The following is a 115088-nucleotide window of genomic DNA, read 5'->3' as shown; positions in this document are numbered from 1 at the left end:
GAAGGGCGCGGGGCGGGGCCTCACGCGGCAAGTGCTCGGCTGGGGTGGTGCCTCTATCGAGCGCGCCAATAACTTTGGGCGCAGCCCCCACGCTGATGGCTTTCTCGGCCCGTTCCCACACCGCCAAATCTGCCGCGCTGTCGCCCATATAGGTGAAGCCTTGTGGAAATCGACCCTGCAAAAAGACCGCTTTTTCAACGCCTTTCAGATTGCGCGCCCCGTCCGATCCGTGAACCTCATCAAAGATATCCAGATGCGCGGCGATCTTGTCCGCCAGTACCTGATCGCTGGCCGTGGCCAAGATCGTGCGCCCACCGTCCGCCCGCCAATCTCTTACGCGGGCTACAATTTGCTCGTCGTAGGGCAGGGTTCCGATATCCACATCGGACAGCTCCACCAAGGCGCGCTTGAACGCGGCCCGTCCTTCCTTGAGCTTGCCCAACGCCTGAATTGTTGCCCATCCGTCGTGCCCCATGGCCGACCACGCGCATTCGTACAACATGTCCGAGCGCAACAACGTCCCATCAAGGTCCACAACCAACACGGGGCGCACGCGTTCTTCGGTGTTCAGGGGCTGTGACAGTGACTTATTCCTTAACGTAAATTCGTTAAGAGAAGGTGCCTCAGGGCGATGGCCTTGACCAGTGTTTTTTAAGTGCTTTTTACGGGGCGAATGCGGGTTGGTATCGACTCACGCAAACACGCTGTCTATCGTTTCAAGAATTGATTTTACTGAAGGATTGCACCCGATGTTGTTGCCCAAAGCCGTCCTACGGATCAGCTTGATTTCTGCCCTAGCCCTGAACGCGACAGGCGTATTTGCCCAAAGCGACGATGCCGCCGCGGCCGCGGAAGAGGCGGTGGCTGCGCTGTTGGCTTTGCGGGCTCCGACCGAGGAGGATTTGGCCCAAGAACGCGCCGGAGCGGTTGAGGATGCCTTGGGGGCCTTTGAAACACTGGCCGCTGAAAGCGCCGCGCGGGCGGAAGCAGAAGCCGCAGAGGCGCGCGCTACAGCGGTTGAAAACGCCACATCGGCCTTTGAAACACTGGCCGCTGAAAGCGCCGCGCGGGCGGAAGCGGAGGCCGCAGAGGCGCGAGCTACAGCGGTTGAAGACGCCACATCGGCCTTTGCAGCATTGGCGGCAGAAAGCGCGGCACGGGCGGAAGCGGCGGCCTTGGAAGCGGCAGCCGCCGCTGAGCGGGCCGAGGCGGTAGAGCAGGCTTCCAGTGCGTTTGAGGTGTTAGCGGCCGAGAGCGCCGCCCGCGCTGCCGAGGCCGCTGCCGCTCAGGCCGCGTTGGCGCAATGTATTGAAATTGCAGGGGAACCTTCCGCCGAAAACTATACGACTGAGGAAGAACAAGCAGCCGCGCTCGATGCGTTACGCGCAGCATTCCCCGCGTGCCGCGCCGCAGCGGAAGCGCTACCAGAGGAGGGCGCGCCGCTCTACCATCTGGCCACGGCTGCGCAAGCGGCCGGGCGTCACCGCCGGGCCGTACCGCTTTATGAACGCGCCGCCGAGGCGGGCGTTGCGGCAGCCATGACGCGCTTGGGCGATTACCACAATTTCGGCCTGCGCCCCATCCGCGAAGATGCAGCGCAAGCCGTTGAATACTATAGACAAGCTGCTGATCTGGGTGATCCCGCTGGCATGGCGACACTGGCCTTCATGTACCGCCTTGGACGCGGCGTAGAGGCCGACAGCGGTGAAATGGTGCGCCTGATGCGCATGGCCGCCGAAGCGGGGTATCCCTTTGCGCAATACAACCTTGCACAGACCTTTTTGAACGGCGAAGGGGTGCCCGGCGGCGTTGATGAGGCCTTGGGTGTGCCCAATGCCCGCCGCGCGGTGCCGCTACTTGTGACCCTAGCCAGCGATGGAAATGTCGAGGCGGTTCAAGATCTTATCGCCCTTTATTCCGATGGGGCAGAGGGCGTTCCCGCCAATGATTTCCTTCGCGGCGGCTGGGTCGAGGCGCTGGCCGAGACGGGCGATCCCAGTGGGATCGCGGCGCGTGGCTTCCTGTTTGAACAGGGCATCGGACGGCCCGCGAACCCGGAATTAGCCGCCGCTGACTACATCACTGCGCTGGAAAGCGGAGAGGTCGATATGGACGATCTTCGCGGCACGATCGACGGCCAAACGCCCCGTTGGGACGGGGCCACGGCGCGGGCGTTTCAGACAATTTTGCAGGAACGCGGGCTATACACGATGGCGATCGACGGTGATATCGGGCCGGGAACCCGCGCGGCGGCGCGTGGGTTAACCGACTGATAAGTAGACGCTATTCCCGGTCCATCGCGTGATACTCCGGGTTCGGCATCATGTCGGACGCGATGGCGAAGCGGTTGGACATGTTGAAGAACGCGATCACGTCAGAAAGGTCGAAGATTTCGTCCTGGCTCAGGCCCACGGCCTCTAGCTTGGCGCGTTCTTCGCCGGCGACTTCCCAAGGGGCGGTGGTTAATTTCCACGCGAAATCGAGCATCGCTTTCTGACGCTCGGGCAGTTCTGCGACGCGGTAGTTCATCACCAGCATCTCGCCCAACTGCGGGTCACCGGACATCTTCCGTACCGCCTGGCCATGGGCCACAAGGCAATAAAAACAACGGTTTGCCGAGGAGACGACCACGGCGACCATCTCTCGTTCCAGCTTGGTTAACCGGCTCTCTCCGAGCATGAGCGTGTTATAATACTGCCCAAAGGCCCGCAGCTTTTCTTGGTTAACCGAGAAGGTCCGCAACACGTTAGGCACCATCCCCAGCTTCTCTTGGCAGACCTCAAAATACCGCTTCGTGTCATCGTCGAGGCTGTCGAAATCGGGCAGATCGTAGATAGAGACGTGGTCGGGTTGCGGCATGGATTCCTCCGAAAATCAGGCGTGGGGGTATATCAATGGTATATCAATTGCGAATTGGGCACGGCGTGTCACGCCACGGATAGCCCCTCGTCGGACAGGCCATCAAGGCGCGGCATCAGAGACAGAAGTTGCTGCGTGTAGGGATGCTGGGGAGAGGCGAACAGAGCCTCTGTTTCAGCCACTTCGACCAGCTCCCCATTCTTCATCACGCCGACCCGGTCACACATCTGGCGCACCACGGGCAGGTCGTGAGAGATGAACAGCATGGTTAACCCAAGATGCTCTTGCAGATCCTTAAGGATGTTAAGAATTTGCGCCTGGATCGAAACATCAAGCGCGCTCGTCGGTTCATCACAGATCAGGAAGCGCGGCTGGGTCGCCAAGGCCCGCGCGATGGAAATTCGCTGCCGTTGACCGCCGGAAAATTCGTGCGGGAACTTCAACCCCGCCTGCGCCCCCAGACCGACCCGGTCAAGCAATTCGTTCACCCGATCTTTCAACGCTTTGCCCGTTAAAAGCCCATGGTGACGGGCGGGCTCTGCGATGATCTCATCCACCCGCATCCGAGGGTTCAGGGACGAATAGGGGTCTTGGAAAATCATCTGGATCTGCTTGCGATACCAATCAGGCACGCCGCCGGGCTGGTTGGAAACGGGCTTGCCATCAAAAGAAACCTCGCCGCCATCGACCTTGTAAAGCCCGGCAATCATCCGGGCGATGGTGGATTTACCCGAGCCGGATTCCCCAACCAATCCAAACACTTCGCCTTCCTTGATGTCGAAGGTCGCGGCGTCCACGGCGGTGAACATCTTGCGGTTACGAGGCAGGATCGCACGGGTCTGCACGAAGCGTTTGGTGATCCCATCGGCCTGCACCAAGGATTTGGAGCGGTCGATCTGAACCTCGGGCCAGTTCCGCTTGAGGTCCTCGATCGCGAATTCCATCACCCGCCCGCCATAGGAAATCAGCGGGAAGCGGTGCAATTTGCGCGTCGGGCGCGGCACGGCGGCGATCAGCGATTTGGTGTATTCGTGTGCGGGCTGGCCAAGGATCTGCGCGGTGGGGCCAGATTCCACAACCTCTCCCATATACATGACCGTGACCTTGTCGGTCGTGTCGGCGATCACGCCCATATCATGGGTAATCAGGATCACGCCAACTTGGCGCTCAGTAGAAAGTTCCTTAATCAGATCAAGGATTTGCGCTTGGATCGACACATCAAGCGCGGTCGTGGGCTCATCGGCGATGATGACATCAGGCTCGGAACAAAGCGCTAAGGCGATGACCACGCGCTGTCGCATCCCGCCCGAGAATTGATGCGGGTATTGGTCAAGCCGCGCCTCAGGATCGGGAATGCCGACACGGTCGATCAGGGCACGGGCGCGGTCGTTGGCCTCATCCGCTGTGACGTCGAGATGTTCAGAGATCGTCTCAACCAACTGTTGGCGCACGGTGAACAGAGGGTTTAACGACGTTAACGGATCTTGGAAGATCATCGAAATCTTCTTGCCGCGCAGGGACCGCATGGCGTCGGCATCAAGGCCCGAGATTTCCTCACCCTTGTAGCGGATGATCCCGCCCGCGATGCGGCCGGGACGGTCCAGAAGGCCCATGACGGCGGCCCCGATGGTGGATTTGCCGGCGCCGGATTCGCCCACAAGCCCGTGGATTTCGCCCGGCTCCACCGAAAGGTTAGCGGCTTTAACGGCTGTGAAAAGCGCGCGGCGGGTGGGGAATTCAACGGTGAGGTTTTCGATTTCAAGCAGGGGCATTTACGTCACCTCAGCTGTGCGGGCAGAGGCCGGAATAGTACCGGTGCGCGCGATGTGTTCGAGTTGGGAGAGAAGACGCGGGTCCAATTCATCCACCAGCCCAATGTGTGGGTGGCTTGGCAAATCGGGCTCTGATTGAGCCACCGCGTCCAGGGCCGATTGCGCATAACGTCGGGCATTCGCCGGGTCACCCCGATGGGCAGCGATCAGCGCGTGGCTGAGGTTGAATTTCAACCGGTCCAAGGCAAAGGTTAGATATTCTTCGTGATCGGCCAAGGCGGCCAATGCTCGGTCGAAAGCCTCATGCTTGGCAGAGGTGGCGACCAGCACAGCGTATTCAAGGTTGATGTTGATGATGTGGTTAGGGTTGCTTTTCTGCCATTCCAAGGCGCGAAGGGCGAAATCCATCATCGCCTCGTCGTCCCCTATTATCTGATGAGCAGTCATCATGGCCATCCAGACCCGACCATCGTCCCAATCTTCTTTGCGGGTTTCGAAATAGAAATCCGCGAGGCGTAATGCGACCTCGGGCAAACGGTCGTGCAAGTAATGGATCTGGATCGACAGAAAGCTATCGCGGGCAGATCGGCAGCGCGAGAGTTTGGCCAAAAAGGCGGTCGCGATCTCGTCTGACCAAGTTTTGTTGCGATACCACTTGTGGTTGCCCTCACGCAGGGGAGGGTTCCCGTAGGTCATCAGCGCAACCTCGGGTTGATGGCGTCACGGAGCCAGTCGCCGAGAAGGTTAACGGCGAGCGCGAGGACAAGGAGCGTGGCGGCGGGGAAGACGAGAATCCACCATTTGCCGGAGAACAGGAACGTCTGACCGATGCGGATCAGGGTGCCGAGGGAAGGCTCGGTGGGCGGTGCACCGACGCCGAGGAAGGACAAGGTCGCCTCGGCGATGATCGCCAATGCCAGCGAGATCGTGGCGATGACCAGCACCGGAGACAGCACGTTCGGCAGGATGTGGCGCGCCATGATGACGAAGGACGAGCGGCCAATCAGGCGGGCGGCCTGAACGTATTCCTTGTTACGCTCCACCAAGGTTGCGCCGCGCACGACGCGGGCGAATTGCACCCAGTCCGACAGGCCAATGGCGAAGATCAGCACGATCAGGGCCATCTCGTCGCGGTACTCGATCGGGGTGACGCCCTTGGCGATCCCCGAGATCAGAAGCGCCACAAGGATGGAGGGGAAGGTCAGCTGGATATCGGCGATGCGCATGATGATCGTCTCGGTCCAGCCGCCCACATAGCCGGCTATCAGGCCCAGGGTAACGCCCAGGATCAGCGCGAAGGACACGGCCGCAAAGCCCACGAACAGCGAAATCCGCAGGCCGAACAGGATGGTCGAGAAGACATCGCGGCCTTGGTCATCGGTGCCCAGAATGAAGCTGTCCCCGGTGAAGGGAGAGGGCGTGCCGGGGGGCGTCAGCCCGTTCATCAGGTTGAGGGACGCCGGGTTGAACGGGTCATGGGGCGCAATCCAAGGGGCGAAGATGGCCGCAAGGACCAGCACCAAGGTCACAATCGCCGAGACCAGCGCCACGGGGGAATGGAGGAAGGCGTAGCCCACATCGCTATCGAGCGCTCGGGCAAGGCGGGATTTGGCCTTGGGCGCGGGGGTAGGAGGAGTATCGCTCATGTCGTTTTCCCATCCACGCGCAGGCGCGGGTCAATCGCCACATAAAGGAGGTCCACGATCAGGTTGATCCCCACAAACATGACAGAGATCAGCATCAGATAGGCCGCCATCACGGGGATATCGACGAACTGGATCGCGTTGATGAACAAAAGCCCGACACCGGGCCATTGAAAGACCGTCTCGGTAATGATCGCAAAGGCGATGATGGAGCCCAGTTGCAGGCCCGTCACGGTAATCACTGGGACCATGGTGTTTTTCAGGGCGTGGCGGAAGTTGATCGCCCGGTCTGAAAGCCCACGGGCACGGGCAAAACGGATGTAGTCGGCGCGCAGCACCTCCAGCATCTCGGCCCGCACGAGGCGCATGATAAGTGTCATTTGGTAGAGGCCCAGGGTAATCGCCGGAAGGACGATGCTTTGCAGGCCGTCCCAAGTGGCAAGGCCCGAGTTCCATCCGCCAACCCAGCCGAAGACAGGGCGCGTATCGCCGCGTCCAAAGATCGGCATCCCCCCGGTATTGAAGGTGATGTCCGTGAAGGGAATGCGTACCTCAAGGCCCACGCCAAAGGCATAGATCAGCAGCACGCCGATCAGGAATGTGGGCAGGGATACGCCAATCAAACTGGCGGACATGATGAAATTGGCCCAGAATCCATCGCGGCGAATGGCGGTGAAAATCCCCAGAACAATGCCCATCCCCAACGCGATCAGGCCCGACACAAGGGCCAGTTCCAGCGTGGCGGGAAGCCGTTCGATGATGATCTCGGCGACGGGGCGGCCTTGGCGGTAGGAAATCCCGAAATCGCCCTGCACGGCACGCACGAGGAAGTCCCAGTATTGCACGAAGAACGGCTTATTGAGCCCAAGGACTTCGCGCAGCCGTTCGATATCTTGGACCGTGCGTTCCTGACCCAACATCGTATCGACGGGGTCGCCCACGAACCGGAACATGGCAAAGGCCACAAGCCCCACGACCAGAAGGACGAGGATGGACTGGGCGATACGTTTGAGGATGAAACTAAGCATTCAACGGTTCTGCGCTGTGAAGAGGTGACGGGTCAAGCCGCGACCTGAGGGTTCTGGCGAACCTGTGAACCAAGCGCCGACGTGGGGAGAGTTTGAGAGGGGCCTTGAAGCCCCTCTCGATTGTGGGGTTTGGGGGATTATTCCCCCAAGGTTGCGCGGCCCAAAGCCGCCCGAAGGGGCGGCGCGGGGCGCAACGGGCCTATTCTACCGGAAGACCCATTGTTACCCAACGCAGGATGAAGAAGTTGTCAGGACGTTGCGTCAGTTCGATCCCGTCGGCGACACCCCACAGCAGAGGCTGCACGTACATGGTGTTATAAACCGCATCCTGCTGCACGATGGCCGCGGCCTCATCCAGCATTGCCTGACGGGCATCTGGGTCAATCTCGGACTGGATCAGGGGCAGCATCTCGTCGATGCGGGGGTTGGAATAGCCGCCAAAGTTCCAAGTGCCCAAACGCTCTCCGTTTGTGTGAACGAGGAACCGCAGGGGGTGCTCGGCATCAAACGTGCCGGGCGACCAACCCAGAAGGTACATGTCGTAGTTATCGGCCCGCAGTTCCGGCCAGTAGTTGGACACGGGCATGGTTTCGAGCTGAGCGTTCAGGCCCACTTGCGCCAACATGCCCACAACGGCTTGGCACACGGCCTCGTCATTGAGGTAGCGGTCGTTGGGGCAGGACAGGTTAAAGGTGGCCCCGTCGGCGCCCGCTTCGGCAATCAGCGACCGGGCGAGGTCTTGATCATAGGCGGGACGTGCTGCGTTGGCTTCGGAGAAGCCGCGCATGGCGGGGGAGACAAGCTGGCTGGCCTCTTCCGCATTGCCGCCCATGATCGCTTGCAAAATTGCAGGAACGTTGATCGCATGGGCCACGGCTTGGCGCACACGGACATCGGCGAAGATGTTGTCTTCCCCGCTCAGCAGTGTTTCGTGGTCATGGCCGTAACCCAGCATGATCACGCGGGCCTCGATGCCCGACAGCACATGCACCCCGTCAGAGGCGTTGACACGGTCTGCGTCTTGCACCGGTACAGGGTCGATCAGGTCAACGTCACCGGCCAGAAGGGCGGCCACGGCGGTGGCAGAGTTCTGGATCGGCGTGAAGATCGCCTCGGTCACGTTATGCTCGACCTCGCCCCACCAGCCGTCGAAGGGCACAAGCACGGTTTCCAGATCGGGCTGGCGGCTTTGTAGCATGAAGGCGGCGGTGCCGTTGACGTTGCGGGTGGCGAAGTTCTCGGTGTCGCGGGCAGGGCGCTCGGCCCCGTTTGCTGCGGCCCAATCGCTATCCATCATCATCCAGTTGGCGATGCTGTCAGGGAAGATCGGCTGCGGAGAAGTGGTAAGGATATCAACGGTATATTCATCCACCACATTGACGCCCGAAACGACAGCGAACCAGCTGGCCACGTCGCTATCTTCCGAGGACGCCCGCTCGTAGCTGAACAGCACGTCATCGGCGTTGAACGCCGCGCCATCATGGAAGCTCACGCCTTGGCGCAGGTTGAAGCGCCAGCCCGCGCCATCGGGCAGGGGTTCCCAGCTTTCGGCCAAGGCAGGTTCGATCGCCATGTCACGGCCACGACGCACGAGGCCTTCGTAAACGTTGTTAAGGAATCCCAACACAGGCGCAGAGGAAACCGCGTGGGGGTCCATGGTTTGCGGATCAGTGGTGGCGGACCAGCGGAAGGTTTCAGCCTGCGCAGGAAGTGCGGTGGCCAGCGCAAGGACGCTAGCGGTGAGAAGGCGGTTCATTTGATATCTCTCCCCAGAGGTAGGTGGCGCATGTTTTGCGCCCATCGCCGGGCAGCGTGGCCCATTGGTCGATTTAGCGCGAGGGGAGAGGTGGTCACGAAGCTGTGAGATTGCGCAGGGTTATTGTGCAAATGCGCACGAATGCAGCGACGTGCCTGTTATTTCACTTGGAGTGAAAGGCGCGGCCTTGAGCGATGGGCCGCGCCAATGCGGGTTAGTTATGGACGGTTAGGCAGGAGCAATCAGCACCCCGGCTGACCTTCTGGCTTACTGATCCCAGAAACAGGCTGGCGACAGAGCCCAAACCGCGCCGCCCCATGACGATCAGGTCAGCGTCATTAAGCTTGGCAGCGTCCAGAATGGCATCGGCGGGATCGGTATCGCCGATGGTGGTGCTGGCGGGCGCGGTGCCTAGCTCCGTCGCGCGGGCGGTGGATGCCTCCATAACCTCTTGACCCGCAAGCATAATCTGCTCGGGCGTGACGGGCACATCAACCACCGAGAACCCGACCGCCACGGCCGTGGTTTCCAGTTGCGGCGAGTGAACAAGATGCACCGCCGCGCCAAAGGTCTTGGCCAGCCCACAGGCGGTTTCCAAGGCTTTGTTAGAGGCTTCGGAGCCATCGAGGGCGACTACGATTGAAGTGAACATAGGGGCGGTCCTTTCGAATAGGTCACGCGGGATTGCGCCTATGACACTGCCAGACATGCGCCCCGGCTGCTTTGATCTTTGTCAAACGGGGGGCGGGCCGGCGTAAAAAAGCCTGCCCGAAAGATCGCGCTTCCGGGCAGGCCAATGGTTAAAGGCGTTAACGCCTTTTTTCGTGGGGCTTAGTTCAGCTCGAAATACTGGAACTTCACCTGATCGTCGGCATCTACCAGCGTGGACCACGCATCCGAGATGCCCCAGTTCAGAACCTGGTGGTGGATCGGCAGGTAGATCAACTCGGCCGAAGCCATGGTCCAGAGGTCGGCGATGGTTTGATCGCGTGCCTCAAGATCTGTCTCGGACGACAGGGAAACGATCATCTCGTCCATCGCAGGGTTCGAGAAGCCGGTACCGTTCCAGCTGCCACGACCGTCGGTGCGGGTGTGATAGAGGAAGTTGAAGACGTACTCAGAATCATACGTCGGCACGCCCCAACCCAACATATAAAGGTCTGTCTCGCCATTCGCGATCAGCGGGAAGTGCTGGGCGCGGGGCAGGGCAGAAAGGTTAACGGTGATGCCGATTTGGGCGAACATGCCCACAGCCGCCTGACAGATTGACTCGTCGTTCACGTAGCGATCATTGGGGCAATCAAGCTGGATCGAGAAACCGTCTCCGTAGCCCGCTTCTTCCATCAGCGCGCGCGCCGCATCCACGTCGTAGGCGGGATAGGCTTCCAGGTCTTCGGTCCAGCCGTTGACCGGAGGGGGCAACATCGCGCCGGTAGGATCAGACTGGCCCCGCATCACGACCTGCATGATCGCGTCACGGTTAATGGCGATGTTCATCGCTTCACGCACACGCGGATCGGCCAGCGGGTTTGCGCCCTCCACATCGTCGCGCTCCAGATCATCTGCACCGACGTTGAGGCCGAAGAAGATGTTGCGGTTCTGCGGGCCGGTGCCAAGGCCGATGCCGTCGGCGGCTTCCACACGCTCCAAGTCCTGCACAGGCACGTCTTGGACGAAGTCCACTTCACCGCCCAAGAAGGCGGCCAGACGGGTGGCGGGGTTCTGGATCGGGGTGAAAATGATCTCGGTCACGTCCATCGGGAACAGATCCATGCCCCAGTATTCGGGGTTCTGGGTCAGCACCGTCTGCACGTCCGCCTCGCGACTTTGCAAGATGTAGGGTCCGGTGCCGTTCACGTTGCGGGCCGCGAAAGTGTCTTCGCCCGCCGCGTAATCTTGGACGTTCTCGGCGCCGTTCTCGACCGACCAGCCCTCATCCATCATCATGATGTTGGTAAGGTTGTTAGGCAAAAGCGGGTTGGGACCCTCGGTTTCGATCTCGACAGTAAAGTCACCGGTCGCGCGAACGTCCACAACGCCCGAGAGCAGTTCCTTGAAGTTCGACGATTCCTGCATCGCCCGATTGAGGCTGAACACAACGTCGGAGGCGTCAAAGCTTTCGCCGCCGTGGAATGTCACGCCTTCGCGGATCTGAAACACCCAGATGCTGGGGTTATCCTCGCTGGGGGCCCATTCGGTGGCCAAGGCGGCCTCCATCTCGCCCGCCATGTTGCGGGCAACGAGCGGATTATAGATTTGGTGCATGAGGGTCGTTGTCGGCCCCTCGTTCTGGCTGTGAGGGTCCAGGGTCAGCGCCTCGGACGCGCGGGTCCAGCGCAGGGTTTCAGCGGAAAGCGAGGTGGCGGTGATGGCGGTTGTCGCCAGCAAAGCCGCGCCTAGCGCGATAAATCGGTTGGTCATTTTAGTCTCCCGGTTGTGGTTTTGAAGTCGGGTAACGGTCGTTGCCGTCCGGGAACACTATTGACGCCCCACGCGACTTGTCCAGTTCGCAGGGGGGGGTAATTGGGCAAAGGGTCGTAAGGTTAACGTGATTAACCTCTTGCGGCGGCGCTGTGCTATCAGGCGGCCAGCTCAATCCAGACGGGGACGTGGTCCGACGGCTTTTCACGGCCCCGCACGTCCTTTTCGATCCAGCAATCCAGTAACAGATCCGCAGCCTCGGAGCTTAGCAAGTGATGGTCGATGCGAATGCCGTCGTCCCGGTTCCACGCGCCCGCCTGATAATCCCAGAACGAGTACATCCCCGGCGCTTGGTTGCAGGCGCGAAAAGCCTCGGTAAATCCAAGGTTTAGAAGACGGCGGAAGGCGGCACGGCTTTCTGGGCGGGCAAGGGCATCTTCGTGCCAAACCTCGGGGCGGGCGGCATCTTCATCTTGGGGGATGATGTTGTAATCGCCCGCCATCACCACCGGCATTTCATTCGCAAGAAGGCGCTGCGCGTGGGCGTGCATCCGCGCCATCCAGGCCAGTTTGTAGTCGTACTTAGGGCCGGGCACCGGGTTGCCGTTGGGCAGATAGAGGCCGCAGACACGCACCGCCTCATTGTCGCCGATCACCGTCGCCTCGATCCAGCGGGCCTGTTCATCTTCATCGTCACCGGGAAGGCCACGACTGACATCTTCGAGCGGCAGTTTGGATAGGATAGCGACCCCGTTGAAGCCCTTTTGTCCATGAGTTTCAACGGCATAGCCGCGGTCCTCAAACAGATCCCTTGGAAAGCCCTCGTCCACGGATTTGATCTCTTGCAGCAGGGCCACGTCGGGCTTTGCTTCATCCAGCCAATCGCCCAGGGCGTTGATGCGAGCCTTAACGCCGTTAATGTTGAATGTCGCGATCCGCATGGGGGCAGTCCCTTTCGTGAGCCATGACCCAGACGGGCCACGTCCCCCGTTTTGCCCCTTTGCCACCCGCTTGCCAAGCGCTGCTTTGGACGCGTTTCGATGAATTCTCCCCCTATGCTGCGCTGCCGCATGGTCTAGATTAAGGCGCGTATTACAGGACAACGTAAGGGCGACCCGATGTTGAAATTCCTCTTTGGTGGCAAGAAAAACGGATCTCAGGTGGTGATCGAGAGCGACCGGGCGCGTTTTGAGCGTCTGATCGAAGAAATGAACGCCACGATTGATACGCTTGCCCACAAGCCACGCGTCACGATTGATCCGGCAACGGGCCACATCTTGCCCGAAATGCCCGAGCAATTCGCCGATGAGGCTTTGGCATTGCCCGCGCCGGAAACTGAAGCGGTTTCTGAAGAGCCGATCGCCGCGCCTTAGGCGGTGCGCTGGTCGGCCAACCAAGCGGTCGCGCTGACTTCATCGTCGAAGTTCTTGATCTCCAACCCCGGCAGCAGCGCGGATTCGACTGTCGCGGCGGCTCGGAAAAACTGGTTGTGGCTGACAAAGGCGGCGCGATCGATTTGATGAAGCACGTTAATCATTTGCGGCCAGTGGCGCAGTTCAACCCCAATCGCCCCGATCGACGGCCATTCCGCCCCTTGGTCAATCATTAACAAATCGCCATGGGCCATCCCCTCCATCTCAAGGGGGAGCGCCTGCAAAGCCGCCTCCATCGCCACGGAATCAAATGCGCCCGCCATAGTGATCTTCAGGGAATTCGGGCCTGTGCGATCAACGGTGAAATGGGATTGGGTCATCGGGGTCTCCTGTCTGCTGGGGTTGGGGAAAGGTGACACAAAAAAGGTGGGAACGCTTTGATCAAGGTCAAGCGAAACGCTGCGAAGGGGCACGCGCGGCGCAATGTGACGGTGCGTCCTTCTTGCCGATCCACAGGCGGCGCGATAGCGTCACGGGCAAGGGAGGGCGACATGCCAAATACAAGAGAATTACCAAGCGTTTTTAAAGGGTTGCGACTGCCTGTCGTGGGCAGCCCCCTGTTCATCGTATCCAGCCCCGAGCTGGTCATCGCCCAGTGTTGCGCGGGTATTGTGGGCTCTTTCCCGGCGCTGAACGCGCGGGAAAAAGACGGCGACCCGATTGCGCTGGAAGCGTGGTTGAAGCAGATCACCGAGGCGTTGGACGCGTGGAACCAAGCTAACCCCGACACCCCCGCCGCGCCCTATGCGGTCAACCAGATCGTGCACCGATCCAACGCGCGACTAGAGCGCGACCTAGAGATCTGCGCCCGCTGGAATGTGCCGATCTGGATCACCTCCCTCGGCGCGCGGGAAGAGGTTAACGATGCCGCTCATTCCTGCGGCGGCATCGCGTTGCATGACGTGATTAACAACACCTTCGCGAAAAAGGCGATCTCGAAGGGTGCGGACGGGTTGATTGCAGTCGCCGCAGGGGCCGGCGGACACGCGGGCCAACAGTCGCCGTTTGCGCTGATCCAGGAAATCCGCGAATGGTTTGAGGGGCCGCTACTGCTGAGCGGATCAATCGCAACGGGCGACGCGGTGCTGGCCGCGCAGGCGATGGGGGCGGATCTGGCCTACATCGGATCTCCGTTCATCGCGACGGATGAGGCCCACGCCGCCCCCGCCTACAAGCAGATGATCGCGGACTCAGGCGCCGAGGATATTGTGCTTTCCTCTTTGTTTACGGGCGTTTCTGGGAACTACTTAAAGCCGTCGATCACCGCCGCAGGCATGGACCCGGATGCTTTGGAAAAGGCCGATGTCAGCTCCATGAATTTCGCGGACGGCGCGTCGAAACCCAAGGCGTGGAGCCAAGTATGGGGCGCAGGCCAAGGGATCGGAGCGGTGAAGTCCGTCGGTCCGGCGCGCGAATTGGTGGCGCGGTTGGAGCGAGAGTACAAAGCGGCCCGCGAGCGCCTGCTTTAATTAACCGGGGCACCGTTTACAGAGGTGCCCCGCTGTTTCTTCCGGTTTCTGATGTTGGTTTCAGAGCAGGACTTTCATTTTTGCAATACTTATCCCCAGATGATTGCAAGGTTATCCCCGCAGGTCTGTTGCTTTTCGGATTTTCAGGTGTCGGGTAGTTCCGTTGGGCGAACTTCATTATTACCCAAGCCTTCGGTAAGAAAACCGGCGAAAATTACCAAAGGATTGCCGAAGACACGCGAATTCAACCGATGGTGCCCTTGCAGCCCTGAAACGCCAGACATAGACTCTTGCAGAACAGAACATCTGATGAGGCAGGCGCAATGCACGACCCCGTGGAATATTTCCAAAATAACCTGGTCCCGATGGTGGTTGAACAAACCAGCCGCGGCGAGCGGGCCTATGACATTTTCTCGCGCCTCCTGAAGGAGCGGATCGTGTTTGTGAACGGCCCGATCCACTCCGGCATGAGCCACCTGATCGTGGCCCAGTTGCTGCATCTTGAGGCGGAAAACCCCTCGAAAGAAATTTCGATGTATATCAACTCGCCCGGTGGTGAAGTGACGGCCGGCATGTCGATCTACGACACGATGCAGTATATCAAGCCCAAGGTGTCGACGCTGATCTGCGGCATGGCGGCCTCGATGGGGTCGGCGATTGCGATTGGCGGCGAGAAGGGGATGCGGTTCGCGCTGCCCAACGCTGAAATCATGGTGCACCAGCCCTCTGGCGGGTCGCGCGGCATGGCCTCGGACATCCTGATCTCCGCGCGCCATATTGAGCGGACTCGGGAGCGCCTGTATCAACTGTATGTTAACCATTCTGGTCAAGACTACGAGACGGTTCAAAAGGCATTGGACCGCGATTTGTGGATGACCCCAGAAGAGGCCAAAGAATGGGGCCATGTGGACGAAATCGTCGCCACACGCGGCGGCAGCGACGCAGATTAAGGCCGCTAGGCACTTGTGACTTTTGCGCAGGGCCTTCGGGCCCTGTTGCATGAAGGGGCCAGCACTTGGCCGCATCGGAATTTGCGATTGTGACCGGGGCGGGGCTGTTCTAGGCTGGCCAAAATCCGGTAAGATGACTGGTGTTTCGCGGCGATCCAGCCGTGTGAGGGCCCGGGTAAGGTGAACGATATGGCAAGTAATTCCGGCAACGATTCCAAGAACACGCTTTATTGCTCGTTCTGTGGCAAAAGCCAGCACGAGGTTCGCAAGTTGATTGCGGGCCCGACTGTATTCATCTGCGATGAATGCGTCGAACTGTGCATGGACATCATCCGAGAAGAGACCAAAAGCGCCGGGCTGAAAAGCGACGATGGCGTACCGTCCCCGAAAGAGATTTGCGGCGTTCTGGACGATTATGTGATCGGTCAGGCTCATGCCAAGCGGGTGCTCTCGGTGGCTGTGCATAACCACTACAAGCGTCTGAATCATACGGATAAATCCGATATCGAATTGGCGAAATCTAACATCATGCTGATCGGCCCCACGGGGTGCGGCAAGACGCTGTTGGCACAAACGCTGGCGCGGATTCTGGATGTGCCGTTCACCATGGCCGACGCCACTACCCTGACTGAGGCGGGCTACGTGGGCGAGGATGTGGAGAATATCATCCTCAAGCTCTTGCAGGCCTCAGAATATAACGTGGAGCGTGCGCAACGCGGCATCGTTTATATTGACGAAGTCGATAAAATTACGCGCAAGTCCGACAACCCCTCCATCACCCGCGACGTGTCGGGCGAAGGGGTGCAGCAGGCGCTTCTGAAGATCATGGAAGGCACCGTCGCATCCGTGCCGCCGCAAGGTGGTCGCAAGCATCCGCAGCAGGAATTCCTGCAAGTGGACACGACGAACATCCTGTTCATCTGTGGTGGCGCATTTGCCGGGCTCGACAAGATTATCGCGCAGCGCGGTAAGGGCTCTGCCATGGGCTTTGGAGCCGATGTGCGTGACCCTGAAGCAAAATCCGTGGGTGAATACTTCAAAGATCTGGAGCCTGAAGATCTGCTGAAATTCGGTTTGATCCCTGAATTTGTGGGTCGTCTGCCCGTCATTGCGACGCTGGAAGACCTGGACGAGGACGCCCTGGTTACGATCCTGACCGGTCCGAAAAACGCACTGGTAAAACAGTATCAGCGCCTGTTCGAGCTGGAAGATGTGAAGCTGACTTTCACCGATGACGCCATGAGCGCGATCGCCAAACGCGCAATCGCTCGCAAAACCGGCGCGCGGGGCCTGCGGTCGATCATGGAGGATATCCTGCTGGAAACCATGTTCGAGATGCCCGGTTCCGAAGGGGTTGAAGAGGTTGTGGTAAACGAAGAAGCGGTGACCTCGGACACGCAGCCTTTGATGATCTACGCGGAACGCTCCAAGGAAGAGCCCGCCTCGGCGAGCTGATCCCAAAGACATTTCTTAAGAATTGCCCCCGCCCAATTTGGGCGGGGGTTTCTTTTATGGCGTGTGAGGAGAGCTGAGCCCGGATTGAGGGCCCAGCGGTTAGGTTATCGCAGCCAAAGCTTTTCACGCTTGAGGGTGTTTCTGATCTGCTGTTCCCGCCGGGGAAGGTTGGCCCGATCAAACAATGCCCGCGCTTTCGCCCCTTTGCCTTGGAAAATCATCCGGCGCATCGGCTCGTAGGTCTTGAGCACCTTTTTGATTTTATTGGGGGCTGCCACTTCCTCTAACGTGTCCACCACTTTCTGGCTTTCGCGGGCATAAAGAAGGGGCAACACCCTGTAATGGCAGGAGGTTTTTCCGTCGAGCCAGCCGGGTTCCAAGGCGTCGCGGCCACCGCCGAAGGAGTGGATCACGAGGGGCAGAGCCACTTGGTCGAGCCATGGATCGAGGGTCTGACAGACCAGTTCGGCGGGAGCGTTATGGCGGATTTGGGTGGCGTATTCGGTGAAGCGGTCGCCAAATTCATGGGGGCACTTATAGTAGAAGAACCCCGCGTTGAAGTAGAGGTAGCGGCGCCAATACTCATCGGGGTGCGACGTGTCGAGGGAGGAGGCGAAATCCAGCCCGAACATGTCATAAAGCGATTTCCACGTTTGCGTATAGCCGGGGCCATAAAGCTCGATTTGGGGCCAAGTCCCCTCAACCCGGCGCGAGGCGGTGGGTTTGGAGAAATCGAAGGGCACGTCGGTCAGATCGCCCAAGATCAACGTATCGGTGTCAAAGAAAACGAAAGGCTCACCCTTGGGCAGAGCCTTAAGCGCCTCAATCTTGTTGCCATAGGGATAGGCTTCGCCGAAATGATTGTTCTCGAACGGAATAATCTCTGCGCCAAGCTCGGCTAAAGCATTGCGAACGGCGTTGTCGCCCATGCGCGGATCTTTGGACCACCGAGGGCCGGGTTGGGGTTCGGCGACGAGAAGCTTGCCGGGAAAATCGGGGTTCGCGGCCCGAAAGGACGCCGCAAAAAGCACGGCTTCATACTGTAGGCGGCCATTTTGGCCAACGATCATCACGTTGAAAGGGGTCGCGTTACGCGCCATGGAAGTGTCCCGCTGCTCGGCTGGTTATTTTCCGTCAGTATAGGGCGAAAAGGGGCGGCGCGTCACGGGGTTACTCGGGAGAGCGTTAACCTTTTAAGCGTCGCGCAGGCGCTGGCCCAAGGGATCGAAGGGCGGCTCCGCCAAGACACGGGCTTTGTGGGGCTGGCCGAGGATGGCAACATGCACCGTGTCCCCGGCCTCGACGCTTCCGGTTTTGAGGTAGGCCAGCGCCAAGGATTGCCCGACGCTATAGCCATACCCACCCGAAGAGACCTGTCCAATGGGGGTCCCATCGGGCAAAAACACGGGCTCGGCACCCGAGGCATCGGCGGTGGTCGCCTCGATCGAGAGCAGGTGCATAGTCTCACGCGGGGCATGGGCGGCGATCTTCAACCAGCTGTCTTTGTTCAGAAAATCTTTGTCACCTTTGATGAGGCCATCAAGACCGGATTCCTGCGGCCAGTATTCGGGGGAGTAGTCGCGGCCCCATGATCCATAGCCCTTTTCCAACCGCAGTGACATCAGGGCGCGGCTGCCCACGGGGCCTGCGCCCATATCGGCGGCGGCGTCCAGAAGGGCGGTGTAAAGGGTGATTTGGTCCGCCTCGGCGCAGTGCAATTCCCACCCGAGATCGCCAGTGAACGACACGCGGATCGCCACACATTCCACGCCGGCGACGGTGATCGTGGCAGAGCGGAAAAACGGGAATGCGTCGTTAGTTAGGTCTGCATTGGTGAGCCTTCCCAATAGCTTACGCGCGCTAGGTCCGGCGACGTTGAAGCCGCAGGTGGCTTCGGTCAGGCTTTCGAACGTGGTGTCTTGGGGTAGGGGAATTTGGTTAAAGTACCGCAAGTGATAGCGTTCCGCCGCACCCCCACCGAGCACCCAGAACGTGTCCTCCGCCAGTTTCGTCACGGTGAAATCCCCCGCCACGCCGCCGCGCTTACCGATTAGCGGCGTCAGGCAGGACCGACCGACAACGCGGGGCATTTTATTGGGGAAAAGCGCGTTCAGCCAATCCTCTGCACCCGGCCCCGATACGCGATATTTGGCGAAGTTGGAGATGTCGATGACGCCCACATATTCACGTAGCATCAGGGCCTCGCGCCCCTCGGCATCCCACCAGGGCTGGCGCGCGTAACCCGCGCTGTCTTCAACGGATTTATCAAAGAATGCGGGGTGTTCCCAGCCGTAATTCAAGCCAAACTTAGCGCCAAGTCTTTGCTGCATGTCGTGAACCGGACGCTTTCGGACGGGCCGTCCGGCAGCGCGTTCTTCGCCCGGAAAGTGGATTTTGAAGCGGTTGGCGTATTGGTCCTCCACCCGCGCCTTGGTGAAATCCTTGCCCGCCCAATGGCCGTAGCGCGCCAGATCCCAGCCGAATAGGTCTAGCGACGGCTCGCCCTCGACCATCCATTCGGCCGCCAATCGCCCCAATCCGCCGTTTTGCGAGAAGCCCGGAATGATACCGCAACAACAGAAATAGCCGGTGAGTTCGGGCACCGGCCCGAACAGAGCGCTGGCATCAGGCGACCAGATCATCGGGCCGTTAATCACCCGTTTGATCCCGGCCATGCCGACGGCGGGAACACGGTCGATGGCGCGCATCATGTTAGGTTCAATCCGGTCCAGATCGTCGGCGAACAGTTCGTGGCCAAAGCCTTGGGGCGTGCCATCTTCGGCCCAGAAACGCATGTCTTTCTCGTAAGCACCAACCAGCAGGCCTTGCCCCTCTTGGCGGAGGTAATATTCCCCGTCGCGGTCGGCGACGGAGGGAAGGCGACGGTCCAGTGCGGCGATATCGGCGATGGTTTCGGTCACGAAATACTGGTGTTCGGTCGGGATCAGGGGCAGATCTACGCCCGCCATCGCGGCTACCTCACGGGCCCAAAGTCCGGCTGCGTTAACCACCCAAGGGGTGCGAATATCTCCCTTTTTGGTGCGGACGATCCATGTGCCATCGGGTTGCGGTTCGGTGCCGGTGACGGGACAAAAACGGATGATTTCGGCGCCCCGTTGCCGTGCGCCAAGGGCGTAGGCATTGGTCACGCCCGAGGGGTCCACGTTGCCGCCGTCGGGTTCAAACATGATGCACCGGATGCCGTCATAATCGACAAGAGGGTGTAGGCGCTCGGCCTCATCGCGGCTGACCTCGTGAAAATTCATGCCGTAACGCCGCGCTTTGGCCTCTTGCAGGCGCAGTTGATGTTCCCGGTCTTGGGTCTGCGCAAGGTAGAGGGAGCCGGGTTGAAAGACACCGCAGGATTGGCCTGTCTCTTCCTCTAACTCCTTGTAAAGGTTCATGGTGTAGTGCTGGAGGCGAGAGATGTTGGTGCTGTCGTGCAGCCCATGAATGTTTGCGGCTGCGTGCCAGGTTGACCCCGACGTCAGCTCGTCGCGTTCCAGAAGGACGACATCGGTCCACCCCGCTTTGGCAAGGTGGTAGAGGATTGAACATCCGACGACGCCGCCGCCGATGACGACTGCTTGAGCATGGGTTTTCATGGCCGCTCTCCCGTTCTTTTCGCAACTCTGTCGAAGCGAAGGGGCCAATTCTGGTCCGTTGGCGACAGAAGCGTGCGCTCAAGCGTCGGTCACGCCGCTGATCAGGTTGGCTTGCATAAGCCGCTGTTGCAGCGACGCGCGCGGCGCGGCGAGTGTTTCCAACGCCGCCAGCCGGGCGCGGTGCGTTTCACGCGCCAGCAAGATGGCGTCTTCGGCGGTGACGGAAATGAAGTGAAGCGCATCGCCCGCGCGGTTTTGCGCAAGACGGTCTGTGTCGGCGGACAGCACGGTGGCAATTTTCGGGTAGCCACCCGTGGTCTGGTGGTCGGCCAGCAAGACAACGGGCACGCCATCGCCCGCCACCTGAATTGCGCCGCGCAGGATCGGCTCGGACGGGATGGAAAGAGCGTTGCCGAGGGGGAGGGCAGCCCCGTTCAGGCGCACGCCCATCCGGTCGAAAGCGTCGGTCATTTGGTAGCGGGTTGTAGTTAACGCACGCACGGCGCCGGGGGCGAAATGGTGATCCTGCGGGCCAATCACCACTCGCGGATCGGGTAGTGGCCGGGCGATTTCGGGGCAATGATAGGGCCCGTCCTTGCTGGGACGGAGGGCGGCGTCGCGGACTGTAAAGCTATCGCCCGTGTGCAAACTGCCACCGCCAAGGCCCGACATGGTATGGGTCGCACTAGACCCAAGCCATTCATCTGCAACGATGTTTCCGGCGAAGGCGAGATAGCACCAACTGCCCCATGCCCCGCCGCGAATGGTTAACGTGTCGCCTTCGTGAAGGGTCAGCGCCTGCCAGCCGGGGCCTGTTTGGGCGATGTCAAACGCCCCGCCCGCAACGGCGCAAGTGACCGCGCCGTCGGTGCATTCCAGCACAAGCCCGCCCAATGAAACCTCGATCGCGGTGCCCGTGGGTTGCCCCAACATGGCGTGGGCGGCGGCGAAGCTGAACCGATCCATTGGGCCGGAGGCGGGCACGCCAAAGCGCATCGCCCCCGCGCGACCAGCGTCTTGGAACGACACAAGCGGGCCAGCGAAGGTCACTTTGAACCGCGCGACACTCATGCTTGCAGCCGGGCGGGCAAATCCGCCCGCGGGATGCGCGTGAAGGTCACCGTGTCGCCCACATCAAACAGAAATGCGCCGTTTTCGATGATTTCTACCGGAGAGCGGCCAATGATGTTCCAGCCGGTTGGCATCGTTAACGGCGTTAAGATGCTCTGCGCCCCGGCGATCAGGACAGAGCCTTGGGGCACGTCGCGCAGCGCCGTCGATTTTCGTGGCACGTGGATGGCGGCAGGCAGGCCGGAAAGGTATGCGTAGCCTGGGGCGAAACCGTACATCGAAACCCGCAAACGGGCGGAGGCGTGGGCGTCAATCACCGTGTCGATGGAAAGGCCCTTGGCCTCGGCCACGGCCGTCAGATCTGGGCAAAGGTCCGGGTCGTAACAGACCGGGATCACGTGGGTTTGCGTCGGTGCATCAGAGGTCGGGGGCAAGGGGAACAGGTCGCGGATCGCAGCGGCAATTGCGGCATGGTCCGTCATGATCGGATCAAAGCGCACGGCAAGGTTAACGAGCGCCGGAATCACCTCTGCCACCCCGGCGATACCTGCTGCGGCAATGGCATGGTCTAGCGCGATCACTCGGTCGTTCGCGGCATCCGTTGCGTCTTCCGAAAGGGTCACAAGCAGGCCGCTATCGCCGATGGGGCTGAAGCTTGGTATTTCCTTCATGGGGTCAGGAAGCTTTTGATTTCAATGCCTTGCGACTCAAGCCGGGTGCGGATGGTCGAGGCCATCGTCACTGCGCCGGGACTGTCGCCATGGACGCAGATGGAGTGGGCATCCAGGGCAATGGGCGCGCCGTCGATCACCGGCATGTGGCCGGTCTCCAGCAGTTCCAACAACCGGTCCGCCGCAAATTCCGCGTCGTGGATCATCGCGCCTTTCTGGCCCCGGGGGACGAGCTCTCCGGTCGAGAGATAGCCGCGATCGGCGAACACTTCCGAGAATACGGGCTGTCCGGCGGCGCGGGCAGCTTGCTCGGTCTGGGTGCCGGAAATCGCGAGCACGGGAAGGGTGGGATCAATGGCAGCGACGGCGCTGACAATTGCGTCGGCCACCGTGCGGTCCCGAGCCGAGAGGTTGGCCAAAGCGCCGTGGGCCTTCACATAGCTCACTGGTGCACCGGCTAACGCGGCCACCCCCTGCAAGGCGCCGATTTGTGCGGCGACCAGTCGGCTGATTTCGGCTGGGGCCATGGGGATGACGCGACGGCCAAAGCCTTCGCGGTCATTATACCCGGGGTGTGCCCCAATCGAGACGCCGTTTTCCCGAGCTGAAACAAGGGTTTGGAACATGGTTTCCGGGTCGCTCGCATGGCCGCCGCAAGCGATATTGGCGCTAGTTACGATGCGCAACATGGTCGCATCGTCCCCCATGGACCATGGGCCAAAGCTCTCTCCGAGGTCGGAATTCAGGTCAATTCGGCGGGCCATAGGGCGTCCTTTGCACAGGTGTTAACCCTAACTTAGTAAACCTGTGGCAAAGGTGCGAGGGGGTTAGTCGAGCGCCGCGACATCCCGGTCAAGGGATTGGTACCACCGCACGATCTCGGTGCGTTCTTCAGCCGTGATCCCGGTAATGTTGCCGGGTGGCATCGCGTGGCTGCGCCCGGCGTGCAGGTAAATGAGCCGTGCGTTCAGGGCGATTTGCGCGTCGTCGTCCAATCGCAACCCGCGCGGTGCCCACCGGATGCCGTCCCATACGGGTTCGGCACTGTGACACATGGAACAGCGCCCCATAACAATGTTGCGAACCTCATCATAGTGAGCGTTTTCAACAACATATTGAACAGGCGCGGGCACGATTACATCGGCTTCGTAATCATAATCCTGATGCATCGGGATCGACGACAGCCACATGATGACCACGAAGATCACCGCCGAGACACCCCACGTCCAATGGGGGCGCCCTTTGCCTGCATGCATGGAGTTGAAGTAATGCCGGATCAACACCCCCAGCAGGAACACCAAGGACGCGATAACCCACGCATATTCCGTGCCGAACGCCAGCGGGTAATGGTTTGACAGCATCAGGAAAATAACTGGCAAAGTCAGGTAGTTATTATGGGTAGAGCGCAGCTTGGCGATCTTGCCGTACTTGGCGTCCGGCTTGCGTCCTTCTTGCAGGTCTTTCACCACAATGCGCTGGTTCGGCATGATGATCAGGAAGACGTTTGCGGTCATGATCGTGGCGGTGAATGCGCCCAGATGCAGCAGCGCGGCACGCCCGGTGAAGACCTGATCATAGCCCCAAGCCATCGCGATCAGGATCACGAAAAGCAAACCCATCAGGGCGGTTGGGTGATTGCCAAGGGGGCTTTTGCACAGGAAATCGTATAGTATCCAACCGATTGTGAGGGAGCCGGCGGAAATCAGAATGGCTTGGAACGACGACAGTTCCAACTTGTCATAGTCGATCAGGAACATCTCGGCGCCGCCCCAATAGACGATTGCCAGAAGCGCCGCGCCTGACAACCAAGTCCAATAGCTCTGCCATTTATGCCAAGTCAGATGCTCGGGCAGGCGGGCGGGGGCGACGTTGTATTTCACAGTGTTGTAGAAGCCGCCGCCGTGGACCTCCCATTCCTCGCCGGTGGCGCCTTCGGGCATGTCTGGGGTTTCGCGCAGCATCAGGTCCAGCGCGATAAAGTAGAACGACGCGCCGATCCACGCCATGGCGGTGATGACATGCAGCCAGCGGACGGCGAAAGCGGCCCAATCAACGAAAACAGCGAGATCATACATGGTTCTTCCCCTTTAAGGTCGGAGGGTACACGAAGGCCGCGTTACCTGATAATTCCTGATTATCCCGAGCAGCTTCAAGAAAAACCTGATAATCGCCCCCGCCCGTGATAATCTGCCCCCATGGCGAATATCAACAACATCCGCATGTTTACCCGCGTGTTCGAGTTGGAGAACATGTCCGCCGCCGCGCGCGACCTGCAAGTGTCCGCTGCCGTGGCGTCGTCCAGGATCGGAGAGCTGGAGAAATCCCTTGGAATCCGTCTGTTCACCCGCACCACAAGGTCCATTCAGCCGACAGAGCAGGGGCGGATTTTCTACCCTAAGGCATTGAAAGTACTGGAGGCTTTGGATGAAGCCGAGGCAGCCGTTCACGAAATTACGCTTAATCCGCGCGGGTCCATTTTCGTGTCGGCCCCTTTGGGGATTGGGCGCAGGTTAGTCGCCCCGAACGTGGCGCTGTTCCGCGATAGATACCCCGAAGTGCACACAAGGTTACGACTGTCCGACCGTGCTCTGGACCTGACCGGAGAGGGGCTGGACGTGGCGTTTGTGATCGGCAACCCGCCGGACTCGGGCCTGATGATGAAGCCGATCGCGACCTTGCAGCGGGTGCTGTGCGCGTCGCCCGATTATGTGGCGCGACGCGGGACGCCATCGGATGGAGCGGACCTGATTAACCAAAAGCACGATTGTTTGCTGCTACGGTTCCCCGGCTCGACCGAATTTCGCTGGTCGCTTTATACCACCGACGGGTTCCAACGGTTCGACGTGACCGGCCCATTCGCCTGTGACGATGGCGATGTGCTTACAAATTGGGCGTTGGAGGGGCGCGGGATCGTGAACAAGCCTCGGTTTGAGGTGCAGGAACATCTGGATAGCGGCGCGTTGGTACAGGTCTGCCCGCAATCGCCGCCGCCCAATGCGCAGCTAGTGCTGCTGTATCCTCATAAAAAGAACCAAGACCCCAAGTCCCGGTTCTTCATGGACTTCATGTCCGAGAAGATGAAGGCCGCGCTGGGGTAGGGGGCCGCCAAAGGTTAACGGCGTTAACTACCGCGGTAGGTGGAATAGCTGAACGGGCTGACCAGAAGCGGCACGTGGTAATGGGCGTCTGCGTCGGACATGCCAAAGCGGATCGGGATTTCATCAAGAAACAAGGGGTCTTCACCATCTTGGCCCGTGGCTCGCAGGTAGTCACCGGCGCAGAAAACCAGCTCATATGTGCCGGTCTTAAACGTGTCGGCGGGCAGGATCGGGCCATCGGTGCGGCCATCGCTGTTGGTGACGACCTCGCGAATTTTCCGGTGGGAATTGCCCGAGACTTTGTAAAGTATGATCTTCATGCCAGCCGCCGGGCAGCCGCGCGCCGTGTCGAGGACATGGGTGGTCAAATAGCCGGACATGGGATGCTCCTTCATTGGTGATTTCGTATGTTTGCGGCAAGGCATCGGGGTTGGAAACGCCCTAGGCACAGAAACACTTTCAAGAATTTCTTGAAAGACCAAATCTTAACCACGGTTTATGCGAAGATAGATGTAGGAGAGTGCGTTGGAACGATATTGTCGTGATATGGCGGGCTACGGCGCGACGCCGCCCAAGGCAAACTGGCCCGGTGGCGCAAAGATCGCTGTCCAATTTGTCGTGAATTATGAAGAGGGTGGAGAGAATAACATCCTCCACGGGGACGCGGCTTCTGAAGCATTTCTGTCCGAGATTGTCGGCGCGAGCGCCTGGCCCGGGCAGCGCCATTGGAACATGGAATCAATCTACGAATACGGCGCAAGGGCCGGGTTCTGGCGGCTCCACCGCATGTTCACCGCCGCCAAAATGCCTGTCACCGTCTATGGCGTGGCCACCGCGCTGGCCCGCGCGCCCGAGCAAGTGGCCGCCATGCAAGACGCCGGGTGGGAGATCGCCAGCCACGGGCTGAAATGGATCGAATACAAAGATATGTCGCCCGCGCAAGAGCGCGCGGATATGGAAGCGGCAAAGGCGCTCCACGCTGAAGTTACGGGCGAGGCACCGCGCGGCTGGTACACCGGGCGCTGTTCCGACAACACCATGCGGCTGATCGCGGAAGATGGAAGTTTCGACTATATATCAGATGATTACGCCGATGATCTGCCGTACTGGACGACCTGCGCCGAGCGTCCGCAACTGGTCATTCCCTACACGCTGGACGCCAATGATATGCGCTTCGCGACGCCGCAGGGGTTCAACACCGGCCAGCACTTTTTCGACTACCTAAAGGATGCCTTCGACACGCTTTATGCCGAAGGGCAGGCGGGGGCGCCAAAGATGATGAGCGTCGGCCTGCATTGCCGATTGATCGGCCGTCCGGGTCGCGCGGCGGCGTTGCAGCGGTTCCTTGATTATGTGGCGTCCCATGATGACGTCTGGGTGCCGCGCCGCATTGATATCGCCCGCCATTGGGCGGCGGAGCATCCCTACACAGCGCCCAAATTGACGCCGTCCCAGATGAACGCGGAGACCTTCGCGACAACCTTCGGCGGTATCTTTGAACATTCCCAATGGATCGCCGAACGCGCCCATGGGTTAGAGCTTGGACCCGCCCATGATTCAGCGATTGGCGTGCATTCGGCTCTGGCGCGGATCTTCCGCACAGCCTCCGACGCTGAAAGGTTAAGCGTGTTAACCGCTCACCCCGACCTCGCCGGAAAGCTGGCGCAGGCCAAGCGGCTCACGGCGGAGTCCACGTCCGAGCAGGCGGGGGCCGGGCTGGACCAACTGACCGATGCCGAGCGCGCCACCTTCACGGATCTGAACGCGCGCTACGTGGCGCAGTTCGGGTTTCCCTTCATCATCGCGGTGCGCGACCATGACAAGGCGTCAATCCTTAACGCCTTTAACCAACGCCTCACCAACACCCGCGAAGAAGAGTTCTCTCAGGCCTGTTATCAAGTCGAACGGATCGCCCTTCATCGTTTGAAAGACATGTTTTCATGAGTAATCGCAGCTACTTTGCCCCTAAAGGTGGCCACCCGCCCCAGTCTCAGGTGATGACCGATCGCGCGGTGTTCACCGATGCCTATGCGGTGATCCCCAAGGGCACGATGATGGATATCGTCACCTCGTCCTTCCCGTTTTGGACCGGCACGAGAGCGTGGATTTTGGCCCGGCCGATGACCGGCTTTGCCGAAACATTCTCGCAATACATCATGGAGGTGGCACCGGGCGGCGGCAGCGAAACACCCGAGCCCGATTACCGGGTGCAAAGCGTGATCTTCGTGACCGAAGGCACCGTCGAGATCGCCATTGGCGGCGCCAGCCACGCCCTGACCGAAGGCGGCTATGCCTATCTGCCCGCAGGCCAGCGGTGGACCTTGCACAACACGAGTGACGCCAACGCCAGCTTTCACTGGATCCGCAAACGCTACGAGGATGTCGACGGGCTCGACCGGCCCGAACCGTTGTTCCTGAACGAGGCGGACATCGCCCCCAACGTAATGCCCGACACTAACGGCGCATGGGCCACCACGCGCTTCGTGGACCCCGCCGACCTGCGCCACGACATGCATGTGACCATCGTGACGTTTGAACCCGGCGGCTGCATTCCTTTCGCCGAAACCCACGTGATGGAGCACGGGCTTTATGTGCTGGAAGGCAAGGCTGTCTACCGCCTGAACGCCGATTGGGTAGAGGTCGAGGCGGGCGATTTCATGTGGCTCCGCGCCTTTTGCCCCCAGGCCTGTTATGCGGGCGGGCCGGGGCGGTTCCGCTACTTGTTGTATAAAGACGTAAACCGCCACCCGAGGATGGACCTGTGACCCTGATCGCACAGCCCATCACGGCCGAGGCTTTCGCGCCTTTTGGGCAGGTCATCGCTTTGACCGGCGAGGCGGTAACCATCAACGAGGGCATGTGCCAGCGTTTCACCGACCTTGCCGACATCGATGTTCTCGACGGCAAACCGGGCCTGAGCTTGTTCCAAAGCAAGCTGCGCACCCTGCCTTACGCCTGCGACCTGCTAGAGCGTCACCCCTTAGGCTCACAGTGCTTTATCCCCATGTCCGACGCAGAGCTGCTGGTGATCGTGGCCCCTGACGCGGGCGGCAAGCCCGGAGTGCCGCAGGCCTTTGTGGCGCAAAATGACGTGGCGGTGAATATCGCCCGCAATACGTGGCACGGCGTCCTGTCTCCCCTTTCGGGGAGCGGAATGTTCGCTGTCATCGACCGGATTGGGACCGGGAAAAACCCGGCCCAAAACCTTGAAGAGCATCGGTTGGAAGTGCCGTTGAACGTGACAAGGGACCTATAAAAAACCATCAGGAAGGACAGACCAATGACGGATAATTCGATAGGGACACCGGAACAGCTCCGCGATCCCAACTACACCCCGGCGCTGCACCGCGCCATTCCCCTAGGCATTCAGCATGTGCTGGCGATGTTTGTGTCAAACGTCACGCCCGCGATCATCATTGCCGGGGCTGCGGGCTTTGGCTTCGGCTCGGATGCGGGGGCCAATGGCTTCCCTGACATGACCTATCTGATCCAGATGTCGATGCTGTTTGCCGGTATCGCCACGCTGTTTCAGACCATCGGGCTGGGTCCAGTGGGGGCGAAGCTGCCCATCGTGCAAGGCACGTCATTTGCGTTCATTCCGATCATGATCCCGCTGGTTGCGGGCCAAGGGGTGGAGGCGCTTCCAGCCCTGTTTGGCGGCGTTATCATCGGCGGCTTGTTCCACGCGCTTCTGGCGACGTTCATTGGCAAAATCCGCTTCGCGCTGCCGCCACTCGTCACCGGCCTTGTGGTCACAATGATTGGTCTGGCGCTGGTCAAAGTTGGCATTCAATACGCGGCCGGCGGTGTGCCCGCCATTGGCACGCCGGAATATGGCAGCCTGTTGAACTGGTCCGCCGCTTTGGTGGTGATCTTCGTGACCCTCGGTTTGAAGTTCTTCGCCAAGGGCATGTTGTCGGTTTCCGCAGTCGTGATCGGCATTCTCGTGGGCTACGTCTTTGCGCTGGCCATGGGTATGGTCACGTTTGACGGGATCGGCTCTAGCTGGAACCGCGCGGCGGTCTTCGCGCTGCCCGAACCGTTCAAATACGGCTTCTCGTTCAGCATCGCGGCAGTCGTGGGCTTCTGCCTGATGGCCTTTGTGTCGGCGGTGGAGACCGTGGGCGACGTGTCTGGCATCACCAAAGGTGGCGCGGGCCGAGAGGCGACCGATAAAGAGATCACTGGGGCAACCTATGCAGACGGTGTCGGCACCGCGATTGCGGGTATCTTCGGCGGCTTCCCCAACACCTCGTTCAGCCAGAACGTGGGCTTGATCGCCATGACCGGCGTGATGAGCCGCCATGTCGTCACCATCGGTGCTCTGTTCCTGATTCTGTGCGGCCTTGTGCCCAAGGTGGGCGCTCTGATTAACACCATCCCGATCGAAGTTCTGGGCGGCGGCGTTATCGTAATGTTCGGCATGGTTGTGGCAGCGGGCGTATCGATGCTGTCGGATGTGAACTGGAACCGCCGCAACATGGTGATCTTCGCGATCTCCCTGTCAGTGGGCCTTGGCTTGCAGCTAGAGCCGGGCGCTGTGCAGCATCTGCCGGACACGCTGCGTATTCTGATGACCTCGGGCTTGTTGCCTGCGGCGCTAATCGCGATCGTGCTGAACCTTGTGCTGCCCGAAGAGCTGGCGGCTGAGGCGACCGAAGAAGTCTCGGGCGGGATGTCTGGCCAGGGCGGCGGAAGCCTTTCCGGCAAGTAAGCCAACCCGATAGAGCGCTTTCTCAGCCCCGCCGTCACTGGCGGGGCTGTTTCATTTCCGCTAGGGCATTTACGATGATAGACCTTCTGATCCTTGTGGCGGCTGCTTTTGGGGCCGGCGTTTTAAACACCATTGCGGGCGGGGGCACGTTTCTGACGTTTCCGGCTCTTGTCATGGTCGGCGTGCCGCCCGTGGCTGCCAATGCCACAAGCGCCGTGGCGGTCTTTCCCGGCTATCTGGCAGGTGCTTTGGGCTTCCGAGAGGAATTGGCCAGCTACAACCGTGCCCGCTTGCTCCGGCTCAGCATGGTGGCCTTGGCGGGCGCTGCGGTGGGCTCTGGCTTGCTGCTGGTATCGTCGAACGAGGCGTTCTCGGCGGTGGTGCCGTTTCTGCTGCTCGCCTCCACCCTTGCGTTTTTGTACGGCGAGAAGATCCGGGCGTTTGCTGCTGCGCGGGCAAGGGGCGTCACTCCGGAGGGGGCTATCGGTCTGTTCGCGGTGGCCGTCTATGGGGGTTATTTCAACGGCGGCCTTGGGATTGTCTTGCTGGCCCTCTTCGCCCTGTGGGGGATGAGCGACATTCACCAGATGAACGGGCTGAAGAACGGCCTTAGCTTTGTGATCTCTCTGATTTCCGTGGGAATTTTTGCCGCTGCGGGCTTGGTCGCGTGGCCCTACGCGGTTGCGATGATGATCGCGGCGACGCTTGGCGGATACGCAGGCGCCCCCCTGGCGCGGCGCCTTCCCAAGCGCGCGGTACGTGCGTTGATCGGCCTGATCGGCTTCGGCATGAGCGGCGTATTCCTTTGGCGGTTTATCGCGGGCACCTAAGCATTTTCAGAAATGTCTTTCCGCGGACCCTTGTAACCCCGTTTTTCCGCCCCATCTCCCTATGCTGACGCTACGTTCTTTTTATTCAGTTTTAACTGAACGCACTTTTCAAGACCAGTTTTTGCTGCGATAGAACGCGCATATTGATGAAGGAGACCGCCGTGACCTCGGCCCCCAACCTCGACCCGATCCGATCAGAATTCATCGAGAAGGTGGGTCTGATGGCCCAAGGCGACGGCCTGCCGAAGACGGCGGGGCGCATGTTTGGGATGTTCATCTTCGACAATGACACCGTGTCTTTCGGGGATTTGGCCGAACGGCTTCAGGTCAGCCGCGCCAGCATCAGCTCTAGCGTGCGCATATTGGAGGACCGGGGCGTGCTAAAACGGGTCTCTAAGCCCGGAGAGCGGCAGGACTACTTTCAACTGACCGCGAACCCCCATGAAAATATGTTGAAGCGCACTCAGAATGGAGTGCGCCGCGCCCGAGATGAGGTGTTGGAAACGGCTGCCAGCCTCCCCGAATGTTGCCCCGAAATCAAAGCTCGCATTGGCGATTTTGCGGGGCTTTATGCTGCGATTGATCAAAGCCTTAGCTTTGCCCTCGATCACCTGAATGAACCAGCGCCCGGCGCGGCTGCCAAGGAATAGACCATGACGAAATCCACTGACAAAGATGCCGCTGAAGCGCTGCCAAAAACGACCGATACGGCGCCCGAAAAACCCGTAGTCTCGGAAGAAAGCGCGTCTTCTGATCCGCTTCCGATGACGGAAGACACCACCGTATCGCAAGCGCCCACGCCGGATGCAGGGTTGCAGTTTGACACCGATAAGGGCTCTTCCCGCTCCACATGGATCGCCGCTTTGTTGACGCTGGTGCTTGTGGGGTGGATGGGCAGCGGCTTTGTCGTGCCCTCTGAAGAACCCGAAGAGGAAGCCGCAGCCCCCAACGCTCCCCTTGCTGTAGCCGTGGCGGTGCAACAGTCTGTGGCGCAGCCTGTCACGCTGTATTTCAACGCCGAAGGCCAAGCGCTGCCCGATCGTGACACGTTGATCCGCGCCGAAGCCTCGGGCGAGATCGCGGAATTGCTAATCAGCATGGGCGACTATGTGGAAGAGGGCAGGTTGATTGCCCGGATCAGCAGCGAACGGGCCGAGGCGCAGTTGGCCCAAGCGCAGCAAGAGGTCATCCGCACACGGCGCGATCTGGAAAACGCGGAAACCTTGCTGGAACGCGGCGTGGCCACGGTGGACCGGGTGCAACAGGCACGCTCTGCCTTCACCCAAGCCGATGCGCAGCTGACCGCCGCGGAAGAAGCCTTGGCCGATATGGTCATCGTCGCGCCTTTCGCCGGGCGGATCGAGGCGCTGGACATTGATACCGGAGAGTTCGTGCAAGCGGGGGCCGAGATTGGGCGCATCGTCGATAACTCGCCCCTGACGGTGTCATTCCAAGTCCCGCAACAAGCGCTTGGCAGCCTTGAAAGCGGCTTGCCGGCCAATGTGACCTTCATCACCGGAGAGACCCGGGAAGCAACCGTGACCTTCGTGGGCACCGCTGCCGCGCAATCCACGCGGACCTTCCTGGCAGAGGTGTCCTTACCCAATGAGGACGGCGCGATCGCGGCGGGGATCTCGGCGGAAATCACCATTCCAACGGCAGAAGTGACGGCGCATTTCCTATCGCCCTCTATCGTGTCGCTGTCGCCCGAAGGGCAGTTAGGGATCAAAGCGGTGGACGCAGAGAACATCGTCCACTTCTACCCGATCGAGATTGTACGCGCAGAAATCGACGGCATCTGGGTGTCGGGCTTGCCGGATGAAATTAACCTTATCACCGTGGGGCAAGGCTATGTCAGCGATGGCGAAGAAGTGCGTCCTCAGTTTGAGGAGGCAAGCTGATGAACACGCTGATCGACGCCGCATTCTCGCGGTCGCGCGTTATTTTCATTGCGCTTTTGATGGTTCTGACCGTGGGCGCCATTGCCTATGTCTCGATCCCGAAAGAGGCCAATCCTGAAGTCCCGCTGCCGCTGTTCTATGTGCACACGGGCCTTGACGGAATCAGCCCCACGGATTCCGAGCGTCTGCTGATTGAGCCGATGGAGCAGGAATTCGCGGGCATCAGCGGCCTGCAATCGATGGAAGCTTTTGCCGCCGAAGGCTCGGCCTCGATCCAGCTGGAGTTCCAGCCTGGCGGCGATAACGATGAGGCGCTGGCCGACATCCGCGTCGCGGTTGACCGCGTGCAGGGAGAACTTCCCGACGACGCCTACGACATATCGGTGACCGAAATTAACACCGCGCTGTTCCCGATCATCACGGCCGTCCTTTCCGGCCCAGTGCCCGAGCGCACGTTGAACGCTTTGGCCGAGGAATTGCAGGAAGAAATCGAAGCTCTGACCGGCGTGTTAGAGGTCGATATCGGCGGCCAGCGCACGGAGTTTCTAGAGGTCCTGATCGACCCCACCGTGTTCCAGACCTACGACCTGTCGTTCGACGAATTGATCGGCCAGATCACCCGCAACAACCGCCTGATCGCGGCGGGGGCGATTGAAACCGGGGCAGGGCGGATCGTGCTGACCGTGCCGGGGCTGATCGAAGACCTGCAAGACGTCATGGGCATGCCGGTCTTGGTGCGCGACGGGACCGTTGTGACCTTTGGCGATGTCGCCACAGTGCGCCGCACATTCGATGACCCCACGGGCTACGCCCGCATTGACGGGCAGCCTGCCTTGGCGCTGGAGATCACGAAACGATCGGGCGCGAATATCATCGAGACGGTGGCGCAGGTGCGCGCCTTGGTGGAAGAGCTGCGCGTTGATTGGCCGGAAACGGTGGAGATCACTTACCTCAACGACCAAAGCGAACAGGTGCAAGACCTGCTGAGCGACCTGGAAGCCAACGTGATTGCGGCCGTGGCCTTGGTGATGATCGTGATCGTCTACGCCTTGGGCTTCCGCTCGGCCATCCTTGTGGGGCTGGCCATACCCGGCGCGTTTTTGGCCGGTGTCACGGCGCTTTGGGCGATGGGCTACACGATGAATATCGTGGTGCTGTTCGCCTTGATCCTAGTGGTCGGCATGTTGGTGGACGGCGCTATTGTGACGACAGAATTGGCGGAACGGCAGCTGCAAGAGGGTGCCAAGCCCAAGCAGGCCTATGCCTTCGCCGCCAAGCGCATGGCGTGGCCGATCATCGCCTCGACCGCCACAACGCTCAGCGTGTTCTTCCCGCTGCTGTTTTGGACCGGCATGGTGGGGGAGTTCATGAAATTCATGCCGATCACCGTGATCCTGACCCTTTCGGCGTCGCTGTTCATGGCGTTGATCTTCATTCCCGTCGTGGGTGGGATCATTGGCAAGAAACAACCGCAATCGGCGGCGGCGAAACAGGCGATGGAGGCGGCTGAAACTGGAGATCCCCGTGATATCCGGGGGCTCACCGGCGCTTACGTCCGCCTGCTGCAATGGGCGTTGTTGCGCCCCGGCGCGACGCTTTTGCTTACAATTGCTATGCTTCTGGGCAGCTTTGGCATCTATGGCCAATTCGGCAATGGCGTCAGCTTCTTCCCCTCGGTGGAACCTGACGTGATGCAGGTGCAGGTGCGGGCGCGCGATAATTTCTCGATCTATCAACGCGACGCATTGGTGCGGATGGTGGAAGACCGGATGCTTGATTTCGATGAAGTGGCCAGTGTCTACGCTCGGTCCACCATGAGCGCGGGGAGCGGCGACGAGGAGACAATCGGAACGATCCAATTGGAGCTGATTGATTGGGACATGCGCCGCACCGCCGAGACCCTTGGCGTGGATATCCGCGCCGCCGTGGCCGACATTCCTGGCATTGACGTGCAGGTGCAGACCGAAACCGGCGGGCCCTCGGCGGGCAAACCGATCAACCTGCAAATCCGCGCAAGATCGCCGGAAGCCCAGGAAGAGGCCGTGGCCATCGTGCGCGGCATTATGGATGAGGTCGGCGGGTTCACGGATGTCACCGATACGCGCCCGCTTCCGGGGGTAGAGGTCGCGGTCATCGTGAACCGGGCCGAGGCGGCGCGCTATGGCGCGGATGTCAGCCTTTTGGGCCAAGCCTTGCAACTACTGACCCGGGGGATTGCCGTGGCGGATTATCGCCCCGATGACGCGGACGGCTCGCTCGATATCCGGGTGCGCTTTCCTTACGAGGAACGGTCCTTGTCCGAGCTTGGCAATCTTCAGGTGCCGACAGCCTCGGGGCTTGTGCCGATCTCCAACTTTGTGACGTTCGCCCCGACTGAACGGGTCGGCACCATTCGCCGCCTCGACGAACGCCGCGTTGTCACGATCGAAGCAAACGTGGCCCCTGATGTCTTGGTGAACGATCAGGTCATCGCGCTGACGGCCGCACTGGAGGCCGCAGAGCTACCGGCTGGGGCTGAATACACCTTTGCGGGCGAGGCCGAGGATCAGGCCGACGCGATGATCTTCCTTGTCAGTGCCTTTATCGCTGCCATCGTGTTGATGTTCGTGATCCTCGTGACCCAGTTCAACAACTTCTACCAAAGCTTCATCGTGATGAGCGCAATCATCTTCTCGGTCGCGGGGGTTTTGCTGGGGTTGGTCATTACCGGACGCCCATTTGGCGTGGTGATGGGCGGAATCGGGGTGATCGCATTGGCAGGCATCGTGGTGAACAACAATATCGTTCTGATCGACACCTACAATGACCTCAAACGCGCCGGGCAGTCGCCGCTGGAGGCCGCATTGCGGACGGGCGCACAACGCTTGCGTCCGGTTGTGTTGACCTCGATCACGACAGCTCTGGGGCTGATGCCCATGGTGATTGGCTTGAACATCAATTTCTTTACCCGCGAAATCGTCTACGGCGCGCCTTCCACCCAATGGTGGACCGAGCTTTCCAGCGCCATCGCGGGCGGGTTGATTGTGGCCACGATCCTCACCCTCGTCGTGACCCCTGCGATGCTGATGCTGGGGGAGAAGCGGGCCAACCGGGCCGTCCCCACACCCAAGCCTATGGTCGATCCGGCACTGTCCTAAGGGGCCGATGAATCAACGACCGCCATTCCCTCGCTGGGTGTGGCCGTTTTCCAGATAGGGTGCCAAAAAACGCCGCCCCCGTGGGGTGGGCTGGTTCCATCAATCATGTCGAGAAGTGAAATGGTGGGCGACCCTGGAATCGAACCAGGCGTGAGTCGCCTCGAGGGAGTTACAGTCCCCTGCCACACCTTGCGGCCTGTCGCCCACCGGGGCCGGATTTCTCCGGCGTGAGCGCGGAATATCGACGTCCGGCGGGGGGGTCAAGCGGGAATGCGCCTTGCGCTTGGCTCAAGTGCTGCGCAGTAAGGAAGCCACACACAAAGGCTGAGGGTATCATGGCCAAAAAACCGACTTGGGTGATTGATAAAGAACGCGGCAAACGGGCGGCGGCGGCGGAAACCATCTGGTTATTCGGCCTTCATGCCGTGCGCGATGCCCTTGCCAACCCAGATCGGCAGGTCTTGCGCTTGGTCGTGTCCCTGAATGCGCAGGGCAAACTGGCCGATGCCATCGACGCACGCGGGATTGAGGCAGAGATCGCCGATCCCCGCAAATTCCCTGTGCCCCTTGATGCTGGATCAGTCCACCAGGGGGCTGCGGTCGAGGTCAAACCGCTCGATTGGGGTGATTGGCGGGCCTTGGCGCGCGGCGATGGGGCCAAACGTTCGGTTGTGGTGATGCTGGACCGGGTGAGTGATCCGCACAACGTGGGCGCGATTCTCCGCTCGGCCGAGGTGTTCGGCGCGACCGCCGTAATCGCCCCCGCCCGCCATTCTGCGCCGGAAACCGGGGCTTTGGCCAAAACCGCTTCGGGCGCGTTGGAACGGATGCCCTACGCACGCATCGGCAACCTTGGCGACGCGATGGAGGCCCTAAAGGCCGATGGCTTTTGGATGGTCGGCTTGGCGGAAGAGGGGGCAGAACCCATCGACGCCGTCGCTACCCGCCACGCGGAAAGTAACATCGCGCTGGTTCTGGGGGCTGAAGGGCCGGGGCTGCGTGAGCGTACACGCGAATTATGCGACGAACTGGCGAAAATCCCCTTTGCCCGCGACTTCGGGTCGCTCAACGTCTCCAACGCGGCGGCGGTGGCCCTATATGCCCTAACGAGGGGCTAATACGCCGATGCCACATGCCACGAAGATCGCGACCTGCTGTTACTGCGGACGCAGGCAAACCCTGCGCCTGACTGCGCGGGAGGGGCATGAGCTGGCCTGTGGCGCTTGCGGGGCACCGTTGCACGAGATGAAATGGCTGAAGCCGCCCGAGGCGCGGCGCGAGGGCGTGAAACGATCCCCGGAAACAATCGCCCCCCATGGCTATCGACCAAAGGACCGGGCGGCAGAGCGGCCCAAGAAGGGGCGCAAGAAGAAGAAACGCCGCTCGTCGATCTGGAAAAAAGCGCTGGAAGAGGCGTTTGACGTGATCGAGGACATTTTCGACTAGGCCATTTCCGGCGCGATCACGTTTTTGTTGCCGACCTTCAAGATCCGGTTACAGGCCCCATATAGGAATCAGGCAGCGCGGGACGGAACCCTGCGCGCCCATCTCTGTCCCTCGTTCCGAAACTGCGCCCGCCGGTGAAAACCCGCTGCGGGCGCCTTTTTTGTTTGATAGGGTGGGGCCATGACGACGACTCCCTCTGATGATCTGTTGCGCCATGTGTTGCGCTCTTCCCGTAGCTTTGCCTGCGTGGGCGTGTCGCCCAATCCGGTGCGGCCAAGCCATTACGTGGCGCGATACCTGAAGCTGAAAGGCTTTCGCGTGGTGCCGGTGAACCCGGTCCATGTGGGAAAGGAGCTGTTTGGCGAAACCGTCGTGGCGGATCTAGCGGCGGCGGGTCCGGTGGATGTGGTGGATATTTTCCGGCGGCCCGAGCATGTGCCGGATATCGTCGATGCCGCCCTTGCGCTGCCAACGCCGCCAAAGGTTATCTGGATGCAGATTGGCGTGATCCACGCAGAGGCCGCCGCAATGGCAGAAGCAGCGGGGCTGACGGTGATTCAGGATCGCTGCCCAAAGATCGAATATCAGCGCCTGTTTGGAGAGCTGCGGATGGGTGGGTTCAACACCGGGATCATCAGTTCGAAATTGTGAATTTGGGGGCTGTAGACCGGGCTTAAGCCCGGTTTGCGGGCGTCGGGTGGCCCCGGGCTTAAGCCCGGTTTACATTGGCAGGGCGCACCGGGCCGAGGCCCGGTCTACGGCTGTCGGGCGGCTTTTTCCGCGATGCCCGAGGTGCCATGACGGCGTGCCAGTTCATCCTCGATATCAGCAAGCGACACGTCGCGGGCGGCGCACATCACCAGCAGGTGATAGATCGCGTCGGCGGCCTCGGACGTCAGTTTTTCCCGGTCGCCTTTGACTGCTTCGATAATCGCTTCCACGGCCTCTTCACCGAACTTCTCGGCGCATTTCTCGGGGCCTTTGGACAGCAGTTTGGCGGTCCAAGAGGTATCGGGGTCCGCCCCTTTGCGGGCGGCAATCGTGTCGGAAAGCTGGTGCAGTGGGGTCATGTGAGCCTCACGGGGATGCCGGCGTCGGCCATGTGTTGTTTGGCCTCGGCGATGGTGTAAGTGCCGAAATGAAAGATGGAGGCGGCCAGTACGGCAGAAGCGCCGCCCTCGGTTACGCCTTCGACAAGGTGGTCTAGCGTGCCAACCCCGCCCGATGCGATGACAGGCACCGGTACAGCGTCAGACACGGCACGGGTCAGGGGCAGGTTGAAGCCCGCCTTGGTGCCGTCGCGGTCCATGGAGGTCAAAAGGATCTCCCCCGCGCCTTGGGCCACGACCGTTTTGGCAAACTCCACCGCGTCGATGCCGGTGGCTTTGCGGCCGCCGTGGGTAAAGATCTCCCACTTGCCGGGGGCCACTGTCTTGGCGTCAATCGCCACGACGATACACTGAGAGCCGAACTTGTCCGCCGCCCGGGCAACACAGCTTGGATCGGCCACAGCGGCAGAGTTGAAGCTGACCTTATCGGCCCCGGCCAACAGCAGATTGCGCACGTCATCTACCGTGCGCACGCCGCCCCCGATGGTGAGCGGCATGAAACACTGCTCGGCGGTGCGGGTGGCCAGATCATACATGGTGCCGCGGTTTTCGTGGGTAGCTTTGATGTCGAGGAAGCAAAGCTCATCCGCGCCTGCCAAGTCATAGGCGCGAGCCTGTTCCACCGGGTCGCCCGCGTCGATCAGGTCAACAAAGTTAACGCCCTTAACGGTTCGACCTTCGGCCACGTCGAGGCAGGGGATGATGCGTGTTTTTAACATGGGGATGTCTTAGGGGATTGCGGGGCAGGGGGGAAGCCGTGTCACGTGCTGGAGTGGTCCGGTTGTTACGGTTTGCCAGCGCGAATGACGATTTCGGTGATCGCGCCGCCGACCAGCAACAGCACCCCATAGAGCACACCGACCGCCAAGCTTATCCCCGCGAGCGTGATGATAAAATTCGCGCTTTCCACAGCTAGGGAATCGCAACGGCCGAAGCCATACAGCCAGTTACCGTCGCAATTGCCCATGGCATACAACATCAATGCGAAGCAAAGGGTCAGCCAGACGGCCCAAAATAGGGCACTGTAGCGCAAGATGCGCGCCAGTTTGAAACCGGCGCTGAACCAAGCCCACAAAAGAAACAGGCCGCAAATCAGGTACAACGGCCCAAGGAACAAGAACGATCCAAGGACCGCGTCATTCATGCCAGCGCCGCGAGGGCTTCACCCAAATCAAGCGCCCCATCGTACAAAGCTCGGCCCGATATCGCACCCGCGATCACGCCCGTATCCTTCAGCGCCGTGAGATCGGCCATGGACGAGACACCGCCACTGGCGATCACGGGGATTGAAGTGGCGCGGGCCAGATCAGCGGTGGCCGCCACATTGGGCCCGCCCATGGCACCATCCCGGTCAATATCGGTGTAGATGATGGCGGCGACGCCCGCGTCTTCGAACGCTTGGGCCAGATCGGTGACCATCACGTCGGTTTCTTCCGCCCATCCTTTGGTGGCTACGCGCCCCTTGCGGGCATCGATGCCCACGGCAACTTTGCCGGGGAAAGCTCGGGCGGCCTCGCGCACCAGATCGGGGTTTTCGACGGCCACCGTTCCCAAGATCACCCGCGCAATGCCTTTGTCTAACCACATCTCGATCGTGGCCATGTCACGGATGCCGCCACCCAATTGCGTGGGCACCGAGGTGGCAGCCAAGATCGCCTCGACCGCCGCGCCGTTCACCGGCTCCCCCGCAAACGCGCCGTTCAGGTCCACCAGATGCAACCATTGGCAGCCCGCATCCTGGAACGCCTTGGCCTGGGCGGCGGGATCGGTGTTGAAGACCGTCGCCTCCGACATTTCGCCACGCAAAAGCCGCACGGCCTTGCCGTCTTTAAGGTCGATGGCGGGGTAGAGGATCATCTGGGCGCATCCTTCGGTCTGCTAGGTTTTGCGGGTTTTCCCCCATGTGTCGCGTCAGCGCAAGGGTCAGCCGCCGCCACGTCACTCTTGCCAGAAGGGGGAAACTTTAGCCACGGTCTGAGCAGAGAGATTTGGGAGGATCATCACATGAAGAAGTATCTATTGGCCGCATGCATGGCCACATTCGGCATGACCGGCGCGGCGCTTGCGGATGCGGCCCATGGCGTTTGGCAAACCGAGGTGGACGACGGCTCTTACGCTTATGTCACGATTTCCGGTTGTGGCGCGGCGGTTTGCGGCACCATCAGCCGTACATTCAATTCCAGTGGCGAATACCAGTCCCCGAACCTTGGGCGTCAGATCGTGATCGATATGGTCCCCAACGGCGACGGCTCCTACGAGGGCTCTGTCTGGCGGCCATCTAACAACCGCATCTACATTGGCCGGATGAGCCTGAGCGGCAACGCCCTCACCCTGCGCGGCTGCGTGGCGGGCGGCTTGATTTGCGCTCGACAGAACTGGACCCGCGTACAATAAGCGCCTGAGGCTTCAAGAAAAAAGGGCGGTCCCGAGGGGCCACCCTTTGTGGTTCAATACTCGCGAAAGGTTGCGGCTTAGCTACCGTAGGGCTGCCAACGCGAAAGACGGATGGTCGAGGCACGGGTGCCCGCCGGGGCGTTCATCGCGCGACGGACCTGAGAGGAAGACGCACAAGACAGAACGTGGCCGCCGTTCGTCGTCCGGGCGCTGACGCATAGACCATCGCGGCCATTATCTACTTCGCCGGAATAGATCGGGTATCCTTGGCCGAACGGCGTGGGATTCGGGCCGGGAACAAGGCGGCAAACGGTGCGCAGGCCCGCGTTGTCGCGCGAATGCTGTGTCAAGGCCACGATCTGACCGTAGGCGTGGGGAACTTCCAGTTCCAGATCAAAGACATAGTTGCCGGTGAAGCAATTGGCCGCTGTGTAGTTCTCTGGATAGATGACGGTTGTGGTGGGCGTACAGGCCGACAGGCCGACAAGGGCCAGAACGGCTAAAGCAAAACGGATCAAAGGAAGCTCCTGAGGTTGATGAATCACGTATCCGTGAAGGCTAGCCTCTGGGCGCGTCAGGTAACACCCGCAAAACGGGGCGGCGAAATCAAAAAGATGGGGGCTGTCTCTGGGTAGACCTGTCTAAATGGACAGGTGCGATGCGCAATGCCGGGAACGGGCAGCTAAGGCCGCCAAGCCAGGAAGTTGGCGATCATGCGAAGCCCCGCGGATTGGCTTTTTTCGGGGTGGAACTGCATCCCAACCATTGTATCGCGTCCAACAATGGCCGTAACCGGCCCGCCATAATCCACATGGGCCAAGACCTGCGCGTCTTGGGCAGGTTTCATCGCGTAGGAGTGGACGAAATAGGCGTGATCGCCTGTTTTCACACCCTCTAGCACCGGGTGGGGGCGGTCGATCACCAGATCATTCCACCCCATATGCGGCACCTTTAGGGACGGGTCCGAGGGCGCGATTTCAATCACCTCGCCGGGAATCCAGTCGAAGCCGGCGGTGTCTTCATACTCCCGCCCCCAGCTTGTCATCATCTGCATGCCGACACAGATACCTAGGAAGGGTTTCCCTTTAATCTCAACGGCTTCCAGCACGGCTTCCTCTAGGCCGCCGAACAGTTTCAACCCGTTGCGACAGGCCGGGAAAGCGCCGTCGCCGGGCAGAACGATCCGGTCGGCACGGGCCACGACATCGGGGTCGGACGAGACCACAAGTGGGCCCGCATCGGTTTCCCGCGCCATGCGCTGAAACGCTTTCTCGGCCGAGTGCAGATTGCCCGCGTCGTAATCAATCAGGACCGTCGTCATTGGGGTGCTTCCCGTATCTGGAGGGCGCTGATTGGCCTCGTGTCCAAGGCCAATCGCGGTTGTAGTGCCTTAAAGGCTGCCCTTGGTCGAAGGGATTGCATCGGCCTTGCGTGGATCAACCTCTAGGGCGTCGCGCAGGGACCGGGCCACGGCTTTGAACGCCGCCTCGGCAATGTGGTGGCTGTTGAAACCCGCCGCTTGGGTGATGTGCAACGTGATGCCGCCGTGAGTGGCGAAGGCTTGGAAGAATTCGCGCACCAATTCTGTGTCAAACGTGCCGATTTTCTGGGTTGGCATCTCTACCTCCCAGACCAGAAACGGCCGCCCCGACAGGTCAAGCGCGCAAGCCACACGGGCGTCGTCCATTGGCAGAACGCATTCGCCGTAGCGCTTGATGCCGCGTTTGTCGCCCATCGCTTCGGTCAATGCCTGACCAAGGGCAATGCCCACATCTTCGACCGAATGGTGATCGTCGATGTGCAAATCACCCGAGCAGCGTACCGTCATATCGATCAGCGCGTGGCGCGCCAGTTGGTCGAGCATATGATCAAAGAAACCGACACCGGTCTGGTTGTCGTAGGTGCCCGCGCCATCAAGGTTAATTTCGACCGAGATATCCGTCTCGGCGGTTTTGCGGGTGATCTGGGCTGTGCGCATTGGGCCTCTCCTATCGTCGCGACGCAGGTGTGGGGCCGCGGCGCTGTGTTGAGCCGTGTATAGGGGGCAGGTGGGGCCCTGGGAAGGCCGGATTGGGGCAGAGGGCGGCGCCGTGGCAGCCTTGCACAGATCGCCGGAACGGAAGGGAAATCAGCCAAGGCCCAGAAACGACGAAGGGCCGCCGGTTAAGGCGACCCTGTCGATAAACCACTGGGGTAGAAGTGGTTCAAATTGGAGCGGGCGAGGCGATTCGAACGCCCGACCCTAACCTTGGCAAGGTTATGCTCTACCCCTGAGCTACGCCCGCTCACTTGAATGAGCGCTTCCTAATAAGAGTTCACGCAAGGCGCAAGAGGGAAATTCCCTCCTTTTCACAAACATGTGGATTGGACCAAGATAATCGCGCAAGATCATACTGTTCTAACCGCTTTATCGGCGCTCATTTCGGGGGGCTGAGGGCTGTGTACTCACTTGGAGACCGTTTATGAATTTCATCAGACCCCTTAAATTTAACGCTCTGTCGGCAGGGATTCTTGCGGGGCTTGTGGCCATGCCCGCTACCGATGCCGCAGCCCAGACAGAAGCCTTGACCCTGACGAGCATGACGGTGACGCGCCACGATATTTTGCGCAATATTGATACCGAGATGGCCTCTCCCTGCTGTGCACAGCACACGTACGAATCTGGGGCTGACAGTGACTTCATTTATCTCGATGTGGATTTCTCCGTCGCGTGGAGCGACGAGCTGGAACGCATCCAGATTTCCTCGAGCGATATCGAATTGCAACTCGACACCGAAACCGAAGGGCGCAGCGCTTGGGGTCGGGTGGATTTCTTCCCCAACGTCCAGCGCGGCGGCAGCAGCCTGTCGGCGCGGCGCCCCCGCGACTTCCCCGATGAGACCGCAGGTGCCTATTTGAACCTTGTGTTCACCGTACCCGCCGATGCCTCCACAGCCACCTTGGTGATTGGAGAGGGCACCGATGCCCTGCGTTTGCCGGTTGATCTTGCCGTAGAGGCCACGGAAATGCCGGCCGCGGCCAGCTTTTACGACATCAAGGTCGTCAACATCTCCACAACGCCAGAATTGGTGACCGAGGACCGCGTGAGCCGCAACACGATCGACGGGCGCATCGTGCCGGGTCTTGGGGTGATTACACGGGTCGAGATCGAGATGACGCCATTTGTCAGCGCCGACACCGACAATGAACCCGGAGAGAACCAAGTCTTCAACCGCAACACCGCTTTTGCCTTGGTCGGGCCAGAGGGCTTGCCCCTGATTAGCTTGGGCCGATCCACCAGCGGATCCATCCGTAACGGTTTCAGCAGTTCGATCAGCTGGGACGGCGATGGGGCCGGGCCGACGACGACCCTGACGATGTTCTACCTCGGATCCGGTGCTCCGGGGGATTATCAGCTCTACTTCTACGACAGCCACGTCGCGGATGTGACGTTGCAATAGCTTAGCGCCACGCAAGCGAAGGCCCGGATGACCGAGATGGTGATCCGGGCCTTTTTCGTTTCGGGGTCAGTACGAAAGCACGGTGCCGTCCGACAAAGCGAAGTCTTCCGTATGGACCACCACCGTGTCTTTCAGCGCCAAGAGGATGCCGTAAGCCCCCGGCTCATCAACGCTATCGGCGAAGGTGCCTTGGCCCAGGATCATCGGGATCTGGTGGCAGGGGCTTTTCAGGATCGTGACCGGCAAGCCACCGCCCGCAGGGTTCGAGGCGCTGGCATGGATGGTGCGGTGAATATGGCCGCAGATCAGGTGTTTTACGTGAGGGGCGCCGTGCAAGCGGCTGAGAAGATCGTCGGAATTGGCAAGGCCAATCGCGTCCATCGCCCAGAACCCCACGGGGCAGGGAGGATGGTGGGTAAAAACCACGACATCCTTCCCGTCGGTCGCGGCACGGGCCAGCTCGGCATCCAGCCACGCCAGCCGCACCGGGCAAAGCCAGCCGTCCTGTTCCAAGGGCGCGCGGTTCTCGTAATCATGGGTGTCGAGGATCAGAAGGCGAAGGGGCCCGAGGTCCAAGGCATGTTGCGCGAATCCATCGGTATTTAGGCCGTCGGGGAAGGCGGCAGTGAGGTGTTGGCGCAGGTCGTGGTTACCCATCGTGACGGTCACGGGGATCGGGCAATCGGCGAGTGCCGGGGCGAGGCGAGCGTATTCGGCGGGGTCGCCGGTGTTGGTAAGGTCGCCCAGAAGAATGATGTGTTGCGCATCGGGGTGGCGGGCGAGCGCATGGGAAAGAGCATCGGTAAAGCGTGCCAGAGGATCGAGGCCGATGATCGTCTCACCGGGAGGGGTGATGTGGAGATCGGTGAAGATCAGCGCTTTGTCGAAGGGGCTATTCATGGAGAGAGGGTGGCGGAAGCTTTGAGTTTGGGCAAGGGGGGAGTGTTGAGGGGGTGATGCGAAGACGAGAGGTGCGGCGGCTGGGTCGGGCGGAGGGATTGAGTTGTATTGGCCAAGATGAAGGGGGAGCGTGGCGCGCCATAGCCGGAGGAGGGGGGAGGCAGGCAAGGAAAAAGCGCCGGGGCGGGCGGCCACGGCGCTTTGAGGGATAGCTGCGAGAAGCGTAGCGAGGAAAGGCTGCGCTATTCCAGTTCGACCAGCAGATCCTTCGCGTCGATCTGGCCCCCGGGGGAGACATGGACGGCCTTAACCACCGCGTCGCGGTCGGCATGGATGCCGGTTTCCATTTTCATCGCCTCGATTGTGAGCAGGAGCGTGCCCTCTGACACCTCTTGTCCTGCTTGTACGCCAACGGAGGCGACCACGCCGGGCATGGGGGCCCCGATGTGGTTGGGGTTGCCCAGTTCCGCTTTGGGCCGTTTGGCCGAAGTGGCGGAGACGAGGCGGTTGGGCACGCGCACCGTACGGGGTTGGCCGTTGAGTTCAAAGAACACCCGAGCCTCGCCTTCTTCATTGGTCTCACCAATGGCCACGAGGCGGATTTCCAGCGTGACACCTGGGTCGATCTCGGCCTCGATCTCTTCGCCCTGGTCCATGCCATAGAAAAAGGTTTTCGTGGGCAGGGTCCGCACGGGTCCGTAGTCGGCGTGGCGGGTGGCGTAGTCGGTGAAAACCTTGGGGTACATGAGGTAGCCGTTCAGGTCCTCGTCGTCGATCTCCACGTCCAATTGCTTGGCAAGATCGGCCCGGGTCGCTTCGATATCCACGGGCTCCAGATGTTTGCCGGGGCGTTCCAGGTTAGGTTTCTCGCCTTTCAGGGCTTTCTTGACGATCCCCTTAGGGAAGCCGTTGGGGGGCTGGCCCAGATCGCCCTTCAGCATGCCGATGACGCTGTCGGGAAAGGAGACATCGACGGCGGGGTCTTCGACCTGCGCGCGGGTCAGTCCTTGGGACACCATCATCAGCGCCATGTCGCCCACAACCTTGGAGGACGGCGTGACCTTCACGATATCGCCGAACATCTGGTTCACATCGGCGTACATCTGCGCCACTTCGTGCCAACGCTCTTCCAGCCCCATGGAGCGGGCCTGTGCCTTGAGGTTGGTGAACTGGCCGCCAGGCATCTCATGCAGGTAGACCTCGGACGCAGGGGCCTGCATGCCAGACTCAAACGGCGCGTAGTTGGCGCGAACGGCCTCCCAATAATCCGAGATTTCGCGGATCGCGCCGATGTCGAGGCCGGTGTCACGTTCCGTGAAGCGCAGGCTTTCGACAATCGTGCCAAGGGTCGCCTGGGAAGTGTTGCCCGACAGCGCATCCATCGCGCAATCAACGGCGTCAACACCGTGGGCGCTGGCGGTCAGGATCGTGCCCGCCGCAACGCCCGCCGTGTCGTGGGTGTGGAAGTGGATGGGCAGGTCCACCGCGTCTTTCAGGGCGGGGATCAGCACTTCGGCCGCGGCGGGGCGTAGAAGACCCGACATATCCTTGAGGCCCAGAACATGGGCGCCCGCCTTCTCCAATTCCTTCGCCATTTCAACGTAGTACTTCACGTCGTACTTGGAACGTTCAGGATCGAGAATATTGCCGGTGTAGCAAATCGTGCCTTCCACGATCTTGCCGCTTTCGCCCACGGCGTCCATCGCGACGCGCATGTTTTCTACCCAGTTGAGGCTGTCAAATACGCGGAAGACATCGACGCCACTTTCCGCCGCTTGCTTGACGAAACCTTCCACCACGTTGTCAGGGTAGTTGGTGTAGCCCACGCCGTTCGAGGCCCGCAGAAGCATCTGCGTCATGATGTTGGGCATCTTTTCGCGAATATCGCGCAGGCGCTGCCAAGGGCATTCCTGCAAGAAGCGGTAGGCCACATCAAAGGTCGCACCGCCCCAGCATTCGACCGAGAACAGTCCCGGCAGGTTATGGGCATAGGCGGGTGCGGCCTTGATCATGTCAATCGAGCGCATGCGCGTCGCCAGAAGCGATTGGTGTCCGTCGCGCATGGTCGTGTCAGTAATCAGGAGCTGCTTTTGCTCTTTCATCCATTTGGCCACGGCCTCGGGGCCTTTGGCGTCCAGCATGGTGCGGGTGCCGGCGGGAGGTGCCTCGACCGGGGTGCGCGGTGCGCGCGCAGGTTTCAGATCGGCGGCAGGTTTGGGGCGACCCGCGGTCTCTGGATGCCCGTTCACGGTGATGTCGGCGACATAGCGCAGGATTTTTGTGGCCCGGTCCCGGCGGGGGCGGAAATCGAACAGCTCTGGCGTCTCGTCAATGAACTTGGTGTGGTACTGATAATTCAGGAATGTCGGGTGCTTCAGCAGGTTTTCCACGAAGGCGATGTTGGTAGACACGCCGCGGATACGGAATTCGCGCAGGGCACGGTCCATCCGAGCAATTGCCGCATCGGGGGTGGGGGCCCAAGCCGTCACTTTCGTCAGCAGACTGTCGTAGTAACGGGTGATGACCGCGCCGGAATAGGCGGTGCCGCCGTCCAGCCGGATGCCCATGCCCGTGGCCGAGCGGTAGGTGGTGATGCGGCCGTAATCAGGGATGAAGTTGTTGGTAGGGTCTTCCGTCGTGACCCGGCATTGCACGGCGTGGCCGTCCAGCTTCACATCGTACTGTGAGGCAACACCAGTGGCGCCCGCCAGCATCTTGCCCTCGGCGATCAGGATCTGCGCGCGCACAATGTCGATGCCGGTGACTTCTTCGGTCACCGTGTGTTCCACCTGTACGCGGGGGTTCACCTCGATGAAGTAGAAAGCGCCGGTGTCCATATCCATCAGGAATTCGACCGTGCCCGCGCATTCATAATTCACATGCTCGCAAATCTTCTTGCCGAGAAGGCAAATCTCATTGCGCTGCATGTCGGTGAGGTAGGGGGCGGGTGCGCGTTCGACAACTTTCTGGTTGCGGCGCTGGACCGAGCAATCACGCTCATACAGGTGATAGATATTGCCGTGCTGGTCGCCGAGGATTTGCACCTCGACGTGGCGGGCGCGGATGATCATCTTTTCCAGATAACCTTCGCCGTTGCCAAAGGCGGCTTCGGCTTCGCGGCGACCTTCCAGAACCTTTTCTTCCAGCTCATCCTCGGACGCAATCGGGCGCATCCCGCGTCCGCCGCCGCCCCAAGACGCCTTGAGCATCAAGGGATAGCCGACCTCTGCCGCCTGCTTCTTGATGGCGTCCATGTCGTCGCCAAGAACTTCGGTGGCGGGAATAACGGGCACGCCCGCTTCAATGGCGACACGACGGGCGCTGGCCTTGTCACCAAGGGCGCGCATGGTTTCCGCCTTGGGGCCAATGAAGGTGATGCCGTTTTCGGCGCATGCATCAACGAAATCGGGGTTTTCCGACAGCAAGCCGTAGCCGGGGTGGATTGCGTCAGCGCCGCATAGTTTTGCAACGCGGATGATCTCTTCGATGCTGAGGTAGGCGGCAACCGGCCCCAAACCTTCGCCGATTTTATAGGCCTCGTCCGCTTTGAAGCGGTGCAACGACAGCTTGTCTTCCTCGGCGTAGACCGCGACCGTTCGCTTGCCCAACTCGTTGGCGGCGCGCATCACGCGGATTGCGATTTCGCCGCGATTGGCGATGAGGATTTTCTTGAATTCGGCCATTGTAACGCCCCCAGTATGCAGTTGCAGCATTCTTGAACGTATGCGCGGGGAAGGGCAAGCAGAAGCGCGTCTTGGTTAACAGCCGCCCGGCCCGGTGTAACGGACGGCGTTGAAGCCGGTCTGGTCAACGTGCCCTTCGCCATGCACGGCCATGCCTGCTTCTGCCGCTATTAAGCCGGACTCGCGCAGGTTTTATGGGCGAGCGGAGGGGGCCAGCGCCCTTAATGCGAAGCAGGCGAGGCAGAACAAGGGGGGCGCAGCCTCACCTCGGAAGCAGGGCGCGTCAGCTTTCGGGGCGAAGTCGTGCGCGAAACGGCGCTGTCATCTGCCAGCGGATCAGGAAATGCTCATCCCAGACCGCGTAATCGACACCATGGGCGCGGGCCACGGCCTCGATCTGGAACTCGTATTGCGACTCGATATTGTCGGTGTCGATCAGGATCACCATCGGCTCCCGGTCCGTCAGCATGGCGTTGAACGTTGCCTGATGCAGGCTGTCATAAGCGCCACGCGTGTGATCAAGCCCGATTTCGATCGCGTGGGTGTCCGAGATGCAATCAATGCGAACATAGCTTTCCACCGCATGGAGGCTGTAGGGCTCTCGGTGTTCCGCCTCCCCGCCCAACATGGCACATAGAATCGCAATGGCTTGGGCTTCGGTCATGGGAACGATATAGGAACATTAACCTTTGGTGTTAACCCCTCCTTTACGTTTCCGGTTTATGGCCCGTTAACCTTTGATCAGCCGACTCCCCAGATCCTCAAGGCGCCGTGCCCCGATTTGGGCCATGTTGCTTTCCATGTCTTTGACCAAGATGTCGTACCAATGGGCCGGGCCGTCGTGTCCCAATGCGCCAAGGGCGTAATGCCAGGGGCGGCCCATCATCACGAAGTCAGCCCCAAGCGCCAAGGCGCGCAGGATATCCAACCCGCTTTCCACGCCACTGTCGAATATGACTGGCAGATCAGTGGCGGCCCGCACTCCCGGCAGCATACTGGCCGCCCCCGGTGCCCCGTCAAACTGACGCCCCGCATGGGTCGAGACCCAAACAGCATCCACCCCCTCAGACGCCGCCCGCGCTGCCACCTCCGGCTCACACACCCCCTTCAATACCAGCGGCCCGTCCCACGCTTCCCTTAAGGCGGCCACGTATTCCCAATCCGGCGCGGCTCTCAAAAGGTATCCCACATGGGCGGTCGAGGGCAGGGGCCCCTTGGCCAAATCCGCCGCATAGCTGTCCATCAACCGCATCCGCGGCATTTCCCCAAACCCGATCCCCGCGGCCCAAACCGGACATCGCGCCACTTGCGCCAGAAGCCTCGGGGTCAGCCGGGGTGGTTGCACTAACCCGCCTCTCGTCTGCCGCTCCCTGCGGGACGCCGCCGGCACATCCACCGTAAGCACCAAGGTGTGAAATCCCGCTGCCTTGGCACGCTTCAGCATATCGTCGCGCACCTCTGCCGATTTGGGGGGATACATCTGAAACCACCCCTGATCACCAATCTGCCCGGCCAAAGCCTCTGGCACCTCGGTCGCCACGGTTGAAAGCCCGTAGGGAATGCCCGCCCGCGCCGCAAAGCCGCTCAATATCCGCTCCGCCTTCGGCCAAATCAGCCCCGACATGCCCAACGGCGCAATACCAAAAGGGACCGAATAATCCTGCCCCATCAACTGGCACCGCAGATCAGGGGCCACCTCTCCCAACAAGGCGGCGGGGCGCAACAAGACCTCGTCCAACGCTGCGCGATTACGGGCGGCACCAGCCTCCACTCCCGTGGCCGAATCCAAATATTCCCACACGAAATGCGGAATACGTTGCCGCGCCCGTGCCTTCAGGTCGCTCAATGCGGGAAATTTTGCGTGTAAATCCATTCTCGAACTCAACCCCTCAACCCGCTCAACCTCAACCACTTTTCGCGCCCCTCTTTCATCTTTTCACAAATATCGCAGGGAGTTTGAGGGGCTGGCCCCTCAATTCCACCTTCGCCACAGTCACCACGCAGAACAATCTGCGAACATACCTTCCCCTTGCGCCATTCCCGCACTATCCTTGCCCCATGACCCAATTCGACGATTCCGATGCCTTCGAGGCTGCCGCCACCACCTCCCTTGCTGCCCGTGCCATGGCCGCGCGTCCCCAGGGCGCGTCTTCTTATATGGAGGGGCTAAACCCCGCCCAAGCCGCCGCCGTTCAGCAGTTGGACGGTCCGGTTTTGATGCTTGCAGGCGCGGGCACCGGCAAAACCCGAGCGTTGACGGCGCGGATCGCCCATCTGATCGCGACAAATACCGCCCGCCCCAACGAAATCCTCGCCGTGACCTTCACCAACAAGGCCGCGCGCGAGATGAAGAACCGTGTCGGCGCGCTTCTCGGTCAACCGGCTGAAGGGATGCCCTGGCTTGGCACGTTCCACGCGATCTGCGTGAAGCTCCTGCGCCGTCATGCCGAACTTGCCGGGCTGAAATCCAACTTCACCATTCTGGACACCGACGATCAGACCCGTCTGATGAAGCAGCTCATCATTGCGGAAGACATTGACGACAAACGCTGGCCCGCCCGGGCGCTGGGCTCCATCATCGACGGCTGGAAAAACCGGGCCCTGACGCCTGACAAAGTCCCCAGCGCCGATCACGGCGCGTTCAACCACCAAGGGGTGAAGCTCTACGCTCAGTATCAGGCCCGCCTGAAAGAGCTCAACGCCTGTGACTTCGGTGATCTGCTCCTCCACGTCATCCAGATTTTCCAAGAAAACGAAGACCTTCTGGCCCAGTATCAACGCTGGTTCCGTTACATTCTGGTGGACGAATACCAAGATACCAACGTCGCCCAATACCTCTGGCTGCGCCTTCTGGCGGCAGGTCACAAAAACATCTGCTGCGTCGGCGACGATGACCAATCCATCTACGGCTGGCGCGGGGCAGAAGTGGGCAACATCCTGCGGTTCGAGAAAGATTTCCCCGGCGCCCATGTGGTCCGGCTGGAACAGAACTATCGCTCCACCAAGCATATTCTGGCCGCCGCCAGTGGGGTTATTGAAGGCAACCGGGGACGGCTCGGCAAAACGCTCTGGACCGATGGCGACGACGGCGAGAAGGTGCGCCTGATCGGCCATTGGGACGGCGACGAAGAGGCCCGTTGGATCGGTGAAGAGATTGAGGCTATGGGCCGCGGCACCCGCGGCATGGCCCCCATCGGCCCCAATTCCATCGCCATCCTCGTCCGCGCCTCTCACCAAATGCGTGCCTTTGAAGACCGGTTCCTGACGATCGGCTTGCCTTACCGCGTCATCGGCGGCCCGCGTTTCTACGAGCGGATGGAGATCCGCGATGCCATGGCCTACTTCCGCGTCGTTGTTTCCCCCGATGATGATCTGGCGTTTGAGCGTATTGTGAACACTCCCAAACGGGGCCTTGGCGACAAGGCGCAACAGACGATCCAGAAGATGGCCCGCAGCAACGGCGTCAGCCTGCTGGAAGGGGCGCGGCTTTGCGTGGAAACCCAAGCCATTGGCGGCAAGGGCGGGCGAGAGTTGCGCACTTTGGTGGAAGGGCTGACCCGGTGGCGGATGCAGCTATCGGGCGATCTGCACGCTGTCGGTCCCGTCGATGACCTGATCGAGGAAGAGAACACCCCAAGCGGCATGAGCCATGTGGAACTGGCCGAAATCATCCTCGATGAATCCGGCTACACCGCCCATTGGCAGAATGACAAAACCCCTGAAGGGCCGGGGCGGCTAGAGAACCTCAAGGAACTGGTCAAGGCCCTGGAAAACTTCGAGAACCTGCAAGGGTTCCTCGAACATGTCAGCCTGATTATGGATAATGAGCAGGACGACCAAGAACCCAAGGTCACGCTCATGACGCTCCACGCCGCCAAGGGGCTGGAGTTTCCGGCCGTCTTTCTGCCGGGCTGGGAAGACGGGCTGTTTCCGTCCCAACGTTCCATGGATGAAAGCGGTCAAAGCGGGCTGGAGGAAGAGCGTCGCCTTGCCTATGTGGGCATTACCCGCGCCGAAGAAGTCTGCACGATCTCCTTTGCGGGCAACCGGCGCGTCTACGGCCAATGGCAATCGCAATTGCCCTCGCGCTTCATTGATGAACTGCCTGAAGAAAACGTTGAAATCCTGACCCCACCCGGTCTTTACGGGCATCAAGGCGGCGGCCACCAAGGGGGGATATCTGCCACCGCCAGCCCGGTCGAGCGGGATATGGCGGGCTCCAACCTGCACCAAAAAGCGGCGAACGCCGATGTTTATAACTCGCCGGGCTGGAGACGTCTGCAAGCTCGCCAAGGCCAATACGGCACGCGCCAGCCGTCCGAGGCCAAGTCCATGACCATCGACGCCGAAGCGATCAGCGCCTTTTCCGAGGGCGACCGGGTATTTCACCAGAAGTTCGGCTATGGCGATGTCGTCTCGGTCGAGGGCGACAAACTGGGGATCGAGTTCGACAAGGCCGGTAGCAAACATGTTGTTGGCCGCTTCTTGGTGCCCGCCGGCAAAGAAGGGGGCGATGTGCCGTTTTAGGGGCCGCCCGCAGCGGTGGATTTCCGCCCCTCGACCAAGAGCGTCCGGCGCTCTAGTGTCCATATCAAGACCTTAGACGGAGAATGCCATGTTGCGCCCCCTTTCGGCCTTGGCCGCGCTGCCCTTCCTTGCGGCCATTGCCAGCGATGCGCAGGCGCAAGAGTTTCTGACCCGTGCCGAGGTGATCGCCCATATGGATGCCTCGGTTTTCTGCTACCATCCCGATGAGCGTCTGGCCTGTGGTTGGGCCGAAATCTACACGGAGCAGAATGAGGATCACGCCGTTCTCGTCACCGCCAGCGCCACCTGGGACTATCCCATGGAGATCGCTCAATACCGCATTGATTGGCGCGGCGATGCCCTGTGCATTCCGTTTGAGGATCAGGGTCTTCAGGCCATGTGGGAAGCGGAAGGCTATCGTTTCCCCTTCAGCCTAGAGGGATTTACCGCCCTGCCGGATGACGATTTGCCCGCGCGCCGGGACGAAATGCGCGAATCCGCCCCGCGGGAGTTCTGTTTCCAGTACACCACAGACCCCGATGTGCCCGGCCAATTGCTGCAACATGTGTTCCGCGATGGCGTTTGGGATGAAGTAGCCGACCCGATCGCCTTAATCCCACGCTTTGCCAGTGGTGTTGCGATTCGCCCCAACTAGTTGCCCGAGCCCAGAATCAGCGGATAGAGCGACAAAACTAGCAGCCCCGCCATGGTCCAGTTGAACACCCGCAAACGCACCGGCCCATCCAGCCAGCGGCGTACCTGGGTGCCGCCCCACGCCCATGTGGCCACCGACGGCAGGTTCACCATGGCAAACACAACACCGACAATTACGGCCCCGCCCCAACCCGCGCCCTCGGGCGCATAGGTCGTTTGGGCGTAAATCGACATGTAGACTGCCTTGGGGTTCACCCATTGGAACCCTGCCGCTTGCAAGAAGGTCAGGGGGCGCGCGTCCTCTTTCGCTTCGGCGGGCGGCGCGGAATTGGCGACCTTCCACGCAAGCCACAGCAGATAGGCCACGGAAATCACGGTCAGAGCCGTACGCAACCAAGGCACCCAGTCGAAAATCTGCACCAACCCAAGGCCCAAAAGCACCGTCATTGCGCCGTGCCCCAAGGACACGCCCAACATATGCGGCACCGTGCGTCGCAACCCAAAGTTCACGCCCGAGGCCATTAACATGATGTTATTGGGCCCCGGCGTGATGGAGGATGCAAAAGCGAACAGCACAAGGCCAGTTAGGATTTCGTAAGTCATAGCGCAATTCTACGGTGACGCTGGCCGAATGAAATTGCATAATGCGGTGTCTAAGGTCATATTTGACAACAAATGACGAAAATAGATGAAAAAGACCGCCATATATTGCGTGAGCTGTCGCGTGATGGGCGCATGTCGAACCTCGATCTGGCAGAGCGTGTCGCATTGTCACCCTCGGCTACCCTGCGCCGGGTGCAGGCGCTTGAAGCGGGCGGTGTGATCTCGGGCTATCGGGCGGTTTTGGACCCGGCGGCCATGGGTACCGGCTTTATTGCTTACATTACTGTGGGTCTCGGCCTTCATACCAAAGCCGCACAAGAAGCTTTCGAGGCCGCAGTGGCCCGCGCCGCAGAGGTGGTGGAATGCCATAACATCACCGGAACTGTGGAATATCTGCTGCGGGTCGAGGTCCAAGACTTGATCGCCTACAAGCGGTTTCACACCGACGTGCTGGGGGCGCTGCCTCAGGTCGCTACGATGACCACCTTCGTTGTTATGGGCTCTCCCAAGGATACCCGCGCTTAGCGCATTTTCCTAAAACGAAAAAAGGCGATGACGGTCTTCTGGGAGGAAGGGACCATCACCGCCGATTTCTGGCCCGCCCAATGGGAGGAGAGAGCAAGGCCGTCGCGCAGCGTCCGTCCAAGGGAGGAGAGGACATTCGCCGCTATATCCAGACCTAACCAATGGGAGGAAAGGGTCGGTCTGTCGTATGGTGTCACTCCAAGGGAGGAGGAGGAGTTTCACCGTTCATCGCGGCCCCAATGGGAGGAAAGAGGCCGGATATCTGACCCCGGGAGGGGTCTTTGTTAGGGTGCGGGCGCATCCATGGGAGGACGAATGCGGCCCGCTGTCCCGGATGCTCTGTGGGAGGACAGAGCCCGGTATTACGTGTGTCGCTTAGGCGTTTTTGCCGAAAGCGGCTTCCATTGCGATGCGTGTGATCATGGAGCGGTGGATGCCCAGATCAGCCAATTCGCGGCCGGAAAGTTCCTGAAGCTCGCTCAGCGTGCGGCGGTAAACGCGCCAGTTGCTGTAGGCTTCTGTCAGGGTGTCGCGCAGTTCGGCGAAGCGTTGGCCGAAAGAAGCGGTGATGGTGCGGTTACCTGTTACGTAGGCCATGATAGTCCTCGATTTCGTCTGCGGGCTGTGGGAGCTCTTGCTCTTCCGGTGCCCAAGTGATTGTTCTGTGTCGTCTTGTTGAGATTGAAGATAGGCGAATGCTGCAGTTGCACAATGGACGATATGGAAATGCTGCTATGCAGCGAGTGCATGACACGTTTTCGTTACATTACTTAGGGTTAACTCAATGTTGATTGCGGGCGGCGCCTTTAAGGATCGGCAGTTTCGGTTGTTCTTCGGCGGAGTCTTCTTCGCAGTGCAAGCGATCTGGATTCAGCGTGTGACCCTTGGATGGCTTGCGTGGGAGCGGACGGGGCAGGCCTCGGCCGTGGGGATTGTCGCCGCGCTCAGCCTGTTTCCGACTTTGGTGCTTGGGCCCTTTTTTGGGGTCATGGCGGACCGCGTCGATATCCGAAAGGCGGCTTTCGCCACCAATGGGCTGATGGCTGCGATTATCGCGGTGCTGGCGATCTTTGCCAGTGATGTGGGTGCTGTGGGTTTGGCATTGGCCGCGCTCAGCATCGGATTGATCTCTGCCGCGCACCATCCTGTACGCATGTCGCTTGGCCCGCGATTGGTGGCGAAAGATATGGTGCAGCATGTGGTTGCGGTGACGGCACTGAACTTCAACATGGCCCGCCTTGTCGCCCCGGTTTTTGCGGGGTGGGTGATCGCCACGGCGGGCGGGGCGACGGCGCTGTGGCTGGCGGCTCTGTGCTATGTCCCAATGCTTCTTGTCCTGCCCGCCCTGCACCCCCGAGATCTTCCGGCCCGCCCGTCGGCCCCAATCCTAAGCGACCTGATAGAGGGCATGCGCTACGCCGCTCAAGATCCGCTGATCCGGCAAGCATTGCTTATCACGCTCGTCTTTGCCTCAACCGCAAGGGGCGCATTAGAGGTGCTGCCGGTGGTTGCCGATGGCGGCTTTGCGCGGGGCGCTGCGGGGTTGGGTTATCTAACCGCCGCCGCCGGGGCAGGGGCGGTGACATCGGCGTTCCTGAAGGCGGCGGGTGTATCGGCGGTGGGGGCGCGTATCCCGACCTCGGTCTGGGTGTCGGCCTTCGTGGGACAGGCGGCGGTGATGGGCATGGGCCTTGCGCCAAGCTGGCCGCTCGCACTCTTTGCCACGGCTGTAACAGGATTAACCGCGACGTGGTGCGGGGTTAGCCTGCAATCGGCGATCCAAACGGGTCTGCCTGATGCTTTCCGGGGCAGGGTGATGAGCCTTTGGGTTGTCGTCGGTTTCGGCACGGTCTCCATCGGCTCCATCGCTATCGGGGGGGCGGCGGATTTCGTGGGGATCGGCGGCGCGTTGGCGATTGCGGGCGGTTTGGGCGCAATTGCCATGGCCGTTGTGGGGGTGCGCGCCCGGTCAATCCACCCTATGTGAAAGAAAACCTGCCTAACAAGGATGAGAGCCCATGGCCCAGACCCGCGAAACGATCCTAGAGGCCCTGAAGGCCATCGGCCTACCGGACGGCGGCGATCTTGTCAGCCGCGACATGATCCGCGCCCTGACGGTGCAGGAGGGCAAGGTCAGCTTCATTATCGAAGCCCCATCCCCCGCGATTGCACAACAAATGGCGGGCCTACGATCGGGGGTCGAGGATTTTGTCGGCAAGATGGAGGGTGTCACACAAGTCTCTGTCGCGCTGACGGCCCATAGTGCCGCGCCGTCCGCCCCAGCCGCCCCCAAGGGTGCACCGCCTAGCTTGTCGGTGGGCGGGCATATGAAGCCGCAAGAAGGCTCCATGAAACCCAAGGGTGTGAAACGCATTATCGGGATCGGCTCGGGGAAGGGGGGCGTGGGCAAATCCACTGTCTCTACCAATCTTGCCGTCGCTTTGGCCCGTCAGGGGCGCAAAGTGGGGCTGCTGGACGCCGATATCTATGGGCCAAGCGTGCCCCGGATGATGGGGGTGAACAAACGCCCGGCCTCGCCCGATGGCAAGACGATCATTCCCTTGCAGGGGCACGGCGTCACCTTGATGTCGATTGGCTTCATGCTGCCGGCGGAAAAAGCCGTGGTTTGGCGCGGACCGATGCTGATGGGGGCGTTGCAGCAGATGCTGACCCAGGTGGAGTGGGGCGAGTTGGACGTGCTTCTCGTTGATCTGCCGCCCGGCACCGGTGATGTGGCGATGACGCTTTGCCAGAAGTCCGAAGTGACCGGCGCGATCGTTGTCAGCACTCCGCAGGACGTGGCGCTTCTAGATGCCCGCAAGGCGCTTGATATGTTCTCGTCCCTCAAGACTCCGGTTCTGGGGTTGATCGAGAACATGGCCTCTTACCACTGCCCCAATTGTGGCCACGAGGCGCATATCTTCGGGGAAGGGGGCGTGCGGGCCGAAGCCGAGAAGATGGACCTGCCGTTCCTTGGTGCGCTTCCCATCGACCTCGACACACGGATCGCGGGCGACGACGGCACCCCCATCGCGGCGGGCGACAGCCCTATGGCCGAGGCCTACGCGAGCCTTGCCAAGCGCTTCATCGACGGCGGCATGGCCTAAACGAACCTGTCGGGGGTCATCGCGCCCCCGACGCAGACGATTCAAATCCATCTCAATTGCGATTCGAATCAGAAAAATAAGAACAAAACAAGATCACGCGGCCGTGATCGCCGGAGGGTTGGGGGATTTTGGGAAAAATCTGCCACCATCCTCCACTTTCCTCCCACACACAGCTTCACCCCAAGATGATGGGATTTTCCGATGTTTAACCACAACATGGGCGCTTGTCCTGTGACTTATCCACACCACATCCTGTGTTTTGGAGGGTCAGAAATCAACAGATTGGGGGTTTGTCCCAAAAAAAGGAGTTGAATGGGAGTCATTCCCGTGGGACAAGAATTCATCGACAACGAGACAAGACAAAGGATCACAAGATCCGAACCAAAAACAAAAAAATGGCAGGTTCATACAGGCATCTCATTCGTCGAAAAAAGAGATCCGGCGCGTAGACGAGCAGACATCCCCCCCAGGTAGTCGGCGCAGTCGGACACCCCAGAAATGGGACGAGGGCGGCGGATTGAGGAGTGGCAGCTTCCTCAATCCGCCGTTTCCATTTCAGGGCTATCGCGCCGCAGGGCGCAAAGTTGAGGGAATGAATTACGGCCCCATTGTGGCCAATTTGAGGCAGACACATCGTGGATACGCGGTTTTTAGGCACCAACGTGTGCAAGGTAGATGGAAAGGGTCGGGTTTCGCTCCCGGCTAAATTCCGTCGAGTCTTGCAAGCGGAAGATGCCAAATGCGGTCCGGGTGAAGCGCCTCGTCTTTATGTTATGTTCGGCGACACGCGTAACGAATACGTCGAATGCTTGACCGGCAACGCCTATGATGAGCTGCTAGAGCGCATCGAAAGCATGGCCGACGGCGAGCGTGACCGCGAAATTCTAGAGCTTTTGTATTTCTCTTTCTGTGACGCGATCACCGTCGATGACGCGGGCCGCTTTGTGCTGCCCCAAGGCGCGCGTGACAAGTTGGACCTAGAAGGCGAGGCCGTGTTCCAGGGCAAAGGCCGCCGCTTCCACATCCTCAAGCCGTCCGACAGCGAGGCAGCCAAGGATCGTTTGGCCGCCCTGTTGGACCAAGCGGCAGGCGACAAGGAATTCTTTAACCCGATCTCATTGGCGAACCCGCCCAAAGCAACTCCGGTAGCAGACGATGTTCAATGACGCAGGGCACCATGACCGACGCAGCAGATCAGCCACATATCCCCGTTCTCTTGGGGGCGATCCTCCGCGAAGTGGCGCCGCTTTCTGGCGTGTGGCTGGACGGAACCTTCGGCGCTGGTGGATACGCCCGTGGCTTGCTTGAAGGGGGTGCCAGCACAGTGATTGGCGTGGACCGCGATCCCTTGGCCTTCGAAATGGCCGCAGATTGGGCCGGGTCCTATGGCGATCGTTTGCGTCTGGAAGAAGGTACGTTTTCCAACCTTGATACTTTGGCGGGTGAACCGCTGGACGGCGTCGCGCTGGATCTTGGCGTGTCGTCCATGCAGCTAGATATCGCTGAGCGGGGCTTTTCCTTCATGCGCGACGGGCCGTTGGATATGCGCATGGGGCAAAGCGGGCTCTCGGCAGAAGACTTGGTTAACGACGCGCCCGAAAAGCTACTGGCCGACATCCTATATCAATACGGGGAAGAACGCGCCTCGCGCCGGATTGCCAAGGCGATTGTGGTCGAACGCGCTAAGGGTCGTATCAATACCACGCTGCAACTGGCTGGCATCATTGAGAAATGCCTGCCGCGCAAGAAGCCCGGTCAAAGCCACCCTGCGACGCGATCCTTCCAAGCCATCCGCATCGCGGTGAATGATGAATTCGGACAATTGGCCCACGGCCTCATGGCGGCCGAGCGTGCATTGAAACCCGGCGGCAAACTGGCCGTAGTGACGTTCCATTCCTCGGAAGACCGGATCGTGAAGAAGTTCATGGCCGAGCGTGCCAGCACAGGAGGAGGCGGCTCGCGTTACGAGCCCGAGGCCGCCGCGAAGACCCCCGGTTTCACCCTGACGCCCCGCAAGGCCATTGCGCCTGATGCCGACGAGGTCGCCCGCAACACCCGGGCGCGGTCTGCCAAGCTGCGCATCGCCACCCGCACCGATGCGCCGGCCCAAGACATCGACCTGAAAACCCTTGGCTTGCCGCAGTTGGAGGGCCTTTAACCATGCGTTTTACCACGATAATCGCCGCCATAATCGTCGTGGGTTTGGGCTATTGGGCCTACCATCAAACGATCCAGACCCAGATGGCCGACCGTGAAGTGAACCGGTTGCAGCGCCAGATCGTCCATGAGCGCGAGCGCCTTGGCATTCTGCGGGCCGAATGGGCCTACCTGAACCGGCCCGATCGCTTGCGCGAACTGGCCCGCTTTAACTTTGACCGTTTGGGGCTGTTGCCGCTGACCTCAAACCAATTTGGCAACGTGGCGGAAATCCCGTTCCCCGCGCCCATTGATGACGCAGAAGCGTTCATCCTGGAAAATGCCTCCACCCCTGAATGGGACGGAGAGGTAGAGCCCCTATGAGCCTGCGCATTCCGTTAAGACCGTTAACCCGCATTCTCGATGCCCGTGCACGGGGCGAAAACCCCGATAACGTCGAGAAGGAAAACCTGCGACTGCGCCACGAAGGATTGCGGGATAAGATGCGTATCCGCGCGGAATCACGGCTTCTGCTGGTGGCGCTGTGCTTCGTTTTGGCGTTTGGCGCCGTGGGTTGGCGCATGGCGGGGCTGGCTACGTCTGTCCCGACCGAACCGCGGATCGTCAGCCAGGGGCCCACAATTCTCAACACCCGCGCCGATATTACCGACCGGCACGGGCGTATTCTGGCGACGAACTTCGCCACCAACGCGCTTTATGCCCACCCCCATGACCTGATCTACCCTCGCGCCGCCGCCGAAGGCTTGGCCGCGATTTTCCCGGAAATGGACGCCGACGACCTGCACCGCCGCTTCACCAGCGGATCGCGGTTCTTGTGGTTGCGCCGCTATATCTCTCCTGAACAAGAGCAGCAGGTCCATGATCTGGGCGAGCCCGGTCTTTTGTTTGGCCCCCGCGAAATGAGGCTATATCCCAATGGCTCGATCGCTGCGCATATTCTGGGCGGCGCAAGCTTCGGGGAAGAGGCGGTTAACGCCGCTGAAGTGATCGGCATTGCCGGGATTGAAGCCCACTACGACGACGAATTGCGCGACCCCAGCCGGGTCGAGCCGCTGACGCTATCCCTGGATCTGACGGTCCAAGCAACGGTGGAGGAAGTCCTTGCGGGCGGTATGACATTGATGGGCGCGCGCGGCGCTTCGGCTGTGTTGATGGATGCCCATACGGGCGAGGTCATCTCGATGGCCAGCCTGCCTGATTTTGACCCCAACGCGCGGCCCCGTCCCTTGCTGGAAGGTGACCAGGCCGACAGCCCGCTGTTCAACCGTGCGGTGCAGGGCGTGTACGAATTGGGGAGTGTTTTCAAGACCTTCACCATCGCGCAGGCGCTGGAGCTAAACCTCTATTCCCCCTTCGACATGATCGACACCACGGGCCCGCTTCGGATGGCGGGTTTCGCGATCCGGGACTTCTCTTACTACGGGGCCGAGCAGAGCGTTGCTGACGTTTTGATCCATTCCTCCAACATCGGCACGGCGCGTATGGCGCAGTCGATCGGGCGCGAACGGCAGCGTGATTTCCTTGGCAGCCTTGGCCTGCTGGAGCCATCAGAGGTTGAACTGGTCGAAGCCGCGTCCTCGCGTCCGCTTCTGCCGCCGCGTTGGGGTGAATTGTCAACGATGACAATTAGTTACGGCCACGGTGTGTCCACCTCTCCGCTGCATTTGGCGGCCGCCTATTCTACCATCGTGAACGGCGGCACGTTGATTGAGCCAACTTTGCTGCGCCGCGAAACGCCGCAAGCGGGGCCACGCATCATCTCGGAATCGACCAGCCGGATCGTGAATTCCATGTTGCGTCAGGTCGTGACCGAAGGCACCGCAAGCTTTGGTGAGGTCGACGGCTACGCCGTCGGTGGCAAGACCGGCACCGCCGATTTGCCGCGCCCCAATGGGGGCTACTACGAGGATCGCAACCTCAACACCTTCGCTAGCGCCTTCCCGATGAACGACCCGCAATATGTGTTGATCGTCACCCTGCAAGAAGCCTCGGACCCGTCAGGGGATCAGCCCCGCCGGACCGCCGGTTGGACAGCCGTGCCCGTCGCGGCAGAGGTCATTCGCCGCACCGCACCGCTTCTTGGATTGCGGCCAAGCGTTGAACATCCCCTCGGTTTGCAGCTATCCAGCTCCTCAAACTGAGGAGGCGGGCAATGGCTGAACGACGACTTTCCGATCTAGGGCTGACCGCCTTGAGCGGCGGCGATGTGGTGGTGTCGGGCCTTGCCCTAGATAGCCGCAAGGTGGAAAGCGGTTCGCTGTTTGCGGCGCTTCCCGGTACGCGCGTTCATGGGGGCGAGTTCATTCAATACGCCCTGCGTATGGGGGCGGGGGCCGTGTTGACGGACCGTGCGGGCGCCGAGATCGCGGCTAACGAGCTGGCGGCATCGGATGCCGCCTTGGTCGTCGTGGAAGACCCGGCTGATGCCTTGGCCCATGCGGCCGCGCTGTTTTTCGGCGCGCAGCCAGAAACCATGGTGGCGGTGACAGGAACGAACGGCAAAACCTCGGTCGCGAGCTTCACTCGCCAGATATGGGAAGCCCTAAAGGTTAAGGCCGTTAATATCGGCACCACGGGTGTCGAAGGTGCCTATGAGGCCCCCGGCATCCACACGACGCCCGAGCCTGTCACCTTGCACGGCGTTCTGGCGGATATGGCCGCCGCTGGTGTGACCCATGGGGCGATGGAAGCCTCGTCCCACGGGCTTGACCAAAAACGGATGGACGGCGTGCGCCTTGCGGCGGCGGCCTTCACCAACCTGACCCAGGATCATCTGGATTATCACGGCACTATGGAGGCCTATTTTGAGGCCAAGCTGCGCCTGTTCACCGGGCTCTTGCCCGAAGGTGGCGTGGCTGTGGTGAACATGGATGACACCTATGGCCCCCGCGTGGCGGAGGCTTGCGAAGCCCACGGGATCGAGGTGTTGGGCGTCGCGCAATACGCCGACGCGGCGCTGAAAATCACCGGCCGCCGGATTGACGAGACGGGGCAAGACGTGCTGTTCCGCTGGCAGGGAGAGGCGCGGCAAGTACGCCTGAACCTGATCGGCGCGTTTCAGGCAATGAACGTGCTAACCGCCGCTGGATTGGTCATCGCGGGTGGCGAAGATCCCGATGCGGTCTTCGCGGTTCTGCCGAAGATGGAGGGCGTGCGGGGCCGGATGCAACTGGCTGCGCGGCGTCGTCACGGCGCACCGATCTATGTTGATTATTCACATACGCCTGACAGCTTGGAAGTGGCACTCAAGGCGTTGCGCCCCCATGTTCTGGGAAGATTAATTGTTATATTTGGTGCAGGTGGCGACCGAGATACAAGTAAACGCCCGCTCATGGGGGAAGCCGCCGCGCTGTGGGGCGATGTTGCGTTTGTGACAGATGACAATCCCCGCTCGGAAGATCCCGCCAGCATTCGCGCGGCCGTCATGGCCGGCTGCCCCGAGGCGACAGAGGTCGCGGACCGGGCCGAAGCGATCTTGCGCGGCGTGGACATGTTGGAACCGGGCGACGCGCTGCTTATTGCCGGAAAAGGCCATGAAACAGGCCAGCAGGTGGGCGATGTGATCTATCCCTTTGACGATGTGGAACAAGCCTCGGTCGCGGTGGCCGCTCTGGAGGGCGCGATATGACCTTGTGGACAGCGTCCGAAGCCGCAGAGGCCACCGGCGGCACGGCCAGCGGTACGTGGGAGGCCACCGGGGTTTCCATCGACACGCGCACAATTCAGCCCGGTGATCTGTTTGTGGCTTTGGCCGCCGCGCGTGATGGCCATGAATTCGTGGCGCAAGCGTTGGATGCGGGGGCCGTTGCCGCGCTGGTCAGCCATGTGCCCGAGGGTGTGGATGCCGCGAATTGCTTGGTTGTGGACGACGTTCTGCCCGCGTTGGAACGGCTCGGCCAAGCGGCCCGCGCCCGGACCGATGCCAAGGTGATCGCAATCACCGGATCGGTTGGGAAGACAACGGCCAAGGAAATGCTCAAGCAAGCGCTGACGGGGCAGGGCAATGTCCATGCGGCCGTCGCCTCGTACAACAACCACTGGGGCGTGCCCCTGACGCTGGCGCGGATGCCCGCCGACACCGATTTCGCGGTGATCGAGATCGGCATGAGCAACCCCGGCGAAATCGCCCCCTTGGCCCGCATGGCGCGGCCCCATGTGGCGATGATCACCACCATCGCGCCAGCGCATCTGGAGGCCTTCGGCGTGATCGAAGGCATCGCGGCAGAGAAAGCCGCCATCTTCGACGGGCTGGAGCCCGGCGGTGTGGCGATCATCCCGTTAGACGTAAGCACCAGCGATATCCTGATCGACGCCGCCAAAGCCAAGGGCGCAGAGATTGTCACCTTCGGAGAAGCAGAGGGCGCCGACCTGCGCCTGACCGATGTGATGTTGTCCGAGGACAGCACCGTCATGCGCATCGCCACGGCCGAGGGCGGGCGGCTTGCCAAGCTTTCCGTTTCGGGGCGTCATTATGCCAGCAACGCGGTGGGCGTGATCTGCGCCGTGGCTGCCGCGGGCGCGGACCCGACGCAGGCCTCAATGATGCTGTCCCATTGGCAACCGGTGGAGGGCCGCGGTCAGCGAGAGCGGATCGCGCTCAGCCGCACCGACGATATCGCGATTGAGCTGATTGACGACGCCTTCAACGCCAACCCCGCCTCCCTTGCGGCCGGTCTGGAAGTGCTGGCCGCGATTACCCCGCAACGGGGCGGGCGGCGCATTGCGGTTTTGGGCGACATGCTGGAACTGGGCGAAGCACGCGACCAGATGCACGCCGATGTGGCCAAGCTGCCCAGTATGGACGCGGTTGATGTCGTCCACACCTGCGGGGCGTTGATGGCGCATTTGCACGAAGCTCTGCCCGGCGCGAAACGCGGGTTGCACGAGGCCACAGCGCAGGATTTGTGCCGAGTTCTGCCCCGCAGCCTGCGCCCCGGCGATGTCGTGCTGGTGAAGGGCTCGAAGGGCTCCAAGGTTTCCGTAGTGGTTGACGCCCTACGGAAACTGGGGCAATCGCTTGAGGATAAAGGTTAGAGGTACCGCTATATGTTGTTTTGGCTAAGTGAGCTGTCGGACGGCGGCGATGTCTTCAACCTGTTTCGCTACATTACATTTCGGGCAGGCGGCGCCTTCTTCACGGCCCTGATCTTTGGGTTCATTTTCGGTCGTCCGCTGATCAACGCCCTGCGGCGCAAGTACAAAGACGGCCAACCGATCCGCGAAGATGGCCCCGCAAGCCATTTGGAAACCAAAGCGGGCACACCGACCATGGGCGGCCTGCTGATCCTTGCGGCGCTGTGCCTGTCGACGTTGATGTGGGCGCGGCTCGATAACCCCTATGTATGGCTTGTCCTTGGCGTCACAGTCGCCTTCGGGCTGATCGGTTTTGCTGATGATTGGGCCAAGGTCAGCCGTAAAACCACGGCGGGCGTGTCGGGCAAGGTGCGCCTTGCGGCGGGTTTCGCGATCGCTTTGGCCGCGGGCCTGATCGCCGCGCAATTGCATCCCGAAGACCTGTCGAGCCAGCTTGCCATGCCGGTTTTCAAGGATGTGTTGATTAACCTTGGCTACCTTTATGTCCCCTTCGTGATGATCGTCATTGTGGGCTCGGCTAACGCCGTGAACTTGACCGATGGCCTTGATGGCTTGGCGATTATGCCTGTCATGATTGCCGCCGCGACCCTTGGCATCATCGCCTATGCGGTGGGTCGGGTGGACTTTACCGAATATCTGGACGTGCATTATGTGCCCGGCACTGGAGAGCTGTTGATCTTCTGCGCGGGGCTTATCGGCGGCGGTTTGGGTTTCCTTTGGTACAACGCCCCACCGGCGGCGGTGTTCATGGGCGACACCGGGTCTTTGGCCTTGGGCGGAGCCCTTGGCGCGATTGCCGTCTGCACCAAGCACGAGATCGTTTTGGCCATTGTCGGCGGTCTTTTCGTGGCCGAGGCTGTGTCAGTGATCGTGCAAGTTCTCTACTTCAAAATGACCGGGAAGCGCGTTTTCCTGATGGCCCCGATCCATCACCATTTTGAGAAAAAAGGGTGGGCCGAGCCGCAGATCGTGATCCGCTTCTGGATCATCTCGCTCATCCTGGCGCTGATCGGTTTGGCGACCCTGAAACTGCGATGACCTATCCCGCCTGGCATCCCCTTGTGCGCCGGGTCTCGGCCGAGGTGCAGGGGCTGCATGTTGAGGTGGTGAACCATTGGTTCAAGGGCTGCGCCTTGTTGGTGGATGGCGTGGAAGTGGCTCGCAATGATGACAGGTTCGCCCTGTCTGAAGAAAGGCCCTTGATCGAGGTCACGGTCGAGTGCCCAACCGGGCCGCTGCATTTAGATGTGCGCATGTTGGCAATTTTCTTTACTCAAATCGAATTACGCGCCGATGGGCGCCACGTGGCGGGCAGCCGTTTGGTCAAGGAGCAAGAGCAATGATTCCGGTGATGGGTTTTGAAGGCCGCAAGGTGATCGTGCTGGGGCTTGGCCGCTCGGGCATCGCGGCGGCGCGGGCTTTGCGCGAAGGCGGGGCCGAGGCGTTGTGTTGGGACGATGGAGAAGCGGGCCGCTCGCGGGCAGCAGAGGAAGGGTTCACCCTTCACGATCCGATCCGCGATGGGCTGGAAGACATCGCCTGCCTCGTGACCTCCCCCGGTATCCCGCACCTTTATCCCGCGCCTCACCGCGCCATTGCTGCGGCCTACGCGGCGGGCGTGCCGGTAGACAACGACATCGGCCTGTTTTTCCGATCCTTGGGGCAGGGGGATTGGGCGTTTCACGACACGCCGCCCCGCGTCGTTGCGGTCACCGGATCGAACGGGAAATCCACCACATCGGCCTTGATCGCTCATATTCTGGAAGAGCAGAACATCCCGGTGCAACTCGCCGGGAACATTGGCCGTGGCGTGCTGGACATCGAGCCTCCGATCGATGGAGAGGTCGTGGTGCTGGAGCTGTCGTCCTACCAGACGGAACTCGCCCGTGCGCTGACACCCGATATTGCCGTTTTCACCAACCTGTCGCCCGATCATCTGGATCGTCATGGCGGTATGGGCGGCTATTTCGCTGCAAAACGTCGCCTGTTTGCCGAAGGCGGGCCGGAACGTGCCGTGATTGGCGTGGACGAGGCAGAGGGCCAATATCTGGCGGGGCAATTGGTCGAAGGGCCAGAGGACGGACGCCTGATCCGGGTTGCCGCAGGCAAGCTAAGCGGGCCGGGGTGGGATATCAGCACCCGCAAGGGCTGGCTGAGTGAATTCCGCAAGGGCCGCCAAGTGGCCTCTATCGACCTGCGCGGCGTGCCGGGGTTGCCCGGTGCCCATAACCACCAAAACGCGGCCTGCGCCTATGCCGTGTGCCGCGCCCTTGGCCTTGCGCCCCGGGTGATCGAGGCCGCCTTCGCCAGCTTTGAGGGCCTTCCCCATCGCTCGCAACGGGTCGCCGAGATCGGCGGCGTGTTCTTCGTCAACGACAGCAAGGCCACCAACGTCGATGCCGCCGTAAAGGCCCTTGGTGCGTTCAAGAAAATCCGTTGGATCTGCGGCGGGCTGGAAAAAGACGGCGGGCTAGAGGCCCTTTGGGAAGCGGCGGGGCAGGTCTCGAAAGCCTATGTCATTGGTCGCGAGGCCGAGGCTTTCGCCCTGCATCTGGGTGATATCCCCCTAGAGGTTTGCGGCGACATGGCCACCGCCGTGGCCCGCGCCAGCGCCGATGCGCAGCCCGGTGATACGGTGCTTCTGGCCCCCGCCGCCGCCAGCTTTGACCAATACGACAGCTTTGAGGTGCGCGGCGCGGATTTCATCGCGCAAGTTGAGAAGCTGCAACCCTAGCCCTTGACCGTCATCCCACGACGTGTGCCGCGACGGCGAAAGCCATACTAACCCTAGCCAGCCAAGGCTTTTCAGGCTAAACTCACACGATAGACCCGAGATAACTCGGGCATGAGCAGACACGCGGCGCATAACGTCGCTTGAGGGCAAGGCAGGCATTCCATGACGGAAATGGCGCATGGCACAGTCGTTGTGCACACGGGCGACGCAGTTATTCCACGGTGGTGGAGCACGATTGATCGCGTGACATTGGGCTGCATTTTCGCGCTCTTTGCGATCGGCATTCTCTTGGGCTTCGCGGCCTCTCCGCCCCTGGCGGAACGCAATGGGCATGAACCATTTCACTACGTGATCCGGCAAGCCTTCTTCGGCGGCATTGCCCTGAACGTTATAATCTTGGTGTCGATGATGTCGCCTTTGGCGGTGCGCCGATGGGGCGTGATTGGCTTTGTGGCGGCGGTTCTTGCGGTCGCGATGTTGCCAGTTTTTGGCACCGATTACGGCATGGGGGCCACGCGCTGGTACTCGTTAGGGTTCGCCTCGTTGCAGCCTTCCGAGTTCCTTAAGCCGGTGTTTGTGGTCTTCACCGCCTGGATGATGGCCGCCAGTCAAGAGGTCGCGGGTCCGCCCGGAAAGACCTTCTCTCTCATCGTGACGGTGCTTTTGGTCGGCTGCCTCGCGTTGCAGCCGGACTTTGGCCAAGCGGCCTTGGTAATCTTCGCGTGGATGGTGATTTACTTCGTGGCAGGGGCGCCAATGCTGGTGCTGGCCATTGTGATCGGGGCCGTGGGCCTGTTCGGGGTGTTTGCCTATTCTGCCTCGGAACACTTCCGCCGCCGGATTGATGGCTTTCTCAGCGACGAAGTGGGCGAGAACACGCAGCTTGGCTACGCCACCGACGCGATCCGTGAAGGGGGCCTGTTTGGCACCGGGTTGGGCGAAGGCTCGGTCAAATGGACGTTGCCCGATGCCCATACCGACTTCATCATTGCTGTCGCCGCCGAGGAATATGGCCTTGTGCTCGTCCTCGTCATTATCGCGCTTTATCTCACCATCGCTCTGCGCAGTTTCTCTCGTCTGATGAAAGAACGCGACCCGTTTGCGCGTCTGGCTGGCACTGGTCTTGTGTCCCTTCTGGCGCTGCAAGCCTTCATCAACATGGGCGTTGCGGTGCGGCTTTTGCCTGCCAAGGGCATGACATTGCCCTTCGTCAGCTACGGCGGGTCATCTTTGATCGCGACAGGGATTGCGGTCGGGATGCTTTTGGTATTCACCCGCACGCGCCCACAGGGCGATATCGCCGACCACCTTCTTTCCCGCCAACGGTAGCGCCGCCATGACACAGCCTCATCTCATCATCGCCGCTGGCGGCACCGGGGGGCACATGTTCCCAGCCCAGGCCCTGTCCGAGGCGATGTTGCGCAAGGGCTGGCGCGTGACGCTTTCCACCGACGCGCGTGGGGCGCGTTATGTGGGTGGGTTCAGCCATGCGGTGGAAATTCGAGAGGTCTCTTCTGCGACGTTCACGCGCGGTGGGCCGCTGGCGAAACTGGCAGTGCCGTTTCGGATTATGGGCGGTGTTTTCTCGGCCACCTTGCGGATGATGCGCGAGAAACCCGATGTGGTCGTGGGCTTTGGCGGGTATCCGACGATCCCCGCCATGGCCGCAGCAAGGCTGACCGGACGGCCCCGGATGCTGCACGAACAAAACGGCGTCTTAGGCCGTGTGAACCGGATTTTCGCCAAGCATGTGGCTCATGTGGCTTGTGGCACTTGGCCCACCGATGTGCCTTTGGGCGCAGATGCCGTGCACACCGGCAACCCGGTCCGCGCCGCGATTGTCGAACGGGGCGGTGCGCCCTACACGCCCCCGGGCGATTGGCCGATGAGCCTTCTGGTCTTCGGTGGCAGTCAAGGCGCGCGCATCTTGTCTGATGTGGTGCCCGCCGCGATTGCCCTTTTGCCCGAAGAGTTGCGCCAACACCTGCGCATTGCACAGCAGGCCCGCGAGGAAGATGTGGCCCGCGTGCAAGAAGCCTATGATTTCCTTGGGATGCGGGTCGAGGTGGAAACTTTCCTGCACGAAATGCCCCGCCGCTTGTCCGAGGCGCAGCTTGTGATCTGCCGTTCGGGCGCGTCGTCTGTCGCCGATATCAACGTGGTCGGTCGCCCGGCGATCTACGTGCCGCTGGCCATCGCCGTGCGCGATGAGCAAACCGCCAACGCTCGTGGCCCGGTAGAGGCCGGAGCCGCCGTGCTGATGCCGGAGGCGCAGTTCACACCGGAAACTCTGGCCCAAACCATCGCCCAAATCCTCACCCAGCCCGAGGCCGCGACGCAGATGTCGATTGCGGCCCTGTCTGTTGCTGTACCTGACGCGACCGAGCGTCTTGTCGAGCTTGTCGAAAGCCTCGCCCCCAATGCTACGCCGAAAGGGTAACCCATGAACGCTGCTGTCACGAAATTACCCACCCAACTCGGTTCGATCCACTTTGTGGGGATCGGCGGTATTGGCATGTCTGGCATCGCAGAGGTGTTGTTGAACCACGGCTATGAGGTGCAAGGGTCTGACCTGAAAGCCACGCCGATCACCAAGCGTCTGGAAAGCCTTGGGGCCAAGGTCTTTGTAGGGCAGCAGGCCGAGAACCTTGAAGGCGCAGAGGTTGTAGTGATCTCGTCAGCGATCAAACCGGGCAACCCGGAATACGACGCCGCCCGCGCCCGTGGCCTGCCGATTGTGCGCCGGGCCGAGATGCTGGCCGAGCTGATGCGCCTACGCTCCAACATCGCGGTTGGCGGCACTCACGGTAAGACGACGACCACCACGATGGTGGCCACCTTGCTGGACCACGGCGGCGTTGACCCGACAGTGATTAACGGCGGGATCATCCATGCCTACGGCTCTAACGCGCGGGTGGGGCAGGGCGACTGGATGGTGGTCGAAGCGGACGAGAGCGACGGCACCTTCAACCGTCTGCCCGCCACGATTGCCATCGTCACCAACATCGACCCCGAGCATATGGAGCATTGGGGCAGCATCGAGAACCTGCGTCGGGGCTTCCTTGATTTCGTCTCCAACATCCCTTTCTACGGCCTCGCCGTGTGCTGCACGGACCACCCTGAAGTGCAAACCCTTGTGGGTAAAATCACCGACCGTCGCGTGGTGACGTTTGGGTTCAACGCCCAGGCCGATGTGCGTGCGGTGAACCTGCATTACGAAGGCGGTATTGCCTGTTTCGATATCGCGCTTCAGGCCGAAGATATCGTGATTGAAGGCTGCCGCTTGCCGATGCCGGGCGATCACAACGTCTCCAACGCTTTGGCGGCTGTGGCCGTGGCGCGGCACCTGGGCATGAAGGCCAATGAGATCCGCGAGGCTTTGGATGGGTTCAAGGGCGTGAACCGCCGCTTCACCAAGGTGGGCGAGGTTGGCGGCATCACCGTGATCGACGACTACGGCCATCACCCCGTTGAGATCGCCGCTGTTCTGAAAGCCGCGCGTCAAGCCAGCGAGGGTCGCGTCATCGCCGTGCACCAACCGCACAGGTACTCCCGCTTGCATTCTCTTTTTGAAGACTTCTGCGGTTGCTTCTCCGAAGCTGACGTGGTCGCCATCGCCGAAGTCTATGCCGCCGGAGAGGACCCGATCGAGGGCGCATCCCGCGATGATTTGGTGGCGGGCATGATCCGCCACGGCCACCGCCACGCCCGCGCAATCCTGAACGAAGACGATCTGGAACGTCTGGTCCGCGAACAAGCCCGCCCCGGTGATATGGTCGTGTGTCTTGGGGCCGGTACGATTTCTGCTTGGGCAAACGGTTTGCCCGCCCGTCTTGCCGACCTTGATGGTCAAAAGGCCGCCGGATGACGGAAACTCTGGTCCTCGCCCTTGTCGTGATCATTCTGCCCGGCGTTGTTGCGCTGATGTGGGTGACGCGCAGCGGCGTGGTGCCGGGCCTTGTGATCCTTGGGGCTATGGCGCTTTGGACGGCGGTTTCATTGTCCGGCGCGCTAAACCCCGGCAACGCCCCCATCGCGCCCGAGATTTTCGGCGGAGAGACCATAGCCCACCGCCAGCGCACCGGCTTGCCGGAGGCGCTTTGGACGTTCCTCGTGCTGGTGCCCGGCACCATCTGGACCGGGGTCGCGGTGCTGATCGGCCGCGCCGCCTATCGCCGCAACCATCAGCAGGTTGAGCCTTCATGAAACTCGCACTGGCACTTGCATTGATCCTTGCCGCCGGGGCGCTGGCTTTTGGGGTCACGAAAGCCTTTGGCGTGCGCTTCGGCGCGGCTGCTGTCGTGCTGGTGGCGGCATTAAACCTGCCGTTTCTGCTGGCTTATATCCCGCTTCTCTTCCCGGAAACGCCGACAGAGGCAGAGCCCTTCTTTCCCCCGACCGACACGTCATTCGGCGCGGCGGGTTACATGTTCCTTGGTGCCGTGACTTTTGCGGGGCTAACCATAGTCTCGGCGATTACCGGCACTCTTCTGGGCATTCGGACCCGACAAAGGCACGTCACATGAGCCTCGCACTAACCCTCGTTTGCATCTGGGTCGTGGCCTCGGCCATCGTGGCGATGATGCCGATGCGGTTCCAATGGCCCTTCGGCTTTCCGCTCTTGGTGCTGTCGGTGCCGATGGTGGTTTTCGTGGGCTATATCCACGGCTGGATCTGGACGGCAATCATCGCACTGGCAGTCGTCTCCATGTACCGTAACCCTCTGCGCTACGTCTATAAACATGCCCGCACTCGCTTGGGGTCTCGGTCGGACGAAGGGGGCGTATCGTAATGCCTATCTCCCTGATCCTTGCGTGTGTTTGGGCGGTATTGGCCTGCCTCGCAGCCATGGGCCCGCGCCGCATCCAATGGCCGGTGGCTTGGGTGTTGATCGCCACGGGCATCCCGCTTTTGGGGTGGGTGACCTATCAGGCAGGCCCGTTCTGGGGCCTTTTAGTATTCGTTGCCGGCGCGTCGATCCTGCGCTGGCCCCTGAAACGCGCCGCCCATCACTTGCGCCGCGCAATGTCCGGGGCAGGGGACGGAGACCTGCCGCGATGAACACAGAGCTTTTCGTGGGTTTCGCCGCGATTGCAGGCATCTTGGCCGGATACATCACCGCCCGCATTGGCACGCGCTGGATGCTGTTCACGCTTTGGGGTGTCAGCACCTTGCTGTGTCTTCTGATGCTCACGCTGGTTTATAGCGAGGACATGGACGAAGCCTTGGTGGGCATTTACATCCTGTTTGGATTAATGGTGCCCTTCACCGCCTGCGCGTTTCTAGCGGGCGGACTTGGGTTGCTAGTGCGCCGCTTGCGCAGGGAGACAGAGCCGGAATGACAGATCACCTTCCCACCCCGCGCGGGCGCTTGACCGCGGGCAAAGACCTCTCGTCGCTCACTTGGTTGCGCGTGGGTGGCCCGGCGGAATGGTTGTTCCAGCCCGCCGATGTCGATGATCTGAGTGATTTTCTCAAGGCGCTCGATCCCGACGTGCCGGTATTCCCCATGGGCGTCGGCTCCAACCTGATCGTGCGCGACGGGGGGATGCCCGGTGTGGTTGTCAAATTAGGCCGTCCGTTCATGGATATTTCGGTGGATGGCGACACGGTCACCGCCGGGGCTGCTGCGCTGGATGCCCGCTTGGCACGCACGGCAGCGGACGCGGGGATTGATCTGACGTTTCTGCGCACGATCCCCGGTTCTCTAGGCGGGGCGTTGAAGATGAACGCGGGCTGCTACGGCTCTTATGTGGCGGATCATTTCGTGAGCGCCGATGTGATCTTGCGCGATGGCACGCCTGCCACGCTGACCGCCGACGACATTACCTTTGCCTACCGCCAAACAGATATTCCTGACGGTGCCACCATCGTTTCCGTTACCCTGCGCGGCAGCGGCGAGGACAGCCTTGTGTTGCACACAAGGATGGAGGAGCAGTTGGCCAAACGCGATGCCACCCAACCCACCAAGTCACTGACCGCCGGGTCCACCTTCCGCAATCCCGCTGGCTTCAGCTCAACCGGACGCGCCGACGACACCCATGATTTGAAGGCTTGGAAGGTTATTGACGACGCCGGCATGCGTGGAGCCACCCTTGGCGGCGCCCAGATGAGCGAGATGCATTCCAACTTTCTCGTTAACAAGGGTGGCGCAACTGCCGCAGATCTCGAAGGATTGGGCGAAGAAGTGCGAAAAAGGGTTTTCCAATCCCAAGGCATAGAACTAGTGTGGGAAATCATGCGGGTCGGCACACCCGGTGGGACTACAAAATAGCCAAGCGCAGCCCGAAAAGTGGGAACCGGTTCTCGGAACAGGCCGCGCGGTAAGGTAAGACAGCGCAGCCCGAAAAGTGGGAACCGGTTTTCGGATCGAGCTGCGCAACAAAAGAATAATGCAAGGCTCCGCATAAGCGGGGATAATCGATCCGACAGGCAACGTATCAGTCGGACAAAATGAGGACAGAAACGGTGGCAGGGTTGAGCAGCCTTCCATCTCGTGTCGTCGTCTTGATGGGTGGCCCCTCTGCGGAACGCGAGGTGTCGCTTAGCACCGGTCAAGGGTGCGCCGAGGCGCTACGCGGAGAGGGATTTGACGTAATCGAAGTTGATCCGGGCGAGGTCCACGCCGGGGCCGCGCTATGCGCACGTCTGTCCGAAATTAACCCTGATGTTGTCTTCAATGCGCTCCACGGTCGGTGGGGCGAAGATGGGTGTGTGCAAGGCCTGCTGGAATGGTTGCGCCTTCCCTACACCCATTCGGGCGTTCTGGCCTCTAGCCTCGCCATGGACAAAACTCGCGCCAAGGTGGCCCTCAAGGCCCATGGTTTACCGGTGGTCGAAAGCGTGATTGCCCGCAAAGAAGATGTCTGCGCCGCCCATGTGATGCCCGCGCCCTATGTGGTGAAGCCCAATAACGAAGGCTCCTCTGTCGGAGTTTATCTGGTGAACGAGGCCGCCAACGGCCCGCCGCAGCTGTCCGACGATATGCCCGCCGAGGTGATGGTTGAAACCTTCGCGCCGGGCCGAGAGCTGACGGTCTCCGTCCTTGGCGACAAGCCCGGCGATCCCGGCGCGTTGACCGTGACCGATATCCTTACCGATGGCTGGTACGACTACGACGCGAAATACAAACCCGGCGGCTCGCGCCATGTGGTGCCGGCGCAGGTGCCGCAAGAGATCTGGGATGCCTGCATGGACATGGCCCTGCGCGCCCACACGGCGCTAGGCTGCAAAGGTGTCAGCCGCACCGATTTCCGTTGGGATGAGGCGCGCGGCCTTGATGGCCTGATTATCCTAGAGGTGAACACGCAGCCTGGCATGACGCCCACATCCCTGACGCCCGAACAGGCGCAGGCGACGGGCATGAGCTTTGGTAAACTCTGCGCTTGGTTGGTGGAGGATGCGTCATGCGACCGGTAATAGCGGGCGAGGCACCTCGCCACATTCAACGCACCTCCGTTCGGTCCATCATCCCGCGCCGCAACGCGCCCGGCGCTTCTGCACCCCATGATCCGGCCCCCTCGAAACTCAGCTACCGCGTCACGCGCCTGTGGCTCACGCCGATTTTCCGCAAAGCGCTCAACATCGGCATTCCGCTGTTCGCGCTGTTTGCTGCCGTTGCCTGGTATCTCAGCGATGAGGCCCGCATTAATGGCTTGTTTGAAGCCGCCTATGAAATCCGCCGCGAGGTTGAGAACCGGCCAGAGTTTCGCGTGAATGTGCTGGGGATCGACGGTGCCTCGGATGATGTCACGGAAGAGGTCCGCGCCGCCCTTGCGCTGGACCTGCCGATTTCGTCCTTCGATCTGGACCTTGATGAATTGCGCGGCCGTCTAGAGGCGTTGCCGCCTGTGCGCAGCGCTGACCTGCGCATTCAGTCCGGCGGCTATCTGGCCGTGCGCATCGACGAACGCATTCCCGCCGCCCTGTGGCTGACCCATGAGGGGCTGAGCATTATCGACGAAGAAGGGCAGTTTGTTGCGGGCTTCGGCACCCGAGAGCTTGAAGAACCTCTGCCGCTTTTGGGCGGGGAGGGGGCTGACCTGGCCGTGACCGAGGCGCTGGCGCTGATCGAGGCGGCAGCCATTCTGGGCGACCGCGTCCATGGGCTTGTGCGCATGGGGCAGCGGCGATGGGATGTGGTCCTGACCAATGACACAAGGATCATGCTGCCCGAGTTCGGCGCGACTGCCGCGCTGGACCGTGTGCTGGCGCTCCATGATGTGGGCGAAATCCTGTCGCGTGACGTGACAGCGGTAGATTTACGCAACCCCGGTCGTCCGACCGTGCGGTTGACAGATGATGCAATGGACGAGCTACAGCGTATGCGCACGCTGGCGGCTGAAAGATCCGATGGGGACACGCGCGGATGAATCTTCTCTATCAAACACAACGGGCCATGCGGGCCAAACGGACCGAAGCCATGCGACGCGGCGTGATTGCCGTATTGGACATTGGCACCTTCAAGGTGGCCTGTCTGGTGCTGAAATTCGACGGCACCGAGCCCGAGGATGATGGCATCGGCGCTATGGCCGGGCAATCCTCATTCCGGGTGATCGGCGCGGCAACGACCCGGTCGCGCGGCGTCAAGTTTGGCGAGATTGACACGGTTCAGGAAACCGAGCGCGCCATTCGCACCGCCGTGCAGACCGCCCAGAAAATGGCCAACGCCCGTGTCGATCATGTGATCGTGTCGCTTTCCGGTGCGCGTCCACGCAGCTATGGCCTGACCGGAGAGGTCGATTTGCAAACTGGCGCCGTGGAAGATCACGATATCGGACGCGTGTTGTCCGTCTGCGATATGCCCGATATTGGCGCGTCGCGCGAAGTGCTTCACGCGCAGCCGGTGAACTTCTCACTCGACAATCGCTCGGGCCTGTCGGACCCGCGCGGCCATGTGGGCAACCGCCTGTCGTGCGACATGCATCTGCTGACCGTGGACAGCCACGCCATTGAAACGCTTCTACACTGCGTCAAACGCTGTGATCTGGAACTGGCGGGCGTGGCTTCTGCGCCCTATGTCGCCGCCATGTCCTCCTTGGTGGAGGATGAACAAGAGCTGGGGGCGGCCTGCATCGACCTTGGGGCAGGGGCCACGAGCCTGTCGATCTTCATGAAAAAACACATGATCTTTGCCGATACCGTGCGCATGGGCGGGGCCCATATCACGCGCGACATCAGCCAAGGTCTGCATATCCCCGTGGATATGGCCGAACGGATCAAAACCAAATTCGGCGGCCTCATGGCCACGGGGCTGGATGACCGAGAGATTATCGAATTGGACAGCGACACCGGTGATTGGCACCACGACCGCCGCACCGTATCGCGGGCCGAGTTGATCGGCGTCATGCGCCCTCGGGTCGAGGAAATTCTCGAAGACGTGCGGGCGCGGTTAGATGCGGCAGGGTTTGAGCATCTGCCCTCTCAACGCATCGTTCTGACTGGGGGTGGGAGCCAGATCCCCGGCCTTGATGGTCTTGCCTCGCGCATTCTGGGCAACCAGGTGCGCCTTGGGCGGCCCATGCGGGTGGCGGGTCTGCCGCAGTCGGCCTATGGCTCGGCGTTCTCAGCCTGTGTCGGTCTGGCGCTGTTTGCAGCAAGCCCTCAGGACGAGTGGTGGGACTTCGATTTGCCCGCCGACAGGCTGCCTGCAAGGTCCGTTCGTCGCGCGGTAAAATGGTTCCGCGACAACTGGTGACCCCTTCATATGGGGTCAGACCGCTAAATCGCCGATAAAATCGCCACAAAACGGCCACATTTCGCGCATGGGGCGTATTTTCTGCGTGACGACGCAGGGGAACGGCGGTACGCTGTCCTTCAATAAATGAGGCAATTTCGGCAATTCCGACCAGAAGATCGGGGGCCAGGACAAGAACAGGCGGACAGTATCCATGACTCTGAATCTTACCATGACCGACGCTCAACCCGAGCTGAAACCCCGTATCACCGTCTTCGGTGTCGGCGGCGCAGGCGGCAATGCCGTGAACAACATGATCGACCAGCAGCTTGATGGTTGCGAATTTGTTGTTGCCAACACCGACGCTCAGGCATTGCAGCAATCCACCGCACACGCGCGTATCCAGATGGGCCAGCGCGTGACCGAAGGTCTCGGCGCAGGGGCGCGCCCTCAGGTTGGCGCTTCCGCCGCTGAGGAAAGCATTGAAGAGATTGTTGACCACCTCGCAGGCGCCCACATGGCGTTTATCACTGCGGGAATGGGCGGCGGCACCGGCACCGGCGCGGCGCCAATTATCGCGCAAGCCGCGCGGGAGTTGGGCGTTCTGACCGTTGGTGTTGTCACCAAGCCGTTCCAGTTTGAAGGCACCAAGCGGATGCGTCAGGCCGATGAGGGCATCGAAGCCCTGCAAAAGGTCGTCGACACGCTGATCATCATTCCGAACCAGAACCTGTTCCGTCTGGCGAATGAGAAAACCACTTTCACCGAAGCCTTCGCCATGGCGGATGACGTTCTTTATCAAGGTGTTAAGGGTGTGACCGACCTGATGGTTCGCCCCGGTCTCATCAACCTCGACTTTGCCGATGTTCGCGCTGTGATGAACGAAATGGGCAAGGCAATGATGGGCACGGGCGAGGCCGATGGCGACAACCGCGCCATGCAGGCCGCCGAGAAGGCCATCGCCAACCCGCTGCTGGACGAGATCAGCCTGCGCGGTGCGCGCGGCGTGTTGATCAACGTCACAGGTGGCTACGACCTGACCCTGTTCGAGTTGGACGAAGCCGCCAACCGCATCCGCGAAGAAGTGGACCCAGAGGCGAACATCATCGTCGGTTCCACCCTGGACACAGCGATGGAAGGCCAGATGCGCGTCAGCGTTGTGGCAACTGGCATTGACGCGGCAGAGCGTCAGGAAGAAGTGCCAATGCCTTCGCGTCAGTTCTACGCCACGGGTTCCGCCGTTGCCGCCGCAGAGGCCAAACCAGCGCCTGCCGCGGCACCCGCTCCAGAGGTAGAGCAATATGAGGAAGCCGCCGCGGAAACGCCGCCAGAGCCTTCCCTGTTTGAAAGCTTTGAGGCCCCCGCCGAGGCCGAGCCAGATCTGGTTGCCGAAGACGACGTGCCAGCGCCGGCGTATCAACCCGCTCCAGCGCCTGCCGCTGTTGCGCCTGCACCGCAACAACCTACTCCGGTAGCCGTCGCGGCTGAAGATCAGCAGGGCTACGTTGCCCCCAAGCCCGCCGCCGGTGGTGCCCCAACGCCCGAGGCTCTGGCCCGTCTGCGTGCTGCCATCCAGCGTGATACGCCGCGTGCGCCTCAGGCCGCGCCCGTTGCAGCGCCTCAGCAGCACGGTGGTTTGGCCGGTGAACAGCCTCAAAAACGCGGCTTCGGCATAAATTCGCTTATCAACCGTATGACAGGCACCGGTGAAGATGGTGCGGCCCCGGCCGAGCGTCGTCAGCCCACAATGGCGGCTCCGGCCCCTGCGCCGATGCCTCAGCACCACGCGGCAGACGACGGTGTCGTAGACCCCGATCAGGAGCGGATTGAAATTCCTGCCTTCCTGCGCCGCCAAGCGAACTAATTTGCAGTCACAATGTGACAGGAAAGACCGGCCTCGCGCCGGTCTTTTTCGTTTTAGATACAAGATGTTGCAGGGTTACCCACAGGATGTAGGCAAGTTTTCGCCCACGCTACTACCCATTGTTGCAAGGCGTCATAAAGCTTGAGTTGCTCCTAGCGCTGCCCCTCGCTACCCCCATATACAGCGGAAACCTTGTTTTAACCTTTTGGTGCAAGCGCCGCTTCCGGCAGAGCGTCTTAAGCAATCGACGCCGCGGGAATTGATGTGACGGAAGAGCGGGCAATTTGATGCAGGCAACACTTCGCAAAAAAGCCACATTCAGTGGGGTCGGTCTCCACACCGGTCGTTTGACCCGTGTCAGCATGTTACCGCAAGCCGCCAACGTCGGCATCTGGTTCCGCCGCACCGACCTTGACGACGCCGCGATGATCCCCGCCCGCTACGATCTTGTCCCCCAAAGCCGCCTTTGCACTAAACTTGTGGCCGAAGACGGAACCGAAGTTTCGACGGTTGAACATATCATGGCCGCCTTGATCGGATCGGGCATCCATAACGCCCTGATCGAAGTGGATGGCCCTGAGCTTCCGATCCTTGATGGGTCTGCCGCGCCGTTCGTTCGCGCGATCCTTGATGCTGGCATCCAACGCCAGTCCGCGCCAATCCATGCGCTGGAAATCCTTAAGACTGTGCGCGCCGAAGATGGCGACGCCTGGGCCGAGTTGTCGCCCTCCCGTGGGCTGGAAATGGATTACACCATCGAATTCAGCGACAAGGCGATCGGCTATCAGCGGCGGATTGCCAATTTGGCCAATGGTCGCTTCGTGCGCGAATTATGCGACAGCCGCACCTTCTGCCGCCGCGCCGACGTGGACATGATGCATGAAGCGGGCCTTGCCCTTGGTGGAACCTACGACAACGCCGTTGTCGTGGATGGAGACGACGTCCTGAGCCCCGGTGGTTTCCGCCATGCCGATGAGGCCGTGCGCCATAAGATGCTGGATGCATTGGGGGATTTGGCCCTGGCAGGCGCCCCCATTCTGGGTTGCTACACCGGTTTCCGGGCCGGCCACATGGTTACGAACCAATTGCTTCGCAACCTTTTCGCCACCCCCGGTGCGGTGCGTTTCGTGGAATGCACGCCGGATCAGGCCGCCGCATTGCCCGGCGTCGGCGTGAAATCAGCAGATCTTGCGCACGTCGCGTGACGTGGCCACAACATCACGTTATCACTTCGGTGCATCTTCGTGTCGGTTGAGGGATTTTGCCCGCAAAAGGAATGTGCTAGAGCAGTGCCGACAGGGTCCGGGATCGGGCCTAAGACTATGGGTTTGAGGCTAATCGCATGACAACCAACCGCTTTCGACTTTCCGGTGCAGCCCTAGGGCTGACGCTCGTTTTGGCGGGCTGTGGCGGCGGCGGTGGAGGCAATGGTTTCCTTGGCACGGGCCTGTTCAGCGGCAATGGCGGCGGCGGTTTCTTTGCCGGGCGCAATGCGAACATCCCTCTGGAAGAGCTGGACGCTGAGACGATCTATCAGCAAGCCGAATTCGCGCTGGAAAACGGCCGTCCAGACAATGCGGCCGAGCTGTTTATCGAGGTGGAGCGCCTGCACCCATATTCCACATGGGCTGAGCGGGCGTTGATTATGGCGGCGTTCTCCTATCACGAGGATGGCGACTACGAGGCGGCCCGTGTGGCGGCTCAACGCTACCTTGATTTCTACCCTGGCAACGAAGACGCGGCCTATGCCCAGTACCTTCTTGCACTGTCCTATTATGACCAGATTGACCAGGTGGGCCGCGACCAAGGCGTGACCTATCAGGCGCTGCAAGCGCTCCGCGTCGTGATCGAGCGGTATCCCGATAGCGAATACACCCAAGACGCGATCCTGCGCTTCGACCTCGCCTTTGACCATCTGGCGGGCAAGGAAATGGAAGTGGGCCGCTACTACTTGCGCCGCGAACATTACACATCGGCGATCAACCGGTTCCGGGTTGTGGTGGAAGAGTTCCAGACCACCTCTCACACGCCGGAAGCCTTGTTGCGTCTGGTGGAAGCCTACCTCGCCCTCGGCTTGACGGACGAGGCGCAAACAGCTGGCGCGATCCTTGGCTACAACTTCCAGTCCTCGCCGTTCTATGATGACGCTTACCGTCAGTTGACGGGGCAGGGGTTGTCTTTGGAAGCCGCCGGAGAAAACTGGCTGCGCGAAGTCTGGCAGCAGACCGTGCGTGGGGATTGGCTGTAAGTCGGGCGGGAATGCCGTAAGCGCTTGACCGTTCCGCCTGCTTTGGGCAACACACAATCTATGCTGCGTCATCTCGATATCCGCGATATGTTGATTATTGACCGTCTGGAACTCGCGTTTCAGCCCGGGCTCAATGTGTTGACCGGGGAAACCGGGGCGGGGAAGTCGATCTTGCTCGACAGTTTGGGCTTTGTGCTTGGCTGGCGGGGCCGCGCTGATCTGGTGCGCACGGGCGCGGAGCAGGGCGAAGTGGTGGCAGAGTTCGATCTGCCCCAAGGCCACCCCGCTTATGCCGTATTGGCGGAGGCGGGCTTGCCGGCCTCGGACGAGTTGATCCTGCGCCGCATCAACACACCTGAAGGCCGCAAAACGGCTTGGGTCAACGACCGTCGCGTCAGTGGCGACGTCTTGCGTGCCTTGTCTGATGTATTGGTGGAGCTGCACGGCCAACAGGACGACAAGGGGTTGTTGGACCCCAAGAACCACCGCGCAATGCTGGATGAATACGGCAACCTCGACGGCTTGCGTGCCAAGGTGGCCACCGCTTGGCGTAGCAAGGCGGCCGCGGGCAAAGCGCTTGCGGCGGCGGAAAAACGCCTCGTGGAAATGCGGGAAGAGGAAGAATTCCTCCGCCACGCGGTCGCTGAGTTAACCAAGCTTGCCCCCGAGCACGGGGAAGAAGCTGAATTGGACGCCAAGCGCCGCATGATGCAAGCCGCTGAAAAGATGCGCGAAGATGTGGCGCAGGCGATCTCTGCCCTTGGTCTGAATGGCGCCGAAGGCGCGTTGAGCGACGCAAGCCGATGGCTCGATGGGGTGGTGGAACATGCCGAAGGCCGCTTGGAAATGCCCATGGCCGCGCTGGAACGTGCCTTGGTGGAACTGGGAGAGGCGCAAGCCGGGGTCGCCAGTTTCGCGGAACGGCTAGAGTTCAACCCGGCAGAGCTGGAAATGACCGAAGAACGGCTTTTCGCCCTGCGCGGATTGGCGCGAAAGCACAACGTGCTGGCCGATGATTTGGCGGGGCTTGCCGACACATTGGGCCAGCGACTTGCCGCGCTTGATGGCGGAGAGGCCGAGATTGCGGAACTGACCAAAACCCGCGACCGCGAAGACGCCGCCTATAAAGAGGCGGCGGATAAGCTGACGGCGGCGCGAGCGAAGGCCGCGCTGAAGCTCGATCGCGCCATGGGGGCCGAGCTTGCGCCCCTGAAGATGGACCGCGCAGTCTTTGAAACCCGCCGTGAAGAGGCTCCCGCAGGGCCCGACGGCGTGGATACGATCACCTTCACCGTAGCCACCAACCCCGGTGCGCCCTCTGGCCCCCTGAACCGCATCGCCTCCGGCGGGGAGCTGTCGCGCTTCCTTCTGGCGCTGAAGGTTTGCCTGACCTCGGACCAGGCCGGGCTAACGATGATCTTTGACGAGATTGACCGGGGCGTCGGCGGAGCGACTGCCGATGCGGTCGGGCGGCGCTTGGCCGATCTGGCCTCGGGCGGGCAGGTTTTGGTGGTGACCCATTCGCCGCAGGTCGCGGCCCTTGGGGCGCATCATTGGCGCGTGGCCAAGACGGTAGAAAAGGGCGTTACCTTCAGCCGTGTCGTGCCCTTGTCCGACGACCAACGGGTGGAGGAAGTTGCCCGCATGGTTGCTGGCGACACGATTACCGATGCCGCCAAGGACGCCGCACGGGCTCTGCTGAAAGGGTAGGGCGAAAAAACCGCCCCGGCCGTGTGGGCGTCGCCACACCCATTTGCCGGAAAACACTGAATTTCCAAGGCCGTGACTTTCCAAATCGTCAGGCTTTCTCTACCGTTTTAGCGTAACAGTATTGTAGGGGAGGCGGCCGCGCGGCGTTGCCCCTTGGTGTCCCCCAGACGCGTTCCGCGCCAGAAAGCGAGCCTGTCCCGTGGCCATTGATCCGCGCGGTCTCATCAAAGTGCAAGCCAGCAGAGCCCTTACCGCCCTGCGGGGCATCTGGTCCTTGTTGTTGGAAAAGGGGCCGAGCCAGTTCCAATTTTGGCTGATCGCTTTGGTCATCGGCGTGTCCGCGGGCTTCATGGCATTGGGGTTTCGCAAGGGCGTAAGTTGGTTGCAGGAAACGCTTTATGGCGTTGAAGACATCCGCTTGTTGCACAGTTTTGCCGAGGGACTTCCGTGGTGGATGATCCTGGCAATTCCGGTCGGGGGCGGTTTGGTCTCTGGCTTGATCTTATATAAATATACCCCGGACGGGCGCGTGCGCTCTGTGGCGGATGTGATCGAAGGCGCGGCCCTAAACGAGGGCCGGGTCGAGGGGCGGGCGGGCATCGGATCGGCCTTGGCGTCCCTTGTGACCCTCGGCACCGGCGGCTCCACCGGCCGGGAGGGGCCGGTTGTGCATTTGGCTGCGGTGATTTCCTCGAAGATATCGCGCTGGATCAACGCCGATGGCATCACCGGACGCGATCTTCTGGGGTGTGCCGTCGCCGCCGCCGTTTCCGCCAGCTTCAATGCACCTATCGCGGGGGCTATTTTTGCCCTTGAAGTCGTGCTGCGCCATTTCGCCGTGCACGCCTTCGCGCCCATCGTCATCGCCAGCGCGGCGGGCACTGTGATAAACCGCCTAGAATTCGGCGATGTCACGGAATTTGCCTTGGAAAGCGAAAGTATGTTGCGCTTTTATGTGGAGCTTCCAGCCTTTCTGATCCTTGGCATCCTTTGCGGGTTTATCGCTGTTTTGTTCATGCGCGGCACCTTCTGGGCCGAAGACGTGGGCAACGCGTTGCAACAACGCACAAAGCTGCCCCGCTACCTGCGCCCCGCCGTGGCCGGCCTCGCCTTGGGCGCAATCGCCATCTGGTTCCCCCACATCATCGGCGTGGGGTATGAGACGACCTCCGCCGCCCTAACGGGAGAATTGTTTCTATGGGAGGCCATCGTCTTTGCGATCCTGAAGGCGGTTGCCACGGCGATCACCGTAGGGGGGCGCATGGGGGGCGGTGTATTCTCGCCCTCTCTGATGATCGGGGCGATCTCGGGTCTGGCGTTTGGCTTGGTGGCCACGGGGATCTTCCCCGATGTGTCGGGCTCTGAAACGCTCTACGCCCTTGCAGGCATGGGCGCGGTGGCGGCGGCGGTGCTAGGGGCACCGATTTCCACCACGTTGATTGTGTTCGAGCTGACGGGCGATTGGCAAACCGGTCTGGCAGTGATGGTTGCCGTGTCGATGTCCACGGCGGTCGCGTCCAAGATGGTCCATCGCAGCTTCTTCCTGACCCAGCTGGAGCGGCGCAATATCCACCTTGCCGCCGGCCCGCAGGCCTATCTGCTGGCGATGTTCCGCGTGGGCCGCGTGATGCGCCCCATGACCCACGAGAATTCCGCCCCGCAAGAACGTTTGCTGACGTTAATCGAGCAGGGCATTTTCACCGACACCAATGCCACGTTGGAACGGGCCTTGCCGATCTTTGAACGCACGGGCCTCGACTTCCTGCCCGTGGTGCAATTGTCTCCCACAGGCGGGCCACCGGCCCTAGAGGGGGCGTTGTTCCACGTCGATGCCCTGAAGGCCTACAACAAGGCGCTGGCGGCGACAGCAGCAGAAGAACACAGTTAACGCGGCTTTCGGAAACAGATTATTTCTTTGGTGAATGGGCTGGAACACGGCATGCTTACAGCCATGTTGACCCGGATTCTTTTTGCCTTCGCCTTGCTATCTCTTAGCGCCCAAGCTTCTGCCGCGCAGGGCGCGGCGGGGCGGCTGCAAACCGTGCTTTCTGGTGTACCACAAGCGGTGTTGGACGGTGCAGAGGGGCCAATCATTGCGGGCTACGGCAATGGCGACGCGGTGCGCTGGATCGCGGTGCGCGGCGCTCAGGCAGGGCGCAACCCGAACACGCCGAACCGGTTTGCTGCACTTCGCTCTGCCGCGCCCTTGCAACGTGACATTATCGAAGGAATCGAGGACGCGGCGCTTCGCGCGGCCGTGGGATTGACCGCGCTCGACTGGGTGGAGACATGGGAGGTCGCCGCAGGAACGGTGCGCGTGGGGGCGATGGATATCTATCCCGACAGCGAAATGCGCCTGCGGGGCGCGTTGTTTTCTAACGGACTTTCTGAGGCCGACCGCGGCGGGGCTCCGGTGCTTTGGCACGGGGATACCGACTACGCCACTGATGCCTTCGCGCGTGATCCGGCCCATCCCTTCGGCGGCGATCAGGGCTTGCCTCTGCGGATGCTCTTTTTGGGGGACCGCGCGGTTTGGGCCACGGGATGGACGGCGTTGGATGCCGTGCGTGCGCCGACGGGGCCGAACCTCGCGGCGCGCGACGATGCTCAGTCCTTGCTTGGCGGTTTGCGGCGTGTGGGCAATCTGGGCGGTGTCGTTTCCGTCCGATGCTGGCTGCGCAACGGGGCAGAGCTTCCGATCACGGGCGCAGAAACTGGCCCGGTCGAGGCGTTGGCCTTGGCCGATTTCGCCAACCGAGAGACGGAAGGCGCAGCAATGGTTTTGGCCCTCGCGGACGGTGTAGACGCAGAAGCCCTTGCCGCCCGCCTGCGCGAGGCGTGGCCAATCCTGAGCGAAATGCCATCCCCAGCCGAGCCGGAGATTACCGCAGGTGGCGGGTCCATCACGCTGACTATGCGCAGTGATTGGGGCGAAGACGGCGCGGCGACGAATGCCGCCTATGAAGTTTTCCTCAGCGCCCTGAACGGCGGACGCCTTGGGTTTCTTTTGAATCGGTAATCTTCACGGGCTACAGTTTCTCGACCGCGACACGGTCAGAATAGAAAGCAATGTGGCCCGCGATCTCTTTCACGGCCTCAAGCGGTGTCTCATAGCTCCACGCCGCATCAACCGCGTCGCCATCGGGGCCCGTCACAGTGAAATAGGTCGCCGTACCCTTGTGGGGGCAGGTGGTAGATGTCTGGGTTTGCTCCAGAAAACTCATCCCGATGTCTTCGCGGGGGAAGTAGATGACCGCGGGCATGTCGCCTTCCACCAGTTCCAGCGCGGCCGAGCTTTCGCCCAGAACAGCGCCACTGGCGCGGACAACCCAAGTGCCGGATGCTTCGGAAATTGTGATGTGATCGGCCATGATTTTCTCCCGTATCATGTCTGATTGAGCGCCTATGTACCCCGCGACACGCCGGGGGCACAAGGCGATGGACTGACGCGGCGTCGGAGCGCGTTAGATCAGACGCTAAAGTGGTGCGCAGGCGGCCTCTAGCCACGCGGCTGTGGCACTGTATCCACCGGCCTGTAACATCGGTGTGACGCGGGCCAAAACATCGGCGTGGTAGGCGTTGAGCCAGTCCCGTTCTACGATGCTAAGCTTTTCGGTCACGATCAGGCGGCGGTCAATGGGGGCGAATGTCAGGGTCTCGAACCCCAGCATCTTGCGGTGTGGATCGGCCCCTTCGGGCGCGTCCACCACGTAGATCAAATTCTCGATCCGAATGCCGAAGGCCCCCTCCCGGTAGTAGCCCGGCTCGTTCGAGACGATCATCCCCGGCTCCAGCGGCACGTCGCTGCGGCGCGACAGGCCCTGCGGCCCCTCGTGCACGTTCAGATAGACGCCAACGCCGTGGCCGGTGCCGTGGTCATAATCACGTCCGGTTGCCCAGAGCGGCGCACGGGCCAGCGCATCCAGATGCTGCCCGGCCACGCCCTTGGGAAAGCGCGTGCGGTGCACCGCGATCATCCCTTGCAGGACCAGCGTGAAGCAGTCGCGTTCTTCATCGCCGACCGTACCCACGGGCAGGGTGCGCGTGATATCGGTGGTGCCGTCCTCATACTGACCGCCGCTGTCGATCAGAAACAATTGTCCGGGTAAGACCTGGGCATTTGTCTGCTCTGTCACCCGATAATGCACGATGGCGCCGTTGGGGCCCGCACCTGCGATGGTGTCAAAGGACAGCTCTTTTAATGCGCCGCTGTCGCGCCGGAAAGTTTCGAGCTGTTTGGCTACGTCGATCTCCGTGAGGGTGCCCGCGGGCGCGGTTTCATCGAACCAATGCAGGAACCGCGCCATCGCCACGGCATCGCGCAGGTGGGCATTGGCTGTGGCGGTGATCTCGGCGTCGGTTTTACGCGCCTTGGGCAAGACCGTGGGGTCGCGCTCAGCGGCGATATCCGCGCCGGCGTCTTGCAGGATTTCCGAAATCGCACGGGGCGCACTGGCGGTATCCAGACGAACGCAGCCTTCCAGCCCTGCCAGAGCGTCGGGGAAGCTGGAAGGGGGGGCGGTTTGTACCTCGGGCCCCAGGTGCGCCCGCAACTCTGGCGTCAGTCGCGCATCGTCAAGGAACAGGCGCAGGGTGCCATCGTCAAACAAGATCGCATTGGTTTGGACCACAGGGTTACGCGCAATGTCCGAGCCTCGGATGTTGAGCAGCCAGCAAATCCCATCGGGCAGGGTCAGTACGGCGGCCCCTTGACCCGCATCCCGCAAAGCCTCGGCACAGGCAACACGTTTGTCGGCGGCGGTTCTTCCGGCAATCGCATCGGGAAAGATCGTGATCGGGGCATTGGGCGGCGCCGGGCGGTCTGTCCAGATCGCATCCACCAGATTGTCAGAGGCCACCAGTTCGACACCCGAGCCGCTGAGCGCCTTTTCCAACGTCGCAATCTCGCGCCCCGTGTGCAGCCAGGGGTCAAACCCAACCTTGCCGCCTTGGGGCAGAGCATCGCGGAGCCAATCGGCCAGTTGAACCTCGGGCCAATCCACGGGGGTAAAGACGTCGGCCACTTGCGCCCGCACCTGCACCCGGTAGCGTCCGTCCACGAAAACACCCGCCACATCGGGCAGCACGGCGGCAAACCCTGCCGATCCGGTGAAGCCCGTCACCCACGCCAGTCGCGCATCGCAGTCGGCCACGTATTCGCCCTGATGGGCATCGGCACGGGGCACAAGGAAACCATCCAACCCGACCTTGGCAATCTGCGCCCGTAGGGCGGCAAGGCGCGGGGGGCCATCTTCGGGCCGGGTAGATGCGGTGAAATCTTGGAACATGATTAACCTTTGTTCAGCGCCCCGCAGGGGCCACCGCGCCCAAGCCGAAGGCGCGGGCGCAAGGGAGGTGGCCTGAGGCGTCGTTGTCGATGCAGCCCTGAAAGGGCGGCGGGCCAATACGAAAAGGCCAGCGTGAGGAGGGCCTATCCGACCCGTTTCATCCCCATCACCCGGGCGCGCGCCCGTGGGTCCGTGTCAAACAGAGAGGCCAGTTGTTCTGTAATCGCGCCTGCCAATTGCTCGGCGTCGGTGATCGTTACGGCCCGCTCGTAGTAGCGGGTCACATCGTGGCCAATGCCGATCGCCAGCAGTTCAACCGCGCGGCGCTTCTCGACCATAGCGATCACATCGCGCAGGTGTTTTTCCAGATAATTGGCCGGGTTCACCGACAAGGTGCTGTCGTCCACCGGCGCGCCGTCCGAGATCACCATAAGGATTTTGCGCGCCTCGGTGCGGTTCACCATCCGGCGATGCGCCCATTCAAGCGCCTCCCCGTCGATGTTTTCCTTCAGCAAGCCCTCTTTCATCATCAGGCCCAGATTATCGCGTACCCGCCGCCACGGCGCATCGGCCGATTTATAGACGATGTGGCGCAAGTCGTTCAGGCGTCCGGGCTGTTGCGGGCGGCCCTTGGCCAGCCATTCTTCCCGTGCCTTACCGCCTTTCCACGCCCGCGTGGTGAAGCCCAGGATTTCCACCTTCACGCCGCAGCGCTCCAGCGTGCGGGCGAGAACGTCGGCACAGATCGCGGCGATAGAAATCGGGCGGCCCCGCATGGAGCCTGAGTTATCGAGCAGCAGCGTCACCACGGTGTCGCGGAACTCGGTATCGTTTTCGACCTTGAACGACAGGGGCGTCGTGGGGTTGGCCACCACACGTGCCAGTCGGCCCGCATCAAGGATGCCTTCCTCACGGTCAAATTCCCATGATCGGTTCTGTTGCGCCTGAAGGCGGCGCTGCAATTTGTTGGCAAGGCGCGACACAGCGCCTTTCAAGGGATCGAGCTGTTGGTCCAGATAGGCCCGCAAGCGTTCCAGTTCCTGCGCCTCGGCAAGGTCTTCGGCGGCGATTTCCTCGTCATTCTCGGTCGAGAACACGGTGTAGCCGGGGTCGGCATCGGAATGAGGCGCAGGCGGCAGAGGTTCCTGCGGCGCTTCCCCGTCGGGCATTTCCTGCTCTTCGGCCTCGTCCATATCGCCGTTGTCGTCCATCTCGACTTGGGCTTGGGACTCGTCTTGCTGTTCCTCTTGCGACTGCTCGGGAGAGGCTTCCGCCTCTTCGTCATCGTTGTCGTCTTCGCCGGTGCTGTCAGGCGCGTCGTCTTCTGCGTCTTCGCCCGCCTCGTCTTCGGCCTCGTCGTCCATATCGTCGGGGTCATCGCCCAACTGGTCGCCGTATCCCAGATCATCAATCAACTGACGGGCGAATTTGGCGAAGGATTTCTGGTCCGACAGCACGTCTTGCAGGTCTTCCAAGGTGCCGTCGCAACGGTCCTCAATGAAGCCGCGCCAAAGTTCCATTACGTTGCCCGCCTCGGGCGGCAGATCGCGGCCCGTGGCAAGGTGGCGGATCAGGTAGCCCGCCGCCGTGGACAGCGGAGCGTCGGAGGCGTCACGGATTTCGCCATAGCCCTTGCGGCGGGCGTCGTGGCCGATTTTTGCGTCAATGTTGCCTGCGGTGCCCGGCATGTCGCGGGCGCCCATGGCTTCACAGCGGGCATTTTCCATCGCGTCCATCAGGTCGCGGGCCATCGCCCCTTGCGGCGCGTACCGCGCGGCGGTGCCTTGGTCATGATATTTGTGACGCAGAGCCAGCGCATCGGCGGTGCCACGGGCCAGTAGAACCTCTTCGCGGGTCATCCGGCGGCTCACCTGAGGCAAGCGCACGCTATCGGCGCTGAGCCCGGGGGGATCAACGGTGTAGGTCACGGCCAGATCGGGATCATCCGCCATCACCCGCGTCGCGTCGGCAAGGGCCTTCTTGAACGGGTCAGCGGGATTATCGGAGGGATTGAACTTGCTCATCCCTGATATCTGGACCGACACGGTGCCAAGAGCAAGACCTGCGACCGGAGCAGGGGCGTAAAATCACTGCGGCTCTGCCTCAAACCACGCGGTAAAGACATCGTCGCAAGGTTGCGGGCGGCTCTGTCCCTGGTTCCATTCAGACAGCGCGATCCGAGCCCCGGCAATCTGTCCGCGATCAGATACCTCGAAGATCGGCACGTCCTGGCTTTCGTCGGGATCGGGACGCTCGGCCGAGGCGACCCAGTCTCCGGTCAGCAAGTTGGTGTCGCAGCTATACGATCCGCCCATGATCCGATCGTAGGTTGAATAGGTCTGCCCCGCCAAAAGGAAGGCTCCGTCCCGATAGGCGATGGTTAACTCATTCGTCCAAGGAAAGCGGCCAATTCCGGTCTGTTCTTCGATCACTCGGAGCGAGCCATTGCCGGCCCGCGCTAGGCTCGGCGCTTGGCCAAACATCGGTCCGTTAAAGACGATGTTGCGCGCCACGGTAAGGATTTCTTGCGGCGCGTTGGCACGGCGATCCGAGAAGATCAGCAGGTCTGCCGTATCCGGTTCTGTCTCAGACGCCAAAAGCACGACGGTCTCGCAGCCGTTACGCTCTTCCACCAGATCGAAACAGGCGCTGGCGATCAGGCGCGGCAGGACGTCTGTTTCCGCCGAGGTTTGCGCTGCGGCGGGCAGGGGAAGAAGGGCGAGGGCTGCAAGAGGCAGAAAACGCATCGGATATCCTTGACATAAAACGTCACTTTGACCGGCGCGGCGGCGGTGGCCAAGGCTGGAAAACCCGCAGCAATTTCGCGCTTGATGATGTGGGGCGCGAGTCGCAGCATCTGCCTATGCGCGTGGCTACTGGACGAACCAATCGGGCTCGGCGTTGCCGCCGCAGAGCACGACGCACACCCTCTCGTCCTTCTCTGGCACATAGGCACCCGAGGTCAGCGCCGCCAACGCCACGGCGCTGCCCGGCTCTCCGATCAGGCGGGTGGCCTCCCACAGGCGATTGGCGGCATCGAAGACATCAGAGTCTGGCAAGATCACGGCCTCGTCCACAAACTCTCGGATCAGGGCGAAGCTATCGACGCCAAGCCGTGGCCCGCCCAAAGAGCCTGCGGCGATCCCGCTGGCGGATACGTCAATGTCGGGGCCTTCACGCATGGATTTTTCCAGCGTATTCGTGCCCTCTGTCTCGACTGAAACGATTTTCACACGGTCCCGGAACCAAGCGGAAATGCCGCCAATCAAGCCGCCGCCGCCAGTGGACACAAAGATCGTGTCAATTCCGTCCATCTGTGCCTCGATCTCCCGGGCTAACGTGCCCTGGCCGGTGAGCGTCGGGATCGTATCGTAGGGATGCACCGCGAGCGCACCAGAGGCCTGCGCGTATGCGGCGTATTCTTCCATGCATGCGCCCACTGAGCCCTCGGTCAGCACGACTTCTCCGCCGAAACCGCGCATCCGGCGCAGTTTCTCTTCTTTCGCGATCAATGAGGGGACGAAGATGCGGCTCTGATGGCCAAGGGTAGTGGCCGCATAAGCCACCGCTGCGCCATGGTTGCCGCCCGAGGCCGCCACCACTCCCGCGGCGGGCACATCCCGGGTCAGCATGTTGTAGAATGCGCCGCGCAGCTTGAACGACCCGGTGATCTGCGTGTGCTCTAGCTTGAAGGTCACGGGGCAGGGCAGCCCAAGGGCGCCTGCCTCGACCGGGAGGACCGGGGTGCGGCGTATATAGGGGGCGATCAGCGGGGCGGCGGCCGAAATGGCGTCGGGCATAGGATGTGTCATGGGCGCGACGATGAACCCGTCACGCGCGATGGTCAACGGGGGCGCAGCAGGCTTTTGCAAAAGCCTGTGCAGAGCCTTGCAAGGCTCTGGTAAACGCCCTTGCAAGGGCGTTGGGCAGGAATTTGCAAATTCCTGGGGAGCGCTGCCGTCACAATCCGGCGCAGGGGTCGGCGGGGGCGGGCGCGGCGGCGCGCCCTTCGATCCGGCGCGCGATGTCTTGGCTGCGGCGGATGATCCCTAGCGTATTGCCCGGAAGGCCCGCGGCTTCCAGCACGGCGCCTTCCACGGCGCCCCGCACCTCACCCCGGACACGGTTCTGGGCGTATTGGCCCGCTCGGCAGGCGGCCTCTGCCTCGGTCTGGGGAATGACTGGGATGTTGGGCACGCCGGGAATGTCGCTAAGCCGCACGCCGGGCGCGATTTCCGCGTTAAGCTGCGCGTTGATATCGAGCGTTTGGATATCCGCGACAATGACCCCACGGGTCGCACAATCAAGCCGTGTGCCCTGCGGGTCCGGGCCAAGCACGGTGCAAGTCTCTCCGCCCGCAAGGGTCACGGTTTGGCCGGGATTGTACGTAGGCTGGCAGGCCGCGATCACGAGAAGGGGCAGAAGGGTAAGGCGTTTCATGGGGCCAATGTGGCCCAAGGTGCAGGCACCGGTCGAGGGGAAAACCTACGCCCCTTGCCCCGAAGCTGCCGTCAGGACGGGTCGCAACGTACGGCGGCGCTCTCGGCAATCGCGCGGCAGGATAAATCTGATTGATACTCCTGGAAGGTCAGTACGCTTGATCCGTCCTCTGTCAGTCCGGCCATTCTCATCGCGTCGGGGTTGGCGATCAGCACTCTGACGTACAACCGGGTTAGCGCCCCTTCAGGCGTGGCCTCGATACGCCGCAACAATTCCCCGGCTTCTGTAGCTGTCAGGTCAGTGATGCCTTCGGGGGCGGGGAGCAGCAATTCCGCCGCGATCCAGCGCCTTTGTACGCCTGAGGGAAGACCTGCGATATCCGCAAGTTCCAGGGTTTCCCGACCGGAGATCAGGCGGGCGAGGTCAAGCAGTTCGGCTTCAAATTGCCCGGCCTGCAATACATCATCCACCGCCGCCAAGACGTATCCCATGCGGGTCGCGCGGCCTTGGTCGAAGTGACGAGTGTCCAACACATCCCGAAGCCCACTCTCCTCGTCTACTGAAATAGCCTCTGGCAAAACGCCCCGCGAAAGTTCGTGGCGGAGGACATTGCGCATACGCTCAAAATCCTGGCAATCGGACTGGACTTGGCGCAGCAGCGACACAAACGGTTCTGGCGGGTCGCGCAGGGGCTCTCCACCGGCCCGCAGAACAGTGACGGCAATGGCGTTCTCACGGCCACGTGCTTGGGCCACGCGAGTGATCTCCTCCAGCGCGACGCCGGTTTCTTCCGCAAGCGAAACAAGGGTTACCGGTGCGCCGAAGTGGTCGATCTCGCGGGCGTTCATCACGCAATGGGCGCCATACCAGGCAATGGCAGAGCGGATGTCAGCAAGCGCCGCAGGGCGAGAGGAAAAGGCGGGCGGGCGAAGACCCTCGGCACTCAGCGCGCCCACAGTCAGGATCAGCACGATGAAGGAGATGAGGTATCTTCGGCCCAATGACATGCCCTGCTCTAGTTGCACAATTCGCGCCGCAAGCCCTGATACGTTAGGAGAGTGTGCTACCGAGGCTCGCGAACAAAAATACGATAAGAGAAACCACGAAGTAGCCAAGCCCTCGGTTTCGCCGAAACAGCAAACCGAGGCACCCGATCACCAAAGGCACGAACAGGCTGCCCAATTGGTAGCCGATGTAGCCCGCCCAATCCATTTGGCCCAACATGTCCCGCTGTACGATGATCGCCAGCGACGGGCCGAATTGCAGAACCGCAAGAAGGGCGATGGTGACGCTTATCCAAAGCACCGTTCTGGGCTTTTTCGACAGCGTCGCAACAGGGGCACTTCCGACATTATCCGCGCCCGTCTTACCGGACGCGGGGGCACTATCGTTTCGATCAGCCAAGGCTCATGGAAGCGGCACTTTCGGGCAGCTCTTCATCGAAGCAACGCTGGTAGAACTCGGCCACGGTCTGGCGCTCCAACTCGTCACATTTGTTCAGGAACGACACGCGGAAGGCATAGCCCACGTCGCGGAAGATTTCAGCGTTCTGGGCCCAGTTGATGACAGTCCGAGGTGACATGACGGTGGAAAGTTCTCCGTTCATGAATGCCGTACGTGTCAGCTCGGCCACGGTCACCATCTGGCTCATGGTCTTGCGACCGGCCTCGGTGTTGTAGTGGGGCTGCTTGGCAAGAACGATGTTCACCTCGGCGTCATGGGACAGGTAGTTCAACGTCGCCACCAAGGACCAGCGGTCCATCTGCGCTTGGTTGATCTGCTGCGTGCCGTGGTAGAGGCCCGTTGTGTCGCCCAGGCCCACGGTGTTGGCCGTGGCAAACAGGCGGAAATAGGGGTTCGGGGTGATGATCTCGTTCTGATCCATCAGGGTCAGCTTGCCGTCGGTTTCCAGCACGCGCTGGATCACGAACATAACGTCGGCGCGGCCTGCGTCGTATTCATCGAACACGATGGCGACGGGATTGCGCAGCGCCCAAGGCAGGATACCTTCGTGGAATTCCGTGACCTGCTTGCCGTCGCGCAGCTTGATCGCGTCTTTACCGATCAGGTCAATCCGGCTGATGTGGCTATCAAGGTTCACCCGCACGGTGGGCCAGTTCAGGCGCGCGCCCACTTGTTCGATGTGGGTGGATTTACCGGTGCCGTGGTAGCCCTGCACCATAACGCGGCGGTTGTAGCCGTAGCCTGCAAGGATCGCCAAGGTGGTGTCGGGATCAAACTTATAGGTCGGGTCAATCTCGGGCACGCGGTCAGTCGGCTCGGCAAAACCCTTTACCTTCATATCCGTGTCGATGCCGAACACCTCACGGACCGAAAATTCTTCGGTGGGTTTCGCGTCGATGCTCAAGCTGTTGCCGTCGGCCATGGTGCCCTCAAAAATCTGGAAATTGCCTTCCGCTCGAAATGCATTAAATAACGCGGCGCTGCAAGGGGGAGGGCGTCGTGCCAACAGGAACACTTGAGACTAGCAACGCGGCGCAAGCTGTGGTTTTGGTAGTCTCATGACAACGCCTCAGGACCTTGAAGAAATGATGGCGCGCATCCAGTTGCGCGACCGCGCGGCGTTTTCTTCTCTCTATTCGGCAACCTCCGCGAAACTTTTCGGGGTGATCCTGCGTGTCTTGAAGGACCGGGCAGCCTCGGAAGACGTTTTGCAGGATGTTTACGTCAAGATTTGGAACAAAGCGGACCGTTACCGGGTGACCGGGCATAGTCCGATGACATGGATGATTACGATAGCGCGCAATGCCTCGATTGACCGGTTGCGCGCGCAGGGGCCTGCAACGGACGATATTGACGATGTCGTGACGCTATCGGCCCCCGGTGCCACGCCCGAGCAGGCGGTGATTGCGGCCAGTGAAGCGGGCCGGATCGTGGATTGCCTGGCGGAACTGGACGCGGATCGCGCCAGTGCTGTGCGCGGCGTATATCTGGAAGGGCAGTCCTATCAGGACATGGCCCTGCGGTATGACGTGCCGCTAAACACGATGAAAACATGGCTGCGCCGCAGTCTGAACAGTTTGAAGGAGTGCCTCGCGTCGTGAGCGACCGGACCGACATACCGCCTGAGACGGACCCGCTGGCGGCTGAGTATGTGCTCGGCCTGCTGTCGCCCGTTGAGCGCACCGCGTTTGAAGCGCGGCTGCGGGCGGAGCCTGTTTTGGCTGGAGAAGTCCGCCAGTGGGAGGTCTACTTCGCCACGATGGCTGATCTGGAAGTCGTACCCGTGGCCCCGCCGGCCCGTGTTCTGCACAGCATCGAGGCCCAGTTGTTCAGCAACGAGACCACCCGCCCCAGCCTATGGGACCGCGTGGGCTTTTGGCGCGGACTGTCTGTGACAACCTCGGCACTGGCAATTGCGGCGGTGGGCTTTGCCGTTTTGCCCAATATCCAGCCCCCCACCACCGATGTGCCGGAAACGGGCATCCCGGCGGGGACGTTGTTGATGACCCATCTGGTGCCCCTTGAAGGCTCTACCCTTGGGCTTGCAGTGACACGAGAGCCCTCTGGCGTGCTGCAAGTGCGCCGGGTGGCGGGCACAATGACGGCGGGCCGTTCGCAGGAGCTGTGGGTGATCGTGGGCGACAATGCGCCGGTGTCGCTTGGGGTGCTGGGCGAAGATGCGCTAACCACCCTGACCCCTGAAGCGGATTTGGATGCGCTGTTCACGGTGGGGGCGGCGCTGGCAATCACCGATGAGCCTTTGGGCGGCTCGCCTACGGGTGATCCAACAGGCGACGTTCTTGCCTTGGGCACGCTTGTCGCGCTGTAAGGCACTGCCCGGAAACGATTTTTCCAACATCACAAATCGTTCATCAGAAAACTCGATCTTTTTTGAAACAAGGTGACCCACCTTCTCGTGGCTTCTCATGTCTCCGGGCAACGACCCGGTAATCAACTGAGGAACACTCACAATGACAATCAAATCCTTTGCAGCAACTTTGTCCGCAGCAGCTCTTCTTTCCGGCGCAGCTTTCGCCGATGGTCACGCAAACCCACAGGTTGGCGGCGCGGACATGATGATGGAAATGAACATCGTCGAGAACGCCAGCAACTCGCCCATCCACACAACGCTAGTCGCCGCGGTTGTGGAAGCTGGCCTTGTAGACACGCTGGCAGGCGATGGCCCGTTCACCGTATTCGCGCCTACCGATGACGCGTTTGCTGCCCTGCCTGAAGGCACCGTTGCCGCGTTGCTGGAGCCTGAGAACCGCGACCGTCTGGTCGAAATCCTGACCTGCCACGTTGTGGGCGCAGAAGTGTTCTCTGACGCCATTGGCGGCATGATCGCAGACGATGGCGGCGCGCACCCGGTCGAGACCCTCGGTGGCTGTACCCTAACTGCTGAAATGAACGGCGACATGATCACATTGACCGACGAGCAGGGCCAAGTGGCCACGGTCACGATCCCCGATGTGGACCAGTCCAACGGCGTGATCCACGTGATCGACACAGTAATGTTGCCTGCCGCTTAAGCTAGACAATCGGATGGTCCGCGTGTGCGTGCGGGCCATTCGTGTTGGCAGCAGCATCCTTGCGGTGTGAACTTGCCCTGCACGTCCTTCTGTCCCCTGTGTAAGGGTCCCGTTTGTGACACACCAAAAGGAAAAGCCGGGCGTATCATGCGCCCGGCTTTGTTATGTTTTTAGATGCTTGACGCGCCAGCAGGCGGGGCGGCTGAGGTTTAGTTCCAGCAGCTTACCCGAACCGTCATGTCTGCCGCTTCACGGCTGATGTTTTCGCGGTTCAGCGCGCCCACGGGCTGCGCTAGCGTGAGGCCAATGCCCGCGCCTTGCAGCACCGGCACCAGTTGATCCGAGCGCAACGCAAGCGTCACATCGGAGGGCAGGGTGCGGTCACCCACTGTGCCCGGAAGAACCACACCAATGACGTTGCCCGACAGGTCCAGAACCGGGCCGCCGGCCTCGGTATCGGCGGTGTCTACGGCAAGGCGTTGTACGGTTTCTTCGCCATTCACGCCGCGCAGGTCCGCCAAGGTGCCGAAGGTGGTGGAGGCCGAAGACAAAGCGCCGCCAAAGGGGAAGCCCGCCACAGCGATCTCAGCCCGCAGACGTGCAGGCGCATCGGCCACCTGGGCAAAGCCCAAGGGGGCTAGCTGTTGGTTGGGTGTCAACACGGCGATGCCAAGAGCCTCATCACGGAAGCTGACCGTCGCCTCATAGACGTTGTCGATAAGGATCTGACCGCATTGGCCGATCACTTCCGTCGTGGTCAGAACCGAGCCCTGGGCATCCAGATAGAAGCCGGAGCGCACGATATCGGGGCGGCGCACGGTCAGGCCTGAAACCATGTCGATGCTTTCATCCAGCCCCTCGGGCACCGCTGCCGGGTCGAGAGAGCCTTCGACGGCTTGGAAGCTGGCCTGCATCATCGGCAGAACACGGGCGATTTGATCGTCGGCGGAAGGCTCCCAAATCAGGGTAAAACCTTTGACCGCGCCGTTCACCAGCCGCGCTTCGGTATGAGAGCGCAGCTCGGGCGATTGGCCGGTCAGAACGAAACTGTCGTTGCCACGCTCCCGCTCGCCCTCAAGGGGGACGATGTCGAGGGTTTGCATGATCTCATAAAGGCCAAACAGCGTCGCGCGGTCGCCCGGCTGGCTGATCAACATGACGCGCACGCCGCTGTCATTGATTTCCTCGTACTGGGCGAAGGGGAAATTGTAGCTATCGAAGTTCACCATCGCCATGGGTAGATCCATCTGGATGCCCGCGCGTTGGTCGATAACATTGCGCATTCCCAAGGCGTTCAACTCTCCTTGGTATTCGCCAAGCAACTGCGCCCGCTGACGGGTGGTAAGGATGCCCGAAGGCTCCATCCCGCGATCCGCCTGATATGCCTGCATGGAGCCGCGCGTGCCGGGGCCGAAGGCGCCGTCGATACGGCCATTGTAGAAGCCAAACCATTGTAGGGCGATTTGCAGCTGGTCGCGTTCTTCGCGGGTCAGGGCGGCCTCGGACTGGCGGGCCTGTTGCGGGGTCTCGTCTGGGACAACGACCTCTTCAACCACCTCTTCGACGACGACTTCCCCGGCAGTCTGTTCCTCAACAACCGGAGCTGTTTCGTCCAGATCGCCCGCAGCAACGGGGAAGAACTGAGAGGCATAAAGATCGCCGTCTTCAAGGAAACTATCGCGCGGGATCAGACCTTGGCTTAGCAGACGTTGGATCACCAATTGCCCGGTCTCGGGATCAAAGGGGCCAAGGGCCACGGCGTAAAGGCCGGTGGTGGCGCGGAAACCGTTCACGTTTTCGACCAGTTGTGCATAGGCTCGTACCCGCTGTTCGGCGGCGGCAAGGCTTGGATGCGCCTCAATCTGAACCCAAACCTGGTTTTGCGCCTGTGCGCTGCCAATAAACCCAAAAACCACAAAACTCAGGGCCATAAGCCCCTGCAAAAAACGCATCGCCATGATTATCCCGTAACCCTGTATGTAATTCTCACCGCGCTTGGCCTAACGTGACCTGCGCGTTCCAGTCCTAAACGTACCGGGGCTTTGCGTCGATTGCACCCTGTTTTGCAATAGTTTTCCGCAAGTGGTGCCCCTAACGTGGCCGATATGCGCCATCGCCGCAGGGGCGCTTTGGATCGGGTCGCTTTGTTGACCACGGCCCGCGCCCCGTCTAGTCATCGCGCCAAACCCGCAATACCGGAGCCGTTCACCGATGACTGAGGCAACCACCCCACGCTCGTTCCAAGAGATCATCCTGCGCCTACAGGCGTATTGGGCGGCCAAGGGCTGCGCGATCATGCAGCCCTACGATATGGAGGTCGGCGCTGGCACCTTCCACCCCGCCACGACCCTGCGTTCGTTGGGCGACCGGGCGTGGACGGCGGCCTATGTGCAGCCCTCGCGCCGCCCCACCGATGGGCGTTATGGCGAGAACCCGAACCGCTTACAGCATTACTATCAGTATCAGGTCATCATCAAACCAAGCCCGCCCGACCTGCAGGACCTCTACCTTGGCAGCTTGCGGGCCATCGGGATTGATACCGATCTGCACGACATCCGTTTCGTAGAGGACGATTGGGAAAGCCCGACCCTTGGCGCTTGGGGCTTGGGATGGGAAGTGTGGTGCGACGGCATGGAAGTGTCTCAGTTCACCTATTTCCAACAGGTCGGCGGCCATGACTGCCACCCTGTCTCGGGCGAGTTGACCTACGGGCTGGAGCGTTTGGCGATCTATATCCTTGGCATCGATCACGTCATGGACATGCCCTACAACGACCCCGATGCGCCGATCGCGCTGACCTACGGTGACGTGTTCCGCCAGACGGAAGAGGAATACTCCCGCCACAACTTCGACGCGGCCACCACCGAGACCCTACTGCGCCACTTTGAGGATGCAGAAGCCGAGTGTCAGCAACTGCTGTCCCACGACGCCGTGGACCCAAAGACCGGCAAGCATATCATCATGGTCCACCCCGCCTATGACCAAGCGATCAAGGCGAGCCATATGTTTAACCTTCTTGATGCCCGTGGCGTGATCTCGGTCACAGAACGCCAAGCCTACATTGGCCGGGTCCGTGCCCTGACGAAGATGTGCGCCGATGCCTTCGTGCAAACGGCGGCGGGCGGCGCGGATGTGTCATCTGCGGCAGGTGCGGCGTGACCTCGGGCCGCATCATTGTGGTGGTGATCGTGCTGTCCACGATCCTTTTTGGCGTGGGTCTGTGGTACACCAACACCCGCGCCTACTATGCGCCGTTGGAGGAAGTGACGCTGACGGTTCAGGCCGAAGACGGCACGCTGGTGCCGCTGGCGATCTCGGACGCGCAAGGCATTGACGCCGCGACCTCTCCGCTGCGTTACCGGGCCTGTTTCACGCTGGATGACACGGGCCCCTTGGCCGATGCCACACCCTACGCCGACCCCACGCCGCTGTTCCCGCCCGCGTGGTTCGATTGCTTTGATGCATCGGCAATTGGCGAGGCGCTGGAAAGCGGCGCGGCGCAAGCCTACTTGGGCCAATTCGACTTCGCCCGTGGCGTGGACCGCGTGGTTGCCATTTTCCCCGACGGGCGCGGCTTCGCCTGGACCCAACTCAACGGCACGCTTGAATAGGTGCCGCCGATAACCCCATTTGCGCGATTGCCCGCGCCTGACGATCAATAGGACGCTTCCCATGCCCGACCTTCTGCTGGAACTCTTTTCCGAAGAAATCCCCGCCCGGATGCAGGCCCGCGCCAGCGCGGACCTCAAGCGGATGGTGACCGATGGTCTGGTGGAGGCCGGGTTGACCTACGCCTCTGCGGGTACTTTCGTGACGCCCCGCCGCCTTGTCCTGACCATTGAGGGGCTGACAGAATCCTCCCCCACCACGTCCGAAGAACGCCGTGGCCCCAAGGTGGGCGCGCCGGAAAAAGCGTTGGAAGGCTTCCTGCGCGGGGCAGGGGTGTCGCGTGATGCGCTGGAAGAGCGCGAAGAAAAGAAGGGCACCTTCTACTACGCCAAAGTCACGACCGAAGGCCGCGAGGCGCAAGCCATCATCGCCGAGTTGATCCCGCAAGTGATCCGCACGTTCCCTTGGCCCAAGTCCATGCGCTGGGGCTCGGGTAGCCTGAAATGGGTGCGCCCGTTGCAGTCGATCCTGTGTCTTTTGTCGCGCGAAGATGGCTCGGAAGTGGTGCCATTCGATGTGGACGGCATCGCGGCAGGCAACACGACCGAAGGCCACCGTTTCATGGCGCCGGGCCGCTTTGCGGTGTCGTCTTTCGATGATTACTCCACCAAACTGCGGGCCGCCCATGTGGTTCCGTCAGCCCAAGACCGTGCCGATGCGATCTGGCACGACGCCACCAACATGGCCTTCGCGGCGGGCCTGGAGGTCGTGGAAGACGCGGGCCTTCTGGCCGAGGTCGCGGGCCTTGTGGAATGGCCCGTCGTCTTGATGGGCGAAATTGCCGAGGATTTCCTGGGCCTGCCTGCCGAAGTGCTGCAAACCTCCATGCGCGAACACCAGAAGTTCTTCTCGGTCCGTAATCCCGCCACGGGGCGGATTGAGCGCTTCATCACCGTCGCCAACCGCGACACGGCTGATTCCGGAGCTACGATCATCGCGGGCAACTCCAAGGTTCTGTTCGCCCGTTTGGCGGACGGAAAGTTCTTCTGGGACAACGACTTGCGCATTGCACGTGATGGCATGGGCGCGTGGCGCGAGGCGTTGCAAAACGTCACGTTTGAGCGCCGCTTGGGCAGCCAGTCGGAACGGGTGGAGCGTATCGCCGCCTTGGCCCGCGAAATCGCCCCCATGGTCGGCGCGGACCCAACGGCAGCCGAGACCGCCGCCCGTATCGCCAAGGCCGATCTGTCGTCGGAAATGGTCTATGAGTTCCCCGAGCTGCAAGGCACGATGGGCAAGTACTATGCCTTGGAAGCGGGCCTTGCCCCCGAAATCGCCGCCGTCGCCGAGGAACACTACGCCCCGCTTGGCCCCACCGATGATGTCCCCACAGCCCCCTTGAGCGTGGCCGTGGCGCTGGCCGACAAACTGGACCTGCTGACGGGTTTCTGGGCGATTGATGAGAAGCCCACAGGCTCGAAAGACCCGTTTGCTTTGAGGCGGGCGGCACTGGGGGTTATTCGGATTGTTTTGGATGGGGACACTCGATTTAATTTGCTGCCGCTGATGAACTCAGCAAGCGATGCTCACTATCAGCCACATCTATTGAGCATGCTTGATGATGCCCGAGATCAAGATGAGCGATTGGCGAAAAGCTTAGGCATTTCGATCCAGAACTTGCCTAAGGCACGAGAAATTTTGCGCCAAGCCCTTCCTAGGGTAGAGACACAACGCAAGATTTCGTTGGAGTTGGCGCTGGAGGAAATATCTGATCCTGATGAAGATCTCCTCTCCTTCTTCCACGACCGCCTCAAAGTTCACCTCAAGGCCGAGAACATCCGCCATGATGTGATCGACGCGGCGCTCTCGATGGAGCCCGCCGACGACCTCACCCTCGTGGTGGCCCGCGCCCGCGCGTTGCAATCCTTCCTCAACACGCCCGACGGCGAAAACTTGATCCAAGGCTACAAGCGCTCTGCCAATATCCTGGCTCAAGCCGAGCAGAAGGACGGGGTCAAATATCGCTACGGCGCGGATGCCAAATACGCCGAAACGGCTGAGGAAACGGCCCTGTTCGACGCCCTTGAAGCGGCGAGGAAAGCCATCGCGCCAGCGGTGGCCGAGGAGCAGTTTGAAGCCGCCATGGGCGAAATGGCCAAGCTCCGTGCCCCCATTGATGCCTTCTTCGAGGCCGTTCAGGTGAACGCCGACAGCGATGTCATCCGCCGTAACCGGTTGAACTTGCTGCACGATATTACGCAAACCTGTGGCTCTGTGGCGGATTTGACCAAGATCGAGGGCTAATCCGCCTACGCCGCGCCGCAGCAACACTCTGCACAAAACTGTCACATGATTGCCCGGTTAACTGGACAGTCATGTCTCCGACTGTATCGTTCGCGAATGTTAACCCGGAACCCGGCTCATGCTTACCACGCCTGACTTCACCGAGATCACGCCCACCGCCGATATCCGCAAGGACCGGCATGGGAACCGTGCGAAGTGCCTTCAGCGGTTGGTGCGGCTGGATATGCCGGTGCCGCCGACCGTGGCGCTCAGCTTCGATACGGTGCGCGCGATTGCGGAAGGGCGTATGCCCGATCTGGAATCGCTGGTGGGCCTGTTTGGCTCTGGTGCGCTCTTGTCCGTGCGCTCGTCGTCGGAAACGCCCGATTGGGGCGGGCCGGGCACGATCCTGAATGTCGGCATGTGCGACGCCACCCATGATGCGCTGGCGCAAACCCACGGCCCCGACGTGGCGGGCGCGGTCTATACGCGTTTCATCCGGTCCTACGCTGTATATGTCCATCGCCTTGATGCCGATGATTTTGAAAACCCCATCACCCCAAGGCTCGCCAAAGCGGCCTATGAGGCCGAGATGGAAGAACCTTTCCCCCAGGACCCCACGGTGCAATTGGCCGAAGTGCTCCGCTCCATGGCGCGGGCTTGGGAAGGCACGACTGCGCGGCTCTTGCGTCAGGCCCAAGGGGCGCCTGCCGATGCGGGGCTTGGCCTTGTGGTGCAGAAAATGGCGCTTGGTCCGGCGCAGGGGATTTCCGGGGCGGGGGTGGTTCAATTCGTCTCCTCCGACACTGGGGAACCTCAGGTCACCGGGCGATATCTGCCGCGCGGGCAGGGGCGTCAGGCGCTGACAGAAGGGGCGGCGCAATTCATCGAAAGCGACCCCCGTGGTGCAGCCTTGGAAGACGTCGCGCCCGATCAGGTGCAGGCCCTGCGCGATGCCCATGGGGTGATGCGCCAACGGCTACGCGAAGAAATGCAGATCGAGTTCACGTTGATGGATGGGGAATTGTCGATACTCGACGCCGTGCGCACGCCCCGTTCCGCGCGTGGTGAGGTTGAGATCGCCGTCGCCCTCTCCGAGACTGGCGTTATCCCTCGGGAAGAGGCGTTGACCCGCATTCCGCCCTATACGCTCAATGGATTGCTACACCGGCAGGTCAAGCCCGGTGGGGACCGCGATTTGCTGACGACGGGTATTCCCGCCGCGCCCGGTGCGGCGACGGGCAAGATCGTGTTCTCGACCGCTGCCGCCACCGCTGCCGCGGCCCAGGGGGAGCCGTGCATTCTGGTGCGCCGCGAAACCTCGCCCGAAGATATTCGCGGGATGCACGCGGCCCAGGCGATTTTGACAGAACGCGGCGGCGTGACGTCCCATGCGGCGGTCATTGCCCGCGGTTTGGGCCTGCCTTGCGTGGCGGGTGCGACCAGCCTGCAACTGGATACGCGCAAGAAGACAATCACCGTGCCCGGGCGTCGGGTGTTTCATGAGGGTGACATCATCACCCTTGATGGCTCTGCCGGGGAAGTGCTTGTCGGCGCTGCCGAGATGATTGAACCCGCCCTGGGTGGTGCCTTCGCCAAGCTGATGGATTGGGCCGATGACGCCCGCGATATTGGCATTCGCGCCAATGCAGACACGCCCGAAGATGCCGCCATGGCGCAGCGTTTCGGGGTGGACGGGATCGGCCTGTGCCGGACCGAGCATATGTTCTTTGACGCCACCCGCATGACGGTGATGCGCGAGATGATCTTTGCCGAGAACGCCCAAGATCGCGCTGCCTCACTTGATCGTCTGCTGCCGATGCAGCGCGAAGATTTCACCAAATTGTTCGAGTTGATGAAGGGCCAGCCCGTCACCATCCGCCTGTTTGACCCGCCTTTGCACGAATTCCTGCCCCGTGACCGTGAGGGTATCCGCGCCTTGGCAGAGGCGCTGGACCTGCCCGTCAGCCGTGTGGCGCAGCGGATTGAGGCGTTGCAAGAATTCAACCCAATGTTGGGGATGCGCGGTGTCCGCCTGGGCATTACCGTGCCTGAAATCTACGAAATGCAGGCCCGCGCGATCTTTGAGGCGACGGTTGCGTCCTCGAAGAAGGGGGCGCCGATTGTCCCCGAGATCATGATCCCCCTCGTCACGGCCCGCCGTGAGGTGGAGATCGTGAAAGCCGCCGTTGACGGTATTGCCGCCGAAGTGCGCAGCAAGACTGGCGTGGATTTCACCTACCGCCTAGGCGTAATGGTCGAAACGCCTCGTGCCGCCCTAAGGGCCGGTGAAATCGCCGAACATGCTGCATTTTTGTCGTTCGGCACCAATGACTTGACCCAAATGACCTATGGCCTCAGCCGGGATGATGCAGGCCGGTTCATGTCGGCCTATGTGCAACAGGGGGTCTTCCCTGAAGATCCATTCCGGCAGCTGGACATTGATGGTGTGGGGGAGTTGGTGCTTCTGGGCGCTGAACGGGGACGTTCGGTGCGTCCCGAGCTGACTTTGGCGCTTTGTGGCGAACATGGTGGCCATCCAGAGTCGGTTCAGTTCTCTCGCAAGGCGGGTTTCGACTATGTGTCTTGCTCTCCTTACCGGGTGCCGGTAGCGAAACTTGCCGCCGCGCAATTTTCTATCCAAGACAAGGGCTTGTCCGGGGACGCTAAGGTATAACTTTAAGAGTTGCCGTCTAAATCTAGTGGCCGACATACGGGGCAACACATGATTCAGGGCCGATTTTGCCGTTCCTACAATTTGAGTTAACTACCCCCCCAACGAGATCAGTCAGGACCCGCAACAGAATGGGACCGGCTTTTTCCCTTGGAAGGGTGCAGTGATGAAACTACGGATATTGTCCGCGTTTGGCGCGGGCTTTTTGGCTGTTTATGCCACCACAGGTGCCAACGCGCAGAACATGACGGCCACGGATGTGACGCTGAGTACCTCGACGGCGGCCAACGGGCTTTCTGGCGTACTGGATCAGTTGATGGGGATGGAGGCCGCTTCTCTGTCGTCCCTGACAGCTACACGCCTGCGCCAAATTGGTTCTGCCTATGATGCGAACTTGGCGGGTGACGACCCCCGGATCATGGATACCGCAGAGTTGGACAACTTGCGCGCGCCTCGTGGCAACGCCCAATGGCAATGCCTGACGGAAGCGCTCTATTTTGAAGCCCGGGGGGAGCCGATTGCAGGTCAGTATGCTGTCGCTGAAGTGATCTTGAATCGCGTCGATGCGGATAATTACCCCGATACGATCTGTGGTGTTATCACCCAAGGCACGGGCCGCCAGTTCGCCTGCCAGTTCACCTATACCTGCGATGGACGCTCGGAAGAGATGACGGACGAGACCGCGATGCACCGTCTTGGCCATATCGCGCGGATCATGATCGACGACGCCCCGCGCGACCTGACGGCGGGGGCCACCCATTACCACGCCGATTGGGTAAACCCCCGGTGGGCAAGCGTTTATCCTCAGACTGCCGCCATCGGCATTCACCAATTCTACCGCCAGCAATACTGACTTTACGTCGGATTTGGCGGTATAGTCGCCGCAAGCTGGCCCTTGCAGCGCGAATTTCCCGTGTTAGACGAGCCTTGTCCCAATCCAAGGCGCACGCCCATGTCTGACGAGATTTCCCAAGCCTTTAGTCACCCTTCTGAACGGGCCAAGGCGACCGCCGATGGCACGCCGCGCGACCGTATTTCGATGACGGACCATGTGCGCGAGGTCGAGATTGGGGCGTTTCAGGCCGAAAGGGGCGTGACCCAGAAGATCCGGTTCGATGTGGTGGTCGAGGTTGAGACCCGCGCAGAAAGCGCCACCGATGATGTGGACCGCATTCTAAGCTATGACACGATCGCCGAGGCGATTGACGCGGCCTTGGCCGCCGAACGGGTGAACCTGCTGGAAACCCTTGCCGCGCGAATTGCCGATAGCATTCTGGAGCACCCCTTGGCCGCGCGGGTATTCGTGCGGATCGGCAAGCTGGATCGAGGGCCGTACACCTTGGGCGTCGAAATCCTCCGCCAAGCGCCCGAAGGCCGTCGCCGCCTGCGTTTGTTGGCCGATGCCGCCCCCCATCCCATTGTCGTCTACCTTTCGGATGCGGCCATTCACCGGCCCGACCTCCCCACCTTGTTGGACGCGTTGGAGAAGGCCGAAGCGCCTTTGATCCTTTGTGTAGACGCCCCCAAGGTGGCCGCCCCGCAAGCGGCTCACGCCATGCCCCAGCGGCGGATCGCGCTGTTGGCGATTGAACAATCGGCCTGGGTTTTGGCGGCAAGGGACGCCCGATGCGTTGTGGTGGATAGCCGTACCGAGCTTGATTGGGCGATGAAGCAAGGGAAAATCAGCGTTTGGGCCCCATCCAAACTGGTCCTTGATGCGGTAGAAGGGCCGGGCACCGATGTGACCGATCCTGTTGCACTGGCCATGTGGCTTGGCGATGCGTTTGAGGCGCAACGGGTCATTACCCTTGGGGCCGAAGGCGAAACGGGCCGCGATGCTTTCGCCGCCGATGCGATGCCCGATCTTACGTAAGACGCATCAACAGGCGCTTGTCTGCCTCGTTCGGGGCGGGAACGAACCCTGCTTTCTCCATCACGCGGACAGAGGCGCTGTCGTCGCGCTCTACATAGCCAAAGAAGCGATCTTCACGCAGGTCAACGCGCCCATAATCAAGGGCGGCATTCAGGAACTCGCTGGCAAGCCCTTGGCCCCAAACCTCTGGTACAAAATGAAAAAGCACCTCTAGCCCATTGTCGGCGAAGCCAATGCGGAAGCCGCCGACGCCCACTTCATTGCCCGCGTGGGACAGGCTCCAAGGTGCGATTGAATGGCGCTTCCAGTCCTGAATATCACGGCTCAGGTCATTCTTGGCGCTGTCGCCGAACAACCGCCCATAAAGCGGCGCCGCTTCTGGAACAGGGGGATTGCCGGTGAGCCGTTGGGTCCGAAAGGGGAGTGTTTGTGCCATGCCACTTGGTGCCAGAGAACCGGGCAGAGCGCGACCCCGCTTTTGGTCTTTTACAGCACATAGTTTGTGCAGACTTGTATCGCGCCGCATCGGGCGATATTTCGCGCCATGACCTATTATTGGCGAGCCATCCCCAGCCTTGATCCCGCGCGCCCTGCCACTGCCTTGCCTTTGGCGGGCGGTTGGGCTTGGTTTGACCGGGTTGAGCGGTTGACCCGTGGGGGAACCGCGCAGATCGTGCCCTTGTCCGACGTGCCGGAAGACGTGTTGCACCGCATGAGTGCCCCGCGATCCCCGCTTGGCGCATTGTCGCTTGATGAACCTCGGACCATGGGAATTCTAAATACGACTCCGGATAGTTTCTCGGACGGAGGACGCCATATCGGGCTGGAGGCCGCAGTGGCGCGGGCGCGCCAAATGGTGGCCGAGGGGGCCGAGATTATCGACATCGGCGGCGAGTCTACACGCCCCGGTGCAGTCTTCGTGCCGCCCGACGAGGAAATCGCCCGCACCGCGCCGGTGATCGACGCGCTGCAAAGCGTTGGCACGGTAATCAGCCTTGATACCCGTAAATCCGCGGTGGCGCGGGCTGGAATGGCGGCGGGCGCGCATATTCTGAACGATGTGTCGGGCCTGCGGTTTGACCCAGAGCTGGCCGATGTGGCCGCCACCACAGGCGCACCACTGATCCTGATGCATTCCATCGCCACCCCCGACACCATGCAGGCAGAGGCCGCATCCGCGTATTCGGACGTTCTGTTGGATGTCTATGACGGGCTGCAAGACGCCATTGAAATGGCCGTGACTGCCGGTGTGGCTCGCGACAGGATTATCGTCGATCCGGGCATCGGCTTTGGCAAGACGCAGCCGCAGAACCTGGCGCTCATCCAACGGGTGTCGCTGTTCCACAGCCTTGGCTGCGCCATCCTGCTTGGGGTGTCGCGCAAGGGGTTTATTGGGACGATTGCGGCTCAACCGCAGGCAGACCGACGGGGGCCGGGGTCGGCGGGCATCGGCCTATGGGCCGTGGGGCAGGGCGTACAGATATTGCGCGTCCATGATATAGAGATGCACACTCAGATGATCGCGCTTTGGCGCGCGGCTCATCGTAGCCAGTAACTTAATTGGTTAATGTGAAGGTATTGGAACTAGAATGACGCGCAAATTATTTGGCACCGACGGTGTAAGAGGCCAAGCCAACACCTATCCAATGACCGCCGAAATGGCGCTGCGCATGGGCGCGGCGGCAGGGCGCTTCTTCCGGCGCGATGGCTCGGCGGCGCATCGGGTTGTGATCGGCAAAGACACGCGGCTATCTGGCTATATGATCGAAAATGCGCTGACGGCGGGGTTTACCTCGACCGGGATGAATGTGCTGTTGCTGGGGCCGGTGCCAACACCTGCGGTGGGGATGCTGACACCGTCGATGCGGGCGGATGTGGGCGTTATGATCTCGGCCAGCCATAACCCGGCGGTTGATAATGGCATCAAGTTTTTCGGCCCCGACGGCTTCAAACTGGATGACGATGCCGAACTGGCGATTGAGAAGATGACCCTTGAGGGCGTCGATCCGGCGCAATCCACCAACATTGGCCGCGCCAAGCGAATTGATGATGGGCGTTTCCGGTATCTGGAGCGAGTTAAATCTACTTTCCCCAGCGATTTGCCCCTCGACGGGATGAAGGTTGTGATTGATTGCGCCAACGGTGCGGCCTACCGCGCGGCGCCAGAGGTCTTGTGGGAATTGGGCGCCGACGTGGTTGCTATTGGGGTGGAGCCGAACGGGTTGAACATCAACCTGGGCTGCGGTTCGACCAAGCCCGAGGCGGCAGCGGCAAAGATCCGGGAAGTGGGCGCAGACGTGGGCATCTGCCTTGATGGCGACGCTGACCGGGTCATTTTGATCGACGAGAAGGGTAATGTGGCTGACGGCGACCAGATCATGGCCCTGTTTGCCAAGCGCTGGTCCGATGAAGGCCGCCTGAAGGGGCGCACTCTGGCGGCCACGGTCATGTCCAATCTGGGGTTGGAACGGTATCTGGCGGAATCTGCGATCACCCTGCATCGCACCGCCGTGGGCGACCGCCACGTGGTGGAAGCGATGCGCTCCAACGGGTTGAACCTGGGCGGAGAGCAATCGGGCCATATCGTGATGACTGATTATGCGACGACCGGTGACGGCTTGATCGCGGGCTTGCAGTTTTTGGCGGAGATGGTCCGCACGGGGCAAAAAGCCAGCGCGTTGGCCCATAGTTTTGAGACCGTGCCCCAACTGTTGAAAAACGTCAGGTTCGAGCTCGGCGCAACGCCCTTGGATGCGCCCGGCGTGAAAGCCGCGATTGCAGCGGGCGAGCAGAGGTTGACCGGAACCGGGCGCTTGTTGATCCGCAAGTCCGGCACAGAGCCCCTAATCCGCGTGATGGCTGAGGCAGAAGATGAGGCGCTGATGACGGCGGTGGTCGATGATATCGTCGGCGCGGTTGAGGATGCGGTTTAGGCGATAGCCGAGCGAATTGTTACGGGGTGACGTGTGCGGGAACGCGGCTTTGCCGCGTGCTGGGGGCGCTGCCCCCATTGCGGAGATTTGCAAGCAAATCCCCGCCCCCCGGGATATTTCAAGAACGAGGAATTATTGGACCGAGGTGACCGGTGTGCCTGCGACATAGGTTTGCGTAATGGCGCGGTCGTCGCCCATCATGATGGTGGGAAAGATCGCCTCCCATATCGTGGTGGCGCGGGCGGATCGTTGGGCAATGGCAGGGGTGGAGGAGAGGGAGAGGACGCAGAGATCCGCTTCAAACCCCGGCGCGACGCGGCCGATCTTGTCCGACAGGTGGAGCGCTTCGGCAGAACCGCCGGTGGCGCGCCAGAGCAGCTCTGCCGGGTGCAGCGGCGTGCCGCGAAGCTGCCCGATCTCATAGGCGGCAGCCATGGTGCGCAGCATCGAGAAACTGGAGCCGCCGCCGGTATCAGTCGCGAGGCCCACGGGCATCCGATCGGCGAGGGACATGTCAAACAGGCCCGAACCGATGAAGGTATTGGAGGTCGGGCAATGGACCAGCGCAGCGCCGACCTCCTCCAAGCGGCTGATTTCGCGGGGTTCAAGGTGGATGGCGTGGCCGTAGAGGCCCTTGGTCCCGAGCAAGCCATGGGCCTCGTAGGTATCAAGGTAGTCGCGGGCATTGGGGTAGAGGTCGCGCACCCAAGCGATTTCATCCACCTGTTCGCTCAGGTGGGTTTGCATCAGGCAATCGGGGTGTTCGGCCCAGAGCGCCCCCAAGGCGCTGAGTTGTTCGGGCGTGGAGGTGGGCGAAAAGCGCGGGGTGATGATGTAGCCGAGGCGGTCTTGCCCGTGCCACTTTTGCAAGAGCGCACGGCTATCGTCATAGGCCGATTGCACTGTGTCGCGCAGGTTATCGGGCGCGTTGCGGTCCATGCAGGTTTTGCCCGTCAACGCGCGCATGTTGCGGGCTTGGGCTGCCTTAAAGAAGGCCTCGACGGAGGCGGGGTGGATCGTGGCGTAGCTGGCGACCGTGGTGGTGCCGTTAGATGTGAGAAGATCCAGATAGCGGCCCGCAATATCGGCGGCATAGGCGGGGTCGCTAAAGCGGGCTTCTTCGGGAAACGTATAAGTGTTGAGCCAGTCAATCAGCCGCTTGCCCCAAGAGGCGATCATTGCCGTTTGGGGGTAATGGGTGTGGGCGTCCACAAAGCCGGGCAAGATCACGTCGGAGCCGTGGTCTATGACGGGCACCGATGGATGGGCGGCCCGCAACGCCGCGCCATCGCCGACATCGGCAATCATGCCGTTGCGGATCAGGACGCCGCCAGTGCTTTCGTGGCGCACTGCGTCTAGCCCCAGTTTGCGAGGGTCGCCGTCAAAGCACAAAACTTGGCCAAGGATCAGATGTTCTTGCACGGTCGCCTCCGGTTTTTACTGCTCGGTGATAGCCCTTCTCGTGCCCTCATGTTAGGCGGTTTATGAGCGAAAAACAGGGGGCGCCCCATGGCCGTAGATGTAGACCAGTCCACCGACGATGCACGCGACACCTATGCGCTGGATAAATCCTTGCGCGCCCGCCTGCGCGACGCCCTAGAAGCCCACGATGTGGCCGCCATCGATGCCTTGATGGAACCGCTTCACCCCGCTGACATTGCCGACTTATTGGAACAGGTGACCAGTGCCGAGCGCGAGGATTGGTTAACGCACTGGTCCAAAGGCATCGACGGCGAGGTTCTGTCCGAGCTTGAGGAAGGCCTGCGCGAAGAGGTCCTGTCTCTGCTGCCGGACACGCAGATTGCCGTTGCCGTGCGCGAGTTGGACTCGGACGATGTGGTCGATCTGCTGGAAGACGCCGGCGACGATCAGGCCGAGGTTATCCTTGAGGCGTTGGAACCGGCGGATCGGGCCGCCGTTGAAGCGGCACTGAACTACCCCGAAGATACCGCCGGCCGCTTGATGCAACGCGAGATCGTTGCCGTGCCCGAGCATTGGTCGGTGGGCGAGGCGATAGATTACATTCGCGGTCAGGCCGGGAATCTGCCGGAAGAATTCTACCATGTTATCCTGACAGATCCCCGTATGAAGCCAACGGGTTACGTGATGTTGGGGCGCCTTTTGGCGACGGTGCGCGGGGTTAAACTGCACGACATCACAGAAGACAGTTTCCGCCCGATCCCGGCAAACTTGCCGGAGGAAGAAGTCGCCTATGCGTTCAACCAGTACCACCTGATAACGGCTCCTGTCGTCGATGACGATGGCCGTTTGGTGGGCGTCATCACCATCGATGACGCCATGATCGTTCTGGATATGGAAGCCGAGGAAGACATTCTGCGCCTTGCCGGTGTGGGCGAGGAATCGAGCCTTTCTGACGGGGTGATCGAAACCACGAAACAACGTTTCCCCTGGCTATTTGTGAACCTTGTGACCTCGATCATCGCCTCGCTCGTGATTGCGCAATTCGAGGTTGCTCTGGCCACCATCGTGGCCTTGGCAGTCCTGATGCCGATCGTGGCATCCATGGGCGGGAACGCGGGCACTCAATCGTTAACGGTCGCCGTGCGAGCGATTGCGACGAAGGATTTGACCCCCTCCAACCTGATGCGCGTGGTAGCGCGGGAGGCGGGCGTCGGCCTGATTAACGGCGCCATCTTCGCGGTCATCATGGGGATCGTGGGCGTCGTGTGGTTTGAAACAATGATGTTGGGCGTCGTGATCGGCGCGGCGATGATCATTAACCTGTTGGTGGCGGGCCTTGCGGGCATCCTTGTGCCCGTCGTATTGGACCGCCTGCGGATTGACCCGGCGCTGGCGTCGGGGGCCTTTGTCACCACGGTGACAGATATCGTTGGTTTCTTTGCGTTCCTGGGCCTTGCGGCGCTACTGCTTCTGTAGGGTAGCGAGCGAGGTCAACGGCGGCGCAATTCCAGCAGCTTAGCCCGGAATCTCCAGCGTCACAGTGCGCCCGCTGCGCACGTATTGCAGGGTCGTTTCGCCAATGGCAGCGACCCGGCCACCGTCCAGGCGATCACCGACTGTGACTCGCACAAAGCGGCCCGAAGACAGACGCACAAGGGCGCGACGGGACGAAGAAGTGCCGCTGACGCCGATCAGGTTCACGTTGCGCAGGCGGATCACGTTCCGCTCGGTCGCGGCGCGGCTGACATCGGCGTTGGATGGGATCGTGGGACCGGGTGAAATGGCGGCGGCTGCCACTGCGGTGGGGGCCTCGGTCGGGGTGCGGTCCGCGGCTGCCACAATCTGGGCGATATTGCCGGGGCGGGTGCGCGGCAGAAGGGAGCGCGCAATTGCCAGATCCGTGCCCGCAAGCGCCAGTTCAACGGCCTCTTCCACGGCGTCGGGGTCTGTCGGGGAAGTTTCTTCTTCTGCCGGGAAAAGAGAGGCCTGCGCCGCGGTTTCCTGCGGCGAGGCGGGACGGGCCGAGGGGCGACGTTCGCTCAACTCTACCTGTGTCAGGCCGCCCAAGATTTGCCGCTCGCGGCTTTCAGAAAGATCGCCGGGCCGCTCTGCCGGGCGGAAGGCGGCAAGGATTGCGTCGTCGGCGTTGATCGCAGGCGCTGCCGAGGCCACCTCACGCGGGCGCTGAACGGCAACCCGAGGCGGCGCCCCTAAAACGACGAAAGCGCCCTCGGGCGTCAAAACGCCTTCTGGCGTCGGGGCGATCAGGCCGTTCTCTGTCAGGTTGAATTCGGTCCCAAATGCCGGAGGCGGGGGAAAACGGCGTAAGATTTCGCCAGGGTTCACGCCCGGATCAGGCAAGGCAACGGCGTCAAAGGCGCTGACC

General features: G+C 61.2%; 108 protein-coding genes and 2 tRNA genes (2 of these 110 only partly in view). 63 read left to right on the top strand and 47 right to left on the bottom strand.

All coding sequences use genetic code 11. The features are described 5' to 3' along the window. A protein-coding gene (locus K3728_12455) for a UbiA family prenyltransferase (GenBank protein ID UWQ97543.1) crosses the window boundary here: on the bottom strand, positions 1–583 show its 5' portion. It extends 857 nt beyond the left edge of the window; 583 of the gene's 1440 nt are visible here — the first part of the coding sequence; the start codon lies at positions 581–583; its stop codon lies off the left edge, out of view. Positions 584–749: 166 nt separating this feature from the next. On the opposite strand from K3728_12455, the gene K3728_12450 reads away from it, so the two are divergent. Next, entirely contained in the window at positions 750–2273 is a 1524-nt protein-coding gene (locus K3728_12450; GenBank protein ID UWQ94523.1) for a sel1 repeat family protein, read from the top strand. Positions 2274–2283: 10 nt separating this feature from the next. Here the strand turns inward: K3728_12450 and K3728_12445 are convergent, their stop codons facing one another. The 9 genes from K3728_12445 to xth all read right to left on the bottom strand — a co-directional run bounded on the left by K3728_12445 (position 2284) and on the right by xth (position 12420). Continuing rightward, a complete protein-coding gene (locus K3728_12445; protein ID UWQ94522.1) occupies positions 2284–2859 on the bottom strand; it encodes a peroxidase-related enzyme in 576 nt (191 codons plus the stop codon). 68 nt (positions 2860–2927) lie between these two features. Next, entirely contained in the window at positions 2928–4631 is a 1704-nt protein-coding gene (locus K3728_12440; GenBank protein ID UWQ94521.1) for an ABC transporter ATP-binding protein, read from the bottom strand. Then, on the bottom strand, positions 4632–5327 hold the full coding sequence (locus K3728_12435; protein UWQ94520.1) for a hypothetical protein: 696 nt from the start codon (positions 5325–5327) through the stop codon (positions 4632–4634). Beyond that, on the bottom strand, positions 5327–6277 hold the full coding sequence (locus K3728_12430) for an ABC transporter permease (protein ID UWQ94519.1): 951 nt from the start codon (positions 6275–6277) through the stop codon (positions 5327–5329). Before K3728_12430 ends, K3728_12435 begins: the two co-directional genes overlap by 1 nt. Continuing rightward, positions 6274–7302, bottom strand: coding sequence for an ABC transporter permease (locus tag K3728_12425; protein UWQ94518.1), 1029 nt, complete (start codon positions 7300–7302; stop codon positions 6274–6276). Before K3728_12425 ends, K3728_12430 begins: the two co-directional genes overlap by 4 nt. A gap of 199 nt (positions 7303–7501) precedes the next feature. Then, entirely contained in the window at positions 7502–9058 is a 1557-nt protein-coding gene (locus tag K3728_12420) for an ABC transporter substrate-binding protein (protein ID UWQ94517.1), read from the bottom strand. Positions 9059–9272: 214 nt separating this feature from the next. Next, complete coding sequence (locus K3728_12415; protein UWQ94516.1) at positions 9273–9710, bottom strand: universal stress protein; 438 nt, start codon at positions 9708–9710, stop codon at positions 9273–9275. A 179-nt stretch (positions 9711–9889) separates the two neighbouring features. Next, the gene (locus K3728_12410; GenBank protein UWQ94515.1) at positions 9890–11479 is read right to left on the bottom strand and encodes an ABC transporter substrate-binding protein; all 1590 of its coding nucleotides are present in this window, start codon (positions 11477–11479) and stop codon (positions 9890–9892) included. 158 nt (positions 11480–11637) lie between these two features. Then, positions 11638–12420: an exodeoxyribonuclease III gene (gene xth, locus K3728_12405; protein ID UWQ94514.1), complete on the bottom strand. Its 783-nt coding sequence runs from the start codon at positions 12418–12420 to the stop codon at positions 11638–11640. Between the two features lie 177 nt (positions 12421–12597). Here xth and K3728_12400 point away from each other — a divergent pair, with 177 nt between their 5' ends. Further along, positions 12598–12852, top strand: coding sequence for a hypothetical protein (locus tag K3728_12400; GenBank protein UWQ94513.1), 255 nt, complete (start codon positions 12598–12600; stop codon positions 12850–12852). On the opposite strand, the gene K3728_12395 is transcribed toward K3728_12400, so the two are convergent. Beyond that, on the bottom strand, positions 12849–13232 hold the full coding sequence (locus tag K3728_12395) for an STAS/SEC14 domain-containing protein (GenBank protein UWQ94512.1): 384 nt from the start codon (positions 13230–13232) through the stop codon (positions 12849–12851). The genes K3728_12400 and K3728_12395 overlap by 4 nt on opposite strands. 171 nt (positions 13233–13403) lie before the next feature. On the opposite strand from K3728_12395, the gene K3728_12390 reads away from it, so the two are divergent. The 3 genes from K3728_12390 to clpX all read left to right on the top strand — a co-directional run bounded on the left by K3728_12390 (position 13404) and on the right by clpX (position 16786). Beyond that, positions 13404–14381, top strand: coding sequence for a nitronate monooxygenase family protein (locus tag K3728_12390; GenBank protein UWQ94511.1), 978 nt, complete (start codon positions 13404–13406; stop codon positions 14379–14381). Positions 14382–14704: 323 nt separating this feature from the next. Beyond that, positions 14705–15331, top strand: coding sequence for an ATP-dependent Clp protease proteolytic subunit (locus K3728_12385; GenBank protein UWQ94510.1), 627 nt, complete (start codon positions 14705–14707; stop codon positions 15329–15331). Positions 15332–15520: 189 nt separating this feature from the next. Next, positions 15521–16786 (top strand): ATP-dependent Clp protease ATP-binding subunit ClpX, encoded by a 1266-nt coding sequence (clpX, locus tag K3728_12380; GenBank protein ID UWQ94509.1) that lies wholly within the window; start codon positions 15521–15523, stop codon positions 16784–16786. Positions 16787–16890: 104 nt separating this feature from the next. On the opposite strand, the gene K3728_12375 is transcribed toward clpX, so the two are convergent. From K3728_12375 to K3728_12350, 6 genes are all read right to left on the bottom strand, one after another. After that, a complete protein-coding gene (locus K3728_12375; protein ID UWQ94508.1) occupies positions 16891–17886 on the bottom strand; it encodes a hypothetical protein in 996 nt (331 codons plus the stop codon). Between the two features lie 93 nt (positions 17887–17979). After that, positions 17980–20391, bottom strand: a complete 2412-nt coding sequence (locus K3728_12370; protein ID UWQ94507.1) for an FAD-dependent oxidoreductase — start codon at positions 20389–20391, stop codon at positions 17980–17982. Between the two features lie 78 nt (positions 20392–20469). After that, a complete protein-coding gene (locus tag K3728_12365; protein UWQ94506.1) occupies positions 20470–21462 on the bottom strand; it encodes a biotin-dependent carboxyltransferase family protein in 993 nt (330 codons plus the stop codon). Next, on the bottom strand, positions 21459–22133 hold the full coding sequence (locus tag K3728_12360) for an allophanate hydrolase subunit 1 (GenBank protein ID UWQ94505.1): 675 nt from the start codon (positions 22131–22133) through the stop codon (positions 21459–21461). The genes K3728_12365 and K3728_12360 overlap by 4 nt, the downstream gene beginning before the upstream one ends. Continuing rightward, positions 22130–22897, bottom strand: coding sequence for a LamB/YcsF family protein (locus K3728_12355; GenBank protein ID UWQ94504.1), 768 nt, complete (start codon positions 22895–22897; stop codon positions 22130–22132). The genes K3728_12360 and K3728_12355 overlap by 4 nt, the downstream gene beginning before the upstream one ends. A gap of 63 nt (positions 22898–22960) precedes the next feature. Continuing rightward, the gene (locus K3728_12350) at positions 22961–24208 is read right to left on the bottom strand and encodes a urate hydroxylase PuuD (protein UWQ94503.1); all 1248 of its coding nucleotides are present in this window, start codon (positions 24206–24208) and stop codon (positions 22961–22963) included. A gap of 120 nt (positions 24209–24328) precedes the next feature. On the opposite strand from K3728_12350, the gene K3728_12345 reads away from it, so the two are divergent. After that, positions 24329–25231, top strand: coding sequence for a LysR family transcriptional regulator (locus K3728_12345; protein ID UWQ94502.1), 903 nt, complete (start codon positions 24329–24331; stop codon positions 25229–25231). Between the two features lie 23 nt (positions 25232–25254). On the opposite strand, the gene uraH is transcribed toward K3728_12345, so the two are convergent. After that, positions 25255–25611 carry a hydroxyisourate hydrolase gene (gene uraH / locus K3728_12340; GenBank protein UWQ94501.1) on the bottom strand — a complete coding sequence of 119 codons (357 nt, stop codon included), beginning with the start codon at positions 25609–25611 and terminating at the stop codon, positions 25255–25257. Between the two features lie 145 nt (positions 25612–25756). On the opposite strand from uraH, the gene puuE reads away from it, so the two are divergent. From puuE to K3728_12300, 8 genes are all read left to right on the top strand, one after another. Continuing rightward, positions 25757–27175, top strand: a complete 1419-nt coding sequence (gene puuE, locus K3728_12335) for an allantoinase PuuE (protein UWQ94500.1) — start codon at positions 25757–25759, stop codon at positions 27173–27175. After that, positions 27172–27996 (top strand): (S)-ureidoglycine aminohydrolase, encoded by an 825-nt coding sequence (locus tag K3728_12330; protein UWQ94499.1) that lies wholly within the window; start codon positions 27172–27174, stop codon positions 27994–27996. Before puuE ends, K3728_12330 begins: the two co-directional genes overlap by 4 nt. Further along, on the top strand, positions 27993–28487 hold the full coding sequence (locus tag K3728_12325) for an ureidoglycolate lyase (protein UWQ94498.1): 495 nt from the start codon (positions 27993–27995) through the stop codon (positions 28485–28487). Before K3728_12330 ends, K3728_12325 begins: the two co-directional genes overlap by 4 nt. A 24-nt stretch (positions 28488–28511) precedes the next feature. Beyond that, a complete protein-coding gene (locus K3728_12320; protein ID UWQ94497.1) occupies positions 28512–29945 on the top strand; it encodes a purine permease in 1434 nt (477 codons plus the stop codon). 74 nt (positions 29946–30019) lie between these two features. Next, on the top strand, positions 30020–30775 hold the full coding sequence (locus K3728_12315; GenBank protein UWQ94496.1) for a sulfite exporter TauE/SafE family protein: 756 nt from the start codon (positions 30020–30022) through the stop codon (positions 30773–30775). Positions 30776–30921: 146 nt separating this feature from the next. After that, positions 30922–31425 (top strand): MarR family transcriptional regulator, encoded by a 504-nt coding sequence (locus tag K3728_12310; protein UWQ94495.1) that lies wholly within the window; start codon positions 30922–30924, stop codon positions 31423–31425. Positions 31426–31428: 3 nt separating this feature from the next. Next, positions 31429–32676, top strand: a complete 1248-nt coding sequence (locus K3728_12305; protein UWQ94494.1) for an efflux RND transporter periplasmic adaptor subunit — start codon at positions 31429–31431, stop codon at positions 32674–32676. Next, entirely contained in the window at positions 32676–35813 is a 3138-nt protein-coding gene (locus K3728_12300) for an efflux RND transporter permease subunit (GenBank protein ID UWQ94493.1), read from the top strand. Before K3728_12305 ends, K3728_12300 begins: the two co-directional genes overlap by 1 nt. A 121-nt stretch (positions 35814–35934) precedes the next feature. Here the strand turns inward: K3728_12300 and K3728_12295 are convergent. Further along, positions 35935–36018, bottom strand: a tRNA-Tyr gene (locus K3728_12295). A gap of 130 nt (positions 36019–36148) precedes the next feature. Here K3728_12295 and rlmB point away from each other — a divergent pair. The 3 genes from rlmB to K3728_12280 all read left to right on the top strand — a co-directional run bounded on the left by rlmB (position 36149) and on the right by K3728_12280 (position 37910). Next, positions 36149–36931 (top strand): 23S rRNA (guanosine(2251)-2'-O)-methyltransferase RlmB, encoded by a 783-nt coding sequence (gene rlmB / locus K3728_12290; GenBank protein ID UWQ94492.1) that lies wholly within the window; start codon positions 36149–36151, stop codon positions 36929–36931. Positions 36932–36938: 7 nt separating this feature from the next. Beyond that, the gene (locus K3728_12285) at positions 36939–37259 is read left to right on the top strand and encodes a hypothetical protein (GenBank protein ID UWQ94491.1); all 321 of its coding nucleotides are present in this window, start codon (positions 36939–36941) and stop codon (positions 37257–37259) included. A 180-nt stretch (positions 37260–37439) separates the two neighbouring features. Beyond that, positions 37440–37910 carry a CoA-binding protein gene (locus K3728_12280; GenBank protein UWQ94490.1) on the top strand — a complete coding sequence of 157 codons (471 nt, stop codon included), beginning with the start codon at positions 37440–37442 and terminating at the stop codon, positions 37908–37910. 104 nt (positions 37911–38014) lie between these two features. Here the strand turns inward: K3728_12280 and K3728_12275 are convergent, their stop codons facing one another. The 4 genes from K3728_12275 to hisA all read right to left on the bottom strand — a co-directional run bounded on the left by K3728_12275 (position 38015) and on the right by hisA (position 40225). Then, a complete protein-coding gene (locus K3728_12275) occupies positions 38015–38329 on the bottom strand; it encodes a phosphoribosyl-ATP diphosphatase (GenBank protein ID UWQ94489.1) in 315 nt (104 codons plus the stop codon). Further along, positions 38326–39087, bottom strand: coding sequence for an imidazole glycerol phosphate synthase subunit HisF (hisF, locus tag K3728_12270; protein UWQ94488.1), 762 nt, complete (start codon positions 39085–39087; stop codon positions 38326–38328). The genes K3728_12275 and hisF overlap by 4 nt, the downstream gene beginning before the upstream one ends. Before the next feature lie 65 nt (positions 39088–39152). Continuing rightward, positions 39153–39512 (bottom strand): hypothetical protein, encoded by a 360-nt coding sequence (locus K3728_12265; protein ID UWQ94487.1) that lies wholly within the window; start codon positions 39510–39512, stop codon positions 39153–39155. Beyond that, positions 39509–40225, bottom strand: a complete 717-nt coding sequence (gene hisA / locus K3728_12260; GenBank protein ID UWQ94486.1) for a 1-(5-phosphoribosyl)-5-[(5-phosphoribosylamino)methylideneamino]imidazole-4-carboxamide isomerase — start codon at positions 40223–40225, stop codon at positions 39509–39511. Before hisA ends, K3728_12265 begins: the two co-directional genes overlap by 4 nt. Positions 40226–40372: 147 nt before the next feature. Here hisA and K3728_12255 point away from each other — a divergent pair, with 147 nt between their 5' ends. Beyond that, the gene (locus K3728_12255) at positions 40373–40762 is read left to right on the top strand and encodes a DUF2147 domain-containing protein (protein ID UWQ94485.1); all 390 of its coding nucleotides are present in this window, start codon (positions 40373–40375) and stop codon (positions 40760–40762) included. Positions 40763–40839: 77 nt separating this feature from the next. Here the strand turns inward: K3728_12255 and K3728_12250 are convergent, their stop codons facing one another. The 4 genes from K3728_12250 to K3728_12235 form a co-directional block, all read right to left on the bottom strand. Further along, entirely contained in the window at positions 40840–41280 is a 441-nt protein-coding gene (locus K3728_12250; protein UWQ94484.1) for a hypothetical protein, read from the bottom strand. Positions 41281–41444: 164 nt separating this feature from the next. Further along, on the bottom strand, positions 41445–42083 hold the full coding sequence (gene hisH, locus K3728_12245; protein ID UWQ94483.1) for an imidazole glycerol phosphate synthase subunit HisH: 639 nt from the start codon (positions 42081–42083) through the stop codon (positions 41445–41447). A 69-nt stretch (positions 42084–42152) separates the two neighbouring features. After that, positions 42153–42740 carry an imidazoleglycerol-phosphate dehydratase HisB gene (hisB, locus tag K3728_12240; GenBank protein ID UWQ94482.1) on the bottom strand — a complete coding sequence of 196 codons (588 nt, stop codon included), beginning with the start codon at positions 42738–42740 and terminating at the stop codon, positions 42153–42155. A 232-nt stretch (positions 42741–42972) separates the two neighbouring features. Further along, a tRNA-Gly gene (locus K3728_12235) sits at positions 42973–43047 on the bottom strand. A gap of 177 nt (positions 43048–43224) precedes the next feature. On the opposite strand from K3728_12235, the gene K3728_12230 reads away from it, so the two are divergent. Beyond that, positions 43225–44202 (top strand): hypothetical protein, encoded by a 978-nt coding sequence (locus K3728_12230; GenBank protein ID UWQ94481.1) that lies wholly within the window; start codon positions 43225–43227, stop codon positions 44200–44202. Positions 44203–44268: 66 nt separating this feature from the next. Here K3728_12230 and K3728_12225 read toward each other — a convergent pair whose 3' ends face one another. From K3728_12225 to K3728_12210, 4 genes are all read right to left on the bottom strand, one after another. After that, the gene (locus K3728_12225) at positions 44269–45102 is read right to left on the bottom strand and encodes a metallophosphoesterase (GenBank protein UWQ94480.1); all 834 of its coding nucleotides are present in this window, start codon (positions 45100–45102) and stop codon (positions 44269–44271) included. Between the two features lie 242 nt (positions 45103–45344). After that, the gene (locus tag K3728_12220; GenBank protein ID UWQ94479.1) at positions 45345–48785 is read right to left on the bottom strand and encodes a pyruvate carboxylase; all 3441 of its coding nucleotides are present in this window, start codon (positions 48783–48785) and stop codon (positions 45345–45347) included. Positions 48786–49068: 283 nt separating this feature from the next. After that, positions 49069–49449, bottom strand: a complete 381-nt coding sequence (locus K3728_12215; protein UWQ94478.1) for a hypothetical protein — start codon at positions 49447–49449, stop codon at positions 49069–49071. Positions 49450–49515: 66 nt separating this feature from the next. Further along, the gene (locus K3728_12210; GenBank protein UWQ94477.1) at positions 49516–50658 is read right to left on the bottom strand and encodes an alpha-hydroxy-acid oxidizing protein; all 1143 of its coding nucleotides are present in this window, start codon (positions 50656–50658) and stop codon (positions 49516–49518) included. A gap of 185 nt (positions 50659–50843) precedes the next feature. Here K3728_12210 and K3728_12205 point away from each other — a divergent pair, with 185 nt between their 5' ends. Together K3728_12205 and K3728_12200 are read left to right on the top strand one after the other, a co-directional pair. Continuing rightward, positions 50844–53312 carry a UvrD-helicase domain-containing protein gene (locus K3728_12205; GenBank protein UWQ94476.1) on the top strand — a complete coding sequence of 823 codons (2469 nt, stop codon included), beginning with the start codon at positions 50844–50846 and terminating at the stop codon, positions 53310–53312. Between the two features lie 88 nt (positions 53313–53400). Then, positions 53401–53967 (top strand): hypothetical protein, encoded by a 567-nt coding sequence (locus tag K3728_12200; protein ID UWQ94475.1) that lies wholly within the window; start codon positions 53401–53403, stop codon positions 53965–53967. On the opposite strand, the gene K3728_12195 is transcribed toward K3728_12200, so the two are convergent. Next, positions 53964–54569: a LysE family translocator gene (locus K3728_12195; GenBank protein UWQ94474.1), complete on the bottom strand. Its 606-nt coding sequence runs from the start codon at positions 54567–54569 to the stop codon at positions 53964–53966. The two genes, K3728_12200 and K3728_12195, sit on opposite strands and share 4 nt — an antisense overlap. Positions 54570–54641: 72 nt before the next feature. On the opposite strand from K3728_12195, the gene K3728_12190 reads away from it, so the two are divergent. After that, positions 54642–55094, top strand: a complete 453-nt coding sequence (locus K3728_12190; GenBank protein UWQ94473.1) for an Lrp/AsnC family transcriptional regulator — start codon at positions 54642–54644, stop codon at positions 55092–55094. A 375-nt stretch (positions 55095–55469) separates the two neighbouring features. On the opposite strand, the gene K3728_12185 is transcribed toward K3728_12190, so the two are convergent. Beyond that, complete coding sequence (locus K3728_12185) at positions 55470–55691, bottom strand: DUF1127 domain-containing protein (GenBank protein ID UWQ94472.1); 222 nt, start codon at positions 55689–55691, stop codon at positions 55470–55472. Between the two features lie 187 nt (positions 55692–55878). Between K3728_12185 and K3728_12180 the strand changes: the two genes are divergently transcribed. The 23 genes from K3728_12180 (at position 55879) to ftsA (ending at position 77883) form a co-directional block, all read left to right on the top strand. After that, on the top strand, positions 55879–57081 hold the full coding sequence (locus K3728_12180) for an MFS transporter (protein UWQ94471.1): 1203 nt from the start codon (positions 55879–55881) through the stop codon (positions 57079–57081). A 31-nt stretch (positions 57082–57112) separates the two neighbouring features. Further along, on the top strand, positions 57113–58201 hold the full coding sequence (locus tag K3728_12175) for an Mrp/NBP35 family ATP-binding protein (protein UWQ94470.1): 1089 nt from the start codon (positions 57113–57115) through the stop codon (positions 58199–58201). Positions 58202–58836: 635 nt separating this feature from the next. Beyond that, a complete protein-coding gene (locus K3728_12170) occupies positions 58837–59367 on the top strand; it encodes a cell division/cell wall cluster transcriptional repressor MraZ (protein ID UWQ94469.1) in 531 nt (176 codons plus the stop codon). Positions 59368–59378: 11 nt separating this feature from the next. Then, on the top strand, positions 59379–60359 hold the full coding sequence (gene rsmH / locus K3728_12165) for a 16S rRNA (cytosine(1402)-N(4))-methyltransferase RsmH (protein UWQ94468.1): 981 nt from the start codon (positions 59379–59381) through the stop codon (positions 60357–60359). A 2-nt stretch (positions 60360–60361) separates the two neighbouring features. Continuing rightward, positions 60362–60721, top strand: a complete 360-nt coding sequence (locus K3728_12160; GenBank protein UWQ94467.1) for a cell division protein FtsL — start codon at positions 60362–60364, stop codon at positions 60719–60721. Then, positions 60718–62499: a penicillin-binding protein 2 gene (locus K3728_12155; GenBank protein ID UWQ94466.1), complete on the top strand. Its 1782-nt coding sequence runs from the start codon at positions 60718–60720 to the stop codon at positions 62497–62499. Before K3728_12160 ends, K3728_12155 begins: the two co-directional genes overlap by 4 nt. 11 nt (positions 62500–62510) lie before the next feature. After that, positions 62511–63986, top strand: a complete 1476-nt coding sequence (locus K3728_12150; GenBank protein ID UWQ94465.1) for a UDP-N-acetylmuramoyl-L-alanyl-D-glutamate--2,6-diaminopimelate ligase — start codon at positions 62511–62513, stop codon at positions 63984–63986. Beyond that, positions 63983–65392 carry a UDP-N-acetylmuramoyl-tripeptide--D-alanyl-D-alanine ligase gene (gene murF / locus K3728_12145; protein UWQ94464.1) on the top strand — a complete coding sequence of 470 codons (1410 nt, stop codon included), beginning with the start codon at positions 63983–63985 and terminating at the stop codon, positions 65390–65392. The genes K3728_12150 and murF overlap by 4 nt, the downstream gene beginning before the upstream one ends. 12 nt (positions 65393–65404) lie before the next feature. Beyond that, a complete protein-coding gene (gene mraY, locus K3728_12140; protein ID UWQ94463.1) occupies positions 65405–66490 on the top strand; it encodes a phospho-N-acetylmuramoyl-pentapeptide-transferase in 1086 nt (361 codons plus the stop codon). After that, on the top strand, positions 66487–66795 hold the full coding sequence (locus tag K3728_12135) for a hypothetical protein (GenBank protein ID UWQ94462.1): 309 nt from the start codon (positions 66487–66489) through the stop codon (positions 66793–66795). The genes mraY and K3728_12135 overlap by 4 nt, the downstream gene beginning before the upstream one ends. After that, positions 66792–68186: a UDP-N-acetylmuramoyl-L-alanine--D-glutamate ligase gene (gene murD / locus K3728_12130; protein ID UWQ94461.1), complete on the top strand. Its 1395-nt coding sequence runs from the start codon at positions 66792–66794 to the stop codon at positions 68184–68186. The genes K3728_12135 and murD overlap by 4 nt, the downstream gene beginning before the upstream one ends. A gap of 162 nt (positions 68187–68348) precedes the next feature. Further along, positions 68349–69515 (top strand): putative lipid II flippase FtsW, encoded by a 1167-nt coding sequence (ftsW, locus tag K3728_12125; protein UWQ94460.1) that lies wholly within the window; start codon positions 68349–68351, stop codon positions 69513–69515. 7 nt (positions 69516–69522) lie between these two features. Next, on the top strand, positions 69523–70626 hold the full coding sequence (locus K3728_12120; protein ID UWQ94459.1) for a UDP-N-acetylglucosamine--N-acetylmuramyl-(pentapeptide) pyrophosphoryl-undecaprenol N-acetylglucosamine transferase: 1104 nt from the start codon (positions 69523–69525) through the stop codon (positions 70624–70626). 3 nt (positions 70627–70629) lie between these two features. Next, on the top strand, positions 70630–72054 hold the full coding sequence (gene murC, locus K3728_12115; protein UWQ94458.1) for a UDP-N-acetylmuramate--L-alanine ligase: 1425 nt from the start codon (positions 70630–70632) through the stop codon (positions 72052–72054). Further along, a complete protein-coding gene (locus K3728_12110) occupies positions 72051–72392 on the top strand; it encodes a hypothetical protein (GenBank protein ID UWQ94457.1) in 342 nt (113 codons plus the stop codon). Before murC ends, K3728_12110 begins: the two co-directional genes overlap by 4 nt. After that, positions 72389–72712: a hypothetical protein gene (locus K3728_12105; GenBank protein ID UWQ94456.1), complete on the top strand. Its 324-nt coding sequence runs from the start codon at positions 72389–72391 to the stop codon at positions 72710–72712. The genes K3728_12110 and K3728_12105 overlap by 4 nt, the downstream gene beginning before the upstream one ends. Next, positions 72709–72978, top strand: coding sequence for a DUF2484 family protein (locus tag K3728_12100; GenBank protein UWQ94455.1), 270 nt, complete (start codon positions 72709–72711; stop codon positions 72976–72978). The genes K3728_12105 and K3728_12100 overlap by 4 nt, the downstream gene beginning before the upstream one ends. Beyond that, positions 72978–73247: a DUF2484 family protein gene (locus K3728_12095; protein UWQ94454.1), complete on the top strand. Its 270-nt coding sequence runs from the start codon at positions 72978–72980 to the stop codon at positions 73245–73247. Before K3728_12100 ends, K3728_12095 begins: the two co-directional genes overlap by 1 nt. Next, positions 73244–73528, top strand: a complete 285-nt coding sequence (locus K3728_12090; protein UWQ94453.1) for a hypothetical protein — start codon at positions 73244–73246, stop codon at positions 73526–73528. The genes K3728_12095 and K3728_12090 overlap by 4 nt, the downstream gene beginning before the upstream one ends. Further along, complete coding sequence (gene murB, locus K3728_12085; GenBank protein UWQ94452.1) at positions 73525–74460, top strand: UDP-N-acetylmuramate dehydrogenase; 936 nt, start codon at positions 73525–73527, stop codon at positions 74458–74460. The genes K3728_12090 and murB overlap by 4 nt, the downstream gene beginning before the upstream one ends. A 179-nt stretch (positions 74461–74639) precedes the next feature. Then, positions 74640–75605, top strand: a complete 966-nt coding sequence (locus K3728_12080) for a D-alanine--D-alanine ligase (protein UWQ94451.1) — start codon at positions 74640–74642, stop codon at positions 75603–75605. Next, positions 75593–76558, top strand: a complete 966-nt coding sequence (locus tag K3728_12075) for a cell division protein FtsQ/DivIB (protein ID UWQ94450.1) — start codon at positions 75593–75595, stop codon at positions 76556–76558. The genes K3728_12080 and K3728_12075 overlap by 13 nt, the downstream gene beginning before the upstream one ends. Beyond that, positions 76555–77883: a cell division protein FtsA gene (gene ftsA, locus K3728_12070; protein ID UWQ94449.1), complete on the top strand. Its 1329-nt coding sequence runs from the start codon at positions 76555–76557 to the stop codon at positions 77881–77883. Before K3728_12075 ends, ftsA begins: the two co-directional genes overlap by 4 nt. 15 nt (positions 77884–77898) lie before the next feature. Here ftsA and K3728_12065 read toward each other — a convergent pair whose 3' ends face one another. Then, complete coding sequence (locus K3728_12065; GenBank protein UWQ94448.1) at positions 77899–78078, bottom strand: hypothetical protein; 180 nt, start codon at positions 78076–78078, stop codon at positions 77899–77901. Between K3728_12065 and ftsZ the strand changes: the two genes are divergently transcribed. From ftsZ to K3728_12035, 6 genes are all read left to right on the top strand, one after another. Continuing rightward, complete coding sequence (ftsZ, locus tag K3728_12060; GenBank protein ID UWQ94447.1) at positions 78077–79726, top strand: cell division protein FtsZ; 1650 nt, start codon at positions 78077–78079, stop codon at positions 79724–79726. The two genes, K3728_12065 and ftsZ, sit on opposite strands and share 2 nt — an antisense overlap. Positions 79727–80013: 287 nt before the next feature. Then, positions 80014–80931 carry a UDP-3-O-acyl-N-acetylglucosamine deacetylase gene (lpxC, locus tag K3728_12055; GenBank protein ID UWQ94446.1) on the top strand — a complete coding sequence of 306 codons (918 nt, stop codon included), beginning with the start codon at positions 80014–80016 and terminating at the stop codon, positions 80929–80931. Positions 80932–81068: 137 nt separating this feature from the next. Further along, entirely contained in the window at positions 81069–81974 is a 906-nt protein-coding gene (locus K3728_12050; protein UWQ94445.1) for an outer membrane protein assembly factor BamD, read from the top strand. A 60-nt stretch (positions 81975–82034) separates the two neighbouring features. Continuing rightward, a complete protein-coding gene (recN, locus tag K3728_12045; protein ID UWQ94444.1) occupies positions 82035–83684 on the top strand; it encodes a DNA repair protein RecN in 1650 nt (549 codons plus the stop codon). A 256-nt stretch (positions 83685–83940) separates the two neighbouring features. Then, positions 83941–85572, top strand: coding sequence for a chloride channel protein (locus tag K3728_12040; GenBank protein UWQ97542.1), 1632 nt, complete (start codon positions 83941–83943; stop codon positions 85570–85572). A gap of 63 nt (positions 85573–85635) precedes the next feature. Further along, positions 85636–86703: a hypothetical protein gene (locus K3728_12035; protein ID UWQ94443.1), complete on the top strand. Its 1068-nt coding sequence runs from the start codon at positions 85636–85638 to the stop codon at positions 86701–86703. Positions 86704–86713: 10 nt separating this feature from the next. Here K3728_12035 and K3728_12030 read toward each other — a convergent pair whose 3' ends face one another. The 9 genes from K3728_12030 to cobS all read right to left on the bottom strand — a co-directional run bounded on the left by K3728_12030 (position 86714) and on the right by cobS (position 95798). Then, positions 86714–87055 carry a DUF427 domain-containing protein gene (locus K3728_12030; protein ID UWQ94442.1) on the bottom strand — a complete coding sequence of 114 codons (342 nt, stop codon included), beginning with the start codon at positions 87053–87055 and terminating at the stop codon, positions 86714–86716. 105 nt (positions 87056–87160) lie between these two features. After that, positions 87161–88972 (bottom strand): aminopeptidase P family protein, encoded by a 1812-nt coding sequence (locus tag K3728_12025; protein ID UWQ94441.1) that lies wholly within the window; start codon positions 88970–88972, stop codon positions 87161–87163. Positions 88973–89115: 143 nt separating this feature from the next. After that, complete coding sequence (gene cobT, locus K3728_12020) at positions 89116–90996, bottom strand: cobaltochelatase subunit CobT (GenBank protein ID UWQ94440.1); 1881 nt, start codon at positions 90994–90996, stop codon at positions 89116–89118. Between the two features lie 63 nt (positions 90997–91059). After that, the gene (locus tag K3728_12015; GenBank protein ID UWQ94439.1) at positions 91060–91719 is read right to left on the bottom strand and encodes a hypothetical protein; all 660 of its coding nucleotides are present in this window, start codon (positions 91717–91719) and stop codon (positions 91060–91062) included. Between the two features lie 126 nt (positions 91720–91845). Beyond that, positions 91846–92784, bottom strand: coding sequence for a threonine/serine dehydratase (locus K3728_12010; protein ID UWQ94438.1), 939 nt, complete (start codon positions 92782–92784; stop codon positions 91846–91848). A 148-nt stretch (positions 92785–92932) separates the two neighbouring features. Further along, a complete protein-coding gene (locus tag K3728_12005) occupies positions 92933–93412 on the bottom strand; it encodes a hypothetical protein (GenBank protein ID UWQ94437.1) in 480 nt (159 codons plus the stop codon). 71 nt (positions 93413–93483) lie between these two features. Next, the gene (locus tag K3728_12000) at positions 93484–94437 is read right to left on the bottom strand and encodes a hypothetical protein (GenBank protein UWQ94436.1); all 954 of its coding nucleotides are present in this window, start codon (positions 94435–94437) and stop codon (positions 93484–93486) included. Positions 94438–94462: 25 nt separating this feature from the next. After that, positions 94463–94816: a hypothetical protein gene (locus K3728_11995; GenBank protein UWQ94435.1), complete on the bottom strand. Its 354-nt coding sequence runs from the start codon at positions 94814–94816 to the stop codon at positions 94463–94465. Further along, positions 94809–95798 (bottom strand): cobaltochelatase subunit CobS, encoded by a 990-nt coding sequence (gene cobS / locus K3728_11990; protein UWQ94434.1) that lies wholly within the window; start codon positions 95796–95798, stop codon positions 94809–94811. Before cobS ends, K3728_11995 begins: the two co-directional genes overlap by 8 nt. A gap of 136 nt (positions 95799–95934) precedes the next feature. Between cobS and K3728_11985 the strand changes: the two genes are divergently transcribed. The 3 genes from K3728_11985 to K3728_11975 all read left to right on the top strand — a co-directional run bounded on the left by K3728_11985 (position 95935) and on the right by K3728_11975 (position 97908). Then, the gene (locus K3728_11985) at positions 95935–96477 is read left to right on the top strand and encodes a sigma-70 family RNA polymerase sigma factor (GenBank protein ID UWQ94433.1); all 543 of its coding nucleotides are present in this window, start codon (positions 95935–95937) and stop codon (positions 96475–96477) included. Continuing rightward, positions 96474–97205, top strand: a complete 732-nt coding sequence (locus K3728_11980) for an anti-sigma factor (protein UWQ94432.1) — start codon at positions 96474–96476, stop codon at positions 97203–97205. The genes K3728_11985 and K3728_11980 overlap by 4 nt, the downstream gene beginning before the upstream one ends. A 142-nt stretch (positions 97206–97347) precedes the next feature. Then, positions 97348–97908 carry a fasciclin domain-containing protein gene (locus K3728_11975; GenBank protein UWQ94431.1) on the top strand — a complete coding sequence of 187 codons (561 nt, stop codon included), beginning with the start codon at positions 97348–97350 and terminating at the stop codon, positions 97906–97908. Positions 97909–98117: 209 nt separating this feature from the next. Here K3728_11975 and K3728_11970 read toward each other — a convergent pair whose 3' ends face one another. Then, positions 98118–99866 carry a trypsin-like peptidase domain-containing protein gene (locus tag K3728_11970; GenBank protein ID UWQ94430.1) on the bottom strand — a complete coding sequence of 583 codons (1749 nt, stop codon included), beginning with the start codon at positions 99864–99866 and terminating at the stop codon, positions 98118–98120. A gap of 253 nt (positions 99867–100119) precedes the next feature. Here K3728_11970 and K3728_11965 point away from each other — a divergent pair, with 253 nt between their 5' ends. From K3728_11965 to K3728_11940, 6 genes are all read left to right on the top strand, one after another. After that, on the top strand, positions 100120–101067 hold the full coding sequence (locus K3728_11965) for a glycine--tRNA ligase subunit alpha (protein UWQ94429.1): 948 nt from the start codon (positions 100120–100122) through the stop codon (positions 101065–101067). Next, on the top strand, positions 101064–101519 hold the full coding sequence (locus tag K3728_11960; GenBank protein ID UWQ94428.1) for a histidine kinase: 456 nt from the start codon (positions 101064–101066) through the stop codon (positions 101517–101519). Before K3728_11965 ends, K3728_11960 begins: the two co-directional genes overlap by 4 nt. A 61-nt stretch (positions 101520–101580) precedes the next feature. Next, on the top strand, positions 101581–103821 hold the full coding sequence (glyS, locus tag K3728_11955) for a glycine--tRNA ligase subunit beta (protein ID UWQ94427.1): 2241 nt from the start codon (positions 101581–101583) through the stop codon (positions 103819–103821). A 118-nt stretch (positions 103822–103939) separates the two neighbouring features. Beyond that, complete coding sequence (locus K3728_11950) at positions 103940–106477, top strand: pyruvate, phosphate dikinase (GenBank protein ID UWQ94426.1); 2538 nt, start codon at positions 103940–103942, stop codon at positions 106475–106477. A 313-nt stretch (positions 106478–106790) separates the two neighbouring features. Then, positions 106791–107327 (top strand): cell wall hydrolase, encoded by a 537-nt coding sequence (locus K3728_11945; GenBank protein ID UWQ97541.1) that lies wholly within the window; start codon positions 106791–106793, stop codon positions 107325–107327. Between the two features lie 99 nt (positions 107328–107426). Then, positions 107427–108347 (top strand): dihydroneopterin aldolase, encoded by a 921-nt coding sequence (locus tag K3728_11940; protein UWQ94425.1) that lies wholly within the window; start codon positions 107427–107429, stop codon positions 108345–108347. Here the strand turns inward: K3728_11940 and K3728_11935 are convergent. After that, positions 108340–108783, bottom strand: coding sequence for a GNAT family N-acetyltransferase (locus K3728_11935; GenBank protein UWQ94424.1), 444 nt, complete (start codon positions 108781–108783; stop codon positions 108340–108342). The genes K3728_11940 and K3728_11935 overlap by 8 nt on opposite strands. Positions 108784–108891: 108 nt before the next feature. On the opposite strand from K3728_11935, the gene folP reads away from it, so the two are divergent. Together folP and glmM are read left to right on the top strand one after the other, a co-directional pair. After that, on the top strand, positions 108892–109902 hold the full coding sequence (gene folP, locus K3728_11930) for a dihydropteroate synthase (protein UWQ94423.1): 1011 nt from the start codon (positions 108892–108894) through the stop codon (positions 109900–109902). A gap of 34 nt (positions 109903–109936) precedes the next feature. Further along, complete coding sequence (gene glmM, locus K3728_11925) at positions 109937–111280, top strand: phosphoglucosamine mutase (GenBank protein ID UWQ94422.1); 1344 nt, start codon at positions 109937–109939, stop codon at positions 111278–111280. Between the two features lie 132 nt (positions 111281–111412). On the opposite strand, the gene guaD is transcribed toward glmM, so the two are convergent. Beyond that, positions 111413–112690 (bottom strand): guanine deaminase, encoded by a 1278-nt coding sequence (guaD, locus tag K3728_11920; protein ID UWQ97540.1) that lies wholly within the window; start codon positions 112688–112690, stop codon positions 111413–111415. A gap of 99 nt (positions 112691–112789) precedes the next feature. Here guaD and mgtE point away from each other — a divergent pair, with 99 nt between their 5' ends. Then, positions 112790–114178: a magnesium transporter gene (mgtE, locus tag K3728_11915; GenBank protein ID UWQ94421.1), complete on the top strand. Its 1389-nt coding sequence runs from the start codon at positions 112790–112792 to the stop codon at positions 114176–114178. 39 nt (positions 114179–114217) lie between these two features. Here the strand turns inward: mgtE and K3728_11910 are convergent, their stop codons facing one another. After that, positions 114218–115088: the 3' portion of a hypothetical protein gene (locus K3728_11910; protein ID UWQ94420.1), read on the bottom strand. 2306 nt of this gene lie beyond the right edge of the window; the window shows 871 of its 3177 coding nt (coding positions 2307–3177); its start codon lies off the right edge, out of view; it ends in the stop codon at positions 114218–114220.

This window comes from Rhodobacteraceae bacterium M385 (assembly GCA_025141835.1).
In the GTDB taxonomy this organism is placed as follows: domain Bacteria; phylum Pseudomonadota; class Alphaproteobacteria; order Rhodobacterales; family Rhodobacteraceae; genus Gymnodinialimonas.
Note: the sequence above shows the minus strand (reverse complement) of the source record. Positions and strands in the feature narration are given on the sequence as shown.

Coding starts and splice junctions, on each gene's coding strand:
- K3728_12450 (UWQ94523.1), top strand. CDS start 750: ATGTTGTTGCCCAAAGCCGTCCTACGGATCAGCTTGATTTCTGCCCTA.
- K3728_12445 (UWQ94522.1), bottom strand. CDS start 2,859: ATGCCGCAACCCGACCACGTCTCTATCTACGATCTGCCCGATTTCGAC.
- K3728_12440 (UWQ94521.1), bottom strand. CDS start 4,631: ATGCCCCTGCTTGAAATCGAAAACCTCACCGTTGAATTCCCCACCCGC.
- K3728_12435 (UWQ94520.1), bottom strand. CDS start 5,327: ATGACCTACGGGAACCCTCCCCTGCGTGAGGGCAACCACAAGTGGTAT.
- K3728_12430 (UWQ94519.1), bottom strand. CDS start 6,277: ATGAGCGATACTCCTCCTACCCCCGCGCCCAAGGCCAAATCCCGCCTT.
- K3728_12425 (UWQ94518.1), bottom strand. CDS start 7,302: ATGCTTAGTTTCATCCTCAAACGTATCGCCCAGTCCATCCTCGTCCTT.
- K3728_12420 (UWQ94517.1), bottom strand. CDS start 9,058: ATGAACCGCCTTCTCACCGCTAGCGTCCTTGCGCTGGCCACCGCACTT.
- K3728_12415 (UWQ94516.1), bottom strand. CDS start 9,710: ATGTTCACTTCAATCGTAGTCGCCCTCGATGGCTCCGAAGCCTCTAAC.
- K3728_12410 (UWQ94515.1), bottom strand. CDS start 11,479: ATGACCAACCGATTTATCGCGCTAGGCGCGGCTTTGCTGGCGACAACC.
- xth (UWQ94514.1), bottom strand. CDS start 12,420: ATGCGGATCGCGACATTCAACATTAACGGCGTTAAGGCTCGCATCAAC.
- K3728_12400 (UWQ94513.1), top strand. CDS start 12,598: ATGTTGAAATTCCTCTTTGGTGGCAAGAAAAACGGATCTCAGGTGGTG.
- K3728_12395 (UWQ94512.1), bottom strand. CDS start 13,232: ATGACCCAATCCCATTTCACCGTTGATCGCACAGGCCCGAATTCCCTG.
- K3728_12390 (UWQ94511.1), top strand. CDS start 13,404: ATGCCAAATACAAGAGAATTACCAAGCGTTTTTAAAGGGTTGCGACTG.
- K3728_12385 (UWQ94510.1), top strand. CDS start 14,705: ATGCACGACCCCGTGGAATATTTCCAAAATAACCTGGTCCCGATGGTG.
- clpX (UWQ94509.1), top strand. CDS start 15,521: ATGGCAAGTAATTCCGGCAACGATTCCAAGAACACGCTTTATTGCTCG.
- K3728_12375 (UWQ94508.1), bottom strand. CDS start 17,886: ATGGCGCGTAACGCGACCCCTTTCAACGTGATGATCGTTGGCCAAAAT.
- K3728_12370 (UWQ94507.1), bottom strand. CDS start 20,391: ATGAAAACCCATGCTCAAGCAGTCGTCATCGGCGGCGGCGTCGTCGGA.
- K3728_12365 (UWQ94506.1), bottom strand. CDS start 21,462: ATGAGTGTCGCGCGGTTCAAAGTGACCTTCGCTGGCCCGCTTGTGTCG.
- K3728_12360 (UWQ94505.1), bottom strand. CDS start 22,133: ATGAAGGAAATACCAAGCTTCAGCCCCATCGGCGATAGCGGCCTGCTT.
- K3728_12355 (UWQ94504.1), bottom strand. CDS start 22,897: ATGGCCCGCCGAATTGACCTGAATTCCGACCTCGGAGAGAGCTTTGGC.
- K3728_12350 (UWQ94503.1), bottom strand. CDS start 24,208: ATGTATGATCTCGCTGTTTTCGTTGATTGGGCCGCTTTCGCCGTCCGC.
- K3728_12345 (UWQ94502.1), top strand. CDS start 24,329: ATGGCGAATATCAACAACATCCGCATGTTTACCCGCGTGTTCGAGTTG.
- uraH (UWQ94501.1), bottom strand. CDS start 25,611: ATGTCCGGCTATTTGACCACCCATGTCCTCGACACGGCGCGCGGCTGC.
- K3728_12330 (UWQ94499.1), top strand. CDS start 27,172: ATGAGTAATCGCAGCTACTTTGCCCCTAAAGGTGGCCACCCGCCCCAG.
- K3728_12320 (UWQ94497.1), top strand. CDS start 28,512: ATGACGGATAATTCGATAGGGACACCGGAACAGCTCCGCGATCCCAAC.
- K3728_12315 (UWQ94496.1), top strand. CDS start 30,020: ATGATAGACCTTCTGATCCTTGTGGCGGCTGCTTTTGGGGCCGGCGTT.
- K3728_12310 (UWQ94495.1), top strand. CDS start 30,922: ATGAAGGAGACCGCCGTGACCTCGGCCCCCAACCTCGACCCGATCCGA.
- K3728_12305 (UWQ94494.1), top strand. CDS start 31,429: ATGACGAAATCCACTGACAAAGATGCCGCTGAAGCGCTGCCAAAAACG.
- K3728_12300 (UWQ94493.1), top strand. CDS start 32,676: ATGAACACGCTGATCGACGCCGCATTCTCGCGGTCGCGCGTTATTTTC.
- rlmB (UWQ94492.1), top strand. CDS start 36,149: ATGGCCAAAAAACCGACTTGGGTGATTGATAAAGAACGCGGCAAACGG.
- K3728_12285 (UWQ94491.1), top strand. CDS start 36,939: ATGCCACATGCCACGAAGATCGCGACCTGCTGTTACTGCGGACGCAGG.
- K3728_12280 (UWQ94490.1), top strand. CDS start 37,440: ATGACGACGACTCCCTCTGATGATCTGTTGCGCCATGTGTTGCGCTCT.
- K3728_12275 (UWQ94489.1), bottom strand. CDS start 38,329: ATGACCCCACTGCACCAGCTTTCCGACACGATTGCCGCCCGCAAAGGG.
- hisF (UWQ94488.1), bottom strand. CDS start 39,087: ATGTTAAAAACACGCATCATCCCCTGCCTCGACGTGGCCGAAGGTCGA.
- K3728_12265 (UWQ94487.1), bottom strand. CDS start 39,512: ATGAATGACGCGGTCCTTGGATCGTTCTTGTTCCTTGGGCCGTTGTAC.
- hisA (UWQ94486.1), bottom strand. CDS start 40,225: ATGATCCTCTACCCCGCCATCGACCTTAAAGACGGCAAGGCCGTGCGG.
- K3728_12255 (UWQ94485.1), top strand. CDS start 40,373: ATGAAGAAGTATCTATTGGCCGCATGCATGGCCACATTCGGCATGACC.
- hisH (UWQ94483.1), bottom strand. CDS start 42,083: ATGACGACGGTCCTGATTGATTACGACGCGGGCAATCTGCACTCGGCC.
- hisB (UWQ94482.1), bottom strand. CDS start 42,740: ATGCGCACAGCCCAGATCACCCGCAAAACCGCCGAGACGGATATCTCG.
- K3728_12230 (UWQ94481.1), top strand. CDS start 43,225: ATGAATTTCATCAGACCCCTTAAATTTAACGCTCTGTCGGCAGGGATT.
- K3728_12225 (UWQ94480.1), bottom strand. CDS start 45,102: ATGAATAGCCCCTTCGACAAAGCGCTGATCTTCACCGATCTCCACATC.
- K3728_12220 (UWQ94479.1), bottom strand. CDS start 48,785: ATGGCCGAATTCAAGAAAATCCTCATCGCCAATCGCGGCGAAATCGCA.
- K3728_12215 (UWQ94478.1), bottom strand. CDS start 49,449: ATGACCGAAGCCCAAGCCATTGCGATTCTATGTGCCATGTTGGGCGGG.
- K3728_12210 (UWQ94477.1), bottom strand. CDS start 50,658: ATGGATTTACACGCAAAATTTCCCGCATTGAGCGACCTGAAGGCACGG.
- K3728_12205 (UWQ94476.1), top strand. CDS start 50,844: ATGACCCAATTCGACGATTCCGATGCCTTCGAGGCTGCCGCCACCACC.
- K3728_12200 (UWQ94475.1), top strand. CDS start 53,401: ATGTTGCGCCCCCTTTCGGCCTTGGCCGCGCTGCCCTTCCTTGCGGCC.
- K3728_12195 (UWQ94474.1), bottom strand. CDS start 54,569: ATGACTTACGAAATCCTAACTGGCCTTGTGCTGTTCGCTTTTGCATCC.
- K3728_12190 (UWQ94473.1), top strand. CDS start 54,642: ATGACGAAAATAGATGAAAAAGACCGCCATATATTGCGTGAGCTGTCG.
- K3728_12185 (UWQ94472.1), bottom strand. CDS start 55,691: ATGGCCTACGTAACAGGTAACCGCACCATCACCGCTTCTTTCGGCCAA.
- K3728_12180 (UWQ94471.1), top strand. CDS start 55,879: ATGTTGATTGCGGGCGGCGCCTTTAAGGATCGGCAGTTTCGGTTGTTC.
- K3728_12175 (UWQ94470.1), top strand. CDS start 57,113: ATGGCCCAGACCCGCGAAACGATCCTAGAGGCCCTGAAGGCCATCGGC.
- rsmH (UWQ94468.1), top strand. CDS start 59,379: ATGACCGACGCAGCAGATCAGCCACATATCCCCGTTCTCTTGGGGGCG.
- K3728_12160 (UWQ94467.1), top strand. CDS start 60,362: ATGCGTTTTACCACGATAATCGCCGCCATAATCGTCGTGGGTTTGGGC.
- K3728_12155 (UWQ94466.1), top strand. CDS start 60,718: ATGAGCCTGCGCATTCCGTTAAGACCGTTAACCCGCATTCTCGATGCC.
- K3728_12150 (UWQ94465.1), top strand. CDS start 62,511: ATGGCTGAACGACGACTTTCCGATCTAGGGCTGACCGCCTTGAGCGGC.
- murF (UWQ94464.1), top strand. CDS start 63,983: ATGACCTTGTGGACAGCGTCCGAAGCCGCAGAGGCCACCGGCGGCACG.
- mraY (UWQ94463.1), top strand. CDS start 65,405: ATGTTGTTTTGGCTAAGTGAGCTGTCGGACGGCGGCGATGTCTTCAAC.
- K3728_12135 (UWQ94462.1), top strand. CDS start 66,487: ATGACCTATCCCGCCTGGCATCCCCTTGTGCGCCGGGTCTCGGCCGAG.
- murD (UWQ94461.1), top strand. CDS start 66,792: ATGATTCCGGTGATGGGTTTTGAAGGCCGCAAGGTGATCGTGCTGGGG.
- ftsW (UWQ94460.1), top strand. CDS start 68,349: ATGACGGAAATGGCGCATGGCACAGTCGTTGTGCACACGGGCGACGCA.
- K3728_12120 (UWQ94459.1), top strand. CDS start 69,523: ATGACACAGCCTCATCTCATCATCGCCGCTGGCGGCACCGGGGGGCAC.
- murC (UWQ94458.1), top strand. CDS start 70,630: ATGAACGCTGCTGTCACGAAATTACCCACCCAACTCGGTTCGATCCAC.
- K3728_12110 (UWQ94457.1), top strand. CDS start 72,051: ATGACGGAAACTCTGGTCCTCGCCCTTGTCGTGATCATTCTGCCCGGC.
- K3728_12105 (UWQ94456.1), top strand. CDS start 72,389: ATGAAACTCGCACTGGCACTTGCATTGATCCTTGCCGCCGGGGCGCTG.
- K3728_12100 (UWQ94455.1), top strand. CDS start 72,709: ATGAGCCTCGCACTAACCCTCGTTTGCATCTGGGTCGTGGCCTCGGCC.
- K3728_12095 (UWQ94454.1), top strand. CDS start 72,978: ATGCCTATCTCCCTGATCCTTGCGTGTGTTTGGGCGGTATTGGCCTGC.
- K3728_12090 (UWQ94453.1), top strand. CDS start 73,244: ATGAACACAGAGCTTTTCGTGGGTTTCGCCGCGATTGCAGGCATCTTG.
- murB (UWQ94452.1), top strand. CDS start 73,525: ATGACAGATCACCTTCCCACCCCGCGCGGGCGCTTGACCGCGGGCAAA.
- K3728_12080 (UWQ94451.1), top strand. CDS start 74,640: ATGAGGACAGAAACGGTGGCAGGGTTGAGCAGCCTTCCATCTCGTGTC.
- K3728_12075 (UWQ94450.1), top strand. CDS start 75,593: ATGCGACCGGTAATAGCGGGCGAGGCACCTCGCCACATTCAACGCACC.
- ftsA (UWQ94449.1), top strand. CDS start 76,555: ATGAATCTTCTCTATCAAACACAACGGGCCATGCGGGCCAAACGGACC.
- ftsZ (UWQ94447.1), top strand. CDS start 78,077: ATGACTCTGAATCTTACCATGACCGACGCTCAACCCGAGCTGAAACCC.
- K3728_12065 (UWQ94448.1), bottom strand. CDS start 78,078: ATGGATACTGTCCGCCTGTTCTTGTCCTGGCCCCCGATCTTCTGGTCG.
- lpxC (UWQ94446.1), top strand. CDS start 80,014: ATGCAGGCAACACTTCGCAAAAAAGCCACATTCAGTGGGGTCGGTCTC.
- K3728_12050 (UWQ94445.1), top strand. CDS start 81,069: ATGACAACCAACCGCTTTCGACTTTCCGGTGCAGCCCTAGGGCTGACG.
- recN (UWQ94444.1), top strand. CDS start 82,035: ATGCTGCGTCATCTCGATATCCGCGATATGTTGATTATTGACCGTCTG.
- K3728_12035 (UWQ94443.1), top strand. CDS start 85,636: ATGTTGACCCGGATTCTTTTTGCCTTCGCCTTGCTATCTCTTAGCGCC.
- K3728_12030 (UWQ94442.1), bottom strand. CDS start 87,055: ATGGCCGATCACATCACAATTTCCGAAGCATCCGGCACTTGGGTTGTC.
- K3728_12025 (UWQ94441.1), bottom strand. CDS start 88,972: ATGTTCCAAGATTTCACCGCATCTACCCGGCCCGAAGATGGCCCCCCG.
- cobT (UWQ94440.1), bottom strand. CDS start 90,996: ATGAGCAAGTTCAATCCCTCCGATAATCCCGCTGACCCGTTCAAGAAG.
- K3728_12015 (UWQ94439.1), bottom strand. CDS start 91,719: ATGCGTTTTCTGCCTCTTGCAGCCCTCGCCCTTCTTCCCCTGCCCGCC.
- K3728_12010 (UWQ94438.1), bottom strand. CDS start 92,784: ATGACACATCCTATGCCCGACGCCATTTCGGCCGCCGCCCCGCTGATC.
- K3728_12005 (UWQ94437.1), bottom strand. CDS start 93,412: ATGAAACGCCTTACCCTTCTGCCCCTTCTCGTGATCGCGGCCTGCCAG.
- cobS (UWQ94434.1), bottom strand. CDS start 95,798: ATGGCCGACGGCAACAGCTTGAGCATCGACGCGAAACCCACCGAAGAA.
- K3728_11985 (UWQ94433.1), top strand. CDS start 95,935: ATGACAACGCCTCAGGACCTTGAAGAAATGATGGCGCGCATCCAGTTG.
- K3728_11975 (UWQ94431.1), top strand. CDS start 97,348: ATGACAATCAAATCCTTTGCAGCAACTTTGTCCGCAGCAGCTCTTCTT.
- K3728_11970 (UWQ94430.1), bottom strand. CDS start 99,866: ATGGCGATGCGTTTTTTGCAGGGGCTTATGGCCCTGAGTTTTGTGGTT.
- K3728_11965 (UWQ94429.1), top strand. CDS start 100,120: ATGACTGAGGCAACCACCCCACGCTCGTTCCAAGAGATCATCCTGCGC.
- glyS (UWQ94427.1), top strand. CDS start 101,581: ATGCCCGACCTTCTGCTGGAACTCTTTTCCGAAGAAATCCCCGCCCGG.
- K3728_11950 (UWQ94426.1), top strand. CDS start 103,940: ATGCTTACCACGCCTGACTTCACCGAGATCACGCCCACCGCCGATATC.
- K3728_11945 (UWQ97541.1), top strand. CDS start 106,791: ATGGGGATGGAGGCCGCTTCTCTGTCGTCCCTGACAGCTACACGCCTG.
- K3728_11940 (UWQ94425.1), top strand. CDS start 107,427: ATGTCTGACGAGATTTCCCAAGCCTTTAGTCACCCTTCTGAACGGGCC.
- K3728_11935 (UWQ94424.1), bottom strand. CDS start 108,783: ATGGCACAAACACTCCCCTTTCGGACCCAACGGCTCACCGGCAATCCC.
- folP (UWQ94423.1), top strand. CDS start 108,892: ATGACCTATTATTGGCGAGCCATCCCCAGCCTTGATCCCGCGCGCCCT.
- glmM (UWQ94422.1), top strand. CDS start 109,937: ATGACGCGCAAATTATTTGGCACCGACGGTGTAAGAGGCCAAGCCAAC.
- mgtE (UWQ94421.1), top strand. CDS start 112,790: ATGGCCGTAGATGTAGACCAGTCCACCGACGATGCACGCGACACCTAT.